Below are 115343 nucleotides of genomic sequence, written 5' to 3'. Positions count from 1 at the left end.
CGAGGGGAAGCGCGCTAATGTATCCTTCCAGTCCTGTAACACAAGTGGGGCAACGGGTTGCAAATATGGAGCACCTAACGGTCTTAAGTTTGCTAAATGTCCGTAAATCAAAAAAGCTGTAATATATACCCCGAGCAGCCCCATTGTTCCCCCCATAACCAATAACGGGAAACGAAGTAGCCGGAAAGTAAGACCTAGCTCATAATGAGGAATGATATAGGTGGCAATTCCGGTAATAGAAACAACAATAACCATTGGAGCAGATACAATTCCTGCTTGGACCGCAGCCTGACCAATAACGATACCCCCAATTATTGAAACCGTCTGTCCTACAGGCTTTGGAATTCTAGTCCCAGCTTCTCTAAGCGCTTCAAAGGTAAGCTCCATAATTAAAGCCTCGGTAAGCGCTGAGAAAGGAATGTTCTCTCTCGCAGAAGCAATTGTAATTAACAGGTTTGGTGGAATGATTTGAGGATGAAAGGTTGTAATCGCTACATAAAGTGATGGAAGAATCATGGATATGATTGAGAACAGAAATCTAACAATACGAATCCAGCTTGCTGCATAAAAGCTTTGGTAATAATCCTCAGAGGATTGCAGCATGGTGAAAAAAGATGTCGGAGCGAGCATTGCAGTAGGTGTGCCATCTTGTAAGATTCCGATTCGGCCTTCCATTAAAGAAGCTGCCACCGAATCAGGACGTTCTGTATATTGAAATAACGGAAATGGCGTGAGGTTACCGTCCCTTAAATATTCTGATATATAACTAATCCCTAGTATTCCGTCAATATCTATTTCATTTAACTTCTGCTTTATCTCAGCAAGAACTTCTTTTTTGTAAAGTCCTTCAATGTAGACCACATACACATCAGTTTTTGTATATTTACCAATCGAATAATGAATGGTTTTTAGATCCGGATGTTTAATTTTATGTCGAATCAAAGAGAGATTCGTTTCAATATCTTCAATGAAAGCCTCTTGAGGACCAATCACTACAAGTTCGTTTTGTGATTCGGTCACTGATCTTTTTTGATATTGGGTAATTTCAAAATAATAAACATAAGGAAGATCCTCTATACAAAGCACTACTTTTCCAGCAACGATCATATCTACAATCTTCTGTAAATCAAATGCCTTGAGATATTGGATAGGAAAAACAATTCCTTGATCTAACCGTTCTAAAAAATTCGGCCATTCCAGCTTTGCTTCTGCTTCTGTTTTTAGTGGCAAAGCAATACTTTCATGAAGTGTCTTAGAATCGATGATGGAAGGTATATAGATCAAAAGACAGGTATGCCCATGAACAGAAATGGATTGATACACCGCATCACTGCATCCCTCCAGTTGATCTTTAATGGTTTCTAAAATTCCTGACATAGGCTGTATACCTCCTGGGTTGTGACTTGCGAATCTGGCTTAGTTTGCCAATTGTTTACGAGGTTTATACTTCATACTCCATTTAGCTGTATACGAAAAAAAGAACCGATGCGAAAAACCGGTTCTTTCTTGCTTTTAGGTATGAGGTTTGTTAGTACATCAACTTTGGATTAAAGGCTTTAGCACTTTCAAAGATGCTTGCAATTGCTCTGAGCATTGTTCATACATTTTTTTAGCTTTTTCATTTTCTGTCGACAAACTGAACATTTCCAGATCAGCTTCACATTTTTTGAGCAAAGCATATAATTGTGGTTTGTCTTGTGGCTGTGGAACTTTAAAGTTGTCGGCATACAAATCGACCGTTAGCTCACCGTAAGAATCAACTTGAGCGAGAAATACATTCTCGACGGTTAGCCCCATTTTCTCTAGCGCTCCATCAAGCCAGCTGCGAGTCAGATTTAAGGTATCTAACGGTTTATCTAATACTTTCCCATCCATAATGACGGCTTGTGACTCTTTCTGTGGGGCAACCTTCACACCCAGGTCTTTTGCCGATAGAGGGAGATACTCCTTCTTAAGCAGAATATTAATCGCTCCATCAGACTCCATAATCGCAAATTCCACTTCAGATATATTGAATACATCCTTTTTACGTAGCTCTTCCAATAATTCATCTGTTGTTAAACGTTCCTTTTTCATATGATCTTCGAGTATTTTCCCGTCCTTTATAAGAACGGTGGACTTAAAGTCAATGAAGTCTCTTGCTTTTTTACTCTTCATCTGAAGCCATTCAATTCCTAAAGAACAAGCGACCCATACAATCAGCGCAATGAGTCCTAAATGCCAATACTTATCCGTATCCAAAGAAATATAGGCGGCTAAGCTGCCGACGGTTATCCCCGTAATATACTCGAAGAACGAAAGCTGCGATACTTGTCTCTTCCCCAGTAATTTAGTTAAAAAGAAAAGCACAACCACAGCAAAGAGTGTTCGTACTACAACCTCCAACCACTCCGGCATCACAATTTTCCTCCTTTTTTAAATCAACACTTGTTTAGTAACACTCATTATTTGTCAAAAAAGGTCCATTCAATCCTCAATTAGGCTACTTATTTATGGAAATCGGTAAACGTGTAAAGCTTGTATTTTTTTCCTGCATAACTAAAGTAACGGTTGAGGACAATAGGAAACGTCATGCTAGAAACTTAAAACAGAGGAGAGAAACCTAATGACAGTAGCCTCACAAGTTAAAACATGTTTATCTTCTTTAAAAGGCGCTCAAGCGAGCTTGGAGCAATTTGCACTTGAAACACAAAACGAAAGTGCAAAAACTTTATTCACAAATGCAGCTGAGCAAACACAACAAATCGTTACACAGGTTGAAAATCGGGTAACTGAATTAGAGTCAGAAGAACCTCAATACAAAGGTTTCTAACTTTCACTTGAATAATCAAAGGGGTCATTAAGCTAGCGATAACTAGCTTAATGACCCCTTCTTTATATCATCACTGCAATACCGCTTACTTTCTTTTTTTGGCAGGAATCAGGATCTGAACCGATGTTCCAATTCCCACACGACTAAAAATACTTACGCCATACTCAGGTCCATATTGCAGTTTAATCCGTTGATCCACATTACGGACGCCATAACCTGTATTTGTATGTCCCTTAGAATCAAAAATTTGATCAATACGCTCTTGTCTGATGCCTATACCATCGTCAATGATACGGAAGAGAATATTATCGCCTTCCTTACGTCCTACAATCCGTAAATGAATGTGATCGCCGCACCAAGCATGCTTCAGCACGTTCTCTATAAAGGGTTGTAGAATCAGTTTAATGGTTTCATAAGGCCAGATCTCTGTATCAAAATCAAACATAACCTCCAAGCGATCACCATATTTAATTTTCTGGATTTCTAAATAGGCGTTTGCTTGCTCAATTTCAGTTGGAACCGGAATCATCGTACGGCCTTCATTAAGCGTTAAACGATAAAACTTCGCTAATTCCAGTACCATCTTCTGCAGCTTCTCATTTTGACCAAACTTCGCTAATTGAATAATAGACGACAAAGTATTGTACAGGAAATGTGGGTTGATTTGCGATTGTAGGATTTCAAGCTCCGCTTCCTTCTTCTGGAGCTGAGTCAGATATACCTCTTTAATCAACATATCAATATTTTCACCCATATCATTCAGCGCGGTTGCTATCTGAGAGAATTCATCCTTCCCTCGATATTTTATACGTTTGTGAAGATCGCCTTCCCGATAGGCATTAAGCACATATACGAACTTATTAATCCGAATCGAAAAATAACGGGATATAAATATGCCTACAAAGCTAAAAACCACACAGCATATGAGACACATTAAAATAATAAACAAACGTACCTTCATTGCATCCTTTTCAAGGATTGCAATCGGAACAAGCGCGATTAATTGCCATGCTTGGTTAGCAACCATAATCGTTTCTTTAATCGTCAGGTAATCCTTATTTAGTTCGGCTTCATTAGTATAGTTCTCCGGTAGTTCACCCGATTGATACATCGTTCTTCCAAATTCGTTCTTTATAATTAAATTACTTCCTTTTCCTATCTTCGTATAATTGACACTGTCAAATAGATCTGGAATCCTTACATTAATCCGCAGGAATCCTATCTCTTTAGGCTTAAGAGGCTCGTATGTATCAATTAGTCTACGGAGCAACGAGATACGATTATTCTCTACATCGCTCTCGATCTGCCACCATTTCATAGTTTCAGCGTATTTTTCAGTTGGAAAATCATAATACCAGGACTTACCTTCAATCCGTTTCATGTGGTAGAGATGATAAAAGCTACTATTGTCCAAATAGCCCTCAAGTGAATTCGAATAGATCTCAGGGATCGATTCATTTTTTAAGAATAGCGACATCCCTATCTTCACACCTGTAGATTGAATAGCTACGTCAAGCTTCGGTAGCACCTTCTTAGACATCCGATCGTAATTTTCCCAGCCTTCCTCATAACTCCGAAGATTCCGATAAAAATCAAAATCACTGTATAATTGCGTTGATATTCGAGTAACTTCGTCCATTTTATAATCAATATTGTCACGAATCTGCAATAACGTTCCTTTAATATTCGTATTGATATGTTCGCGTAATGAATCATTATACATGGAATGAGAGACGAACCCTATCAAGGATATAGGGATAATAATAAAAAACATATACGTCAGCATTAACTTATACCCAATCGGCACATACTTATGTCTTCTTCGTATTTTCATAGAACATCATCCCCCATCACTTGTCGCGCTTACGATACTCCATAGGTGTCATACCATAAGCCTCTTTGAACTGTCTGCTGAAATAAGGGAGATACCGATAGCCTACCTTGCTAGCTATTTCATAGATTTTGCAGGTCGGATCTTTTAAAAGCTTGCCTGCTTGATCCATTCGAAGCTGTGTAAGTACTTCACTGAACGTTTTCCCTGTTTCTTCTTTGAATAGATAGCCCAAATAGTTAGGGGAGAAAGAGAACTGCTGCGCAATATCTTTAAGCGTAAAGTTATCGCTCATTCTGTCCTGCATCGTTTGGATGATTTCTCTAATCAATTTATGGTTCACTGAATCTGATTTACTACGCAGGTACTCGGAGATCTCAAACGTTTTGAGTACGAGCCACGAACGAATATCACTGATCGTATCGAATTGGTGTAGAACATCTAAACTATGTATTTCCATACCTAAAATTTCAAATAAATCCTCACTAACATCCTTTAACTGCTGATCCAGCTTCCAAATGATATACATTGCCAGATTATGAATCGTGAATTTGGATCTTAAACTACTTACAGAGCGGAATAACTTGTCGATCTCATCATAAATAAGTACTAACTCATACTCTTTCACCGCTTTAAACAACGTATCCATACGGGTATCTAACATACGAGCATCGATCATCCCTGGTTCACTGCTAACGGTCTCATACATTATAAGATTGCCTTTGCCAATAAACATTTTTCCGTCCACAGCTTCCATAGCTTGTCGATAGGAGATATGAATCTGTTCCATAGAAAATGTTGGTTTGCCTACACCTACAGTCATTGTGACTGGAAACTTCGCACGAATCGAGGCGTAAATATCCTCAGTGAACTTTTCCATTTCCTGCTCGTTAATCAATAATGCAATCCGATAGGACGATACCTTGTAGCAATGTGGCATTCCGTGCTTCTGACCTATTCTATTCACTTCATAAAGGAAGTCCTTGGCCATTTGATGTTTAGATAGATTATCCTGTCCTTGAAGCCAGTTGAAGTAGTCAAGCTCCAAGACAGCTACACGAACAGGCCAATTCAGCTTATCCAGACCGTATGACTTCACAAGCGATAACATTCCGGCCTGGCTACCCTCTTCCCCTTCCCATTCCCCTTCGAATAAGCGTATCAACAAATCATTTTTGGCCATTGGAATCATATGCTGATAGGCTTCTTCAACATCACGGCGTTTACGTTCATCGTCTAAATCCTGCCTTACTTTCTGAAGTGCAGCAATGAGTTCACTATCATCCATTGGCTTAAGGACGTAGCTATACGCCTTTAGTGACAGTGCTTGCTTAACATAGCTAAAATCTTGGTAACCGCTTACAAATATCACGCGTATATCCTTTTTTTTCTCTATGGCAATTCGAGCCAGCTCAAGGCCCGACATATTCGGCATATTCACATCGCTTACGATAATATCAATAACATGCTGATCTAAAATATCGCACGCGGTAAACGCGTTATTTGCTGCCTCCACAACTTCCATACCAAGCTCATTCCAAGGAATAAATTGTCTCATACCTTCTAGATCCAGCATCTCATCGTCTACTAATAATACGTTGTACATCAACAAGTCCCCCTTTGAAATGCATAAATCTGTCCCTGTAAATTCTACCATTACTCTTTCCCAGTATACCATTCATAAATTTGTCTAACAGCCTATAAACAATGAATCATCAGAATACAACGTAAAAACGAAGGCTTGCCTAGTAGCAAACCTTCGTATTACTAATTATTATTTTCCTAAAGCTTTCTTGTTTTCTGTCCATACTTTTGTAACATAATCAAGGAATTTCTCATAACCAACCTTCATGGAATCATCATGTGCTTTGTCAAGAATGGCTAATGCTTCTGCATCGGTCTTCGCATACATTGATTTCGCTCTAGCAGTTAGCCAGATATCTCTAACGCTTTGTCTGATAATACCTTCTTCACTGTCTGGAGCCGGATCCCAGTTTAGGAACTCCGTAAAGTCGCCTTGTGAAGCCCACGTTACTTCCATCTGCCAACGGTTACTAAAGTCGATCTTATCAGCTGGAAGGGTTTGCAACATCATTTTCTTGGTATTATCCAAGAAAACCGTGTTTCCTACCCAAACCAAGTCACCAGCCTTACCGCTGATTTCAGACAATGCTTCTGGCTCATTTAGATATTTATCTTTATTAAATTTAGGAGTAAGTCCATCTGCTTCAAATCCATCCCAGTAAGCGTCTGGTCCTGGAGGACCCCAGTTCAGAACCATAGAACCTTCTGCACCTGTCATCCAATCAAGCATTGCGAATACAGCTTCTGGATTTTTAGCGTTTTTAGTGATTGTAGCAACGTTCCATCCTAACTGATTGTACGTTCCCGGTGTGATTTTACTTTGATCCAAGCCCGGTTTGTAGATTGGTTTAATAAACATATAACCATCTTCCGGATTTTTCTTCTTCATCTCTTCATCAGCAGTAGCCAGCAACTTCATCGGATCGAATGTCGCAATCACAGCGAACTTGCCATTCATCGCTTTCTCTCTAATTTGGTCTTCTGTTTGGGTATTCGCATCCTGTGTCATAAGCTTCTCACGCATTAATTTAGCACCAAAGACAACGGACTCACGGAACCCTTCATCTTTGTAAATGGAAGCCATTTTGTCGCCATCAGGTACAGCATATATTCTAGTATACGAAAGGTTATTCTCTTTAAAAGAGGAGAATAACTGGTCAATACCGTTACCATCTTTCGCTAAGCCAGTCTCAAACGGAATAACATCTGGGAACTTCGCTTTAACAGCATTTAAGTAAGCATACAAATCATCCGTAGTCTCTAGCTTAGGAGAACCGAGTTCTTTGTAAATTTTCTTATTGATCGCATAACCGGCATTACCGTTTGGCTGTGTTGTATAATAATTCGGCAGCTGATAGATTTTACCATCAGGAGAACGAAGCAATTCCAAATGTCCAGCTGTTAAGTACTTTTTAAAGTTTGGATATTTATCAATGTATTCATCCAAAGGAACTAGCATATCCGCTTGACGAAGACGCTCTACGTCAGCACCTTTCTCAGTCCATACAATATCCGGTAGCTCATTACCAACGATCATCGTTTGCAGCTTCTGAGCATTATTACCACCAGAGCTAATTCCAGTGACATTGATTTTCAAATTATCTAAAATCCATTTAGAAGCAGCATCTTTGCCCCATTTCGGCATTTGATACCAGCCGTAGTTTCCGTAGAATGATACTTCAAGCGGTTCTTTCCCTAACTCATACAAATCAGCCGCTGGAGCTTCAGTTGCTGTGTTAACCGCTGTTCCTCCTTCTTTCACTGGTTCAGCAGTTGCAGCTGGAGCGCTTGAATTGTTGCCACTACAACCCGCCACCACAGTCGACAATAGCAAGGTAGACAACGTTCCGAGAAGCATCTTTCTCTTAGTCTTCAATGTATTTTCCCCTTTCAATTTGTAATCTATGTTCAAAGCAATACGCTCTAAACCCCATCTCATTCTATCATCCTACTCTTTCAATGATCCGACCAAGACACCTTTAACGAAGAATCTTTGTAGGAATGGGTATACACATACAATCGGAATGGTTGCAACCATGATCGTAGCCATCGTTAATGACTTCGACGTTATTTTCTTGGCTGAGTTAATATGAGCAATGGAACTTGCATCTACATTAGACAGCTGTTCTGAAGCAATATTAGAGAACAATATCTGTCTCAAGATGGTCTGAATCGGCATTAACTCCTCTTTCGTAATGTAAATACTCGCTACGAACCACTCATTCCAGTGATTGACTGCTGTGAACAATGATAATGTTGCGATTACTGGCCCTGACAAGGGAAGTACGATTCGGAGAAAAGTTCCCCAGTATCCGCAGCCATCAATCTTTGCTGACTCCTCTAAACCTTGCGGAAGACCTTGGAAGAAGGTCCGGAATATGATCATATTCCATACGCTGACAAGTGCAGGAATAATAAACACCCAAAATGAGTTGAAGAGGCCTAAACTTCTGATAAGCATGTATGACGGAATGAGTCCCCCACCGAAATACATTGTAATGATACACATAATCATGTAGTATTTGCGACCCATTAGTTCGCGCTTCGACATCCCATAAGCAAATATCGAAGTGGCCAATATCGCTGTTACTGTACCAATTACCGTCCGCAATGTTGCAATGACGAATCCACCCATTAAACGAGAATCTTCAAATACGATCTTATAATTCTCAAGCGTGAACTCACGGACCCAGAAAGTAATTCCGCCTTTGGAAGTATCCATCCCCTCATTAAAAGAAATCACAAGTGAATTCCAAAATGGATAAAACGCGGAGAATGCCAGTAAGGTCAAGAATACATATATGAATCCAATAAACAATCGGTCTCCTATGTTAGTACGTTTCATAATTCAGTCCCCCTATATTGAGTAATTCATTACCACAAGCTGTTTCCCGCTCTTCTGGCAATGAAATTTGCAAAGGTAAGTAATGTCACACTGATAACGGCCTTGAACAATCCGATAGCAGTCGCATAGGAGTACCTGAAGTTATCTATACCGACACGTACAACATATACATCAACTGAATCTGATACCTCTCGTAGAGCCGGATTGGAAGCAAGGATCAAAATATCTTCAAATCCTGCATTCACCAGATTACCGATTGCCAGAATCATAAAGATGATCACAACTGGCATAATGGAAGGCAACGTAATCAAATATATCTGTTTAAAGCGACTCGCACCATCCATCGAAGCAGCTTCGTATAAGTGCGGATCAATACCAGCAATGGCAGCTAAGTAAACGATCGAGGCAAATCCAATTTCCTTCCACACATTGGTTGTAACTAAAATGCCCCAGAAATATTCGGTCATAGACAGGAAGTTAATCGGTTCATCGATAAATCTCAATTTCTCAAGCAGCATATTTATACTGCCATTATCTACGGATAGCATCGAGGTAACCATCGAGCCGATAACCACCCACGATAAGAAGTGAGGCAAGTATGTAACGGTCTGAATAACCCGTTTAAAGAACATCTTACGAACTTCGTTCAGCATTAACGCCAAAATAATCGGTGCAGGAAATCCAAAACAGAACTTCAGTAAGCTGATTATGATTGTATTTTTCATAACCACTTCAAATTCAGGAGCATTAAAGAAGTAAATAAAGTGCTTTAATCCAACCCAATCACTGCTAATAAAGCTATTACCTAACTTGTAATCTTGAAAAGCGATTAGAATACCGTACATGGGGATATAGGCAAAAATAAAAACTAAAACAAGTGCTGGCAATACCATAAGCTGCAGATCTATTTGCTTAAAAAAGCGTCTTATCCCGCTGGTCCGATGCTTGCCGAGATTCGGTCTTGATGTCTTGTCTGGTGCGACGCTTGCGTTCGCCATATGTAAGTCCTCCTAAACCTAGATTCTTATAAATAAAGCATCTTTCATAGCTTTCTCTCTTTTTGCAGCCTTGGTTCTCCTCTACTCTCCCTCCGTTGATTTGCTATCTTATGAATTAATCTTAATATCTAAGCGCTTTCAAAGGTATATGACAAAACAACTATTATTGATACTTTGACACTTTCTTGAAATAGCTCGTCCAATTTAATAAAAGCATAATTTAAAAAAGCCCTATGCAGAGATATCTGCATAGGGCTTTTTCATCAATTCGTTAGAGCATTCAATATGTTATCACTTATCTTGTCTGTAATTACTCTTTGGATCTTTCCATCATCTAGATAAACTATAGAAGGTACTGAACCTATTCCCAGCTTGGCAGCAAGTCCGGGTGACTTATATACATCTACCTTTGTGACCCTGATCTCAGTATGGGATTGTTCAAACGCCTCAAAGAGTGGTAATAGCTCTCGGCAAGAAGGATCAGTTGCATTCCATAAATAAACAACGGATGGTTTTCCTTGATTTAGAATTTGATGCTCATAGGTCTCACATTCAGAGATATACTTCTCTGCACCATACCCTGCAATGGCACCATCACCGACAGCTGTAGCCACTTGCTTAAGGAACTTATCACATACATCGCCTGCTGCGAACACACCAGGTATATTTGTTTCCATTTTTTCATTGACTAGGACATATCCATTTTGATTCAACTCAACTACACCTGATAAAATTTCTGTGTTCGGGGTATATCCAATAAATAAGAAACATGAATCAACCTTTACGTTTTGCAGTTCATTAGATTTTAAATTTTTCAGGACGACAGAATTTAAGCGTTCTTCACCTTCGAAAGAACTTACCACCGTATTCCACATGAATTCCATCTTAGGGTTTTCCAGTGCTTGCGTTTTAGCAATTTCATTACAATCCATTTTCCCATGATCATGCATAACAGAAACGATTACTTTATCTGCAAACTTGGTCAGAAACATTCCTTCTTCAATAGCTGCATCACCACTGCCAACAACCATAACCGTCTTTCCCGTATTTGCTGCAGCGTCACAGGTTGCACAGAAAGAAATTCCTTTATCATATAAGAACATATCTTCATTTGCTGCCCCGGTAATTCTTGGTTTTCCCCCACTGGCTATAATAATGACCTTGCACTCATAACGAACCCGAAAGGTCTCCACTACCTTAATATCTTCCGCTACCGAAACAGATTTTACATCTGTCATTTTAAAATCCACACCAAATTTCTTAGCTTGTTTATGAAATAATCCCATAAGGTCTGTACCGGTCGTTCCTTCAGGAAAACCAGGATAATTTTCTATTTCATTAGTATAAGTGGCAAGACCACCTACCAGTGATTTTTCCAAGAGTAGAGTCTTTAATTTTGCACGTCCACAATAGATTCCCGCTGTTAAACCAGCAGCCCCGCCACCGATAATGACGACATCATACTGTTCTGTCTTCTTTTCCATTCCTTTTGTCCCTCCTGTGAGTCTGTGCCTTAATAAAATAGGCTGACTCTCGTCAGCGCTACAAGCTCAGCCTATTTCACTTTTACATAAAGAATTTGGCTAATAATTTACTGCCTATAAATGCGCCAACCAGCAGGAACAATCCAAATATCCATCCTGAAAGCGATAAAGAAGCTATAGCCGTAAACAATGCACCAATATTACATCCATTAGCCAGTCTAGCTCCGTACCCCATGAGTAATCCACCAAGTACCGCTGCTACAACCTGCTTTTTGGACTTAATTTTCTTCAACTTGAATTCGGAAGCAAACAAAGTCGCTGCTAAAGCACCTAATATTATCCCTAGATTTCGAATCGAACCACCATCATTCAAAAATCCGGAAGATAATGTTTTTTGTGCTTTTTCCGAACTAAAATATGCCCATTGATCTACATTTCCGCCTGCTAATCGATACAACCAAGCTCCCCAATCTGCAAAAGCGCTAGTTACTCCCCATCCTTTAGAGAAAACAGCCAGATGTGCTGTAGCGAACACAGCAAGAAGTACAGCTCCAGTTACATAAGTAAACGGTTCTTTGAGCAAGCGCTTGTAAAAGCGGTTAGACGATATCTTCAACCAGAATTCGTTCACCGTTTCATTCACCGTCCTTTCCTACTCAGCGATCCTATTTTACCTTCTCAATAACAACTTCCCACTCGCCATCATCAACCTCTTCGATTTCCACATTATGTCCCTGTTTTCTCGCCCATTCTGGAACGTTCTTCATTGCGCAGCTATGATCAATAGCTACTACTAGTACATCACCTACATTGAGTTCAGTCATTTTCTTTTCTGTTCTCATTAACGGAACCGGACAAGCTTCTCCCATGCAATCAAGTGTAAATTCAGCCATCTTAAAAACCACCTTTATATTTTTTTGGAATAACAATAGTGAAAATATTCACGTAATAATCTAAACTAATCTGCGCTTCCCATCTTTTTCTCTTGCCATTTAACAGCTGCAATGTATAACAGAAGAATAATCAGGAACTGAACAACCAGTGCTCCAAGCCAACCGAATACATCTGGCAAAAATACAGTTGGTGCATCCTTTATAACGTTAGCTCTCCACCAACCCATATCATGTGATCCCCAAAGTGAACCAATGACAAAAAACACAAGTGAAAGCATCTGCATCGTGAATCCTTCACCTACACGCATCAATGTACCCGAAGCGCATCCACCCGCGATAACCATGCCAATTCCGAATAATACAGCACCAATGATCAAAGCCAAGCTGATCTGACCCACATTATCCATCCCAGGAATCGGTTTACCATCTAGAAACGCTGGGTACTTAATCGCTGTAAATCCGATGGTTGCAAGGGAAAAAGCAATCAGAACCGCTCTTGTAACTGATGTGCTGCCTGTAATACAGGGATCTCTAAGTGATGCAGTAAAGCAGAAACGTGATCTTTGCAAAATAACGCCAAACGAAATACCGAAAAGCAGGTAGACAACCATTTTATCGTGGGAATGGTCTAGGAAAAAACCAAACCCAATAATGAGAGCTGTGACCAGCAACGCGATGGGCAACTGACTCTTTTTAGGTTTTCTAGGAGCTCTGGTTCGGGTTGATCTCGTTTCGGGACTTACGGTTTGCCCCATAGTCTAACACCTCCATCGTTTTTATGTAATTGACTATGTGAAAATAGTAACATACTTATTTGTGCTGTGGTTATCTGCTTTCTTTATGCTGTATAAGTGTTACTAATGGCACAGATGGAGCGTAATCAAGTATGCTATAGTGTGCACTAACAGCGGGCAACAGGAGGAATAAGTATGAATATGGAAACGCTTAAATTATTTTTAGATATCGCATCGTTAAAAAGTATATCTAAAGCCGCTCAGAAATCTCATATCACCCAATCCGCACTTAGTCAGCAGTTGAAATCATGGGAGAATACCCTAGGTTCTGAACTTTTTGTGAGAAGTAATAAAGGCGCTAGCCTAACCGAAGCAGGGATTATTGCGGAGAAGTACGTGGAGCAAATCTGTAAATTGTATGATGATATGATCACAGAAATCAATCATTTACAGCCAACACAACAAGAGCTGTCTATTTATGCAATTCCGGAGGTCTGTAATTATGCTCTCCCTTGTACCTTGTATGAGGTAAAAAAACATTTTCCCAATTGCCATATCACTTTAAATGAAGGGGCATCGTCCTTAGTAGAAGAACGTTTACTTCTTGAAGAAGGTGATATCGGGTTTATTTCCGGTCCCTCTCCAAAATCCGAATTAAGGTCACATATGGTATTTTCAGATCAAGTTATGTTGGTGGCAAGCAATACGACCGTTTGCCCTGATAAAATCACATTGACTGAGCTCCCGAATTATCCTTTAATCTGGTCCTCACAGCTTCATTGTGTGCAAAGAGCTTTGAATGCCGTGTCAGTGGGCGAGCTTAAATTAAATATACTCTTTAATCTAGACTCTCTTGAGGCGGTAAAGCTTGCTGCCATTAGAGGACATGGTCTCGCCTTTCTCCCTTATATGTCCATAAAAAAAGAGTTGTATAGTAAACAACTCAAGATCATTCCTATTGATCAGTTCCAGGTCAATAACGATGTCTACATGATAAAGAAACAAAATCAGCGCTGTGACAACGATACGAAACAATTAGTTCGATATATTGAAAAGACTTTAATAGATACTTTGTGTTGAGCCTAAACCTCAATCGTAATTTCCCATACTCCATTAATCACTTCTTGAATGGAACATTTTAGATTTGAACCACGACAGTAATCCGTGATAGAAACTTTTGCGCAGCTATGATCAGTAACAAGCATTACCTTTTCACCCTTCTGAATGGCTTTTTGATGTTTTTTTAACATCATTACTGGTACTGGGCAGATTTCTCCCAGACAATCAATCTCAATCATGAAGTTACCTCCATTCCATAGATCATTAAAATACTAATAATGACCCAGCATTATTTTCTTCACAAAAGGTGTTAATTCAAGGTTGTTTAATTGTTTGATTTCTATCCACTGTGACCCCTCAGAGTCTTGTCCGTCCCCATCGGTCTTAAGCTCAAAGTTCACATCTAACAATGACACATTATATATGATCCCTATATGGTGTAACTCTTCTAACTGAGTATCACTGTATGGATAAATTAATGTATAGGAAATGGAATTATGAAGCAAGCCTTTTAAACTAGTAAACCCCGTCTCTTCCCAAAATTCTCTCTTAAGGGTTTCATAAGGTTCCTCTCCAAACTCAATAGAACCCCCTGGAAAGTCCCACTTCCCCGTATGAGGGCCTCTTGCTTTCTTAATTAGTAATACTTTATCGTTCTTCACTAAGACTCCATACACTCCAAGCTGAGTATATTTTATCATCTCCATAAATCTACCTCCCTCACAAACACCGCAGTTCCAGAAATAAACACATCCATTTCACCGGATTCATTTCGATATACTTCTACGTTCACCTTGCCGTCCCTACCCATTTCCAATCCCTGTTCCACATCAAATTGTATCGAGTCCAAATGCGGATCAATATATTTTAAATAATAAGCCCCCATAACTCCTGATGCTGTACCTGTTACTGGATCTTCAACGGTTCCTGAAAAAGGAGATGAGAAATGTCTGGCATGCATGAATGAGTGTGGATCAAGCGTTTGGAGTGAAAATGGGTGTATCGATGCTTTTGGAAGCTGCGTTAAAATCTCCGGAAACAACGAGTTTATCGGTTTCATTTTATTAAAGCTATCTATACTCTTAATTGGGACTAATAGAGTCCATGCGCCGGTACAGCCATATACAATCGGCAGATCCTCTTCTAATTCGTCAACGGTTAAACCTAAAGCATGTGCAAGCTTCGCTCTATCACCGTTAAATTCAATAAACTTCGGTTGATCTTGCTTCATTTTTATTAGTAAGTGATTATTGTTGTCCATACTAAATTGAATGGGCAGCACACCCACGTTTGTTTCGATCTTTACCGAGCTAGCCTCTCCAAGAATACCCTTTGTTTTTAAAGCAAATAAAGATGCCATTGTAGCATGTCCACAAAGATTAATCTCATGTCCTGGAGTAAAGTATTTCAGTCTTAAATCAGCTACATCTGATGAGATTACAAAAACTGTTTCGTTAAAACCGACTTTATGAGCTATTGATTGCATTTCACTTTCGCTTAAATGATCAGCTTCTAACACGACTCCCGCAGGATTCCCTTTGTTCGGATAGGAAGAAAACGCATCATAATGAAGCACCTTGATGTTGTTCACTGATAAGTCTCCTTTATTTAAATTCATATAGATTGACTAAAGACACTCTGCTGTGAAAATCTCTATTTCTCTTAAAACTTCTTGGGGGTTAGATATCGCATTACATATAAAAAAACGTTCTTTATTGTGCTCATAAAATGATTTAATCAAATTAGGCTGCTTGATGATTATTTCATTGAATTCTTTTTTAAGAGCTTCACAATCAATTTCAGGATGAGTATCATGAAGTTCCTTGAGTTCAAAAGCAATGACATCTTTTTTACACTGGATTATTTCACAGACCACATCTTTTGCATATATACCGTGAGTTAATAAGATTCTCAATGCCGAAAGGTCATTGGCTTTTTCCTGTGAAATCTTAATTAATTCTGCTTGTATCTGTACGACTTGTACCGTATTCCAATGATTAATTAATACTTCAAAAATCCAGTACACCCATTCTTGATCATCGCTGTGTTGATTTAGTACATCTTTAACATATGGAATCATCGGATCCCCTATTTCAAGTAAAAAATCAGCTATTTCCCCCGCGCCTGGCCAATTCCTATCTTGTATCCATTCAAGTAAACCCGGCAATATGCTTTTCACACGTGGATATCCTAAACGTATGACTGTTTCAGCCGCTCCATCCCAATAGTCTTTTGATATAGGTTGTACTAATAAATGCAAATCTTCATCCTTTATGTATTGTAGCTTATTAATTGCATCTTCCTTTTCCTCTTGGGGTGTGTCCCATGATAATTTTTTGATTAGACTAGATACTTCTTCCACTAGATTCACCCTTCGAACTTGAATTTTTCACCTATTAAAATCAGTACTGTTCACTCTATTGTATTCTTCTACTAACTTGATATATCGATCTTTATCCTCGTTTAACATCCATTCGAATAATCCCTGTAAATCTTTAAAAATATATGGTTTTACTTTATATGGAATAGCCTGCAAGGTACTTTCATCTTCAACTAAATGTTCATAAAAGCCAACACAAATAGCATTATGCATATAAGGACTTCGCTTATATTGGTTAAAACACCACTCCGCATAATTATAAATTTTCTCCTGTTCTGTCAAATCATTATTTCTATGCGCTTCTATAATTCTATCTCGCAGAAATACCAATAAAGAATAGATAGAATCATCTTTATGATTAAAATGAAACCTGAGATCATAAAACAATTTTTGGGCAATTCTCCTCCATGCACTCATAGTTATCGCTTATTCCTTTCTCTCTACGTAAACCCAAAGAAATGCAAAAATAATTACACAAACAAAAAAAACAAGTACAGAGTTATCTCATTTCACCACGCCGTTCTAGCTACAACACTGCTTTCTTCCGCTTTATTATCCAAATTATTAATAAGACGATAACCGATGTCCCCAATAAGAAATACATCCAAATCGTTTTTTTAACCAATTCATCATTGGGATAATGGCCTTTATTATAAGCTTTTACAAAGATATCCTCTTGGGTCTTAATAGCAATAAAATCTTTTGGATCGGTATTGATAATTGAGTAGTAGGGCGTACCTTTAGGATAAATATTCGAGAAATTCCCCCTGTACGTGCCTTCCTCATCGGAAAATTTAGTTACATGCCCTATCTTCTTATCGATTTCTTCCGAGGGGATGAGTTCATCGTCTGATATTTCGTAGATGTCACCTGAATAAACAACAAACGAACCGGCCCAATCCGCGGAGACCGTATGCAATGGCAATAAAGCAATTATGGCTAGAATTACAATAATGAATTTCTTCATCTCAACCTCCTAGCTTTGGGATTCGATTGATTTATAGATTGTTTTGAACTCTTTTCCATTATTTAATCCATCAATAAGCTCCACTAAACCTGACTTTCCAACGATTCCAAACCATCTATTAATTTCTGAATGGGCGATCTCATAATTTTCTTTTACATGTGAGGGTTCATAAAAGTCATCTCTACTACTTAGCTCATTTATCTTGTCAAAACTTATAAACTTATCGCTGTTATATCTATAGTCAACTAAGGTAGCCAAACCTTCATCAAACCACACAGGAACCTTATCCTTATTCTTCAACCTCTTTCTTAACTCACTATGCATCAATTCATGGGCGATCACATCCGCGTTAAATCCGTCTGGACCAATAACAATGTAATTTCCCCAATAAGTATAATAAGTCTGGCCCGTTCGATTCTTCTGAGCATACTTCTCTAGAGCGTGTGGAGATTGAACAAAAAGAAGGGTTGGATTGTCTTTTAAATCTTCGAAGAACCCAGGAACTCTCTCCCTCGATTGTTCGAAATCGTTCAAAAGTATCGTTGTTGTGACCTCTGAAATATCTGGTTCTACATAAACATGCTTACCTTGCTTCTCCATACTAGAAAATTCTACCATCATTGCATTAACAGGTTGAGGATTTATCATATAGACTACAATCAGCATCAGAAGTAAAAAGGAAAGAAATGCGGTGATGATTATGGGTTTCTTTGATTTCATATATCTCACACTAATCATAGTTTTTAATGAAAATCTTAAACGAGCTCTCAATAGCGTCAAAATCAGTCGAGCCAATAATTTGATCCATAACCTTGCCATCAGAGTTCATAAAAAACAACGCAGGAAAAGCTTGTTCACCAAATTGTTTATGGAGATCACCTGTTTCATCTAGGAGAACGGGATACTTAATGTTGTAATCCGCCACGTATTGTTCTACTTCAGAAAGATCATCTTGATAAAGCAAATTGATTCCGTATATGTTCACTCTATCTTTATATTTCTCATACAATGAGACAATCTTAGGAGCGTCGTCATTACAATATGGACACCATGAGGTGAAAAATACGAATACAGTGGGTTTCTCCGAGAAGTTCACTTCTATTTTGTTACCGTTCGACAACTCATTTAGTTCAATGTTCTCAGGACTCCTGATGGATTTGGAAGAGTTGTTTACCACGACAAATATAATCGAGCTTAATGCAATCAATAATATAAATGTACTTACAATAATAGATATTTTCTTCAAAAATAATCCGTCCTTTACTAATCTATTCATCCACTGCTATACATTCTCTTCCACTAATCCTATATCCTCCATATTGATCTTGACAGCTCAAAACAGCCCCTGCTTCAGAGATTTCTCTTAGATGGGGGCTTTATTTATACTTCCTTAGTTACAATTAAGCTTTTTCCATTTACGAATCTTCGAACGAAAAGTCTTAAACGGTGCTACTGAATTAATATGAATCCATTTGACCATTGGCCATCTTGGATTGTTTCCTGTCCATTTCCGCACGCCTTGCGTAAAAAGTTCTTCATCACTTAAAGAATCAATCCAGCTCTGCCACTGATGTTCTGTCTCTTGAAATAAAGATCTTAACTCGTCTAATGAGTAGGCAGCATATGTATGATAAAACGATTGATATAATCCGCCAAGCTGATTCCATTTATAATCCGGTGAAGGTGTAATAACGGTTATCCCTGCTTTTTCATCCTTATCCCATTTCATAACAAGATTCAACCAGCCCAATTGATAGGCAAGGATTTCTGCTGGAGTACGATCGACGCCTTCCATACGAGTGTCTTTTTGAGCATTCTCAATGCCTTCAAATTCAAGATCGAGAGATAGATAGGTAGTATGTATAGCATTTTTCAATACTTCTTTAGATGGGTAGTCGTGTGTAGACATCATAATTCTCTCTGACTCCTCTCTTATCAACATAAATCACCTTGAAAACCAATCATCCACCTTTAGCTCTTATAAAGTTATATTCTCACCAATAACAATACACTTACTGTCACTACCATGCCCGATCTCTTCCGTCTTCACGATAGGAATCCCGCTGATTTCCTTCAAGTACGCTTCTACGATTGAAAATTCATTATAGCTCTCAAGCTCAGTAAACGACCCAAGAATCACTCCAGCACATTTATCAAAAGTTCTAGCTTGCTGAAGCTGAGCAAATAAGGAGACGATTTTGTTAGCTCTGCCACTTAAACTCTCTAAGAATAAAATCTTGTTCGAAGGGTCTGGAAAATAACTTGTTCCTGCCAGCTTCATATAACATCGAATATTGCCGCCAATTACAATCCCACTCATCTGGTTCCCACGGACCCAATGAAAGTCGAAATCGTAAAGATCGTTATGTCCTTCGAAAAATGTTCGATAGAAAGCAGCTTGCTGCTCCGCCCCATCAGAAGATACGAGATTCATCAACTGATAGTGATAGGATATTGAATTACTTTGTGTATGTAAAGCGTTCAAAATAACGGACAAGTCACTCATTCCGAAAAAAGGCTTCGGATGCAATCGAATATTATCGTAGTCGAGATATTCCAAGATCTGGTTCGCGGAATCCCCACCTGAAATATCAAAAATCACAAGAATTTCATCATTATTTAATAGACGATTCAACTCCGTTGCTCTTTCCTTAGGATTGCCACTGAAATAACCATCTCTTCTAAACAAGGTGTTAGACATTACTACCTCTAGACCAACTGAGTTCAGAATTCTAATTAATTCTTCTACTTTAGGCAGGTTCTCCAGTCTCACACCATCAGAACAAGCGATAAGTCCTACTTTATTCCCTGGAGTGAGTTTTAAAGCTTTGCTCATCTTAGTTAATCCTTTCATTTCTAATATAACCGATTCTCATAGCTATCCTTTAATCCCTTTGATACATCCTCTTGAGAAATCCCAAGCTCTTTCGCATGTTCTGCAATGATTACTGAGGGTTTAGGCAGCTCTGCTTTCAATGGCCAATACGTATCATCCCATAGATGTGATCTTTTAAAAGCTTTAGCACAATGCATATAACACTCTTCCACTTCAACGGCAATGCCCAATTTCGGTAGTTTACCTTGAGCCTCCATATGAACCATTATTTCTTGATCTTTGATAATCCTTGCATGTCCATTTATTCTTAAGGTTTCTTCAAGACCGGGAATAATAAATATCAAACCCACTTTTGAATTTAAAAGGATGTTGCGCAAAGAATCAAACCGTCGATTACCAGGTCGCTCAGGAATCACTAAATGTTTGTCGTCTAACACATATACAAAACCTGCAGCATCCCCACGCGGAGATACATCACAATTGCCTGATGAATCACTTGTTGCTATAAAGAGTAACGGTGATTTGGATATATAATCTCGGCAATGATGATCGATGAAGGTTATACTCTTATTGTTAACCAATTCACTGGGATACCCATACATTGACCTTAACTCTTCTTCAGAGTCTATAACTTCTTTGAAAATATTATGGTTCATCTTTCTCCCCCCTATTTTCGCAGTTTAAAAACCAAAAAATCGCTGCAGCGAAAATCCTCCTCAAAAGACGGATACTTCTCAAGCATTTCAGCAGAGGGCTTCGGCTCAATCATTTCTTCGATTTGAAATCCAGCCCGTACAATCGTATTTACATAACTGGATAACGTCCTATGAAAAATCAGAAACTTTTCCTCTTGATCTATTGGGAAGTTCTGATTATAAGTGCCCTCGTAAAAATAATTATCTACTTTCCAATAAAGCTTCTCACCAGTATCCGACTTCACCCATCCGCTACCAGGGGTTACAAAGCAAGGATGTGGAATTGAGAATATAAACGTCCCTCCATCAACTAACAACCGATACATTTCATGAATCGCCATCTCATAATCAGATAAGTCATGAATCACCATGTTAGAAACGATGAGATCATAACTCTCATTCTGAAGAAAGCTGAGATCTTCACAATTGCCATGATGGAAGTTTATCTTTAATTCCTCTGGTGATTTACTCTTGGCTATCGTTATCATGTTCTGCGAGTAATCAACGCCAGTGACTGAGGCACCTGCCTTAGCTAACATTCTGCTTAAATATCCTTCACCACAGCCTGCATCTAGCACCTTCTTATTTTCAACAGAACCCATAAGACTGAATAAAGCTGGATTCAAAAAAATTTCTCGATGGATATCTCCGTTTTTGCTGTACGAAGTTGAGATTAGTTCTGCGTATTTATCCCATCTTTTTATGGCCTCTTTACTGCCCAATTCATCATTCATTTGATCACCTCTAAATTTCTGAAATAATCCATTTTACTGTCGATAAATCCATTGTCAAAGTCAGCTGCACCAATAAGCTCACCTTCACTGAAACATAAAGCAAATAACCAAAGCTGTCTAAGCGCAACGAACATAGGTACAGCACTAATATCATTGTCACTGAGATCTCTTAAACTTATATATCCATTTAAAAATGATGCCCATAACCGTTCTACTTCATCTTTATCATGGGCGCTATGAATCTCTCTTGCCAATCTAAACTCAGCGATATCATAGGCTCTCCATCCGTAACCACAAATATCGAAATCATAATGAGTTAATTTCCCTTCGTCCGTGAAAGTCACATTCGTATTCCCATGCAAATCGCCATGGCAGATGCCCCAGTCGAGCCCTGCTTCCAGATGTACTTCAATCTGCGCTTTTAATTGTATGGCCAGGTCATACAGGAATTGATAATCCTCTTGTCGATGGTTCATATGCAGTTTGATCGTATGAAGCGGTTTCTCAATTAAATGTTCAAAATCAAGCTTACCTCTTACATGTGCACTCTTAAAGTTGTCCGTAGCTGTGTGGATTTGTGCAACTGACTGACCAAATAAATAGCTGTCTTCTACCGCATGAATAGGCTTTTCATTTCCTACAGCAAAACTAAACATAACGCCATACTTCACACCCTCAGGCACCAAAAATTCATTAAATATGATCCCATCTTTTCGAGGAATAGGAATGGAGACGTTTACACCTTTTTCGTGCAAATCGTTCAACAATTCTAATTCAAAATCAATCTCCGATCTACTCCGTCTATCCGCACGATAAACACGAAAGATGTATTTTTCCAATGCCGTTTCTAAAATGTATGTATCGTTCATGCCTCTAAGAAAATACTGCAGCTGTACTGGTTCTGGAATCTCATAATGCTCTTTAATATGTAATAATAATGCGTCTGTTGCCAACAGTGAGTATGTAATAGGAAAAAAATTCAAGTGTATCCCATCCCTTTAGGTTTTTGATAGTAATATTTACACCATACCATATTTAGGGAGTTGAATCATTTTCTTCTTGAAGCTGTGAAACCAATGTATGGAAATATAAGTATAATAATACAGAATCAATTACATGGAGGTGTTCGAATGCGTAAATCACCGTTGATATTGAGTATGATTTTATTATCCCTAACGTTAATTATGGGCTGTAGTTCAGAAGTGGATGATGCCACTAAAGCCGCTGAGAAGTACAAAAATGTTGAATATACCATTAAGGTTTCTGATGATTTATTTTCTGAGGAATCCATTCTAGCCCGAAATGAAGAAATGAAACCGTACTTTACTGAATACTATACCGAAAAAGCTATAGGAAGCCGAATCACAACTATCCCTTTTCAAATCGCTAATAAACAAAAGCTTTCTTTAAAACCAGATAATCTAAAGTTCACCCTTTCCGAACAAAAGAAAAATATTGTTGAGTTAAAATATACTTGTGATCTTGTTATGTTGGATAAGGATGACAAAGAAAGTAAACGTGTCCCTTTGGAGGGAATACTGACTATGTTTGATGTGGATGGTCAATGGTTAGTGCAAGGAGATCGTTTTGACTCGGAGGCTTTAATGAAATTGATTTATGACTAATCACCCTTCATATACCATATTATTACTGGAACATATTATCTAACAATAGTAATATTAATTTCCAGTACATTGTAATATGATAAGGAGCTAATGAGTCATGAAGCGAACTGCGTGGATCATAGTAACATTACTTTTATTATTGGGGAGTATTCCAATTACTGCGTCAGCAAAAGCAGCAACTGCAAAATCATGGAAGACACTTTACTCTGAGTATATCAAGAAAACGTTAATGGATGCTACTAGAGATAGGTCTTATGACGGCGACTTCAATTATTTCACTTTAGTAGATTTGAACTTTGATGGTACTCCTGAACTTATACAGGGGTATTCTTTACGATTCATTCAGCCCATCAACATTGCTCTAACCGTCCAAAATGGAAAAGTCATTCCATTCAATTATCAAGGAAAACTGAAGGATATTTCAGAGGGTATATTTAATGTAGGTATGGGTGGATTTCTACCGCGCGATGAAAATCGTGGCCTGCATCTCTATAAGAACAAAAAAGATGGAACATTACGTTATATCGCTTTTGTAGATGGCAGTGGTTCGTACAATTCTAATTTGCAGGTTTTCGAGATTAGTTTCCAAGGAACCAAATTTAATGACAAAGAGATATTCTTGGCCGACATTCCAGATCAAGAAAAAACGGATGATTTGCCAAGCTATTATGTAAATCAAAAAGAAGTGAATAAATCCGCTTATGATAAGGCGTATAAGCAATATTTTTCAAACTTGACGTTAGTACCAAGTAAAGTTATTACTGCAAACTATACAGACCTGTTTAATCATGAAGTTAACAAATTCGTTCCAAATGGAATCGCTAATTTTATAAATCGTTATTCTTCATCCAAATAAAGCTTGTTGATTGATCCTCCTTCATTAGATAAAAAAGCAGACTGCTCACCATAGCAATCTGCTTTTTTGATTAAATTAGCTTTTTACTCATCCGATAATTAACTAACAGTACTCCTTTTCGTTCTACACTTTGTTTCATCATAAGCTGGTATCCCTGTCGTTCAAAAAAGGGTCTAGCTGTAATACTTGCTTCGGTATCCATTTCATGAAGACCAAGCTCTCTCGCCTTCATTTCAAGCTTGTTCACGAGAGCAGAGGCTACGCCTTGGCCTTGGAAATCTTTGTGGACATAAAGACGATCCAAATGTCCTTCCAACGTCATATCCGAAAAGCCAACTATGTACCCGTTAATCTCGGTTACATAAGTAATATTTTGACGTAAAGAAGTGCTCCAAGCATCATGTTTGAGGGTCTTTTCCTCTTTAGGTGCCCAAGCATCAAGCTGTTCTTGTGAATAATGTTGTTTGTTTACGAAATGAACTGTCTCATAGAACAATGAGATAAGCTGACTAATATCCGATTCTTGATAAGCTCTAATTTCCATTGTGTGTTCTCCTTGCTGGCATTGCTACAACCCCACTACATCTTTAAGCTCCAGAAGAGAACTAATCATATAGTTAGGCTTGAGGTCTTTAGGAACCTCTATATTCTGGCGATTGTAATAGCAGAAGTCAATGTCAGAATTCACAGCACCATGGTAATCATCTTGTAAAGAATCCCCAACGAACAGCACTTCATGATTGCTTAGCTGTAGATCTATTAAAGACATTTCAAAAATCCTTTTATCAGGTTTTCGGATGCCTACCTCATCAGAGATCATTATGGATTTGAATATTTCATAGATCTTACCGGCTTGCAGTCTTTTTCTTTGTGCCTCACTGATCCCATTGGTGATAATCCCCAGAGCATACTTATCTTTAAATGAAGTTAAGATCTGTTCCGCTCCTTCTTCAAAATAACAGGAATTGCAAAAATAATCCCAATAAGTATCTGACAGTTTGCTATGAAAAAGCTCCTCCTGTTTAAGGGTGTCTCTAAAAGAATACCTCAATACCTCTCCTATAGTCTTCACCTCACCACCACCCACAAAGTTCATCCAATGGCGAAAATTATGGCCTGAAAACTCTCCATAAAATAAAGACCACGCCTCAATATCTTCTACGAAGAGATTATGATCGTTACAGGTTCTTTTCATCGCTTCGATTTCACAAGTACTATAATTTATTAATGTATTATCTAGATCAAATATAATGGCTTTGTACATAATATCCTCCCCGAATAATGTTCTTATCTATCATAACATGAACATTAAAGTTTGGATAAAATTAACAAAAGGTTTTCATCACTCTGAGGTACTCATGAACTCTACTAGATCAATTTTCTGACCTGTTTTAGCACTTTCCAGCGCTCCAAATACCATTGCCATACTATACCGATTATCTCTACAATTTGTCTCTGCTGGACGCTCTTCTGCTAGTGAAAGGAACATTTCCTCCAAACATCCTTGATGGAAGGTTTTGTCCATATTAACAGCTTCTCCATTTACACGCTCTACATCACGAATAAATTTATCACTCTGATCTCCTGATACGACTACCTCTGCATATGGCATCTCATGACTATCCCAAATCGCAGTTCCTTTTTCCCCATTCAGACGCCAAGCTGCTTCCCAAGAGGTAGAGGCACCTTCTGCACACCAAGACCCCTGATAAGTAAATACAGATCCGTCCGACATCTCAAAGATACACACTGCCGACGCATTCCCCTTATACCATGATCCGGGAGGATTAAACTCCTGACAGTAAACGGAAATCGGATTGGCTCCACTAATAAATCGGGCCTGATCAAAGGTATGAATCGCCATATCCAGCAGCAGAGGACTTTCCATGACATCACGGAACCCTCCGAAATGAGCGCCGAGGAAAAAGCTAGCACTGATGTATCCTACTCTACCAATGGTGTCAGACTCGATTAAGTTGCGTAAAGAACGAATACGCGGATCATATCGGCGATTTTGCATCACAGCATGAGCTTTTCCGGTTCTTTCTGAGATCTCAACAATCTTAGTGCACTCTTCCATAGTCTCGGCCAGTGGCTTCTCACTAAACACATTACATCCGAGTTCTAATGCAGTGCTAGAAATGCTGTAATGGCTTCCTGGAACTGTAACGTCAAACACAAGATTAGCTTCAGTCGCCTGAATTGCTTCTTTAATGTCAGTAAACGTCAGACAAGAAATCTCATGCTTTGCCGCCATCGCTTGTGCTGACTCCAATCGTATATCTATAAGTGCAACAATCTGAGTATCTGAACGTGATAAAGCGTATTCAATCCAGGCGTTAGCCATTCCTCCGCAACCTGCAACCGCTACACGGTACTGTGCTGTCATCATTCTCCCCCTCTACGGTTACAGCGGATTAGGTACAAAGCTACCGCCCCGGCATTGTTTTAAATAATTTAAAGCATGTACTTGTCCCATCATTTCCAGCTCATCCCGATAAACAGGATCATGCCAGCCTTCAATATCAATCGTACCTTTATAACCTGCCTGACGCAAAATAGAAATAACATCAGTCCAGTTCGTATCTCCAAAGCCGGGAGTACGGTGCCATACATAAGGATTGGGGCCATGAATTCCATATTCTTTTACGATATCCCAAGCGATGGTGGCATCCTTACCATGTACATGGAAGATCTTATCTGTCCATTTACGAAGCTGCGGAATCGGATCAATTAATTGGACCATCTGATGACATGGCTCCCATTCGAGTCCTATATTATCAGCAGGCACAGCATTGAACATCTTCTCCCAAGCTAATGGATTGTGAGCAATATTCCAGTCACCTGATCCCCAGTCTCCACCCATGGAACAGTTCTCGAAGGCAATTCGCAAACCGCGATCCGCTGCTCTTTTGGACAACTCTCCAAACACCTCGGTGAACTTCGGAATAGATTCATCAATGGATACCCCTGGTAACCTTCCTGTAAAACCTGATACCATATCCGTTCCGAACAAATGAGCATGATCAATCAGTCGCTCCCAGCTCGCGATTGCATCGGAATTATCACCAGTATTCGTCAATGGATTGCCGAAGATCCCAACAGATGAGATCACGAAGTCATGTTCTGCTGCAAGCTCTTGCACACGCTTTCCAGTTTCCACGAGATCTGTTTTCCCTGTAGTTTGCCAGAAGGTTAAGCTAAAAGATTCAAATCCATGTCCTACTATTTGTGGAATCACTCTTACAGCGTCGCCGCCGCCTACTAATGTTCCAATTCGCATTGTATCCTTCATCTTGTGACCACTCCAATATTGGTTTATAGTAAGTGCTATAACCCGAGTATATACTGCTTCTGAGCTTAAAACTCTTATTATCTTGTGTTTATATAGTCGTATCTTGTGGGAGTTGAGTGAATTATGAGTTATCCTAATGATCTTAAAGAATATCCTCAATTAGAAGAAAAAACGTATCCATTCCGTTTATTTTTTAATGAATGCAAGAACGCAAAGATCGGTCAGAATATCCTGTATTTACACTGGCACGAGCATTTCGAAATCATCATTATGCAAGAAGGCAGCGCCATTTTTCACATAGACAGCAAGCCCTATGAACTGCATGCCGGAGAGGTATTGTTTGTTCCCTCTGGAGGTTTGCATGTTGGGTACAGTCTGCGGGATGATCATGTTCGTTTTATCTCCGTCGTATTCCATAGTTCTTTATTTAAAGATTGGAAGCAGGATCCTCAGCATGAGCAGTTTGTAATCCCTTATTTAGAGAATCGTTATCAGCTGCCGGTCAAACCTGCAGAGCTTGTTCCGACCTGCTCCACATATTTTTCTCTTCTGGATACCATCGTTGATGAAGTACTGCAGAAGGGACCTGCTTTTCAACTGGTCATCAAGAATCAACTGCATTTACTCTTTGTGCTGCTCTCTCGCACCTTTCTACCTGAACAAGTATCCGGTAGAACGAATGAGCGGCACTCCTTTAATCGCGAACGTTTTAAGCCACTTCTAGAGTACATGGAGAATCATTTCGATGACAAAATGACCGTAGAAAGCGCCGCAAGATCCGTAAATCTAAATCCATATCATTTCTGTAAAACCTTTAAGAAGCTAACAGGTCGAACCTTCATCGATTATGTTAATCTTTGCCGAGTAAATGAAGCAGAGCGATTGCTGCTCGAGACCAATTTTACAGTGACTGAGATTGCAGGTAGAGTCGGCTGCGACAATCCCAATTATTTTACCAAGCTGTACAAGCAGTACAAAGGGATCACCCCTTCAGGGGTTCGAAAATAGGCGATTCTCTCTATTCACGAAAAATAGCACCGTTTGCCTCTCCCAAACGGTGCTGGCTATTGGATTATTCCGTAGCATTAAGCTGTAACCTCCGCACACTTGCAAGCGCGGGAAAAGATTCATCCACCATACCGGTACTCCATAGCTCAACCTGCTGTCCAACCTTCAAATCCTTAAAGCTAATCGATTCTCCAGCTTCATTAAACATTGTTGACTTCTGATTGAATGAGAACCAGTAAGAGGGATCTTCCATGCCAGGTTCAAGGATGAGAATCCGCTTCGCCTGTTTGGTATCGATATCTACGATTTGACCTATTACATGTGGTTCGCCTAGCTCTGAAATGTCGTAGGTCAACATATCAGGAGCGATCCATTTTTCTATCTCAAGTATGGCCGTTTCAGCATAATCAGATGGAATTGTAATCGTTACTTTATTACCAATCGTGTCCACACCGGAACCGTATAGATTAAGCTTCTGATAGAGTTCTTGTTTATGCAAAAGCTCTTGTGCAGCTAATAACTCTTGCATCGAATATTTAACATCATGGAGCTCATAAGTACCTGCCGCGAAAGTCTGAGCAAACCGCTGCTCAATCTGCGAGTTCAAACCCACTATATTGATATGAACCTTATTATCCTGTAGATAGATATCTCCGTTAGGAATCTTCTGAGCGGATAGGAAAGCTTTAATCGCTTCAGGATCACTGGAGTAAAGCACTTTTTCAGCTTTAGGATCTTCTATTCCAGCGCTCGCAGTAGGCGAGATATCTGGAGTTGCAGTAATTGCAACAGCTGGAGCCGGCTCCTTATTCGATTGTTGATCTTCTGAACATCCACTTATGAATAGTATAATAACAGAAATCCATATCCAGCCACCAAGCCACTTACGCATCCTTGTCACTCCCTCACTCTTTATCTTCTCAAACGGAGATTGGAAGTGATAGGTTGCAGATTCAGAATGAATTCTCTAATCTAATGTATAAGGAGCGAGTCCAATCGGAAGAGCTTCAGGACGGGTGCAGGTACTCTTCATTTCGTAGAATGAATGAGTATCTGAAGAATCATGGAATGCCCACATCGCTTCTAGTACATGATAAGCCAATTCTCCACTGGCGCGGTGCTTTCTTCCCGTCCGAATGGCATATGCCATATCCGCTGGACCAATTCCACGTGTATTTTGATCATATCCAGATAACAGCGTTTGCTCTGTCCATTCATTCTGACCCATGAGCCTGAATTTCACCGGACCGCCAAAGTTATTAGGATCCGGAACTTGAATCGTTCCAAGTGTTCCGTAGATTTCTATATGCGGCAGGTTACTGCCGCCAAAGATATCAAAACTTGTAATCAGCGTTGCTATGGCTCCATTCTCAAATCTTAATGTTCCGGCAACGTGAGTTGGAATTTGAACAGGAATTTTATTACCCGATTTCTTCTCACTTGTAATCGTGCGTTCGACTAGCGCTTTACCAGTCATCCCGCTAACCGTACGAATTGGACCCAATAACTGCACCAATGCTGTCAAATAGTATGGTCCCATATCGAACATTGGACCTCCACCAGCGGCATAGTAGAATTCTGGATCTGGATGCCAATGCTCATGTCCACGCCCCATCATAAACGAGGTGGCTGCAACGGGCTGACCAATTACACCCTCATCGATCAATTTGAGCGCCGTCTGAATGCCGGTTCCAAGGAATGTTTCCGGCGCGCTGCCTACTAGTACGCCCTTTTCTCGAGCCGCTGACAGAACTTCGCGTCCTTCTTCTCTCGTCACAGCAAGTGGCTTCTCAACATACACATGTTTACCCGCTTCGATAGCTTTCAGGCATACATCCGCATGAACAGCTGGAATCGTCAGGTTGATAACGATCTCTATCTCCGGATCATTCAGTAATTGCTCTGTGGTGTAAACGCTTGGAATATTGTATTTATCGGCTTGTTCCTTCGCTCTCTCCAAGTCCAAGTCCGCACATGCAACTAGATCAAGAATCTCGAACTTCTGACAGTTCTCCATATATATGCTACTGATTTTACCGCATCCGATAATTCCTACTTTGACTTTATCCATTCGTTGATCGCTCCCAGAGATTATTGACTGTCTGCCATTCCGCTATAGCTACTACTAACCGCTGAAATTTGGGATTGTGCGCGAACTTTACCCTCGGCAGCCCATAGCAGTCCTCTGCGCATCATTTCCTTTACCTGTGGCATAGCTACAATATCGGCATGATGTCCGAGTGAATTATAATACACTCTGCCATGACCCCACCGTTTGGTCCAGGCTACTGGCATATCCACGGCTTTGTTGAAAGAATGTGGGCCTTCAACAACTGGAAAACGAGTCGTTGCAAGTACTTCTACAGCTGGATCTACATGCAGATAATATTGCTCTGAACAAACGGTGAAGTCTTCTAATCCTTCTACGAGAGGACTTGAGCTTTGGCAAATCTCTACGGTGTAGTTCACACCATCATTGCCGGGATGAGCTACCCATTGCCCCCCGGTCATAAACTGCCAATCCACATTATTTCGGAAAGAATCACACATCCCGCCATGGCAACCCGCAAGACCCGTTCCGTTCTGGACAGCTGCCGAGACATTATTCACAAGATTCTGTTCGATTGTACCCATCGTCCATACCGGAACGATCAAATCTAGTTCAAGAAGCTTCTCCGCATCGGCAAAAGCCTCAAATGTATTCGATACCTCAACTTCAAATTGTTCCTTTTGCAGTACTTTAGCGAATATATCAGCTACCTGTTCAGGCTCATGACCATCCCAACCGCCCCATACTATCAATGCTTTTCTCATCTTTCGCACTCCTTCTAATAGAGATTGTTCAAACACGCATTTTTGTTGATTACATCTCAGAGATATCGACCCACCGGCGCTGTTCAATAGAGCGTTCTACCGCTTCTAACACAGCTTGGCATTTCACTCCATCATGGAAATTAGGTACAGGCTGACGTCCTTCTTCAATCGCGTTAGAAAGCTCCAACATTTCGTGAATAAACGTATGTTCAAAACCAATCGTATGACCCGGCGGCCACCAAGCCTCCGCATATTCATGAGCTGGGTCCGTTGCTAGCACACGCCGAAAGCCCTGAACATCCTCTGTATCTGAGGTTAAATAAACCTCGAGTTCATTCATTCGCTCGAAATCAAATTTCACACTTCCAAGGCTTCCGTTGATCTCAAAAGAATTGGTAGAGCGATGACCTGCTGCGAATCTTGTAGCTTCAAAACTACCTAAGGCACCGTTATCAAAACGGGCTAAAAACAATGTGGCATCATCTACAGTTACCTTGCCCTTAGGAGCATCCTTATCCCCTTTTGCACTTAATCCTGTCATTTCAGCAGCAAGTGGACGTTCTTTAATGAAGGTCTCACTCATACCGATTACTTCCTTCACATCACCTATTAAGAAATGTGCGAGATCAATGAGATGCGCACCCAAATCACCATGTGAGCCTGAACCCGCAATCTCCTTCTGCAATCTCCACACTAACGGGAACTCCGGATCAATAATCCAGTCTTGTAGAAACCAAGCCCGAAAATGATAGATCTTCCCAAGCCGCCCGCTCTCTACTAGCTTTTTAGCAAGTCTAACCGCCGGTGAAAAGCGATAATTAAAACCAACCATATGTGTAACCCCTGCATCTTCAGCGGCTTGCAGCATTTCACGGGAATCCGCCAAGGTCAGTGCGAGTGGTTTTTCACAAAAAATATGTTTACCAGCTTTGGCTGCTGCTAGAGCAATCTCCTTATGTGCATTACTAGGGGCATTTATATCAATAAGATCGACATCCTCACGAGCGATTAGATCTTTCCAATCCGTAACACAATCCGACCATCCTAACTGAGTGCCAGCCTCTGCAAGCGCTTCAGCATTCCGTCCACAAATCACAGACATCTCAGGTTTAAGCGCTTTCGGGAAAAACATTGGCAAACTGCGATAAGCATTACTGTGCGCCTTACCCATAAATTTATAACCGATCATTCCAATGCGAAGCTGTTTCATCTTATTCCTCCTCAGATTTCTTAGATTTAGATGAAGCTCGTATTACTAGTTCAGTCGGTAAGTTAATCTGGATAACTTGGGAGGGGGTTGATATTTCTGAGCGACTATTCCCCTGTAATTCTAATACCTTAGATACAGCAATTTCTCCTAGCTCATAAAAGGGAACACGCACACTGCTTAAGGCTGGTGTAGTAAGCTCAGCAGCATCTGAATCATCATAACCCACCATGGCTGGGATGCGATCTCTTGGGATGCCTAGTTCCTGTAGACCTTGCTGCAATCCAATGGCCATGCGATCATTGGCCGCTACAATGGCATCAATCTCATTCAGAAGAGGCAACATCTTCTTGGCAGCAATAGCACCGCTTTTACGACTGAAGTTACCTTCGAATAGAAGTGATTCATCTAAAGGAAGGTTAGAATCCTCCAAAGCGCGCAAATAACCAGTTAAACGATCTCGGCTGTTCGAATAAGATGCTGGCCCGTTTAGAAAGGCAATCCTCGTAAAGCCCTGATCCAGTAAGTGCCTGACCGCTTGCCAGCTTCCTTCGACATGATCAGCATCCACCTCGTGAAAAGCCTCTCCTTCAAAATGCTGATTAATCAGGCAAAACGGATGACCTTCCTCCTTCAAACGTCGAAGTGAGGCTAGCTCACCTGGATCCTCTTTGGCACCGAGTACAATACAAGCATCAATCTTCCGCATCTTAAACAATTCGTTATAGTCCACTCTCTCTTCGGCATTTCGAAACAGCATTAACAGATCATAACCCTCTTCTCGCGCCTTACTCCCAATTCCACTTAATATTTCTGAAAAATAATAAGTGGAGAACAAGCGTGCATTTGGCAAATAAGGCATTACTACACCAAGGTGCCCACTTCTTCTACGAGCAAAGCTCTGCGCGAGTGAACTAGGGGTATATCCCAGCTTGAGCGCAGCCGCCAACACACGTTCCTTCGTTTCTTCCTTGAGCGGGCCTACGTTGTTTAACACGCGAGAGACTGTGGCTTCTGACACTCCGGCAAGCTCGGCAACCTCTTTACGGCTGGCGATAGAAATCCCTCCTACGAAAGCGCATTCAATAAATGTACGCGCGTACATTCTCTCATGAACAAAGTCCCTCGTCAACCCTTATTTTGGATATTCATTCATAATAAAACCCCTGAATTAATCAGGGGTTTTGCTCATTCTAAACGGTGTATTCTTAGGGTTCAGGGATGCCCCATCAACCACGCTTGTACATGCTTTAGGAACTTTTTAGTGGCGGGAGATGCGTATTTCATAGAATGTACAGCGATTCCAAGTGATCTGAAACTACGTTCTTCCAATTCAAGCATCGTTACATTATAATTCTGACGGGTTAATACAAGCTCTGGCAAAATACTAATTCCGAGTCCCTTCTCCACCATGGCCATAATGGCATAATCATCACCTGCTGAGAACTTAATATTCGGTTTGATGCCCGCCTTATCCAGTACACGCCTAACATCATAATCTGAACCAGCCTTCGGGATGATGAAATCCTCTTTAGCAATTTGGGATAAGGAGAGAAAAGGTTCTGCACTAAGCAGATTTTCTTTGGATACGATTCCTAACATCCGGTCCTTTTTTAAGGGAATCACTTCGAACTTCTCACGCGTAGGCAGAGAAATAAAACCACAGTCAACGACTCCAGCCTCGATCCATTGTTCAACCTCTAAATAACCACCTTCCATCAACCTGATTTCGATATAGGGGTATTCACTGCGAAATTGCTTAATCATTCCTGGCAGCCAATGCACGGATACACTTGTGAATGTACCGATGGTAATGGTCCCGACCTCTAGCCCATGTATATCTGCTACCTCCTGCTTCAATTTTTCATTCCACTTCAGAATTTCACGGATAGGCTGTAGTACTTGCTCCCCGTTTACCGTCAATTTAACGCCAGATCTATTTCTAATTAATAACGTGAAACCAAATTCCATCTCCAAGCTACTAATCGTGTGGCTAATTCCAGATTGCGTAAAGCCCAGCACATCTGCTGCTTTTGTTAAGCTACCTAGCTCTACAACTTTTAGAAAAATCTCATACTTATTGATGCTCAACCTCTATCCCTCACCTTTTTAAATTACATAAGTTTTACTCATGTATCCTATGATAAACATTCAGTTACCTTATGTATAGAGCCGTATTATACTAAATTGAGTTGAAAATGAAGAAGGATGGATGACGAGATGAAACCGCTCAAAGCTGAGCTGATGCTGTTAGTTGTAACATTATTTTGGGGTTCCTCCTACATATTTATGAAAATGGGGTTAGGCACGTTAGGCGAATTCAATCTGATTGCACTCCGCTTCGGACTTGCTTTTATATTAGCCACAGTGATCTTCCACAAACGTTTACGAAAAGTTGACATCAAAACATTGAAATATGGTGCTCTACTCGGATTTTTACTCCTCGGTGTGTTCACATGTATAACGTTCGGACTGAAGACCACGACAACCTCCAACGCTGGATTTTTAGTAGCCTTGACGGTCATATTTGTACCGATACTAGATCGTATACTTTTCAAAAAAAGAGTTGCACCTCCGCAAGTCTTTGGCTCCGTACTCGCTATAGCTGGCATTGGACTTCTTACATTAAACGCTACCTTAAAAATTGGGCCAGGTGACTTCCTCTGTATTCTTTCGGCGGTGTTCTATGCGGTACAGATCTTATTTACAGGCAAGGCTGTAAAAGAGTGTGATTCACTGAATATTGGAATCTTACAGTTGGGTTTTGCCGGAGGGTTTGCTTTAGTGTTATCTGCGCTATTCGAGACACCTTCGCTTCCTTCGACCTTACCAGCATGGATTGCGATCCTCGCACTTGGGATTCTCTGTAGTGCCTGTGGCTTCATCCTACAACCCATTGCTCAAAAATATACTTCACCTACACGCACCGGACTGATCTTCTCCCTTGAGCCGGTTTTCGCCGCGTTGTTTGGCTATTGGTTCGCCGCTGAAAAGCTATCGATACAAGGATATGCTGGTGCAGCCCTTGTTCTACTGGGGATTATAGCCTCGGAGCTACTCGGTAAAGTTACATTCAGCCCTAGGTGGGCTCAGAAGAAACCAGAACATCTATAGGATGATTTTCTCATATAAAAAAGGCGTCGTTAACTATACAAGCTGAACGATGCCTTTTTTTATTATCTAAGATTATCGTATAAACTAATGTCCCATCATCATTGCTGCATCTGCTTTCTGACTCTCATCGGAGGAGGAATCATTCGAGGAAAGCTTTGGTTTGCGCAGGATAATACTCATAAGTACACCGACTACAGCTATACAACCAGATAGAAAAAATACATCATCAAAACCTAGAACTGCTGCTGATAAAGGATTACTTCCTGCTTTCAATGCTCCCATATGCACAGTAATTTGACTTGTCAGATAACCCGTCAAGCCTGCTACGGCAAAGGCCACAACCACCTGCTGTGCCGCTGCTGTAAGCGATGTGACCCGGCTCACCAATTCACGCGGTGCTGCATTTAGAACATGTGTATTGAGTGGCATCATCGCTATACCCATCCCAAATCCTAATAAAGCAAGATACATCATAATGGTATTTAGACTTGTAGTCATCGAAATCCCAGACAGTAGGAATAGGGTAACTGTAATGATGCTCAGACCCACAAAAGCCAACGGTCGTGCCCCTATCTTATCAAACAATTTACCACCAAGCGGCATGCCGATTACACAAGCTAAAGCTTGCGGAAGCAGAATCAGCCCCGTCTCTAGTGGTGTATAAGCCCGAATCTGTTGTAAGTATAGCGGCACGAACAGCATGGAACCAAACAATGCGGCTTGCATGACCCATGTTAAAATAATGCCGCGGGTGAAATCTGAGGAGCGAAAGACGCGCAGATCCAGCAAAGGCTGTTTATGCCGCAGCTCAACGATTATAAATAGAATCAGTGCAACGCCCCCAACAGATAATCCAAGGATTGCTGGAGTCGATGACCAACTATTCGACCCACCTTCATTTACTCCATAAGCTAGCATGGAAAACGCAATCGGTGCCAGTATAATGCCAAGTATGTCGAGGTTGCCTTTACCGATCTTCTCCGTCTTGGGCAAATACTTAACACCAAGAATAATACCAACAATCCCAATCGGCACGTTAATCAGGAAGATCCAATGCCAGCTAACATATTCAACAAGCCATCCGGACAATATCGGGCCAAGTGCAGGTGCAAGCAGCATGGGGATCCCAAGCATGCCCATAATCGATCCTCTTCGTTCTGCTGGAGCTAACTTAAACACCATAGCCATCCCAATAGGAGCTACCATCCCCCCACCAAGTCCTTGGATCACACGAAAAATAACAAGCTGCGAAGAAGTTTGAGCCACAGAACATAACATGGAGCCAAGAATGAACAACGTGAGCGTCACCAGAAACACTTGTTTAGAACCGAAGCGATCTGTCATCCAGCCTGCGAGCGGTATTACAGCAGCTAAAGCTAACGTGTAACCTGTAATCGCCCACTGAATCGTTTTTAAATCTGAAGAAAAATAGTCCACCAGTTTCGGTATAGCCACATTCACGACGGTTCCATCCAGAATAACCATAATCATTCCGACGATAATAGCAAGAAGCGGGGGGAGGATCGCTCTTAGCGAGAATGGCCGTTCTTCTGTCGGGCTACTCTGAGTAATTGATTTTGTCATCCAGTACTCCACTCTTTTCTCTAATTTAGTTAAATGCTTTAACAATTATTTCAAATTTTAATTTACCTTCGATGAATGTGAAAGTCAACAAATAAAACCCTTTTTTACAATAAAAATACATTGCATTTACGTTCATCTCAGTATGTTTATTGAAACACAAAAAAGGCTATGCATGGCTCCAAGAAGAAATCTCTTCTTAAGGGACGCACACATAGCCTGTTGTTCTAAACCTAAATCTTTATTATTCTCAAGATTAAATGGAAGGAAGGTTTCCTTTTAATTCAACAATCTTACCAGACTTATTGAGAACAAACTCAAGGGACGCATCCGTTACAGCAAAGCCAAGTACACATTGTATTGACATTTGATCTTCTTTTTGAATACTTTCAGTAGACTTTATCCCATGGTAAGTACCAGCTCGTGCAGTAAAATCAGCCCAATATTTCTGTAAACCCGTAGTGGAAAGCGAACGCTTCATTTCATCACTAAAGAATCGATTCTCTAACTCTTGAAATTGTCCAGTGCTCAGCAGTCCCGCTATCACACTTGCTGTAACCTCAGGCGCATAAACTTCCACTAGATTAGCTTCAGCATTATAAGAGGTTACCAGTCCTACACTAGTGAAAAAAGAGAGCGGAACATATAAGTGTTCCTTCCTAAACACAACATTATCCTTAAAGTCTCTTTTCTCTTTATCATTAATGGTAATATAGTCGTTTCCTACTTTATATTCAATCTTTTGTTTGACTCCGTTTAATGTAATGGTGTCCGTACTTTTTTGATAAGTGGTTTGATATTTCAAGACGCTTGATGCCTCTCTAAGGGGTAGCATGACCGTAGAACCGTTTGGATACGCTGAATATTGATCTGATTTCAGAACCTGACCATTCAAAACCACCTTTACTTCACTAGCATCTGCCCAAGCCGTAGAAGAGGTAGTTCCTCCAAATCCATTTACCAATAACAGTACACTTAACACTACAACAACCGCGATTTTGTTCATCCGTTCGAAACCTCCCTTTTTTTGACTATTAGTATTATGTGCGTTTCCAGCATCTGCTAATCCTAATGGTAGTAAAGCTCAACAAAAAAAGTGAATCGCTTCTTACATGGACATTCAAGTTCTAGGTTATTCCACCTTGAAGTCAAAATATTGTTTAGGATAAGGTTCCTTGATCAGCGTAAAATGCCACCATTCTTTACTGTAAGGTTTAAATCCCTGTTTTACCATCGCCTCTTTGAGGATCGCCCGATTTGCTTTCTGAGTCTTGTTGATTGAGGACGTATCGTAATAGGAGATGTCTCCGAAAAAATCAAAAGGGCTTCCCATATCAACTTCAGCTCCCGTTTCTTTATTTACGATCGTTAAATCGACGGTGCTACCTCTGGAATGGCCTGATTTTTTAGCTATAAAACCAAGTTTAAATAGATTACGTTTATCCAGTCGCGGATAATATTGCTGTTTCATTTTAGTATCTACGGCATTCTGTGACCATCTTACAAAATGATTCACCGCCGTCTGCGGACGATAAGCATCATAAATTTTAAGAATATACCCTTTGTCCGCTAAATCCTCACTTACAGCCTTCAAAGCTGTTGCCGCTGTCCGCGAGATTATCGCTAAAGGCGCCTTGTAGCCATCAATCCGCTTCCCCACAAAATTATTATCTCCGTAATATCGAATCTCATATTGTGCCGTTGGAATCACTTCATCCAGATAGACAAAACCTTGCGGTAAATGGTTCTTCTTCTCCATTTTCATTTGCTGCAGCACAGAGTCTGTTGAAGAGCCGACATAAGCAGCATCAGCACTACCTATAAACATACTGTTTGTCCACAACAACAGCACGACTGCGAAAACAGCGATTCTTATTCCTTTTGATCCTATTCTCAATTAATCCAGCCTCTTCTCAGATGTTGTCTTTACATACTCTAATAATTACGAGTTTACGGTTTCAACTAGAAATTTTTCTATTACAGGAGTGAATTTATTATTCGTAGAATTAAGTAATTGTAGTAGCTTTTCTAAAATCGAAAGAATTCTAGTATCAACTTTGCTATTTTTCAGTGCATTCTCATACGCCTTTTTTACTTCTGGTTTGATAACTTGCTCATCATAGTCATATGCAGGTGTATTACTTGTTCCATACAATAAGCGGGACGTTGCAATGAGAAGTTCTTTCTGAAGAGCGGTTGAACGGTTAGAAGCAGGATATTTCGTCACAAAATCCTCTATTGCAAGCGCTCTATTCGTTAACTCGGTCCAACTGATTACTATCGCTGCATCAGATACACTCGGTTGATTAGATTCGGTGGCCATGATGTCAATATATGCTGCGATGTCCTTCGTAATATACGGCTTAAAGATCTTAAATCCCTCATAATGCATCACCGGATAGTACATGCCCTCACTGGTCTCCAGCTTATATCCCTTATCCCGGCCTTCAATTAACACTTTGCGTACGTTGGCATCTTTGATCGTATTAAAGAGTGAGGTATAGGTTAGATTTTTGCTTTTGGAAAAAGCACTGTTTATCTCTTTCTGCATCTTGTCCGGAAAAACCTTTTCTGAGTATACAGATAAATGTGCCTTCTGTGCATTCTCGAGCTGAAGTGTCATCTGAGTCGCTGCCCAGGTATCCACTTCTTTGATATGGTTAATTAAATAATTACGTGCGTTAGCAAGAGATGTCGACTTCTGTACATACTGCTGGAATTGATTATAAACGCCTGCAGATTCCGTTGCCGTTGCGGCAGATACTGGCTCTATACCCAAAGTACTGAATCCTGTCACTGAACCAAGGGCTATAGCAATACTTAACAAGCCGGATTTTTTCCAGTTCAATAGATGACCTCCCTTTTGCCATATATGTAATTGTACTTAATATTTAGACATACGGGAAGATCCTGAATCTAATCCAGCACAGTATTATCTTGGACGCCTTCAATATCCTTCCTACGATAAATGCCCATCAAAAGTCCAATCGCAGCATATTCAAACCACACATGACTCCCATAGCTGAGGAAAGGAAAAGGAATTGAGGTCAGCATCATTCCCCCACTCAAAACAGCAAGACCATAGGCAAATCTTATGGCAAGAAAAAATGCTAAGCCAACAACAAGTGCCTGTCCGTAAGGTTCACGAATCGCTCGTATCGTTGAAAGAAGCTTAATGAAAAGCCAGGTTATAACAGCTACCAGAAGCAATCCACCCGCCCAACCAAAGCAATGGATAAGATAGACTGGCAACATATCGGAGTAGACATACGGCAGCTTTTGTTCTACTGATCCGAATCCGTGACCCCACCAACCAGCTGAGCTAATCACTTCACGCATGACTTGATAAATATATCCATAACCTTCTGGATCTAAAGATGGATTTATAGCATTTATGAATCTAGCCAGTAAGTATTCACTATTTATAATAAAAAGTAGTCCAGCTATTAAAAAGAACCCTAACAACACGACGCTCTTTAACCAATCGCGAATAATCCATAAATACAGTACTAGTGAGGAGACAAGATACAACACTAACTCTGGAAGAGCGTTTAAAGAGATAAGCAACAAAGCGGGGAGTAACAAAATACCTACTTCGAACAGCCCACTTCGCCAAGTTTTCTTGATAGCTGCTTCCCTACTATTTACTAGAATCCCTACTAGCGCGACAATCAGCATAAAAGGACGATAGGATGTCATGTCAGGTAAAATGTTAAATATAAGAGGACCATAATTAATTCCATTAACTGTTACTCCCCAGAACATACTTGTTAAAATTCCTGTTATAGAAAATCCATATAATACCCATGAAAGTCCCTTTAATCTTCTGAAATCAATGAAGTACAATCCAAACATCAATACAATCCCAATGAGTATATTTATGGACTGCCGTCTAAGCGCATTATCTAAAAAAGCACCTTTAACAATATCACTATAGCCAGCATCCACTGAGCCCATTCCGATTAAACTAATCGCGGACAACAAAGCAATAACTCCAAACAATCCCCAAGGAACTCGTGGTTTATGTATTTGGTGAAGTTCCTTCCCTAACGTTTGCGGGTTCCCCATTTGTGCGATTGCCCAAGCTATTGCTTCATCCCGGGGCATGCCGGTCGCTTCTTTTTCACAGATCAAATCTTCTAGATGACTAGCTAATTCTTGGCGTATCTCTGGATGAGTTTTTTTCGCTTTAATCTCTGCACATACTTCGTCCAAAAATTGCTGCTGCCTCTCTTTCATCATACACCCCCCTCTCCCAGAACAGAATCAACTGCACCTTTGAACATAATCCATTCTGCCCTTTTCTCCTTGAGCTTCTCTTTACCGTCATCCAATAATCTATAGTACTTACGCTTTCTTCCGTCTACCTCCATCCAATAGGCTTCCACCCAACGTTCGCTTTCCATTGCATGCAGAATCGGATACAAGGTTCCTTCTTTCAAAGAAAAAACACCCTCTGATCTCAGCTCCAGCTCTTTGATCAGCTCATAACCATATAATGGTTTCTCCAATAAAAGAGTCAGAATCAACGTACCCGTACTGCCTTTCAGCATTTCTTTACTTACTTTCAATGGTCTACACCTCCTGATCTCTAAATAACTCCAGTGACTAATATATCTGAATATCACGAATATTTTTTATTCTTGTATACCTAGGACAACTATACATCGTAAATCTATGTATGTAAAGTTCCCACAGTTTTAGTACGTAAAAAACTACATTAGCAATCTGGAGTTTTATGTTCCTCACCTTATTTATCAGGATTAGACACAATGATTTTGACAAATGAATATCCTAAAAAAAATAAAACAGATATATTTATTCAATATATATTGACACAATATATATCTAACCGATATATTATAAGCGTGATATACAAATATTTCTAAACTACAAAGGAGGTTCTATTTTGAACAGTCAGGATGTTATTTTAGGCATGCTTATGAAAGAATCGAAGACTGGTTACGAAATAAAACAGTTATTGGAGAATATATTCTCTAATTTCTATAGTTCCAGTTATGGAACGATTTATCCCACACTTGCTCGAATGGAAAAGGAGGGTTTGATAACTAAGGAAAATGTGCAGCAGGAAGGTAAGCCTAATAAGAATCTTTTAAATATCACAGATAAAGGAAGAGATAGTTTTAACGCCTATTTACTTGCCCCACTAGAGGCTGACAGTATTAAGAAATCTGATTTTATGATGAGGCTATATTTTGGTGAATTTGTTGGGTATGACAAGGTGATTCTTTGGTTGAAGCAAGTACAGGAGGAATCACAACATAAGTTAGATCAATTACTTGAGCAGTATTCACTTTATAAAGATACAATGCATCCAGCACAGATCATCTGTATCCAAATTGGCATTGAAGAATATAAAGCAAAGCTCAAAATCATTGCCGAAGGGTTGTCAAACATGGAGCAGTTAGTGCTTACGAAGTAAGTTTTGTACGTACCAAGTGAAGATGTAACGCTCAGAAAACTTTTAGGAGGAATTGTTAATGAAAACAATTTTTATAACGGGTGCTTCGTCTGGCATTGGGAGAACTACAGCAAAGCATTTTGCTGAAAGAGGATGGAACGTCGTAGCTACGATGCGTTCCCCTGAACAAGAAAGTGAACTTATTACACTTGATAATGTATTGGTTTTACAGCTTGATGTTGAGAAATCAGACACAATTCAACCTGCCTTAGCGGAAGCGATTAAGCGGTTCGGTAAAATTGACGTTCTTCTCAATAATGCTGGTTATGGAACAATGGGTCTTATAGAAGTAGCTACAGATGAGCAGATCAGAAGACAGTTTGAAGTGAACGTGTTTGGTCTTATCAGTATGACTAAAGCCATATTGCCACATTTTAGATCTAATCAAGATGGTTTACTGATCAATATCTCTTCTATGGGAGGGAAAGTAACCTTTCCTACGATGTCTCTGTATCATTCCACTAAATTCGCCGTAGAAGGTTTTTCTGAATCCGTATCTTATGAATTAGCATCACAGAACATTAAAGTTAAGTTAATTGAACCAGGTGCTATTCAGACGGACTTTGGTGGAAGATCGATGGAGTTCTTTTTTAATGATGCATTAACGGATTATAAACCCTTTACTACTGCTTTTTTAGGTAAATTGGGTGAGATGGAAAAACAGCCCACCTATGCTTCGCCTCCAGAAATTGTTGCGGAAACAATATATCAAGCCGCCACAGATGGGACAAGTCAATTCCGGTACATTGTTGGAGAAGATGCAAAAATGCTCATTCATATGAAAGAAAATACAGATGATGCAGAGTATCTGACTAATATAGCCCAGCATTTTTTTTAAAAAGAAGTTAGGTGGCGGACGCTTCTCGGTATTCTACCGGGGAGAGGTCCCTCTTTCTTGTTATGATTAAAAAAATCCCCTCCGATTAACAGTGGTATGTTCATATGTACATGAACCTTCTCCACTATCTACCGTAAGGGGATTTTACAAGCTTAATGATTAATGCATTGGTGTATTCATTTTATGATTAACGACTACTCTTTTCACGAAGAACGCAAGAATTAGACCTACAATCGCCATACTCATTCCGAAAATAAATGCATTTTGTACACCTTGCGTGAATGCAGGCAACATATTAGCTGGATCGGCAGGATCGGCCACAGTCTTCAAATAACTCTTAGAACCTGCGGACATAATGCTGACAGCTAATGCAGTACCGATCGCACCAGCAACCTGCTGCAAAGTATTCATGATCGCTGTACCATCTGGATATAATTCTAACGGCAGCTGGTTAATTCCGTTGGTTTGTGCAGGCATAAATACCATCGACACACCAATCATAAGCGTACTGTGAAGTACGATTACGAATACAACCGTAGAAGCAACAGTAATACTGGAGAAGAACCACAAAGCAGTAGCTGCAATAATTAGACCCGGAATAACGAGCCATTTGGGACCGTATTTGTCGAACAGACGACCCATGATTGGGGACATTAATCCGTTAATAATCCCCCCTGGAAGTAGCAGCAAGCCTGCCTTGAACGCTGTATACCCTTGACCCTGTTGAAGATACATTGGAAGAATCAACATGGATGACAGGATAACCATCATACAAATAAATACCATAGCCACACCAATAGAGAACATTGGATATTTAAAAGCTCGCAGATTAATCATAGGCTGCTTCATCTTCATTTGGCGCAAACCAAACAATAAGAGTGATACCACACCTACTACGATAGCAATGATTACTTTTGGACTTCCCCAACCAGCTTCTTCACCGGCGCTACTGAAACCAAACACGATTCCACCAAACCCGATTGATGATAACACTATGGAGAGGATGTCGATCTTCGGCTTCGTAACCTTCGTTACATTCTGCATGAAGAGGATCCCGAATATCAATGCGATCACCAGGAATGGCAGTGACAGCCAGAAGATCCAGTGCCAGCTAAGGCTTTCAATTAGAAGACCGGCAATAGTAGGACCGATCGCTGGTGCTACCATAATAACCAATCCTATCATCCCCATCGCGGCACCACGTTTTTCAGGAGCAATGATAATAAGGATCGTATTGAACATAAGTGGTAAAAGAAGCGCTGTACCCATTGCTTGTACCACACGCGCTGTTAATAAGAACTCAAAACTAGGTGATACTGCAGCTAAAAACGTTCCAAGTATTGAAAAACATAAAGCAGCAACAAACAACTGTCTAGTCGAGAACCACTGAAGCAGCATACCCGAAATCGGTACTAGAATTCCCAGTGTAAGCAGATAAGCCGTCGTCAACCATTGTGCTGTTGCTGGAGTAATTTGAAGGACATTCATAAGATCACTTAAAGCTACATTCAGTGCGGTTTCACTGAACATTCCGATAAATCCTGCAAGTAGTAAAGAGACTAGAATCGGAATGGTTTTAAACTTCTTTACTTCCTTTTGTTGCTTTCCTTGCATAGTTGCTTCCACTCTTAATCCCCCTGATGTTCTTATCTATTGTCTATCTCTAACCAAGTATTGCTGGGATAATCTTCGCCGCCGCGAGAAGCGGCTGTTCATCCCGTAAAGTCAGCGTCTGAAGAAGTGCTCCTTCAAATAATGAGACTATTACTGAAGCCTTATCGGCTGCAGTGTTGCTCTCCACACCTTCTTCCAGAAGGCGTTTCTTGATCACACCCTGCAAGTCCATAAACACAGATTTGCATGCAGTCCGCAGCTCCTCACTAATACAAGAGGTCTCCGCCGCTAACCAAAAACTAAATGGAACAATCCCCTCAAATGAAGATTCCACTGCATCCATAGCCATGCCTAGAATAAAATCCTCCATTGCTTCAGCTGCACTATTGCTGCTCTCCATATGACAGTTCAGTTTCTGAGCGACTGTTAGACTAGTCCGGTTAATGCATGTTAAAGCCAGTTCTTCTTTACCGTGGGGGAAGTAATAATAAAGAGATCCCTTCGGTGAATCGCTGTCTTTAATAATCTGATTTAGTCCTGTTGCATGATATCCCTGAGAAAAAAATAATTTCGAAGCGGTGTCCAGAATCGCCTCACGCGTATTCGGCTTGTTCGACAAGCTGACACTTCCTTTGCATTATAACAATTGGTCTACATAATAAAACCATATTTTTAAGAGATATGTCAACATATAAATTACTTAAATTCAAAGTAATCTACTTCCCATTCCCTCAACCTCAGCGTATACTATAATTATTCCAATAAGAAAGATGTGAATAAAATGCAAGACGTGCCCAAAGGAATTCCACGACCATTAGTAAAGACTAATCAGGCGTTTATCGTCATTTCTGTAATATTGACATGGCTAACAGGACAGCACTGGATTCTTGCGCTGCCCTTGTTTGCCGGATTGCTCGGACTCTTGTTCGGCTATAATCCCATTATTAAACTGGCTGCTAAGTTTCTGACAAAAGAACGTTCGCACTATGTACTCGAAGACTGGTCACAGCAACAGTTCAATCAAACGATTGCTGTCTTCTGTCTCACAGGTGGTCTGATCAGCTTCATCGCGGGGTGGACGATTGCTGCTTATATTTTCACAGCGCTAGTTGCAGTGGCAGCCACTGTTGCGATACTTGGTTTTTGCATCGGATGTTTTATCCATTATCAGTGGAGAATGTACAATTACAGACGTAAACAGAGCAGCACACATTAAATCTTAATCTTTCTCTTCTCCAACAACATCCCAGCGATGGCGAAATTTTAGTAGCCTTGGATGAAGTGATGAAGGTGCAGATGGTAACAATAAGCGGATCTTTACAATCCATTCTTCAAAAGAGGAGTAAGACGCAAACTGATTCGCCACCTCAGGTGTTAGATACAGAAAAATCGGCGAAGGATAGATTTCTGCAAGATGCCGAAGCGCGGAATCAAGCGGAGTATATTTCTTTCGCTTTCCCTCCAAACTCTCTACCGTGATGAAGCTAAGTCCTTGCTCCCTCTTCCATTCATGCAGCCGGTCCTCACGCTTATAATAAGCGCTCACCGGCTCTTTGGTCATCCGTCTCACCGTTTCTTCATGAAGCGGATATAGCACTAGCTTAGTGAAACGCCGATCGGTGGCCGTTTTTGCCGCGATTACAAGCTCCTGATCTGTTATATGTTCAAAAGAATCGTAAAACACTAACGTCCCTTTACGTTGTTCAACCGGTGGCTCATAGCCGTAGGGAACATGCTGAATGTCTCTTTTCAATGAAATCCCTCCTGCTTGTTCTATTTATAAATCATATCATGTGACAATAGCAGGGCTATCATTCTTATCTTACAGCTTAAGCAGTTCTCATTTCCCACAAACCTCAAACAATTCCTGCTCTATCCCAAGCTAATTTAAATTCCGCCACACTCTGATACCGGTGTTCACGCTCCAGGCTAACCGCCCGTAAAGCAATATCGTAGTGCGCTTGGCTTGCTTCCCATTTTGCAAACGACCGGTCGGAGGCTCCTCCTAAAAGAACAAATGCTGTTGCGCCCATATTGAATACATTGGTAACTTCATCAATCGGTGCACCCAAGATAAACTCTTCCGGTGACTTGAATCTCGATGAGCCCCAGAAGTTCTCTCCCAGGTCATTTACAGTTGGCTTAGCTCTATAAAAATCAATATCACAAATCCTTGTTTCATCGTTCGCGAAATTATAAAGAATACTTCCATCGTAAAAATCGACAGCGACATAGCCCTGCAACTCAACATGTTCATGAAATGCAAAGATTACGTCTAAGGACGCTAAACGTTTTTCAATAGATAGTTGCTTATAGCGGTAAAAAGGCGATTCCAGATGGCTCAACTTAGCTTCTCCCGCAAACAGCCAATGCGAATGTAAACATTCACCTTCAAACCATTCAAACACCGCTGCATATCCTTCTCCAACTTCAAAATGTGACACCAGAGAGATCAGTGTTTCAGATTCAAGCATATTATACAACGGAATAGCTTTAATCAAATTATCAATAGCATCCGAGGAGTTCCCATCGTAAGTCAAAGGCTTTGCACCAGCAAATTTCACAAAATACTTCTGACCCTCCTTCTCCACACCAAAAGAAAGATTTCCCGAGTCCTGCTGATCGAACACTTTGAACACCCTGCCAAGTTTAGATAACCAAGCAAAATCACAAGGCTCTTGCAATTGAAAAGTTACTGCATCGATTTCGTATGTAAAATATTTTTCGCTCAAATGTACCTCCACATTTACTAACCTAAGTTAGCTCTATTTTCATAAAGATTCCGGCGATGAATGTTTCATGAGGACTTGTTCTTTTGACAATTTCATACGGCTTAAACCCTAACCTGGAGTATAATAACATCCCTTTAGTATTCACATTATGACAAACTAGATGTAACTCTTGAAGCTGTAAGTCCTCTTTAGCAGCAGCAAGCATGGTACGAATCAAATACTCCACGGCTCCCTTACCTCTATAATCGGGTGAAACAATAATATTTCATAGCCAGTACAAATCTTGTTCTTGTCATATTGCGGCATAATCCGTAGATGCGGCTTTTCGATAACTGTACGTCATTCCGTTTCCTACCTTCTTAACTTCAATCATGATCTTGCTCGATATTTAAGCACTAGAATAATAACCAGCAACACAACACATAAGGACATCGTATTCGTAATCAAAAAAGCTATACCTACTCCCGTAACCGCCAAACTTATCGCGTATGCTTCCATTAGACTAATCCCGAGCAGCATAAGTAAATACGACTTCAAATTTAAATCGGCTACGGATTTTGATTTAAGGATTTGAATAATTTGAGGAATCCATCCCAAAGACAGGATCACCCCACCTATTAATTGCATGATTGCAAACATATGAGCACCTCCACGGATTTTATTATTGTTGTATTCCGGGCGGCTCCATCTGGTTCCAGTTCATACTAAATTAACAACTATTTTTAGCTACTCTGCTTCTTTAAGCTTACTATCCTGCTTTGATATTCGTTCCACCGAGATCAATTCCTATAATGTAGCGTTTCATAAGAACCTCCAGAATTAGACATAACTTCACCTTTCATTATGAATGTCTGAAGGCTGAAACAATAGAGGGAACATACAAGTTATATGATAAAGTACCAACATTTCTATTACAAATGACTACTACTAACTGTCGCTTCTACTTCGGCTAACATCAATCTGTTCACACCCATCTTAATCTGATTCTCAGTAAGATTAGAATAGCCTAGTAGAAACACAGGTCCCTTAGGTTTACTCTCCAGAAAATAAGAAGATGCAGGATATACACGAACTCCGTAACGGAGCGCCACTTCAGCTATACGATTCTCTTCGGCATCCGACTCCAGCTCAATCAGTAAGTGCAGCCCCGCTTCCTCGCCATAATATCGCACACGACTCCCAAATTCAGTATTCAAGCTGTTTACGAGACAGGCTCTACGAGAGGCATACAGCTTACCCATCTGTGTAACATGCCTTGCATAGTGACCATTCTGAATAAATTCAGCTAATGCTTCCTGATCCAAAGCAGAAGACATGCGATCTGTAATCCATTTAACAGCTAAAAAAGGTTGAAGCAAAGCCGGAGGCAACACAACATAACCTATCCGCAGAGAAGGAAATAATACTTTACTAAAGCTGCCTACATAAATGACTCGACCCTCAACATCAAGACCAGCAAGCGCGGATAATTTCGGACCCTCGTACCTATATTCACTGTCATAATCGTCTTCAATAATAAAAGCATGATTAGCTTTCGCCCAATCCAACAGCTGAACTCTTCGTTTCAAGGACAGTATCGTCCCAAAAGGGAACTGGTGAGAAGGCGTAACATAGACTAGCTTTGGCGATTTTTTAAGATTACCTTCTTTATCGTTATCACTGTTTGTTTGGATCTCTTCCACACAGATGCCATCTTGATCTACTTTAACAGGTATGACCTCTACCCCAGCAAAAGAAAATATTTCACGCACAACGCTATGTGATGGATCTTCAACAATGACTTGATCACCTTTAAATAAGAAAATCCTCGATAAAATATCAAGAGCTTGCGTAGCTCCAGAAGTAATCACGATTTGTTCTGGAACAACGGGCATAGACCGCGTGGAACGTAATAAACGAGCAATTTCTCGGCGTAGTCCCAGTGAACCCTCCGCAGGGCCATAGCCTAAAGTATCCGGTGAAGCGCGGCGGCAAGCATTCATAAGAGCTTTTTGCCATTGATCCATAGGAAACGCGTCCCAAGCAGGTACACCATGTCGAAAATCGCAAAATACCGGGTTCAAATGATCAACTTCTCTAGTAGCAGGAGGATTAAGCGTAAGGATATCAGGTCCCTTCGTTATAAAATTGTAAGGGCTCTCATAATCTTTTGTAACTTTCTCCTCCAACGTCAACTCCGCAATAAACGTTCCCGCCCCTTTTCTCATCTCCAGATACCCTTCTGCCTGTAGTAGCTCATAGGATTGAAGGACCACGCTTCTGGATACTCCAAGCTGATTGGCCAAAGTTCTAGACGGAGGCAGGGGGTCCCCCCCGCTTAAAGCTCCTGAATGGATAGCATTTCGAACTTGCTCGTAAATTTGACGGCTAAATGGTATCTGTCGTTCTTTATCGAGTGTGATCAGCAAATCATGCTTCATAAGAGGTCCTCCCCTTCTGTTCCGACTTTTGATTTAAAAATATAGGGTTAGCATTTTTACGAGTATTGCTGCGGAAACAGAGCCTAGAATCACGAAGAGCAGCGGAATTTTTCTAATTAATACCAGTATAACAGCGACAGTCCCTGATGCGATACCCACAAGATTAACATCTGGGTCTACCTGAATGATTCCAGGTACCGTTAACGCACTAAGAACCGCTATAGGCAAATACTCCAGCAGCGCTTGGACTTTGGAAGAACCATTCGTATGGTTCGTAAGCAGTAAAGGCACAAAACGAAATAAAAATGTAATAACAGCCATACCTATGATGATTAATATAGTCATACGGATACCCCCTTCTCCGCTTTGACTTGCCCTTTAATTAAGGAGCCCACTGCCATGCCGATCAACATAGCTATAAGAATCGAAGAGTTTCCCAGCAAAGGGTTCAGTAGCCAAGATGATCCTGCAGCTGATATACATATAGCCATATTCCGTAAGCTGCCTTTCAATTGAGGTACAACAAGTGCAATTAGTAAGGCATATAATGACGTGTTTAGCGCCGGTAAATATAAAGCTGAGATATAGGAGGCAAGGGTGATCCCCGAAGCTGTTGCTATCAGGTTAGCGACATAGGGAGGGATTTGTAGGCCTAGCAGATAAGGAAGTCCTAAGGGCTGGTTCATTTTTCCATCCTCCGTTTTACGATTTACTTCTTCTCGAGGGATCATACTAACGGCATATACCTCTTCTGTTAAACTGAAGCCAATCCAAGTTCTCGCTAGTACACTGATGTTACGATTTAACTGCCCTCCAAAGGATAAGCTGATAAACAAATATCTTAAGTTAATGATCAGGGTAAGCAGTAAAATTACTGGAGCGGCTGCTCCTGCGGCAAGCATTTTTACCCCGATAAATTGACTAGCCCCCGCAAATACGAGCGCTGACAATAAGAATACTTCCAGACTTCCTAGACCTAACCCCTTACCGACCAATCCAAACGTAAAGCAAGCTGGGATAAATCCTGCAACAATTGCGATAGAATCTTTTAGCCCTGTTCTAAACATTACTTTTTGATCATTCATAAGTTTCTCTCCCTTATCGTTGTTACTAGAGAGAGCATACTTGGATACAGTTCCAGTGGAAATAACCACATTGGTGCGTATGTACCATACCAATTTCTTTCTCACAAAAAAAGACCGCCCTCTAGAGAGCGATCTTAAATGTAGGTTTAAACCTCCAGTGGACTTTCAAAAATCTCGTTGATTTCCTCTAAAATCTGCGATTTAATCTGGTCTACTCGATCAAAATTCAGGGTAGAAGTATAGATTTGCTTTAATGCAACTAGGAATACTTTTGCGTCTGTAAGATGTTGTGTGGATTGCTTCATGGTACTCGAATATCGCTCTTTAATGCCGGCTATAGCTTCGGAATATTCTTCATCTGTACCAGGCAGTATACAGCGGGAATACATATCGACGATCTCGTCGGTTGCCCGATCTGGGTAGTACTCATGTGGAGCCGTACTATCAAAAATAGCAAATCCAAGCTCACGCACAATAATCATATCAAGGCTATTTGGGTCGAAGCCACAGTGGTAAATTTCAACATCGAAACCACGTTTGATGCCTTCAGCCGCTATTTTCTTCAACAGTGTAGATTTTCCGGAGCCCGCACGTCCTTTAACCAGATATCTTTTTAGGCCTGAGGTTAGATTAGGAACAAAATCCACTGCCCCCTTAGGCGTCGCCGCACCTAAAAAACGATGATCTACCCGGCTGGATTTTTCAGAATTCTGATCACCGTACAGAAGCTTAATATACTCCTGTGTCAGCTCGTCGGCTGCTTGAAAATCCATTTTCGCGATATAAATTGCTTCCCATTCGTCATGAATGCGAAGAGCTTCAGCAAAGCCAGCATAAGCCAATTCATGTTCTTGTTTAATGGCTCCAACTAAATTATCGATTTCCAACTTCTGCTGGCACAACTGGAACTGATCAGCGGCCTGCTCCAAATCTACGAATACGATGGACTCTTCAGGCAGTTCAGGGTTTATTACACGCGGAGCTGTTCCATCCACAATTCCTATATTTAATTTGGGAATAATTACACCGTCGAATGAATCGTTATCTGATGCAGTGTGGATGAACCAGATCTCATAACCTTGTTGATTCAACTGCTCTCCAATTTCTCTAATCAGTTTGGTCTGCCCCGTACCTGGGCCTCCTTTTAAAACATATAGACGCGTTAAACTTTGCAATGACGACTCATAGAGGCTGTAAAAGCCGTGAGCCGTATTCCCGCCAGCAAAGAAATTGAGGATTGTTCCGTTCATAATCGCACACCTTTCCGGGCTAATGTCATGGTTCATATTTCATCGTATTATGGTTCCCTGGGAAAGGTGACACTTGGCGTAAGATAGTAGCTTCGACTTTCATCAATTCTGGAAATTAAAGTGCAGAAAACCGTTTCTCTTTTTTCTAAATATTTCTTTCTAGTTTTTAACGAACGACCGTCCATTCCCTCATAGTTACACCATTTGACCTTATGAAAGCCCATTTTTCGAAAGGTTCCGTGGAATAGTATTTTTGTAATTGGATTACTAAATATCCATCTATAGAAGAAATCAGGTGTCGCCATCACTTGCTGCTCACTACACAACACAACACAGGCTGCTGCCATAATAAGCAGCCTAGTGCCTACTAGTTTTCTTAGTTCCAAGATATAGTCACTACCCATAAGTTAAGGTTCTGCTTTATATCTGTTATATGTACGCAAAAGGTCGACTTCCAATCACTTCCACCAGGATGGGTTGAATTTGTTATATAAAATATCTAATTAAAATGCCTCGTCAGTATAATCACTGATGAGGCACATTTCTACAATTGTGCTATATCCTCATCGTCAGATGAGTAAAAAAATACAAGTTCACACATGTTAATAATGGGTTTTTGATTAGTGTTCAATCGTGATACTGCCTCCGATAGGTACATTGAATTTTTCAAGTTGATTAATAACTGTATTTCTATATACTTTATCCCCAAAACAGTCCTTAACTATAACATTGTAATTAGGAACTGTATTATTAATAATAATAGTATCACGGTAACTACCATTGAATACTACGACATCTTTTCCAACGATATCTACAATATTATTAGACGGGTGAAGAAAAACAAAATTCTTTTCGGCTCCTTCCACAAGCATTGAGCTATTGGCGGGATTTAATGGAATACGAAAGTTTTTGAATGTCTCCAAATTTTCTTTGTAAAAAGAATTATAGTACTTTATCACTTTTTTCATTTCTTCAGACAACTTAGAGAAATTCACTCCATATGCAGGAACGCCGGCCGCAAACATCTTTATAATCGTACAAGCAACATCTTCTTTTGTGTCATTGACTGTAAAGGATTGATAATCATTTAATGCAAAGGGGGTGTATGACTGGATATGAAGGGTTCTTTGATAATTAGTTTCTAAATCAAATGGTGCATCCCCTGCCCTCATAAGATTGCCATACCTCATATTAAAAAGTGTTCCGTAATTTTGTTTTAACTCAACAATATAGTCCGGATTTTTAGCTTTGGTTTTTTCTTCAATGCGCGCAAAAGTTTTTTCCAGTCCTTGAATCATCGAGTAAGTATCATGATTGTGATTGGGGTTTTGACATTCAATATCGGGTACCCAATTAAATAAATCATACTTCGCACCATCAAAACCCCATTTATCCATCAGCTTCAAACAAATCTCAGCCATAATTTCACGGCCTTCCGGGCTTTGAAAGCAATAGGAGTAATATTGCGGATCATTAAGATAAGGCACTCCATTAGCATCGGCAATAAGATAATTTTTGTTTTCCTGATATGCTTTTGATTTAAGAGCTACCGCGTGAGGTGCACACCAAATAATAAGTCTGGCTCCAATATCATGGGCTCTAGCAACTAATAGATTCATATCTGGTATTTTTTGCGAATCGGGTTCCCAATCACCAATGTCCATATCAATAGAATAGTCACTATCCAACCCATTACCATACCATCCGTCATCAATAATAAAATTATTTATACCGAGTTCTACACCTGATTTTATGTTTGATAAAAGCATTTCTGTATTAATATCCTTGCTGTCCCAATCGACCCATGAACACCACATAGGTTCCAGCGCCTTCTCCAGATATTGCACTTTAATCGTATACTTTTGACGTTGCTGATCGGCAAAGTCGCGTTGAACAAGTAACCAAGGTTTGCTTTCTCCAGCATAAGAAGTATAATGAAATACCTTTTCGCTATAAACAGAGGATTTAATGGGATATGTTTCATTTCCTCTTACAATGTCAAGTATTATATTCCCTGTATGCACATTGAGAGCCCGGTTAGATTCGGGTTCTATGATTTTAAATTGGGTTTCAATATTATGTCCGATCACGCCTACTGCATTTCCCACACTTCCATCATTATTCAAAAACATAAAAAGTGGAATTTTTATGTCTCCTATATTTGAAGTGAATTCGCGGCTATTTCTCCAAAAATCGATTAAGCTCATATAACGAAGGAACCATCGACCACTGTCAGGTGCTATAACTTTGGAATAGTTGCGCATCTCAAGAGTAAAACGATAACGTATTTTCTTAATCCAGTCTAAGGTATCTTTTGTTGAAACCACTATATCATTCTCATCATTAGTTCCTATGTTCATGTTCAAATATTCATTGTCAAAATCGTATGGTTTACCAAATGATAGATTATCAAACTTAATTTTCTTACCGGATCCTAATGAAACTGTGATGGCATAGCTTTCTCTCATGATTTAATCCTCCTTGTTATTACTTAGTTTGGTCACTAATATTGCATAAACTCTAAAGCTCTATATCTCTGAAAATTGAGATAACTTCAAACGAAGCGCCCGAACATCTGTTGTGGCAGATACGGAAGTAATGTAAGGCTAGTGATTTTTTTTACGAGAGAATATGGATTCAACTTGGTTTATAATTGATGAATAGTTGCCATCTGACTTAACACTATTTGGGATGATATTAAATTTAAGCGGTTGATCATAAAAAATAAAAATATTGTCGCCTAATGTGATCGCTTCAAGCATGTCATGAGTTACAACCAATGCAGTGAATTTGCGTTCCTTATGCAGTTCTAAAAATAAATTTTGCATTTCATGTCTATTTTGGTAGTCTAAAGCTCCGAATGCTTCATCCAGTATGATCAAATCAGGGCTAGTTAATAGTATCCTTAACAAGGCGATACGTTGGTTCATCCCGCCAGATAATTCATTTGGATAACAATTCTCCACCTCACTAAGTCCTACTTTTGCAAGGTATTCCCGAATTACAGCTTTTGGATCATCAAAATAATTCTTACATGCAAATAATATATTCTGCATGATTGTTTTCCATGGGAAAAGAACATTATCCTGGAACAAAATACCAATTTTACAATTGGGGGTAAGATTGATTTCTCCACCATCATAATTTTCAAAACCCGCAATCATGTTTAGTAGGGTGGTTTTCCCACAACCAGAGCTACCAATAATACTGCTAACTTTCCCCTTCTCAATGTACAAATCTAAATTGTCGCAAATAATGACCTTTTCTCCATTAGGACGTATAAACGTTTTTGATAAGTTTTTTATTTCTACGCAGTTTTTACTGATATTACACATTGTCATTACCTCTCACATCCGGATAGAAAAGTAATTAACTTTTCTGAGCAGCCATGTAGAGAATGCTCCCAGCCCTCCGATAATAAACATACACATTACCACACCGGACATATTTACAAGTGTATAATTCACCCATGTAAGATACCCGATGCCAGATTGACCGCTGATCATCTCTGCTACAACTACGCCTAACCAAGAACCACTCATCCCAAGTAATAACCCTGTAAAGATATTAGGAAAGGTGGCAGGGAGCATAACTTCAGTAATATAGACCCATCTGGTAACATGAAATGATTTTGCAATCTTGATGTAGTTTTCGTTTATATTCCCTAATCCTTCAACGGAATTGATAAGTATCGGAAAGAAAGCTCCAATAAATGTGATAAAAAGCATACTTGAATTGATGGACTGGAAAAGGACAATTGATATTGGAACCCAAGCAACATTTGGTATAGGTCGGATAAATTCAAAAACCGGATAGATATAATGCCGCACAAGTCGGTTTTCGGTAATCAATATCGCGAAAGGAATGGCTAAAATAACAGCACAGATAAACCCGGAGTATACTCTTCCTAGTGTGATTAATATATTTCCGTAAATCTCTAAATCAGAGAAAACAGATACGCATTCATGAATAATATCTTGAATACTGGGTATGTAGGAAAAAGTTACAAGGAACTTCCAATCAATGATTTTTAGGACAGATATGATTAGAAGAAAAATTGCGAATGATGCCGAAAGTCTAAATAAATTGACTAAGAAGCTAACATTTCTTTCACTTCTATAATTCATTTCAATTTTTCCCCTTCACGGTATTTAAATAGGCTTCAACCGGGAAATCTTTTAGGAATCCTAATTCATATAGAAATTCATAATTTTTTTTGAGCGTATCTCTATTTGAAGAGGTAATCTCCATCTCCCAGTCAATATTTTTTAAAACGTTAGCGATGACATCGGGTGGAAAACCGCTCTCTTGACTGATGATTTTAACGCTTTCATCAGGATTGTTTCTTAAAAACTCATGTGATTCTTTGATACTATCCAAAAATATTGAAGTATACTCACTGTTTTTTTTCGCCCAGTCGTCATCAATCATAATACCTGCCAAATAATCATTTCCTGTCACTTCTCCATCCATCAATCTAATCATCTGGTCATTTTGCATCAAATAAGATGGATATGGCTCCCATGCGGCCAATGCCTGAATTTTACCTGTTGTGATCATATTGTAAGCCGTTGGTATATCTTGATTGATGATCTCTACTTTATCTAGCAAATCATTTTGCGCAAGTATATCTAATAGCATTTTATGAGTACTTGAAGCTATCGGTACTGATATGGTTCTACCCGCCAAGTCATGAATATCGTTTATTCCTGATTCTTGACTGACAAGAATGCTTTGGTTTTTTCCATTTAACCCCTTTCCATCTATAGCGAGAAGTCTGGAATTATACTCTTCGTGTAAGTAGCCATTATATAGATTTATAATGCTGGGCATGTCACCCATATATCCGATTTGATATTTATGAGCCAACATGTTGTTATTAATAACAGAGCCTGAAACCTCGTCATGCCATTGTATATTAAAATCTATATAGGGGTATCTGGCCTTTAATTTTTTTTCAAATAAATGTTGGTGTTTTATAATTAGTGCGCCCCAGGTTTGAGCAGTTATACTTTGATACCCGATATTTATAGTCACTTTTCCATTTGTCGAGGGAGTTATAAAAAAGGAAGCAGCTAAAGTTACCATAACTAGAATAGCGCACATTGAAAAAAATTTATGTTTTCTTGCTTGGTTTCCCCTCACACATCCACCTTCCCCCTTAACTGAAAAGTACTTAAAACAAACCTTCAATTCTTAGTTTTTTCAACATAAGTCCGCATTCTATTACATTTAACAAGATAATAGATGTAAACTAAAAAATAGAGCCTGCAGTTTGTAAGTCTGATTAATGTCCTTTCAACTGGTGAGAACTCGCTCTTCACGATATACTTTTTGTTTTTAAATAAGTAATTTTTCGATTTTAGTTTGTATACATTTTTCAACCCACCCCAAACTCCTGCTGGGTTTGTATAGTGTGTTTCATTACGAATGGATCTAAATAATTTGAGATACAAATATGTTGTTAGTCTATCCATATATTCGCTATCGTTAGTAAAAAAATTAGAGGCAAACTCCCTTTTAGCTTCATAAACATCAATAATATTTTCCCAGTAATTTTCCCAGTATATGGTGCGTTTGCTTAGCGAATTTGGAGCTAACCGATTGTAGTTGTATAACGGATCGGCAATAACATATATAGATTTAGCTCGGGATATCGCCTGTATGACGATAATTTCATCTTCATGCATGCAAATATCCTTATAAAATTTGATGTTTCTAAGTATACTTTTTCTAAAAAAACTACACCATACATAGCCGGTTGTTATGAGCTTATCTTTCTTCAAGTCTCCATATAAAGGTAATATATAACAATCATGTATATCATTTTTTGTATATAAACCTTCATCAATTGGCAAATTGCAAATCCTGGCTATCCCATCATTTCGGTGACGATAGGCGGAACAAAATACGATATCCGCATTATGCTTTGAGGCCGCATTATACAATAATTCCATCATATTTGCTTCGCACCAGTCATCAGCATCAATGTAATTAAGAAACTCACCCTTCGCTTCATTCAAACCTGCCATCCTAGACATAGGCAATCCGCTATTTTTCTGATGAATAACGTGTATACGAGTATCATCACTTGCGTATTTATCACATATTTTTCCGGAAGAATCTATAGATCCGTCATCAACCAGAATGATCTCGATTTGTTTTAACGTTTGGCAGATTAGGGATTGAATACATTTGTCTAATGTGTCTTGCATATTATAAACAGCCACAACAATGCTAACTAATGGGTTGGTTAACATACACTTATACTCCTTTTTATATTCACACATCGATTCGTTTGAATGAACAACAAGTAAAGTCGAGTCAGACCATTATATAGTACCTAGTACTTGTTTTATCTTTCTCTTAAAAATGAAACCGGCTGTAATTGCGGAAATGATATCAGATATAGGCTCTGCTAAAAATATGCCTATTACACCAAAAAAACGAGGTAGTATTATTGCTAGTGGTATCAAAAGTATGATCTTCCTCAAACAGGCCAAAAAAAGGGATGTTTTTGCTTGACCGAGTCCTACAAGAGTACATTGAACGCCTGACTGAATGCCAAAAATCCCCCACCCACAAACAAATATAGGCATCATATATGTAACAATATTTATCATTTCAAAATTATCTGTAAAAAGTGATGCGAAAAAAGTTGGAAATAACATTATAATAGCGACAATTAAAGATCCAATAATGATATGCAAAGCAAACCCTAACCGATATGCTGTTTTGACCCTAACATAATTTTTTGCTCCAAAATTATAACTGATAACAGGTTGGACTCCTTGTGTGATTCCGTTGCAAAAGATATATATCAGTTGCATAACACTTGTAATAATCGTCATTGCTCCTACATAATAATCACCTCCATATTTTTGTAATCCTGAATTAAAAATGATATTAATAAGGCATTCAGTTAGTTGCATAATAAAAGGGGAAACCCCTAGTGCCAAAATGGGAAGAATCACTTTTTTATCAAACTTGATATACTTCTTTTTCAAACGAATAGCACTTTTGTGAGATAAAAGATAACGAACTATCCATAAAGCACTAGCTGCTTGAGAAATTAACGTTGCAAGAGCCGCACCCTTAACACCTAAATTTAGTGTAAATATAAAGATAGGGTCTAAAATGATATTGAGGATTGCCCCAATTAAAACAGATAACATTGCTATTTTGATTTTCCCTTGTGAAGCAATAAAACTATTTAGACCCAATGAAAATTGAACGAATAAGGTACCTAGAAGATAAATAAATAGATACTGGTCAGCATATTCAATTGTTATCTCACTTGCACCGAAGAGCAAGAGTATCGGGTTCTTAGTTATTTGCAAAACAATGGTAAGGAGAATTGATATCATAAATAAAGATGCAGCACTACTTCCAAGAATAGCTTCAGCACGATCTTTATTTCCTTTGCCAAGCTCTATTGATGCCAGAGGGGCACCGCCAGAACCTATTAATTGCGCAAATGCAGATACGAGAATGATAATGGGGAAACTAACACCTACTCCTGTCATAGCCATATCGCCTACTCCAGGTATCATAGCGATATATATCCGGTCCACAATGTTATATAATGCATTAATAATTTGAGCTACAATAGCTGGTATAGCTAATGAAACGATTAACCTAGGCACAGGCGTAGTGCCTAGGTTGGAGCTTCCGGATTTATTTTCATCTATCGCAATTTTACGATCCATTGTTGATTTAAGTATGTTCACTAGTAAGTTTCTACTGTCATTAAATCAGTGATTTTCACAGCTCCATAAGGACGAATTGTAATGGGATATGTTGAATTTTCTAAGAAATTAGCCTCTATATATTCAATGTAGTCTTTTGTGTTTTCTTTTGGAATTATTGCCATAATAACACCGGCAAACCCCCCGCCATGAACCCTTGATGCACCTTTTCCTATCTTTGAAATAAATTGTTGGGTAAGTTCTAACGCAAGAGGTATACCTTGCTCTGTGATATTGGACATTGAATAACAATTTTGGAGTAATTTCCAAGAGGAATCTCCAGAGGCTGATACTAGAGTTAAAAATTCATTGAAATTACCACTTTCCAGAGATTCTATCTGTTTATCGACTACTGTATTTTCATTGAAAAAATGTATTGCCCGAAGAATAGCACGATCGCTTACTTGATTACGCAGAGATTTAAGGTTAGATAAGATATCCTCTAACTTCAGCTCTGCAAGAACGCTCTTTCCAAAATAAGTAGCTACTTGTTTCATTTCTTTTGGTACAGAAGAGTATTCTTCACTTAGATCAGCATGGCCTTTACCTGTATTTACAATAATAATTTCATAACCAACTTTATTAAAATCAAAATTTATATTCTTAATTGTTGGATTATCTTCATTTTGAAAATCAATATTGATAATCCCACCAACTGCACAAGCCATCTGATCTAACAGACCAGAATCTTTATTCCAGAAATGATTTTCGGCATATTTGCCGACTATTGCATATTCAGTTTTACTCAACCGGTTTTCATTAAAAAAGTGATCCATTATTGAACAAATCAGCATTTCAAATGAAGCGGATGAGCTAACGCCAGCGGCAGAAAGAACATTGCTGGTAACATATACATCGAAACCACCCAAGTTTTTATCGGTTTCTTTAAATCCAGCTAAAAGGCCTTTGAGCAATTCAATAGTACTTCCTTCATGCTCACTATTCAGATCATCAATATTAATTGAGAAGTCCAGCTGATAATTTTCACTGACAATAGATACATAATTATTTTTTGTTTTTGTGGCAATACCAATACAATCAAGATTAATGCTGCCTGCGAGTATTTTTCCACCGTTATGATCTGTGTGATTGCCCCCAATCTCTACACGACCTGGAGCACTAAAAACTTCAAAATCCTCATGTTGGAATCTTTTTGTGAATTTTTCGATAGCTGTTACATAACGTTGTTTATTTTTTTCTACAATGTCTTCACCATAGAGATCAACCCACAATTTAGCGTTTTGCGTCGAATTAAGAGCTTTTTCAAATTCAATTTTATTCATTACTGCACCTCACCTTTAAATGTATGACTCGACTTTTGCAACATGAAAATCGCATAAGTACTGATATATCTGGTCAAAGCAGAAATCAATTCCTGGGTTTAACGCTGCATCAGTCATAAATGCTTGGTTAGTGGGCTCCACATCGGCGATTTTTGCGCATATCCGACACGTCGCATTTAATGCAATCGCTTACCAGAATATCTGATAATATCGTAGCACTCGGTCTTTGCCATCGTTAGAACTTTTTTTGTACAGATTTGTAATTTTATTGCCTCTATGAATATTCTATCGCTTGGATATTGTAGTTTTTTTGGATTTTTGTCATATTTTTGTTATTTCACTCAATTTCCTTCAGCGGAAGCGTAATTTTCAACCGTGGCCCCTCGCCTAACTCACTAGTCATCTTCACACCGTATTCATCGCCATGCAGCAGTCGAATTCTATCACGCACATTGGTAACGCCGCCTTGTTAAACCTTTAGGTAAGAGGGATAATGTTCAAATAAACATCAAAATATTCCAAAAACCCACTTTCTTTTAAGGAGATATCATGCTAAAACAATTAGATAATAATTTCAAAGCATCTGGTCTACCATCAAATTACACTTTAGACCAAGCAGGACAGTTACTTCAAGAAAATTACAATGCAATAGAACTAAGTAAAGAAGATTTTAAAAGTCTACAAAAAGATCCAGATGCTAAGTACGATCACATTGCAAAGTGCTATAAAATAATGGACACAAAGTTACTTTATTCAATTTATACTCAGGAAGAGAAACAGGATTTATCTGAAATGATCTTATATCTTAATAGTTTGGTTAACGATAATAGAGGATCGTCAGAAAATTCTGAAAGTGAACTTATGTGGAAAAATATAAAAGAAGGAAGACGAATCAATATTGTACTAGAAAGTGTAGATAACAACTCTATCTCTTCATTTACTATGCAAGGTTTGTCTCAAAAAATTCTGTATGATCTAATTATATTAAAGGGTATTCCAGATGAATATTGTTTACTGGGCAATCCTCATTATGAATATTACCTGAATGTACTGCATAACGCAGGCAAAATATAATGAACATTTCACTGAACTTAAGTTCTTTCAAAATTAATTAAATAAAAAAATACCCCGTCGACCAGTTACGGTTGACGGGGTATTTTTTTATACATGCTTATATCAAAACCATCCTAAATTCAAAATCACTTCTGTAATTCCTTATAAATACACTAACCATCAGTTAGTGTATTTTTGCTTGCATATGTTCATCTTCTATGAAATCTAATAACCCGCTGGCTTTGGAACATGAAAACCATTGTTTTGCGCGTAATTTTCAATACTCCAGATGCCGATTTCCTGCTCTCTTGCTTTATCCTGAATAGCTCTAAATTGATCTACGTATTTCGTATTAGGTGCAAATACATATGCCACACGTGCATAACCCTGCTCTAGCAGAAGCTCATTAAACATTTTGCCATCGATATAGAGATAACAGAGTAGACGACCATATTTATCTCGTTCTGATACATCTAGTTCAATTTGCACATCTTTATTGGTAAGCATCTTTTTGGCATAATCAGAGGCTTCTATTGAAAATGGCTGTGGCTCAGGAATGTTCGGATTAACGGATTCCGGGGTATCGACTAGTAGCAAGCGTACTGTCTCTTTTTTACCGTCGATAGTCAGCTTCATGGTGTCACCATCAACTACCCGTGTTACCTTAGCATCTAATAAACGTCTGTTATCCTCTTGTGTATTCTTTGCAGTAGGGCTAGGACTTGTTGTTATAGATGGAGATGGAGATGGAGCTTGATCTGGAGTAGACTGCTCGGCGAAAGTGCAAGCGGTAGCTGTTCCGAGTATGAGGGTGATGGCTAAGCAGATTTTTAATAGATACGTTTTACTCATGGTTAAACCTCTTTCTTATACATATGTAATAGCTTCATGGGGTCTAATTAAAATAAATCAAAATAGTAAAAAACACAAGTTTGTAATATTTAATATAGAAAACAACGACAGCTATGTACCAGAAAAATAAGATACATGGCTGTCGCCGTTTTAATAAATTCATAATCTCCGTTAATCACCCAGCTTAGCTTCTGCTACGTTTAAGTTGGAAATTTTTATTTTGATTATGATCGATAAGAAAGCAAGCAGGGAAAACATAATTCCGATCCAGATGAGCTGATGTATTCCTGCATGAGAAATAAACCAACCACCGATAGCAGTCCCTATCGTAATTCCAAGATTGGAGAATGAAATAAACAAGCTGTTACCGAATTCGGGAGCTTCTTTCGCCTCGGTCGTTAACCATGCTTGACTGACAATGAGTCCGCCGGAATGCACTGCCCCCCAAATGATTATGATAATAACCATCGGAATGAAATAAGATCCTAGATAATAAACGAAGAGGTAAGTTACCGCATATAGCAGAGGAAACATGATGACGGTCTTTGGAATACTTTTATGCAAAAGACCCCCAAATAAAAAGTTTCCAAAAATCATGACTGTACCAAAGGCCATCAACATGATACTAATCCATGATCCATTCATATGTGTTACTTGACCAAGATACTCAGCGAAGTAACTATATACAGAAAACATAGCTGCAAAGATAAAAATAACAGTCACAATATTTAACCACAATAGGGGTTTGCGTAGTATACCAAGCTGCTTGCCATAAGACATTTTTTCTTTAACAGGCATGGAAGGAAGCCAAGCGAGTATCCCTAAAAAGGCAATTATACTTACAACAGCACCAAACAGGAAAGCAACTTCTAATGATATTTTGTCCGCGAGATAAGAAGTCAAAGGCACACCAAAAGCAAACCCGACTGTGATTCCGGCGAAAACCTTTGTAACTGCTTTAGTACTCTTTTCTGGTGGGACAAGTTGAGCAGCGGTCACAAGAGCAACTGAAAAAAAGACAGGATGAAAAATAGCAGGGATAATACGAAAAATCAGCATTACTTCAAACATTGTTGTATAAGCGTACACAACATTTGAAATTGCAAAAATAAGTACAGCCGTTAATAGAATAACTTTACGATTAATACCAGAAGCCAGTAATGTTAGAAATGGACCAGAAATAGCAACGACTAAAGCAAATATACTTACAAGCCATCCAGTCTGTGAAGTCGATATATTAAATTTTTGAGTTATCTGCGGTAGAACACCTATAATCCCCATTTCCGTAGTGATAATACCAAATACACCTAAAGCCAGAATAATGATAAGCAACGGGTTAATCTTTTTCATTTTTAAAATAATCCTCCATTTATATTCACATATACAGATTTGTAGATATGTATTATCAAAAAAAAGTCTTCCCTCCTCTCATTTATAGTTTCTGTTTAATATACTCGGAAAATTCCTGAATTGTCTTCTCGTTCCGACGATAGTACGTCCACTTCCCAATTCGCTCAGATTCCAACAAACCAGCTTTTTGCATTGTCAACAAATAACTCGAGATAACAGACTGTGCAAGTCCCGCTTTAGCTTGAATATCTCCCACGCATATTCCAGTTCGAAAACTAAGGCCTTGTTGTAAATAAGGCTTCTCATCAAAGAATTCCTCTGGAGTTTTTAACCACATCATAATCTGACTACGCGTCTCGTTAGACAAAGCTTTAAATATCACTAAAGGTTCCATGCATTTTATTATATCTACTTTTATAGATTTGTAAATGCAAAATTTATTTAGTGCATGAGATATTTCCAAATTAACCAGCAAATCAGTACGGATACCCAAGAAATGAAACCGAAAATCATCACGATTTTGTTTTCGCTCCATCCATATTTTAAGCTGAAATGGTAATGAATCGGAGCCATTCGGAACAGACGCAGCTTAGTTCGTTTATAGTACCAAACTTGTAATATGACCGACAACTGCTCCGCAAAATAGACGAAAAACAAAATCGGTATCAAAAGCTCGACCTTCTCAATGACAGCTAAAATGGAAAGAGAGCCACCGATCGCCAGCGATCCTGTATCGCCCATAAACGCTCTTGCCGGATAAATATTGTAAAGGAACAGCCCAAGCAGACAGCCGATCATAACAAGGGAAAATGTCTGCACTTCAGGTTTGTCCGAAATCATAAAAAAGAAAAAATACGTCGGAATGGCTACATTGATCAGTAGCCCATCAAGACCGTCCGTAAAATTGATGGCATTTGCGGAGCCCACCACAAACAGCAAAATGATTCCGACATAAAGGTACAAAGGCAATTGCAAATAGTCCCCTTGAAATAACCCAATATCGCTCGTCAGGCCGAACGAATGGAACAACACATACAAAATGGTTCCAGTAAAAATAAATTGTAACACTAGCTTTGAGCGACCGGTGATGCCGGACGGATTTTGCCAAAAAGCCTTTTTGAAATCATCGAGAAATCCGACTGAGCTGAACAACAAAAACGTGACGCATAAGAGTAACATTAGAGGTCCGGGATGAAACTGTAACGAGATCGCTATCCCGATAAGCAGGACCAACCCTGCCATAAGCGGTGTACCACGTTTGGCCTGATGATCCGCTGGTAACTCGGAGCGAATTGGCTGCGTTAGCCTCAGCCTGTGCAGTGTCCAGATCAACAACGGCGTAAATATCGCCACTAGAAGAAAAGACAGGCCGGAAATAGCCATAATTCCAAACATATAACAAACTGCCCCCTCTTTGAAAAACAATATTTTAAAACTTCCACTCCAAATACTCTACTCTGGAACCTAACTCACACTCACGAAATTGATTTGAGAGTTATTAAGATCGCTTGAATTATGTAAAGTTTTATCCCTCTCACTTGTATCTTTAGTAAAATGATATATGTAAATAAAACTTTGATAAAGAGAAAGTATTCTGTTTTTATTTCCTATTTTCGCTCCTCATTAAGAAATACTTCCGATCAATAAATAAAGGACTGCCTATCGGCAGCCCTTCATTTATTTCGCATCCCTCTCTGTTTTCAAATCGATAATTACCTAAGAGTCTAGCTCTGCTAATTCCTGAAGGATTTTCTCAATATCACCATCAGGATTTAACGCTTTGATCATCTCTTTCGTAATAGCTGCACCCTCATAAACTTGTGCAACAACCTCTAAGGGGAGTGTGAGTTCAAAATAACCTTCGGCAAATTCCACAAAATCCTCAGCTGTGCGGAAAATAGTCCCTAGCAAAAAATCCGAACCATCTTCTGTCCCCGCTGGAATCTCTACCTTCCCCTTTTTCCACGTCAAGTCATTATTTTCACGCCAAAAACAAAAAGTAACATCATCCTTAGTTATCGCCTCATCTTCCAGTAAAGACAATAGTGAGGTTGGGACTTCTTCATAGATTCCTGGCCAAACTTCATGTTCGTCGCGCGCATATGGACTTACTTCGGATTCATGATCAAAACCTTTAATTATCGTTCCTTGAGGTGTAAAAATAATAAACAAATGATCACCTGAGCCATTATCGATCGATGCTAGAGAAACATTCTTATCAAATTTAGAATCAAAACTATGATAGCGAAGCCATTCCTCTGAACATAGGACAATATTTAGAGAAGCAAGTATTTTCATGAGTTTTTTTAAGTTTTCGGGTGCTGGTAAAATATCTAACACATTCATCTATGATTCCTCCCCATTCTAGTTATTAATGATTTTAGCATATTGATGAATTAGGAGTGAAAAAAAAGACTACCCGAAGGTAGCCTTTCCAACTTAACAAGACAATAGCTTAGCTTAAGATCCCGCGCCCTTATATCTTCTAACCCCATAACTCCAAGCTAACAGACCAATCCCAAGGAATATCGCACCTACAACAGGTGTCATCAGCGCCAGGCTCGTCATTTCTTCACGCTGCAGGAAGAGCGCTGCTGGATATACCCCGACGAATGCAAACGGGATAATCCAAGTTAGAAGTACCTGGATAGCACGATTGTAAATCGTTACCGGATAACGGCCATAAGTCTGAATGTTGTACATTAACGGAAGAATGCCAGTAGGAGCATCCGAATAGAAAGACAATGAAGTCAATGTTGTATAAATCCCAGTATAGATGGCGACGGCACTTAACGTAAGAATGATCAAAGCCGGTATCGTCCACCATTCAAAGGGAAGACCCAGATTACTACCACTGATGGCCATAATAATAATACCTATGAAAGAGCCCATTAGTGCTGGTGGATCAACATTTTCCAAAAAGATCTGGAACAGATTATGCGCCGGACGTGTCAAAATACGGTCCATCTCACCTTTGACGATGTAACGCTCACTGAATCCCCATAGATTCACAAAACAACTAAACACCCCAAAAGGCACCATAAAGAACCCATAAACGAACACTACTTCGTTCTGATTCCAGCCGCCAAGGCTATCCGTATGCATGAAGATTACTAGTATAAAGATAAAGTTTGTAGCCTGAAAGAGCAAATCTGATATGACCTCTACCCAAAAATCGGCGCGATAGGTGAGCCGGGACTTCATATAGTTTTTAATGTATTCAATTAATAATCCAAGGTAATACACGTTTCCTCAACCTCCCTGCACGAAGAGACGCTGCCGCGCCGCATGATATAACCAGACAATTGGAATCAGTAATGCCAGGAACCAAACGATCTGTATCCCTAGTACATTCCAAATCCCAACCCCTTGCACCCGTCCTGTAAATACAGAACCTGGCAAGTAAGTAATCGCCTGAAACGGCAGCACCTTAAGTATAGAAGATAGCCAGTCAGGAAACAGACTGATCGGCACGATCAGACCAGAGAACAGATCAACAATTACCCGCTTCATACGCATCATGCCCTCATTATTCTCAACAAAGAAAGCCGAGAGCCCAGTAATAATATTGATCTGTGAATTAATCAAAAAGCTGAAAAAGAGCATTACAAGAAAACCCGCCCATGCAGATGGCGCTGTCGGTAATTGAACCGGGAACAGCAGCATCGCTATCGCCATGCCGGGAATCATAAATAAGAGGAAGCGGAACATTCCCTCTCCAAGACCTTGCATCATTTTGACTAAGACATAGTTATAGGGCCTTATAAACTGGATAGCGATACTTCCATCACGGATATCCGTAGAGATCTCGCGATCTAGGTTATTAAAATAAAAGGCTCGAGCCATCCACGACACAGCAACATATGATGTCATTTGCGTTGCAGTAAAGCCACCCAATGAATCCCCATTACCATAGATGGCCATCCAAGTGAAATAGTTAACCCCAATATTCAGTGAATAGATAAGAATACCTGAGTAGTAGTTAATCCGATAAGCAAGCATGGTAAGGAACCGGATCCGTATAAAATCTAAGTACGCCCCAAACAGTAATCTACGACTATTTTCTGGAGGACCACCTGAAGACGAACCTCCTGAGGACGAAGACATAGCTGTTGCAGCATTAAGCTTATCAGACATGTAAAGCCTCTCTTTCATCCTTCAGAGCGGCAGCTTGTTTCTCTGGTTTATCCGCAGACCCGGATTGATAAATACTGCGAACAATATCGTCCGTATTCGTCTCAATGATTTTGATATCAGTAATGTCGGCTTTCCCTACTACCCGTCCCAAAACATCGGATACATTAATATCCAGCGGTATCCAAACCGATGCTCCAAGATCGTTGTCTGCAGACCAAGTAACCGGCATCCCTTCAGTCCAAAGCTCAAGCAATTGCCGTTTCGTTGCATTTCCGAATTGAAATTGAACTTCACGTCCGGTTCCCCAGCGCTGTTTCAGATCTTCTAGTCCGCCGTCATAAATAATTCGACCATCATCAAGCATAATCACCCGCGAGCAAAGGGCTTCAATATCTTGCAGGTCATGTGTAGTCAACAGTATGGTTGTTCCATGCTCACGGTTCATATCTTTAAGGAATTCACGGATCTCTGACTTCACCACAATATCTAAACCAATGGTTGGCTCGTCCAGAAATACAATCGAAGGGTTATGAAGTAATGCTGCGACTAATTCACAACGCATCCGCTGACCGAGACTGAGCTTACGAACAGGACGATTCAGTAGTTCTTGCAACTGCAATCTTTCGACCAATTCATCCAGCCGTTTCTTGAAGTCTTGTTCAGATACCCGGTATACCTTGCGCAGCAGCTGGAAGGATTCAATGACCCCAATGTCCCACCATAGCTGGCTGCGTTGCCCGAACACCACACCGATATTCTTCACGAATTTCTCGCGCTCCAAATAAGGAACATAACCACCCACCGTAAGATTTCCTGAAGTTGGTACGAGAATACCCGTGAGCATTTTGATCGTGGTTGATTTCCCGGCACCGTTCTCGCCGATATAACCACAAATCTCACCCTCGGGAATGGAAAAGGAAATATCCTTTACAGCAGTTACTTCCGTATACTCCCTTTTAAACAAATCAGCGAAGGCCCCTTTGAGACCTTCGCGGTTTTTTTGTACTTTGAATGTTTTGCGTAAGTCTTGTACTTGAATAGCAGTCATATTGTACCTCACTAAGCTTAAAGTTGGGTTCCAGTAACCCATTATAATTGAAGAAGTGCAAAAGCACTACCTCAATTTTTACTTAGCCAGTCTTCCTACAATTGGATTCGCTTCTTTCACTGCCTCTAGATGTCCAGAACGAGCCACTTTGGTGCGTAAGTATTTCTCGTTAAAAGAAGATACATCTCCCCACAGCGGTACTCTTTTCACAGCATTCATACCTGCAGTCTTGAGAGCTTCCAGTTTCTTCGGATTGTTCGTAATTAACGTGACTGGTTTATGACGTAGATGTTGTAGAACGCTAATCGCTTCTTCATAATTTCTTGAATCATCAGAAAAACCCAGCTCTAAATTAGCCTCAACTGTATCGTATCCTTCTTCTTGTAAAAGATACGCTAAAGATTTGCTAAACAGTCCAATGCCTCTACCTTCATGGTTAGCAAGATAGAATAACGCACCTGAACCGTGCTCGACGATCATTTTCATGGACTGATGCAGTTGGAAGCCACAATCACAACGTTTGCTGCCAAAAATATCGCCGGTATGACAAATGCTGTGCATCCGAATCAAAGCTTCATCTGAACCTTCGAAATCACCATATACTAAAACACTGGATTGCTGACCATCTGCGAGGCTCATGGATGGTAACTTTGAAATCAAAGCGGCTGTTGCTTCACTATTATCACCAAGAAGCTCTGCATCCGTAGTGTTCAGCCAGTTGTACCATTTAAAAGTAACAGTCTCTCCGTCTAAATTCACGGGTAAAGTAATCGGTCCAACTAATAAATTTGTACTGTTTTCTAAAGGAATTCGAGTAATTTTATTTTGTAGGATAGAAATAATATCTGGTTTAATCATGGGTACACCTTCCTCAATGTCCATCGATGCTTAGCAGTAGCTAAACTTAAGGATCGAATATTAGTTAAAATATAAGTAACTATTTGTAAGTAAGTTTATCATTGTAATATAACTTCGTCAAGTTATAATATATCTTTAAATATTTATAATTACTTTATGTAAGTTTATGATATAATGAATGTCGAGGTGATATTATGAATGATTTCAACATGTGTCCTCGCTTTGAAAAAGCGGTAGACTTGCTAAGTAAACGTTGGGTCGCGCTGATCGTTTTCGTGCTTATGCCAGGTCCACGTCGTTTTGGCGAAATAGAAAGCTGTCTGTCCAATCTAAGTGGTAAAGTGTTATCTGACCGATTAAAAGAAATGGAAATCGAAGGTATTATTGAGCGAACCGTATATCCAGAAATGCCAGTACGCATTGAGTACTCCCTTACTCCAAAAGGAACCGCGTTGGCTCCTATACTTGGTGAAATTGGAAATTGGTCTACGGACTGGATTGAGCTTGGTGTTACAAATTAATCCGACTTATACTAACTTGAAGAGCCCTTTTTGTTCCGTAAATCCGGCAACAAAAAGGGCATTTTAAGTTCTTAGAAATATTGTTAAACTGCTATAGATCTTTCCGTTGAAAACGATACAATCCGATTAAGAAAGCGATTAGCGTATAGAAGATCGCATAGACGATAAATGTATTAGATGGGACTGAGGTGAAGTTATCTAACCCAAATAGACTATTGGAAGCGTTAAACATCCCGTTCATTTCGTTAATACTAAACAGTTCAGCAGTCATTCTGCGCTGTAACCCATCTACAGGCATAAGTAAGGACATTATACCCGTCATATTATTTAGAGTGCTAAGTGCTTCGGGCTTAGATAATAAAGAACTACTTACCTTGTCAATCATTCCTCCTAGCCATCCTGCTCCATAAAGCATCGTCATAAAGACTCCATTCCCAAGGGCTGAGAAGAATCCTGAACCCAGCATAGAAACAGTTATTAGCAACGGTACGATGGAAGAAAAGAGCAAGAATGATTTGAATAACGCTAATCCATCTCTTGGAATTGCGGTATGGGCTTGCGTAATTAGCAATATAGAAACAAATAAAATAAGTGCATAACCTATCCCTAGTGTTACATAACCAAGCCAGCGACCTGCGTACCATTTCCAGCGTGGAATTGGTCTTGGAAGCAAGGCTTGCATCACTCCCTGCTCTGCCTCACCTGAAATGGCGGAAAACGAACTAAAAATAGCTAAAAAAGCAATTACAAATGCTCCGAAGAAAAATCCAAACGATAAAATAAATAAACCATTTGTAAAACGAATAAGGAGTTCTTCTCCGCTAGCAAAACTCGATCCGTGAGACATAGAACTTTGTCCGATCGTACCCGCAATAAACCAAAACCCAATAAGAAAGACCACGGTCATAATTAATGTCAGCACCATTACTCTTTTGCGCATCAGTTCTTTCCAGGTCATACCCATTATAATTCTCATTCGTGTTCACCTCTGTGGCTTAGTCCTGATACAGCATTCATAAACCACTCTTCTAGACGTTCTTGCTGATGTGAAACTTCATATAAGGTCATCCCTTGTTCTATAATCAGTGTATTCAGCCAACCCACCTGCTCTTCACTTTCCAGTTCCGCTTCCAACCAAACCCTACTACTGTCTATGGATTCTTCGGTATGGGAAGACACCCGGATCTGCAAGCCTGTCTGATCTTTTAGCCACGACAATAAAATAGGCGCAAAGCCGCCTACTTTAAATCGCCAGCTCATACGCTTGTTTAACACCTCGGACACTTTACCATGCCGGAGAATAACTCCGTTATTTAGTAGCGCCATTCGGTCGCAAAGTACTTCAACATCCTCTAACAGATGAGAGTTTAGAAATATCGTAACCCCTTTTTCTTTTAGATTCTGTAATATACGCCGGACTTCCTGACGTCCGATTGGATCTAGTGCCGATGAGGGCTCATCCAAAAAAACGATAGCCGGCTCATTAACAAGTGCACAAGCTAAACCCAGTCTTTGCTGCATTCCCTTAGAGTAATGCTTCACTCGGTCACGTCCACGCTTACCAATTCCAACCTCATCAAGAAGTTGTGAAATTCTCTTATCTGCTACAGACCGTTGCATTCCGCATAGTCTTGCATGCAGCCTCACAACCTCCTCACCCGTTAGCCATTCCTGATAACGATACAATTCGGGTAAATAACCGATTAGTGATTTAGCTTCTAGCGAACCAATCTTATGCCCGAACAGAGTTCCACTGCCACTTGATGGATGAATAAGACCTACAAGCATTTTTACAAAGGTGCTTTTACCTGCACCGTTAGGGCCGAGGAAGCCAAAGGCTTCCCCTTTCCCTACAGTAATACTTACATTTCGACAACCGCGTCCGTTATCATATTCTTTAGTTAGGGACTTGGCTTCAATTGCTGCAGTACTCATGATTCAATCAGCTCCTGAACCTTGGTCATAAGCTTCTCTTTACTCGAATAGAGCTCACCTGACAAATTGAATAGCTGTCCATCCTGAATCCATGTAGCTTGATATACAGGACCGCGGCTGTATTCATAATTGTCAACTATAACTAAAGTGTCACCCACAGTTATTTGCTCCGTATTTTCACCAGCGATTAACGGCATTGGGATTTCTCCGGATAAGACCCTGCTTTGCATTAAGCTAGTCTTCAAGTAATCTGGGAGCAGTGGGAAATTCATTACAGCTTCCAAAGCCTCTTCCACTTTAATAGAAGGATCAACGTTAAGTACAGGTGCATTCATCTGCGACAGACTTGCCCAGTGCGTTTCGTCAGATGAGAGATTGTAATTCACAAATTCCGGGATATGAAGTGTAATTGGTTTACCGTCAATCGATTCGGGCAGCAGATGTTCTGCTCCAATTTTTTTCAGGGCTTTGTTCACTTCGTCCACTTTCAGATTAAGCGTGATATCTTGTGAAGCACCCACCGTAACTGAATTATGCCCTTCCACTAAAGCAGCGGTTTTCGCTGGATAGCCTAGGGTAGCCTTCAGTTGATCCGCAGGCAACTCACCAATGTAAGCCCCGCTAGCGTTTGTAAACTCACCGAATTGATTAATTGATCGATTAAGTTCACCGTCTTCAGCCACCTGTGTGAAAATATTACGCAGATCACTTTCCTGAACAACCGTAACCTGTTCCATCCGGAACTGATTCAGAATGGATGCCATTGCTGTGTTTCCTATAGGGGTCGCGAGTATGACTGCAAAAACAGCTACACTTGCAGCTACAACTCCTAGTTTCCGACGACGGTTCATACGCAGTCGACGCGGACGTTGTACTTTCTTATCATGGGTAGTTACAAGTATGTCCTGTACTACCGTTGGAGTTGACTCTGATTCAAGGTTCTCTAGATTTTCAACCTGACTTAAGTTAACAGAATCCTCAGTTTGGGCTTCCGTATTTTGACTCCATTTTGCCCATTGAGGATTATAAGGCTCATTCTCTAACTTACTCTGTAGCTTGGCCCAGGCTTCGTCTGTACTTTGCTTATCTTTATCTTGCTTTCCTGAATAGTTATTCATTATTATACCTCCTGATTTTAAAGATTACTTCGTAACTTCTCCTCAAAAGAAGTCTACTTCGTCTGGGGTATCGCCTTCGTTGCATTTTGTCTTAGTTTCTCTGTCGCTCGGTGAAGCAGGGTCCCTACTACTGGAGGCCTTACTCCAAGCTCTCCCGCGATTTCCACATAACTGTACCCCGAGTAGCGAAGAAGAAGCGCTTGTCTGTCTCTTTCAGGCAATTCATTCAGCCAGATGTGTACATCTTCCTGATCTAGCTTACTAATTATGACTTCTTCACCTGAAGGGGGAGATTCACTAGCATCATAAAGCTGCTCTTGTTTATTCTGCAGTCGCCGTTCCCTTGCTTTTTTGTCCAAATAATCATATCCAATACGAGTTAGGACTCTATGAAGCCAGGCACCCAGCGCTGCTGGATCATCTGGTGGATTACGGTACAATCTCAGAAAAACTTCTTGAGCTAAATCATCAGCCGCCGATTCATCACGTACCAAAGCGGCAAGCTTACGGCGGACAACAGGGTAATGTTCATAAAATATTGTTTTAAAAATTTCAGATTCCGGAATTTCCATCGTGTAAATCCTCCTTATCAGCTGCAGCTATAAGTAAGACGACTGTCAGTACATTTTTGTATCAGAATTCTTCATAATTATCATAATGCATTATAAAACATACAAAAAGACAGCCCCTAATTAATAAGGTAACTGTCTTCATTATTGGTCTTACCTATCTGTTTTGATTCCAATTATCGAATTCGAATATATCGGTTAAGAATCTTCTTGGACAAAATACTTCGCTCCAGCTTAAGCTCCAGCAGCTGTTCTTTCCAATGTAACACTTCATCTGATTCTTCATTCTTACGCAGCTTCTCAAACAACTTCATGATCAATATGTTAACGGAATCAAACCGTGACCATAATTCTATCACACTTTCTTCTTGAACCTGAGGTTCTTCCGATACTGTGTTAAGATTCTTTAAGCTCTCTATGATGTCAGCCTGCCACTGTCCATCGTTAATTGCTTTGGCATAATTTAAAAGGTCCAGATAATCGTCGACTGACATATGTACCGACTCCTTTGCATGGTTATACCAAGTATTATACTAGGTATTGTGTATATTGCAACACTTTATCCCTGTAAGTATACAAAAAAACAAGGGCTAGTATGCGGACTAGCCCTTGCTAATAAATTTAAACGGAGTACGTTAAGTTATAGTAACTTCTCGATTTCCTCTTTGTATTGCTCCGATTTCGGACCAAATACGATTTGTACAGCACCTTGACCAAGTCTCATCACACCAGAAGCACCGAGTTGTTTCAGTGCGGAATCTTTAACGGCTTTTTCGTCTTTAACGATCAGACGTAGGCGTGTAATACAAGCATCGATATTTTCGATGTTTGAAGGTCCGCCGATGTGCTCAAGAATTTGAGCAGCCTTGGAAGAAACAGCTGAACCTGTTCCATTACCTCCAGTTGGTGCTACAAGCGCATCATCATCATCTTCGCGACCAGGGGTCTTAAGCTTGAACTTCGTGATGATAAAGCGGAACAACACATAGTACAGAACGAAGAAACACAGACCTACAGGGATAAGAATCCATGCATTGGTGGATAGCTTCATGTTTATCAGATAATCGATCAAACCAGCGGAGAAACCAAAACCAAGCTTAACATCCAGAATGTACATTAACGCCATCGAGAATCCTGTAAGTAAAGCATGAACTGCGTACAAGGCTGGTGCCAAGAACATAAAGGAGAACTCAAGTGGTTCTGTGATTCCTGTTAAGAAGGAAGCAATAGCAGAACCGATAAAGATGGAAGCTACCATTTTACGTTTTTCTGGTTTAGCTGTATGAATAAATGCAAGCGCTGCACCTGGAAGCGCAAACATCATGATTGGGAAGAATCCAGTCATAAACATCCCAGCTGTTTTGTCTCCAGCGAAGAAGCGATTTAAGTCACCGTTAACCAATTCACCCGCTGCATTCGTAAAATCACCAATTTGGAACCAAGCAATCGAATTAAGTACGTGGTGAAGACCTGTCGGAATCAACAAACGGTTAGCTGTACCGAAAATGAACGCTCCAACTGCGCCAAGTGACACTACCCAGTTTCCGAAATCACTAATTACATCTTGTACAGGGCTCCAGACCATCCCAATTAATACTGCAAGGACCATCGTGGAAGCTGCGGTAATGATTGGAACAAAACGTTTACCCGCGAAGAACCCAAGCCAATCTGGCATCTTTATATTGTGATATTTCTTATATAGAAATGCTGCCCAGGCACCGGCAAATATACCCCCAAGCACACCCATATTCAACTTTACAGCATCATCAATAAAAGAGAACTGAAGGGGTACGGCAATCAGAATCTTGTCTAGTACTAAGTATGCAATTACTGCTGACAAGGCTGCTACGGCGTCCTTGGCAAATCCAATGGCAACCCCTACTGCGAAGATTAGAGCAAGATTTCCGAAGATAGCACCCGAACCGGCATTTAGAAATGGAACAAAATAATGGTTCAGGAATCCACCTATCGTTGCCCCCAGAGGTATATCTTTTTCGTAGTTAATCAGACCTAATCCTTGAAGAATAGCTGCCGCAGGCAAAGTTGCTACCGGAAGCATAAGCGACTTACCTAATTTCTGTAGAAAACCCAACATAAAATATCATCCTTTCGATTCAATAGTAGTAATGCTGTATCAGCTTATTACTTTGAAGCCACTGTAAGAATCAGATCCTGTCCTGCTGTAACCTGACCATAATGTCCGTTCACTTGAGGTGGTGTTTCCTCCGTACTAGTCACGATTACAGGTGAAATTGTGTCACAGCCTGCTGCGCGAATAACATCCAGATCAAATTCGATTAAGGTTTGACCTGCCTTCACTTGATCTCCAGAGGCAATATGACTGACAAATCCGTTGCCCTTAAGACTGACAGTATCGATTCCGATATGTAACAGCAATTGCACACCGGAGGAATGTTCCAGAATAACTGCATGACTCGATTTCACGATATGAGCAACCGTGCCATCAAAAGGAGCTTTTAGTACCCCTTCGGAAGGTCTGATAGCAATCCCGCTACCCATATGACCACCAGCAAAGGTTTCATCGGGAACTTCTGTTAATGAAACTGCCTCTCCGCTGATTGGTGCCATGATTTCGATTGTATGTCCAGTATGTTTCTCTTCTTTTTTTGATTTCCATTTGGAAAACATATGCTCCACTCCTCTAAAGATGTTAGTTTTGTTTCACTAAAGTCTGAAATAATCGGTGTAAGTGCATCGCCAGGAAACACAGCTCTTCCTCCGGGATATCTACACCAAGAGATTTTTGCATCACTTTACCGAGCTTTTGAGATAACTTGTATTCCTCTTTGTATTCCTTCTTAATATGTTTCACAAAAGGATTATCTATTAGTGATCCTTTCAAAATACGTTCCAGCGAAAACCGTAAGTGGATCATTAATCGAATATGATTCATACTGCCATGCTCAAAAGTTATATTCCGTTCTTGCTGAATCATGTCTAGAAGTTCACTCACGATATTAGATGCTTTTACTAACTGACCCACCGATACATTGTTAACTGCGGAGTACACATGATAAGTTAGAAATCCAACCTCGTCTTCGGGAATTTGCACCTGAAATTCAGCATTGATCTTCTCTGATGCCTTGTAAGCGATATCAAATTCCTTCGGAAAAGACATCTTAGTTTCTTGTAAAAAAGGATTAATAATATCCATCCCGTTGCGCAGACGGTAAATGGTGAATTGAATGTGGCTCGGGAGTGCCAAATAAATCTTGTCGTTTAATTTGTCAGGAAATTGACTTTGGATATCAGCAATTATTTCATCAGTTATTTTCATCACTTTGGGATCTATGTCTTCCAGCAATATTTGATACTGACTCCAGGATTCGCGGTCTTCTAGACGAAACAATTTCTCGATACGAGGATCGTTTCCTTCAATCACACCTGAACCTTTCACAGCAAAACCAATGCCTTTACCGATGATGACATATTCCTTGCCGTTCTTGCTTCCCTGAACCATTACAACGTTGTTCCCAATCACACGCTGTACTTGAAATTGCTCGATCTCCCGCGACAAGCTCATCACTCCTTTCCCATATTATCGTCAATTAGGAACAAAAAAAGCCAAGAAATGTCTCATCGAGATGAAGACAATCCTTGGCTCATGCCCTTAACGGTAACACGCCACTAAAATATAAATGATCATTTATGAACATATCATAAATCATGAACTGCTAACTCGTCAATGGTAAATTTATAAATGTCAAGCGCAGCTCCTGAAACTCAAAAATTCACGAGTTATAAATAGCTTTCAATTTGGGGAAGCTTTTCTTTAAGCTGACGGACATTGGTCTCCAGTTTTAGAATGACCTCTTCTAATTCCTTTGGGTCGACACCTCTAAGTACTGGGACCTGAATAACCTCTGTGGCTTTGGTTTCTGATTTTAATTCTCGCATCTCCAGCTGCTGTTCTTGCCATTTATCCATCAGGTCAGCAATTGTCGCATAAAAACGCTCATAATCCTTGATTACGCTATCTAAAAATGTGTCCACTTCCTCCGCATCGTAACCACGAAGCTTCATACTGAATTCTTTTTCATGTATGGTTAGAGCATCTAGAGTGATGCCAAGTTGGCTGAATAGCTTACGTTGTTTGTCCAATCGACGTTTCATATGTTCATCCATCATTTGTTACCTCCAAGTATATACTGCAATTATCCGGCAGTAACCATTATAACAGGGTGAGAGCATCCTGAAAATATAACTATAGTTCCAGTTCTAGAAGTTATCCGCAACCGCCTTGTTCAAAATACCTAAGCAGCGATCAAGATCCGTCTTCACCTGCTTCTTATATAGCTTCGCTTTCTCTTCTCCATCAGTTGTGAAATGGTATAAGACGATTTCTTGAAAATCCACCTTCGGGTCATTCCCTTTTAGCTGTTTAGTACGATATAAAATTCCTTGCTGTACCAGCTCATGCAGCGCGCGATAAATTTCGCTCTGTGGAGGGGAATATCCATGTGCCTTGAAATCTCGACGTAAATCCTCAAGCATTTGGTATCCATACCCGCGATGTTGTTCTACCATTGTTATAAGATACACCTTGATAAAAGCCCGTTGAGCAATCATAAACGCCATATAAACCCTCCTCATGTTGTGTTTTTTTGGTTAATCTTACCTTCTATAACTCTAGTATAAGCACTATTTTCCAACTTTCACAACCTGAAATGTGGTAGTGGGTTCACTTTTTCCGATTTGTATAGAAATTTAATAGGGATAGATGATGAAATTATTGAAAGTAACTAGATAGAGTTGTTTATTTTGTGATTTTCTATTGTGAATTTTTCATATGATGAAAGTTGGTTTTCTCGAGTAATAAATAACGGCCATTGAGAACTTAACCATAAAGTTCTCGATGGCCGTTGAATAATGAGTGAACAATACCTTAGCGTTTATTGACCTCATGCCATTTAGCGAGTAATTCCTCTCGGTTCGCAGCAGCGATATCGAATCGATACGTAATCATTAATTTTTCCAGCTTAACAGAAGACAATAGCGGATGGATCTTAATATTCGGCATCACAGGTAAGGAAAATGCGGAATTCATATAATCTGTCTGAGCATCTGTTGACAGTACAAAATCTACCAGCTGCTTAGCAGCAGTCACGTTGTTCCCACCTTTCAAGATCGACACTGCACCTATCTCCCATCCAGCTTGTGGAGGAATAGAAGATTGTATAGCATATCCCGAATTCTTAAATCGAAGCTGGTCGCCCATAAAGCTGATAACAGCAGCAACTTCACCTACTGCAAGCCGCTGGGCAGAACTAATTCCTGAGAATGTAGTTGATGAACTCTGCTTCTTAAGAGCACTCACCAATGCTAGAGCTTGCTCCTCCCCACGTTCTTGTGCAAGAGAGGCTAGCAATGTGTATCCTGTACCTGAGGTTTCTGGGTCCGGAATTTCAATTTTCCCCTTGAGCTCGGGACGTAATAAGTCTTCGTAGCGTTCCGGAAGAGGTAAAGCTACAAGCTGAGGATCTTGATTCCAGACCTGCTCATTTACACCAATAGCCAATGCACCCATGTATATACCTGTCCAATAGCCCATTTTATCTTTATAGATGTCGGGGATCTCATCAGCAACATGTGATGAATAGCGAATTAATTTCCCTTTGTTCTTGAGCTGCTCATGAAGATCAGCAGGCCCACCGAGAACAACATCAATGCCAGTCTTATTGATCGACATCAAATGGTAGCTTGCCTCACCGCCAGACATGCGAATAAGCTCATAAGACTGTCCCGTCTTCTTCTTATATTTCTCCAACAGAATACGCGCTTCATCCTCTTGAAAAATTACATATACTTTGAGAGGCTGATTGCTTTTCTGTCCAGGATAGAAATATATTAGAAGAAGTATTGTTACCGCAACCAATGACAGGATAATCACCTTTGTTCTCAATTAGAACGTCTCCTCCTGATAGACTAGCCTATAGCCGTCGTTCTATATAAAACGATACGCCAAAAAAGGAAAACGACTGTTTTCCTTTTTTGGAACATCTACTTCAGTTTACGGACTAACCTTTTTAATAATATGAATTTTGTCTATTGCCGCACTCATCCGAACTTGACCATCGAAAGTCTTTTGACCAATATCATAAGCATCGACAATCCATTCTTTGCCCCATTGATCTGCAAGGAAATATCTTTCCTTTTCTCCTAGAAACATCGAGGATTGGACTACTCCCATGATGTTAAATCCACTAATGTCCGGATGATTTAGTCGCAATGATTCGGGGCGAACACTCAGAAGAACTTCCTCACCCTCTGTCAACTTTTCATCTGTAGTAATAGTAACGTTATCCCCTCCAAAGCCGTAGCTAACTGTTGCCGTACCCTCTTTACTTTGCATGACTACTGCCTCAATAAAATTGGTAGAACCAATAAAATCAGCTACATATTGTGTACGAGGTTTATAATATATTTCATGCGGCGTACCGTACTGATCAATAGCTCCTTTATTAAAAACAACGATCTGATCTGACATCGACAAAGCTTCCAATTGATCATGCGTTACATATATTACGGTTAGTCCAAGTTCCTGTTGAATTGTTCGCAGTTCAACGCGTACCTCTTCACGTAATTTAGCATCTAGATTACTTAGTGGCTCATCCAGGAGAATAATCGGCGAATTCATCACTAAGGCACGAGCCATAGCTACACGTTGCTGTTGTCCACCAGACATTTCATGGGGATATCGTTCTTCAAGTCCGGATAATTTGACCTGGGCCATAACAGCCATTACCCGTTCCTGTACTTCTGCTTCAGGTCTTTTCTTAATATCTAGTCCATAAGCAATATTATCAAATACCGTCATATGCGGGAACAAGGCATATTCCTGGAACACCATTGGAGTGCCCCTTTTATATGGAGGTAATTCATTAACCAAATTCCCGTCAATCCACACCTCACCATCATCGATGGTATAGAAACCCGCGATGGAACGTAATAAAGTCGTCTTCCCACAACCACTCGGACCAAGGAAGGTGATGAACTTCCCCCGTTCAATCTTTAAGTTGATATTTTTCAAGACATGGTTATTGCCGAACACTTTATTCACATTTTTCAAATCTAGTAGTATGTTGGATTCCATCGTGCCCACTCCCTTCAAAATCATTAGAAATCAAATATTTTCACTTTGGAACGGAAGATCAACTTGATCACTCCCAGTGTACCAAGTGTTGCACCCATCAAACCCACTGCCACAGCGGCTGCCCAATAATAGGTTCCCGTTTCGGCATAGTTAAAGATCGATACTGCTGCAACAACCCATTTAGGGGTAATTAGGAAGATTATCGTACTCAAAGTATTCATATTTTTCATAAACGCATAGACGAAGTTCGCTACGACGGTTTTTTGCAACATTGGAAATACAATCGTTGTTAGCGTCTTACGGCTACTCGCACCCAGATTGGTGGCTGCTTCTTCGATCGATTTATCCACTTGTTTAAAAGACGCAGTCAAGCCGCGATAACCTACAGGCATCTGTTTAAGTAACATCGCAATGACTATCAATGCTGCAGATCCCTGCAAAACAATCGGACCTTTACTAAACGCAACAATCAGTGCAAGACCAACGAATGTTCCTGGAAGCGCAATTGGAAGAACCGCGCTGAAATCTAGTAATTTTTTACCTGGAAAAGGTTTGCGAACTACTATATAGGCGAGCACTAATGCAAGAGCCACCGCCAGCAACGCACTAATTAGCGATAACACTAAGCTGTTCAAAACGGCTGGACTAGATGAACTTAAGACAACTTTCATAATATGATCCAGTGTGAACGTATTATCTCGACCAAAGTTTTTCGTAAAGGCGAAAAGAATGGTGATCGCAAACATCGAAATAATGAACAATGAGATTAAACTGTTAAAAGAGAAAAGTAATGCATCTGTCCTCTTAGATGTAGTGATCCGTTTCAAACCAGATACCGGCTTACCAGTTATCGTTGAGTAGGAGCCTTTAGATAAAATCTTATTCTGAACCCAGAATACAATCAGTGCAGGAATTACTAAGATAATCCCCATGACCGAAGCTAGTCCTGCCTCGTTATTAATGATTTCTCCGTAAATTTCAACTGCTAAAAGTGAATAGTTACCACCAATTAGCTTTGGATTTCCGAAGTCAGCGAAGCAGTTAATCGCTACCAGCAAGAATGCGTTAATAACACCTGGAAGTGCAAGTTTCAGCGTAATCGTCCTGAATAATTTGAATCCTCTAGCTCCAAGATTCTGTGCTGCTATCTCCAGATTCGGTGATATAGCGCGGAGCACACCCGTTATAGTCATGTAGGCAAGTGGAAAATAGGATATCGTCTGAACAATCCACAGCCCCGGTAATCCATACAAATCAAGCTCAAAATTAAAGTTGGTATTTAACCATTGTGAGATCATTCCCCCACGTCCAAAAAGCAATAGGAATGCTAAACCACTCATAACCGAAGGAGCTAATAATGGAATAAAGGCTATAAATCGAAAGAACTTCTTTCCTCTGATGTTACTATAGTGAATCGCATACGCGTATATAAATCCAAACACTGTTGCTGTAAAAGCGGATAATGATGAGCTAACTACCGTATTTAATAGCGCTTTTCCATAACGGGGTTTACTAAAAAACGTTGCCCAATTATCAAATCCAGATGTAAACACAACGACTACCAGCGGATAAATAACAAATAGAATGAGAAATGCAAAGCTAGTCAGTACAAGTACGAGTGACGACGGATCTTTAAAGAGCCTGTTGATCGACTCCCCAATGCCTTTTTTTTCTTTCATAGGGGGCGACTCCCACCTTTCTGCCATCCAATTTGAGGGGCATTACAGTCATCATATATGGTACAGCCCTGCAATACCCCTATTGGCTCTTTTATTTCAAATCTTTTAATGCATTTTGCAACTCTTTACGCTGCGATGCTGCTTTTAACAAATCATAAGCATCGTTGTATTTCGTTGTTTTAATATCAATGCCACCTTTAGGAATCGGTACTGATGCTTTAACGGATACTGCGTATGCAGATTGCGTATACAACTCACCCGGTTCATTGGTAAGCATATAATCCATAAGCTTCTTCGCAGCCTCTGTATTAGGTCCACCCTTAACAATCGATAAGGCTCCAACTTCATAACCTGCTGCTTCTGGAACAACACTAACAATTGGGTTGCCTTGGTATTTAATCTTCAATTGATCGCCTAGGAAAGTCACACCAATTGTATACTCCCCTTTAGCAGCTTTCTGAATGGGCTCAATGCCAGACTTAGGTCTTTCCTTAAGGTTAGGCAGCAACTGTTTGATATAGTTCAACATCTCATCATCACCCCATACTTGGGCTAAAGAAGCTACTGCTGTATAAGCTGTACCCGATGTTGCTGGATCGGACATACCGATTTCACCTTTGAATTTAGGATCGAGCAAATCCTTAAAAGTTTCAGGGTATGGATCACTACCATATTTCTCTTTCCAACGTTCTTCATTAATACCTATAGCGATTGGATTTAAATAAAACCCTGTCCAGAAGCCATCTTTGTCTTTCATATTGTCAGCGATGTCTGAAGCATTCGGAGAAGCATAAGCTTCCAATGAACCTGCCTCTTTCAGTACTTGGTGCGAATCTGCTGGCCCTCCCATCAGAAAGTCGGCTTGTGGATTCGACATTTCATTCTGTACACGGGATACCGCTTCTCCACTTGGTAAACGTAGGATGTCATAGTCAATTCCGGTTTCAGCTTTGAATTTATCCAGAATTTTACGAGCCTCTTCCTCTTGAAAAATGGAATATACGGTAATTTTTTTGATTTCTTTACCGCCAAATACTCCTGATTTATACATGAAGAACCCCGCTACCAACACAACTACTATGACTGACAATAAAATGACTGACTTACTGTTTTTTTTCTTTCTCGCCATAGACTAAACCATCCCTTCAAGATCAGTATGAGGCATTATTTAGTTTGAAATAGACTCTTTGATTGGTCTCATCCAGAAGGTCATAGACCACGAAGTAAGCGCCGTTATAACGATCCACATGGATCCAGTGCTTTTTCACTCGATAATCATTCGTGAGCTGAATGACAAAGTGAGCATCGGGTGTACGTTGTAAGTCATCAAAATGGCTGAAATCGATAATACGCTCTGCTGCACGAATCTGCGATATCAACGCCTTCCTCTCAACCTGAGTGAGAGCTGTAAGTACTCCCTGCTGTAGTGTGAACACATCATTAATCTTGTTTTCCACAGCAGATCCAATACTCGACGTTGTTAACATCTTATCGATGAGTGTACTTTGCAGCTTGCGGATAGTTGCACTTACATTAAGCGAATTAACTGACTCCGCACCGAAGTGAAACGCATTCGTTTCCACTTGAAAAGGAATATCTTCTTGATCCAGATAGGCCATCGTTCCCGTCAACAGAAGTCTCGGAACCAACTGTTGTGGACGCTGCATTCCTGATGATAACAACCCAGAAAAAGTAGATCTCAATTTCAGCAATTCCTTCGGATCCTCAATGGATATCGTCCCTAGGCCTGGATACGTAATATCCACGCGCATCGGAACGCCTGCAATGCGGTCAAGTTGATCCTCCTGTCGAGGTACAACATGCACTTCATCAAGAGGTATTCGAAAAGTGTAAGCGCACATGCCGATTAGCAGACTGCCTATGATGACTTGTAACAAGATGAGGCGAAACCATGAAAGCCCTTTCTTATCCTCTGGCACTTACTTTAACCTCCTCATATATCAGAAAAATTTTAAATTTGTATCAGTTTTGTAACAGCGCTTACATTTGTTATGTTAAGGGGAATCTCAGCTGAATCTCTGTCCCCTGCTTCTCCGAGCTAGTAATGACGATACTCCCTCCTTGAAGTTCCATAAACTGTTTACATAGAGGTAATCCTAACCCATGTGATTCGTTTGAAATAATACGATCCTGTTTTTCTGCCGAGGGTAGAAATAATATACTTTGTAATTGTTGCGATATCCCTCTCCCGTTATCTATGATACGAACCAGCCCAAAGCCCTCATGCTCCGTTAACTCGATATAGAGATTTGTGCATTCGCTATGCTTAATAGCGTTATCAATCACGTTAAATAGAACTTGCTGAGTTCTCTTGGGATCTAAATTCACTTCACAAGATGAGATCTTTAGCGTGGTAACAATCGCGGATTTTTGAAGGGTCGGCTCTAAGATTCGTAGACTATCCATAATGACAGCCCCTAAATCAGTACACTCCAGCTTGATACGCCAAGCCTCATCACCAATCAGTGAGGTCTGTAACAAATCCTCAACCATATTTAACAACCGAGTACTCTCTTTACGGATATAGGTATTACACTCCTGTATATCATCCTTCTTATTCATTCTTTCAATTAAATCCGAAAACCCGATAATCGAAGTTAATGGTGTTTTTAATTCATGAGTTATGTTGTCGTAGAAAGCTTTCTGCTTTCCCTGTTCATACTTTAACATTTTGATATGATGTTGCAGCGCATCCGACATATGATTGAAATCCTTGGCTAATTCTCCTACCTCATCCTGACTACTCGCCTGTATCTTTCTGCTAAAATCGCCAATGGATACAAGCTTAAGCGCCTGCTGCAAGGCATGTAGAGGCCTCACCAACAAAGATGAGAATGAATAGCTGACCATAAGCGAAAAAATTAAACATCCTACAGCTGCAGCGATGAACCATGTGCGCATCTGGTTTAATGTCTGCAAATTCTCATGGAGGTCCAATAAATATCGAAATCCACCCACAATTTCTCCTTCATACCAGAAGGGAACTGAGTAGATTAGATATTGTGTACCTTCACCTGCAGTTATGACTGTGGCAGCATTACCAGTAAGCGCTTTCTGAATATCATTACGTTTAAGTAAGTTTTCTTTATCGCTGCTGCTCCCAACAATCGTCTCATCTAGTGCGAATAGTTGTACTTGGAAATTGCTGTTTGACGCCAAATGCGACGCAATAAAGGGGGCGTACTTACCTGAAAATAATTGTTCTATATTAATTTTCTGATCACTGACAATCTTCAATGCCTCAATACGATGCAAGCCAAAATACTGACTTAACGTCTGAGTATCCCGTTTAATCATACTTTGGTTAAGCGTATAATTAACGATAAAAAACATCGCTGTGAGCAGCATAACAATCGTAACGGCATGCTGAATAAACATTTTATTTCGCAGCCCCATCTTCTATACCTCCAGCTTATAGCCTGTCCCATGTATAGTGGCGATCAGATGCTCGTTGGGTTTCATTTTCTCCCGAAGACGGTTTACCACCATGTCCACGGATCTTGTATGCCCATAATAATCATAACCCCAGACCTGATCAAGCAAGTCTTCGCGAGTGAAAACTTTCTTAGGATGAGCACATAAGAGCCACATGAAGTCAAACTCTTTACTAGTTGTCTTAAGCCATTGTTCCCCTATCTTACAAGTACGTCCATTCTTATCAATTTCAATAGGTCCAATCTTGATCACTTCAGGAGGCGCCACCATCTTCATTCGTCTCATAACTGCCTTAATGCGCTCGATAAGTTCCCTTGTCTCAAAAGGTTTCGTTAGATAATCGTCTGCTCCCAACTGAAAGCCAAGGATTTTATCATTCATTTCATTCTTAGCGGTGAGCACGATTACCGGGACTGACTTATACTGTTGTTGAAGCATTTGAAGAAGCTCGAACCCGGAACGGTCAGGTAACATAAGATCTAACAGTATTAAATCGGCAGACCATGTTCCAAGTTCATCCCACGCCTTAGTCACCGTTCCTACAGCTTTCGTCTGATACCCTTCCACCTCTAAGCTCAATTTTAGCAGCATTTGAATGCTGGGATCGTCTTCAATAATTAAAATATTCATACGTAGCCCTCTTTTCCTTAGATGCTATTTTACACTGAACTTTCATATTTTTAGTTACCCTCTTATAATAGCGGATATCGTTCAATACGAAAACGCTTTCCAAATATCTACAATTAAAAATACAAATCAAATAATTGACTATAAACTTACATTTTATGTCTCTGTATAGTAAGTAAAATCCACAAAAAAACTCCCACATAATGGGAGTTCTACGGATTTAGGATTTTGTAGAACGGACTATACCACTCGAAAATCCCTTAATCGAGCGATTGCGCTCATGATTGCTCATCTCTGTTTTTCTCCATAAATTCTTCCTTCGTCAATCCAAACAATATCAAATCATAATATCGTCCGTTCGTGTAAATGACTTTCCGCCGCACGCCCTCTTGCACACAGCCGACTTTCTTTAACATCCCTATAGAACCTTCATTACCTTCAAGCGCACATTCATTGAATTTATTTAGCCGTCGCTCGAAAAAAGCATATTTTAAGAGGATGGTTATAGCTCTCGTTCCATACCCTTTACCTCGATGATCTTTATCCACCTGCACACCAATGCTGAACGTACCATTTTTCTCGTCAATGCTATTGAGATTTACGCCGCCAACATTTTCACCATGCAAATCTTCGATCGTAAACATTAGTCTATCGGATGAGAATTCAGCGTAAGTCTCCGCAAAATTTTTAGCTTCGGCAATGGTGGGTGGTAGTTCAACTGCACATTGTAAGAGTCGTCGTGCTGGGGTATCAAAACGATTCGTATAATAGCCTTCCCAATCCCCTTCTTGTATTGATCGTAATCTTATTTTCTCGTCTTTCCAGTAATAATTGCTATAATCTATCTCTCTCATTTTCTAGCCTCCAAATAATATTGGGATTGTTTTTTTATAATAAACATTACTTTATAACCATGTAGTAAGATATAACCATTAAACGTGACTATGAAAAACACTTTGGAAAAGAGGCAAACTTATGAGTGATTACCAATTGGTCAGTGATTATAAGCATATCGAAAAATATAAAGAAAGCTTTAATGCCTTAGCTAAATCAATCTTCGGGATTGATTTCTCGCCATGGTATGAACAAGGAGGCTGGAGTGACAAGTATATTTGTTATTCCTATATCGATGGGGACCATGTGATCGCTAATGCGTCCATAAACAAAATGACGATTCTCATAAATCAAAAAGAGTATAACGCCATTCAAATTGGCACTGTAATGACACATCCTGATTATCGCATGCAAGGATTATCCAGGAAATTAATAGATCAAATTATCGCGAAATACGAACATGAATATGACTTCATTTACTTATTTGCAAACGACAGTGCTTTGGACTTTTATCCTAAATTCGGATTTGAACGTATGCAAGAAAGCAGCTTTTCGATTAACGCTTCTAATCTTAGAAATCAAACGTCTAAAATCTTCTCTGTGCGTCCCTTATCTATGAATAACTCCGTTGATTTCACCATAATAAAAAAATTCGCTGAAGAAAAAGTTCCGGTGTCCTCTATACTCAGCGTTGTAAACAATGAACATCAGCTGCTGTTTTATTTTATCCTTCCTTTCCATGATTCTTTTTACTATATTGAAGAAGCTGACGTCGTAGTGGTCTTTAGACATGAGGAGCATCAGCTTCATATTTTTGATATTATCAGTACTAAAAGTATAGATATTAACGCGATATTGAATAGCATTATTTCTCCTGAAACGGAGGTTATACATTTTTATTTCACACCAGATTATGCCATAGATCACATAGAGTCAGCATTAATTCCCCAGAGTGAGGATACGTTATTTGTACGTCCATTTTTAAAAGAACTACCTAAACATTTCATGTTTCCCATAACCTCACATGCCTAGATAGAATGAAGAAGGCTGCCATCCGGCAGCCTTTTTTTTATTTGCTCTTTCATTCCTTCAGAGCTTCATTTCATACCAGATTTATTCATTAAACAAGTGGAGCTTGAATCAATGTTGCGAAATTGAATCGATGGACATGACCATCATTTAATGTAGTTTGGCCAGATACAAAATGTACGTGTTTGCCATTTCCGACTGAAATAGCAGGGCCTGTTCTTATCTTTTTCAGATTATGAAAGTGGTTCAAGAAATCAGTTCTACTAAGATCAATTTCATGAATATGGCTATTCCCTACTCGAATCGCCTGCCCCGTAACACCTGCAAAGCGATGGTTATGTCGATCTGCACCTTCTTCAGCCAATTTCGTACTACCTTCAAATTCATGTACATGTTTCTGCGCATATTGAGAATATAATGTTTTCTTCTTTAGAGTAGCTTTTTTCTTTACCATCTGTTGTGAACCTCCCTATAAACATGAACTTCACAACATTCTATTAAGAAAACACATTTTAAGTTCTAGGCAGGTGTCTAAGTAACCATTATGATTTGTTTGCTAATCCATTACAGGAATATACATGCTCTGTATCTCTTGTACTCCAGGAACAAATCCTAGATTTGTATAAACAGACTCCGCGTCATTACCTTCCATGACATATAATCTAAGGAGAGGATACTTATCTTTAAGGAGACTTAGTCCTCTTTTCAACATCAGTGTCGCTATCCCTTTGCCTCTATAACCAGGCATTACACCAATACTATAAACTGCTGCGTAATCTCCTTGTAAGCCCAAGAGACAATTCGCAATTAACTGTCCCGATTTCCTATCATACACAAGCGTTGACGCGGTAAGTAATGCTTCATTCGTATAATTCGGTTCTTCACTTGGAATAAAATCTTCATAGGAAAATTGCTTTCTTCTAGTCGCTTCGAGACTTCCGGCAAAGCTAGCGTAGCTGCATTCGGCGATCTGATCTTCAAGAATAAAGCGTTTAGCTCCTTTTCCATCCTCTTCGATCTGTGGACTTTCAATTCTAAATTCTTCGTTCCATTCCACCTCAAAATGATCTGTAGGACGCTGCATCCAGCGACATCTGAACTCATCAGGCCAAAATCCTGCCCGCGCAAATAAATGAACTTGATCCGGTAGAACCTCGAAGGTTTTTATAGGCTCCGTTCGGTCAGACCAATAGATCAAAAGCTTTTTTAGAAGTTTAAGCACCACAAATGTATCGTTAAAAGGTGGAATAACAAATAAATGATAGATCCGATTAGGCGACATCCTTACTCCACCTATTTTCGCCTCCCCTTTATAGATCCAAAAAGCATTCTTTTGGGCAGAATTGAACCCATCTTCTCTAAAAAAGCCAATATATTGAATATTATAATAAATGGAGCAATACACTCCCCACTCTTCCGATTCAGCCTTACGAATTGAATAATCATTACTTAACTCATAAGATATTTCATCCTCAGACCATCCCATTAATTGCATGTACAATTCCTCCTCGCTGCTACTTCACCTTCTATCTTCCATAGTATCACTTCTTAAAGTAAATGATTGGTAATAAACACTTATAATGATTATTTACTAAACTACAGCAAGTGTAATTGCATCTGGAAGTCCAATATATAAGGAGAAACCTTATAATTAAAAAAAACTGCCTATTGGCAGTCTTATCCTCAATAAATTCTAGAGCATAGCCAAATGGCGGTTCCCACAGCGATAATACCTGCTAACGTTACAAATAGGACATACCCTCTTTTTGTTCTAGTAACCGTGTGATTATCATAAAATTCAGGTTTTCGTACGATTCCAAACCATAGATCCGCGATTAAATTCACGACCACTAGAGAGAAATTTTTTATTACCCCCACGTCATCACTCCTTTTCAACTTTTGCTAGCCAAGTTTATTATTAATTTCACTTAGTGACTCATTCATTTCGTCCATTTTCTTGATCATCGCATATTGATTGCTAATCATCATGATTAAACCAATAAAGAACAAAATCACAAGAAGTAAACTCATACTGCACTTCCTTTCAGTAGCTGAATTCATTCACTCTGGACATTCAAGCTCCGAGCAAATCCTGACCTCCATGACGGGTACAGTGGACTCCATTCGTAATCCATTCGAGCTTTCGTATTGGAGGCTCCGCGTTCCCATCCTGCTCTGCCTTCTTGAACATTAGGAGCAGGAGCACCTATGGTATCTGAATAAGCTGATAACCAATCCAATCCATTAGCAGGCTCGTCGTCTACGATGTTCACAGGACCTGAAGGCCAGTTCAGAGCAAGCACCGCCGCGTTAGCTGCATCCTCCACATGTAGGAATGATACAACTGCATCTGTCGCTGTCACTCGTCCTTGACGAATTTCCTCTGTCATATAGCCATTAGTGTCATACCAAGTTCCTTGGCCGTACAACATTCCATACCGCAAGATCACATGATTGGGGATCTCGGCAACTGCTTTCTCTAATGAGCATATACCTTCAATCGTTCTTATCCGAGGCTCTAAAGCCTTCAGATCTAAAGGAGTTTCCTCCGTAGCTGGCTCCTCTCCAGCTTCATAAGCCCAAGAAATACTTTGTGCAATGATTTGCTCCACGCCTGCTGCAAGGGAAGCATCCACAATATTTCGTGTTCCTTCTATTCTTATCCTCGAATTATCTGAGAAATTCCGCTGACTTAGTGAAGTTAGCTGATGAATAACCACTTCTGGCTGTGCTTTGTGAATGGACGCAAATACGGCCTCTCGATCGAAGACATCCGCGACTACCGCCTGCGCTCCACACATCTCAATAAATGCTCTATTTTCTTCCTTATGGGTCATTCCGACAACCTCATGCCCGCTTCTAATAACTTAGGTAGCAATAGCCGTCCAATCACGCCCGCTGCACCGGCTACAAATATCTTCATCTAAGCCCTCCTTAAGAACAGCCTCTAAGTATAAAGATTGCTAGTTACTTCTCAAAATCCCAATTATAATTTGGATTATTATCCATACCATACCACATGTATAATAAAGACTGCACCTCACAGCTTATCGCTAGGAGGTGCAGTCTTTAATGGATTGTTTATAGTAAAAGTAGGTCGATTAACATTTTAAATTTTATCTCGGTTGTAAACTTCAGCCGTTCGGTCTGCTCTGTTAGCCATCGAATTACCTAGTCGAGTGTCTTCGTTATAGACGCCTTCGTAACGCTGCGCATTTAGTGAGCGATTGTCTCGGAACACATCATGCGCTTGATACCCTCGTCCATTATCCTCAACAAGCACAAGGATCTTGCCACTTTCAACGTATCCTTCGTACTCTTTTGCCTCATCCTCAGGAATGCCAAGACCGATCAAGCCACCAACTAAGCCACCTGCACCTGCACCCACGGCTACACCTGTTAACGTTGCCACAATAGGTCCCGCTGCCAGAATAGGACCAATCCCCGGAATTGCGAGCGCTCCGATACCTGCTAGCAGTCCGGTAACACCACCCAATACGCCGCCTGTAGCTGCACCTGTTGCAACACCCTCGGGAGCTTTTGTGCCTGTATCATCCGAAATATGTCTTAGCTCATCGCGATCACGTGTGATTACTGATATTTCATCATTACTAAACCCTTGATTGTGAAGTCCTTCAATTGCTCTGGTTGCTTCTTGTTCTGTATCAAAGATACCTACGATTTTTTTAGTCACTTGAAGCCCTCCTTAGTAATTGTCTTCGCTAGTTAATTACCCTGTAAGCTGAAGACAAAACATCTAATTAAAATTTCAAGTGCACGAAGGACCCTATTATTTCTTGGGACGTGCTCGATTGGTCGGAATTGCTTGCAAGGGGTCGTCTGGCCAATAGTGCTTAGGATAACGTCCTTTTAGATCCTTTTTAACCTCAAAATAAGTGCCACGCCAAAAGCTTGCAAGGTCAGAAGTCACCTGCATCGGCCTTCTTGCCGGTGACAAAAGATGAAGTAAAACAGGTACCTTTCCCCCACCAATTCTAGGGGTGTCTATCTGTCCAAACATCTCTTGTAATCGTACCGCCAGTACGGGAGCAGCTGGATTAGCATAGTCCACGGGCACACGCGAACCACTAGGAACTGTTATATGTGTCGGCGCTTCCTGTTCAAGAAGCTGTCGCTGATTCCAGTCCAGCAACCCCTCAAGCGCACGGGATAACGGGATTCGCTGAAGGTCGCGCAAGTTACGCATACCGTGAATGTAAGGTAATAGCCATTCATCAAGCGTCTCAATTAATGCTTCATCAGAGACATCCGGCCAATCTGAACGTAAGGCGTGCATAAACATTAGCCGCTCACGAAGCTGCAGAGGTCCCTTTTCCCACGGTAAGATATCAATCCCATCCTCTGCGATTACAGTTAGCAGTACTTTCGCTGTTTCTTCTGCGGAGGGTCTTTCATGTGACGTTTCTTTTAAGACAAGAGCGCCAAGCAGCGTTCGGCGGCGTTTCTTCACACTTCCACTTACTTTATCCCAATACACGTCAGAATCCTCTGTGATGTGATCTATATGATATTTAAGCAGTTGTCCTTCTTCTAGCTCAGCTGCCAGCAAGATTGCACCTTGTGTGGCTCGATCGTCAACAGACGCGGCCACAATATAAGCGGATCGGGCCAGCGGTTGCCCTTCCCGCATGGCCACGCCACGACCGGCAGAGAGCAGAAACGCGCCATCACCGCGTTTCTGCCCGATACGGTCGGGATAGGCGAACGACAGAAGCAGCCCGCAGAGGCTGATGTCGTTCACGGTCCCGCCCGGCGCTGCTTGCAGCTGCGCCAGGAAATTGCGGCTCTCGCGCACCACCGCGCGCAGAGCCGCAGGGTCCGCTCCGCCCGTATCGGCGGAGCGTTCGAACCGGAACAGCGCCTCTACGCGGAGCGTGAGGTCGCAATCTAGTGCCGCGGGACCCTTGAACAGGTCCCGCTCTTGCAGCAACGCCGCCAGCCGGCAGGCGAGCGGTGCTGCACCAAGCTCTGCCGCGCGCAGCAGCATATGCGCGGCTCGCGGGTGCGCGCCAAGCGCGGCCATGCTGCGGCCGTGCGGCGTGATGGCGCCGCCGGCGTCCAGCGCGCCGAGCTGGCACAGCAGCGCGGTGCCCTGCGCATAAGGCGCAGCGGGCGGCGTGTCAAGCCAAGCTAGCGCGGCAGGATCGCGCACGCCCCACAGCGCCAGCTCCAAAGCGAGCTGCGCAAGATCCGTCTCCATAATCTCCGGCACATTATCATCCGGAAGGCGATTATGCTCCTCCTGACTCCACAGCCTGTAGCATACGCCCGGAGCTGTCCGCCCGGCCCGTCCTCGCCGCTGATCGGCAGAGGCTTTCGATACCGGAACCGTCGTAAGACTTGGCATTCCCGTACGCGGAGAGAAAATCTGCGTACGACGCAGCCCTGTATCAATTACCGTTCGCACACCTTCGATCGTCAAGCTTGTCTCCGCAATGGAGGTCGCTAGTACGACTTTACGTTCGCCGTTTATGGATGGAGCCACTGCAGCATCCTGCATAGCCTGTGGTAATTGTCCGTATAAAGGACGAAGCACTATCCCGTCAGGCAGTTTTCCATGTTCCAATTCATTTTGGGTTCTGCGAATCTCCCGTTCACCCGGCAAGAATACAAGTACATCTCCCGGCTGTTCAGCAAGCGCATGTCTCACTGCGGCTGTGGCCGATTTTTCAATCGGAAGATTCCCTGTAGTTGGGGTATAAATAGTTTCCACCGGATAGGTTCGTCCCGGACAATCAACTACTGGCGCATCGCCCAGCATAACCGAGACCCGTTCACTATCCAGTGTTGCTGACATAATCAGAATCCGAAGATCATCACGCAGCACTGCCTGCGCTTCCAGCGCCAGAGCTAGTCCCAGATCCGCATGTAGACTACGCTCATGGAACTCATCAAAAATAATCAGACCCACATCCCCTAGTGATGGATCACTCTGAAGCATCCTCGTTAAGACACCTTCAGTCACTACAACAATTCGTGTATTCTTGCCTACCTTAGTGTCGTTCCGCATCCGATAACCTACCGTCTGTCCAACACTTTCTCCAAGATTGGACGCCATGTAAGTTGCAGCTGATCTAGCGGCAAGTCTTCTAGGCTCAAGCATAAGAATGCTTTTACCAGCCATCCATGGCTCGTCCAGAAATGCCGGAGGCGTTCCAGTTGTTTTGCCCGCACCGGGTTCTGCGATCAGAACAGCTGCCCGTGTTGAGCGAAGTATGTGTTTCAGGTCTGGAAGCACCTGTATAATTGGAAGCTGTTTCATTATATCTCTCCATCGTTTGTAATAATATGTTATGATTTCCTTTGATGTGGTCTAAACCCTATTCATCATGTGCGAAAAAACTTCAAAGATCAAGAAAATCTGTACTTACCATTTCAAGTATAACTTTCTTATGTTATAAAAAAGGAGACTTTCTAAAATGCTCGTAACTAAAGCCACTATTTCAGATTTATCTATACTCAGCAAGATCGATAGCATGGTCATTGGCAGCGAAATTCGCAAACCTAAAATCGAACAATATATTCTAAATGAGCAATGTGTTGTAGCATCGATTAACAGTGAGCCTGTCGGTTTTGCTTGTTACGATACCACTTTTTTCGAATGCTGTTTTATTCAGCTCGTAATTGTGAATCCCAATTTCAGACGTCTTGGCATTGCCGGTGCACTTATTCGTTACATTGAAGAACACTCTCCAACCCCCAAGCTGTTTACTTCCACCAATGAATCCAATACGATCATGCAGCAAGTGTGTCTTTCTCTAGGATTTGCAAGAAGCGGAATCATTGAGAATTTAGACGATGGTGATCCAGAATGGGTATATTTCAAGCAAGTAAAATGAAATACACTTGTGAAGCGAAGCACGCAAAAAGGCAGCTCTTTCGTCTCTTTATGGACTAAGAGCTGCCTTTATTTCACACTATTTATCCTCATGTCCATACAACAGGACCCTAATAAGCGTTATTCTTCTTCCCTGATTATCTGTTCGTGTATTTGAACACTGTATTGCATAAAAGCAGGATTACTATCTAAGCCTCGTTCACGCAGAAGCTCTTGCAGACGCAGCCTTTTCAAAGACAATTTTGCCCGAATTGCCTTGCCCTCACTAGTTTCAGTGCCTCCGCTATTGTGGCAGGCAGCAAGCAGCCCTTCGAGGGTGATGCATTCTGCACGCAAAGATACTTCCTCGGGCACCAGCCCGGAATTCTTCATAATTTTGAAAGACATGCGTAATTCTTCTGGCACGCCCGATAAATCCTCAAGCTCCATTGGCTTGCCATGCCCAGGTAAATCTCCAAATTCCCCATTACGCATAGATTCCTGAATCCGCTGCTCAACCAGCCAGGACATCATCCCCATATACGCAGCCTCCTTCACCAATACCACTACTATGATCTATCCCGCCTAAGCAAAAGTATGGTAAGCAGAATTGCGTCTATTTTAGCATAAATAACTGTAGATTTACATCAAACTGCCGCAATGCATTCTTATAAAAGGCGATCCTTCTCCGTTCTATGAATCTTCCTCGTCATCGCAGATCGTTCGGACTAAGGAGCCCTTATTTCGCAATTTCAGGCTATTTTGCTACACTATCGGACTCAGCTGCACCTATTCACGCAAATACACCCTATTTTTAATAGAAATTGTGGAAATAAGAGCTATGCAGTCCGAAAAGTCTGCGCATCCTCATATTCGCCTCCGCAGATCGCTCAGGACTCAAGAGTCCCCATTCCGCAAATTCAATTCATTCTGCTACACCATCATTCTCTGCTCCCTGTCCGCAACATATTACAGACGCCTAACCAAACCGTACAATAGTTTTTTTTCATGCGAACAATTGTTATACTCGTTCTAATAAGCCTCAACTCAACAAGAAAAACGCCTGACGTCGTCCTTGGAGGTTGAGTTACAAGCTGAGTACATCCGTAATTCCATACTCGTATCCATATACACCTTCGTAGTGAGGTTCCGCTTACGGACCGAATGGCTTATTTCGATGAAATGAGCACATATATTAGGGACGGACCGTATTGCACTTATTCCCTAATAACAAGCCCCTTCCCGGGTGATCTGAGGCGAATAACAGCGCTGGCTCATTTACGTTACCGGCGGCACATTGTATTCGGTTTTTCGCATACATTTGGCTCGTTTACGTTACCGGCGGCACATTGTATTCGATTTTTCGCATACATTTGGCTCGTTTATGTTACCGTCGGCACATTGTATTCGATTTTTCGCATACATTTGGCTCATTTACGTTACTGGCGGCACATTTGTATTCGGTTTTTCGCATACATTTGTCCGTAGGCTCGACTAAAACATGCATTTCGGAGGATATAAGGTCCGCTCGGTTTTTAGAATCTGACGGATGACTCCTCGTTTATTTCATGTCTCCTGCTTCTTCACGTTCACCCCTCCTTCCTCTTTCTTCGGAGTTATCCACATTTTTTTGTATTGTATAATTTCCTAAACAATAAAAAAAGGACTACAGCAGTAGTCCAAAGGAGAAATATAACATGATAGCTAACCTCAAAAAAACTGATGATCATTATGTCGCTCGTTTCGAACGTCAATTAAAACATCCCGCATCAAAAATCTGGTCCTTTCTGACAGAGAATGAGAAGCTTGCTTTATGGTTCACTGAATTACGTGTTGAAGACCTGCGTGAAGGTGGATTAATCAAGTTTGATATGCAAGACGGAACCTTTGAGGAAATGACGATTACCGCCTTGCAACATGAATCTGTTCTTGAATTTACGTGGGCTGAAGATTCTGTTCGCTTTGAACTATATCCTAATTCAGAAGGTTGCCTACTCGTCTTGAATGAAACGATCCGAACGCTCACGCCACACACACCCCGAGATTTAGCTGGCTGGCATGTATGTCTGGACGTGATCCAGCATCTTCTGGATGGTACGACGCTGGAGTCACGAAAAGCTGAATGGAACGTTTGGTATGAACGATACCGGGAAGCGATCTCTAAATTAGGACAATAAGGATTCTGCTCCATCAATCACAATTTGCGCACCTGTAATATGAATAGATTCATCGGAAGCCAAAAAAGAAACTAGATCGGCAACATTATCCGGTTTACCCGGCCCATCCGCCAGCGGCTGCGCACCATCGGGAAATTCAATCGGAATGACGATCGCTTCTACTTCTTCGTTCATTTCAGTGGTTTCATCTATATTGGTAGCAATCGCCCCGGGGCAGATCACATTCACTCGAATTTTAAACTTAGCTAGCTCAAGTGCAGCCATTTTGGCAAAAGCTACCTGTCCAGCTTTGGTAGTACTATACGTAGACCACCCAAAGCTGGCAAATCTAGTATTCCCATTGATGGAGCTAGTGATGATAATGCTACCTTTCCCTTTATCCTTCAGATGAGGGATCGTATATTTCAAGGTCAAAAAGGTCCCCGTCAAGTTCACCGACATCGTGCGCTCCCAATCACTCAGGCTCAGTTCCTCTATTGGTCCCACCGCACCATTGATTCCCGCGTTAGCGAATACTACATCTAAGCCGCCGAATTGTTCGACTGTCCTGCGCACGGCTTCCTCCATCCCTTTTTCATCCGAAGTGTCTACCTCTATGGCCAATGCACAATCTTTGCGAAACTTGTTTAGCTTATCCGCCAAAGATGAGGTACGTTCAAGATTCAAATCAAAAAGCGCTACATTAGCACCTTCCCTCGCCAGCTTAATAGCGGTAGCCCGACCAATTCCTGAGCCCGCTCCTGTTATAATTGCAGTTTTTCCAATAAATCTTTGTTTCTTAGCTATGTTTGGACTCATATGTAATCTCTCCCTTAAGATCTCTTAGTGATGTACTATGGATCAAGATTACCCAAATACATGTACACTGGAATCATCTTCACAAAAAAACTCCCCGTTCAAAAGCTTGAACTGAGAGTTTCATCTAGATCTATACATCTAATTGTCCAGCTTCCGCACATCCACTTTCACGGTCAGAGTGCCTGCTCCACCACGATATACACCTTTTACAGGTACAATATCTTTGTAGTCCCGTCCGTGACCTAACTTAATGTAACGCCAATTGACCTCAACATTATTCGTCGGATCGAAACCAAGCCAACCTGTACCCGGAATGTGAGTCTCCACCCAAGCATGAGAGGCTTGCTCAAAATTAGCATTACTCCCTTGCAGATCACCAACAAAATGATATCCACTTACATATCTGGAAGGCAGACCGACACTACGGCAGACAGCAATCATTAGATGAGCATAATCCTGACATACACCGCGTTTAAGCTTCAGTGCTTTTTTTACCGTAGTATTTACACTTGTAGCCTCAGGGTCATAGGTGAACTGTTCATAAATCGTCGCCGATAATTTAAGAATCCATTCATACATATCCTCTGCTTCATTAAAAGGGTATTGTGAGGCAAATTCCACTAATTCAGGCGTCACCTCGGTATAACGAGTCGGCAAAATAAACTCAATATAACGGTTCTGAAATCCCTCGTCACTTAACAATCTAATTTGTTCTTCAAGAGATGTTCTCGGGAGATCTGTCCCCTGAGCTTTATCCAGTGTAACTACAGTAGCTTTAGTGTGGATGACCATCTCCGCATGCGGCTTATTAACCGAATAGGCATGGACCCGATTCCCGAAGAAATCCTCATAGGTTAATAGATTGGCTGGCGGGTAAATATCCACTTCATGGTGATAACAGGATTGGCGATAATTCGTGCGTGGCGTGAGTCTGATCTCATTGACACTGTCCGTAACCGGCTCTGGATAGCTGTATGTGGTGGTATGATTGATTTGAATCTTCATACAGACACTCCTTCTCGCCGAAAAAAGGCGCCCTCCATTGTTTTACCAAGTTTTTGACAGGATATCACCAGCGATTTAAGCACATCTTCCACAAGCTCGCCGGACATTTCTTCCTTTTCCATATAATCCAGCTCTGCTTTTAGCTTACCCGCTTGCCGGATAACCTTCTCATGACCTGAACCTTTCTCTGAGGGATCTAGTTCAAGCTTTGCTAAATGCTCTTCCAGCTGATGAAAAGAAAAACGAATGGAACGCGGAAATTTGGGATTCGCAATCAAGAAATCTAAAATGCTCTCCGGGGACATAGCATCTGCATAATAACGGCGAAACGCCTGGTACCCACTAACGGATTTAAGCACCGCCTGCAACTGAGTATAAACCGCGTCAAGCTCCTTAAATCGGCATGAGGCAATGACCGCCTGCAAGATACGAGTTGTATTCTCTGCCCGCTCTAGAAACCGTCCGCTCTCAATGAAATGCCACTCATTCCCTCTAAGCATTACCGACTGCTCTGCTCCGAGAAACATGGCTGTACGCTCCTTAACCTGCTGATAGAACTGATGTGGGCCGCTCATAATATCTGCAACAGACCGCTCACCAAGCCATAGGTTGAAGCTGTTGACAACATCCCATAATTCACTTGGAAGCTGCTGACGGAGTGTTCGCAGATTATTTCTGGCATGATGTACACAAGAGAATAATGAATTAGAATTGCCTAAATCAAGTGTGATGAAAGATAGGACATCCTGCTCGGAAAAGGTTTCGAACTGCTGCATATATTCACCTCGAACGCCTAGCGCATCGATTAACCTTGACCATTTATGTCCTTCTTCATGAAAATCCTCTTCCTGCTGGATATGATAATGAACATTGATTAGCCGCGCATGATTCTCTGCCCTTTCAATATATCTGCCGATCCAGAACAAAGCTTCAGCATTTCGATTCAGCATCTCCAGCCACTCCCTTATTTAACAAATTGATGCTGCATTTTGTTAATCATCAACAAGCCTCACTAGGTTGTATCAAGCCATGACCCAAGTATCTTTTACGCCACCACCTTGCGAGGAGTTTACGACCAAAGACCCTTCTTTCATAGCCACCCGTGTCAATCCCCCAGGGATAACATGTGGCTTACGGTCAGCACCCATTAATACAAAAGCTCGAAGGTCGATATGTCTCGGTGCCATTGTTCCTCCTGACAATACCGGTGCTCTAGATAGAGACATGATCGGCTGCGCAATATAACGCTCCGGATCTGCGATAATCTTCATTCGAAATTCAGCGAGTTCTTCTTTCGTAGCTTCGCTTCCGATCAACATTCCATATCCCCCGGATAAAGAGGTTTCCTTAACAACCATTTCAGATAGGTTCTCAAGGACATATAAACGTTCATCAGGCCTGCCTAGCAGATAGGTCGGGACATTCCCAAGAATCGGTTCTTCATTCAGATAATAACGAATCATATCCGGTACATAGACATACATCGCTTTATCATCAGCAACACCAGTCCCCGGGGCATTAGCAATCGCTACATTCCCTGCCCGATACGCATTCATCAGACCCGCCACCCCTAGAAGTGAATCCGGCTGAAAAGCTAACGGATCGATGAAATCATCATCCAAACGGCGATATAATACATCTACGCGGCGAAGTCCGTTCATTTCTTTCAAATATATTTTGTGATCCTTTGCAACCAAATCTCGTCCTTCAACCAAATGTATACCCATCTGTTGTGCTAGAAAAGCATGCTCATAATAAGCAGAATTGTATTCCCCAGGTGTAAGAAGTGCTATAACCGGATCTGACTTTCGTGAGGGTGATAAACTACGTAGAACGGATAAGAAGCGATTCAAGCTATGATCAACATCTCGGATGGAGCTGGCAAAGGACAATTCAGGAAACAACTGATTCATAAGGGTTCTGCCTTTAAAAAGATATGAAAAACCTGAAGGCGTTCGTAGATTATCTTCAAGCACATAATATTGCCCATCATGATGGCGAATCAGATCGATTCCCGAGGTAGTGATGTAGGCTCCACCAGGCACCCTTAGACCAGTCATTTCTGGCCGGAAATAACAGTTGGAGATGATCATACGCCTTGGGACTATTCCATCCTTTACGATGTACTGCTCATGGTAGATATCATGAATGAACAGATTCAAAGCCGTGATACGCTGAATAATTCCAGCCTCTAGCCTCTCCCATTCATTCTTAGGAATAATGCGTGGAATCATATCGAAGGGAATCGTACGCTCCATGGGATGATCCTGAGCCGGATTGTATAGCGTAAAAGTAATTCCTTCCTCCATCATCCTGCGCTGCATCAAATTCTGCTTACCCTGCAGCTCTTCGGAGCTCATTCCGGAAAACATGCGATTCACATGTCTGTAATGCGGCCGGACATTTCTCTTATCTGCATACATTTCATCGAAAAAATGTTGCAGCGGATACGGAGACAGACCTGGCAGAGGATCTAATTTGGACATGAGTCCGACTCCTTTCGATAATGTTATCTTTACTAACAACCTATACTTTAATTTCTGAAAATATCCATGAAAATATTGTTTTGTATTCCCATAATACGTAAATTCTATTGCCGATGTCAATATATATAACAGAGAAATGTGATCTCTGAATATTTCCGTGTTTTGGAATCGCTTCCTTTCTCTCTTATATAGGTTGCCGGAGCTGAAATGTAGTTTCTTCATTGAATTGTATGCAGGAGTAGTGACAAGCATTACTATTATGAATTTTTCATATGTTGGTTTTTTTATATAGTTGTCTGGGAAAGTAATTTCAGTTATATGGTATAATTTGGAGCGTTAGGAGAGTGAACAAATGGATCACAAATATACTATGACCATGGAGCAGGAAGAGGCTAGGCGGAAGCATATTTATCTTTTATTTGGTTTGTCAGAAGCTGGTTCGATGAAGGTAGCACTTAGTCGTGTAGGCAGTCGTCATTTAATAAGAGTACTTTCATTTAATGAGACGTTCTCTGCTGGACCGCTGTGCAAATTACATAATGATGAAGGGTGTCAAGCCCGTGAGTTATGGTTTCAAGAACGATTTCCGGATCAGGGTTATCATCTCAATCCCCAGCATAAACTGGGAGCCATGATTCAGACCTTAAAAGAAATTCCCGAGGACAAAAAAATCACTATTTGGTGCGGAAACAACTCCCATGATCAGACAGGTTTACGATTTGCACTTTCTGTTCTTAGTGAGAGGAAGCAACCTATTCATGTTATAAATCCAGTCGAAGCTTATGAGGAGCTTCCCGGGATTACTGAACAATTTAGCATGGGCTTATCTCCCCAGTCTCTGGGTCAGCTCCCAAACGAAGCTGTGCAAACTATTATCAAAAACACCGAAAATACGCAACCCCTTACCTCCGCGAAGAGAAAACAGTATGAGCTGGAGTGGCAAGAAATCAGCAACACTGAGGATATGCTTCGAGTATGGTTCAAAGGTCAGCTAACGAATGTACCCGAAACATACTATGACGAAGACATTTTATCCTTAATTCTGCAACTGCAAAAGAATGAACAGGGATTTCATTTCGTAAATGCAGGACTTATTGTAGGTGCAATTATAGGACAGTGGAATTTATTTATCAGTACCTCATTTATAGAATATCGCTTCTGGAGGCTTATTAGTGAGGGGAAGCTGTTATTTAAAGGGATACCCTACGCGATGCATTTGTACTTTTTAAGAATTCCTTAGAGGTCGCTACATTAACAACTAACAAACATTTTATAAAAAAGGAATGCCCTCATAAACTAAATATAGCTTCGAGGACATTCCTTGTAAATATGACTTCTTTATGATTATGTGTAGGGATGGATTACACTTACTCTTCCGATTCTTCTGACTCTTCCTCAGCAATTAATCCGGCAAAAAGAGCATGCACGAACTGCTGAGAATCAAATGGCTGCAAGTCTTCCATCTTTTCTCCGAGCCCTACGAGCTTCACTGGTAAGTTCATTTCCTGACGAATGGCTACTACAATTCCGCCTTTAGCTGTACCATCCAGCTTCGTCAAGACGAGCCCTGTTACCCCACTCTTTTCACCAAATAGCTTGGCTTGAGTAAGCGCATTTTGACCTGTGGTCGCATCTAGCACCATCAGTACTTCATGCGGAGCACTAGGAATTTCTCTTTGAATAACGCGGAAAATCTTGTTGAGCTCTTCCATCAGATTACTCTTATTCTGAAGTCTGCCTGCCGTATCGCAAATCAAGATATCTACATTCCGCTGCTTAGCCGCTTGAACAGCATCGAACATAACAGCGGCTGGGTCAGAGCCAGCTTGTTGCTTAATTACGTCTACGCCAGCACGTTGACCCCAAACTTCGAGCTGCTCAATCGCTCCGGCACGGAACGTATCCCCTGCGGCCAAAAGAACTTTTTTACCCTCTTGTTTGTAACGATGTGCTAGTTTACCGATCGTAGTCGTCTTGCCTACTCCATTTACCCCAACGAACAAAATAACTGTAATGCCATCCGGATTTTCCTTCAGGCTGTTATCGTCATCGCCGCGCAGCAATTCCATGAGCTTACGGGACAAAATGGGTTGCAGCTCTGCTGCATCTTCAATTCGCTTTTGCTTCACTTCGGCGCGCAGATCCTCGACAAGTGTCATTACTGTATTAACACCTACGTCCGCACCAATCAAGATTTCTTCCAGCTCTTCGTAGAACTCTTCATCTATTTTTTTACGGCGGATAATCAGGTCTGCTACCTTTTCGACAAAGCCTTTACGGGTTTTCTCTAATCCGTCGCGGAATTGTTTGGTTACACTTTCCGTTTTGCCGGAAATGCTTTCTTTTAACTTCCTGAAAAAGCTCATTTGTTTCCTCCTAAAAGTTTTGTGAGCGACACTTCATTGATTTAACTTCGTACAAAACTCGCTTCGAAAGCAGATACTTAAAAAAATCACCATTTCGACAAGCCGTTAAGCGATCTCTGCTTCCTCATCCTCTAAACGTACAGAGACAAGCTTGGATACTCCGCCTTCTTCCATCGTTACTCCGTAGAGCACATCCGCCTCTTCCATCGTTCCTTTGCGGTGTGTAACGACGATAAATTGCGTTTGTTCTGAGAACTCACGCAAATACTGTGCAAAACGCACGACATTCGCCTCATCTAGCGCAGCCTCTACCTCATCCAGTACGCAGAACGGAACCGGCTTCACTTGCAGGATGGCAAACAAGAGGGCCATCGCAGTTAAGGCGCGTTCCCCACCAGATAGGAGCTGCAGGTTTTGAAGCTTTTTACCCGGTGGTTGGGCTACGATATCTATACCTGTTTCAAGCATATGTTCTGGATCCAGCAGCATGAGATCAGCTCGACCGCCTCCGAACAGCTTCGAGAATACCGTGCCGAATTGTTTACGGATCGCATCGAAGGTCTGTTTGAAGCGTTTGGACATTTCATCTTCCATCTCACGGATAACTTGATACAGGGTAGTCTTGGCTTCGACCAGGTCATCTTTTTGTCCACTAAGGAAGGTATAACGCTCATGAACACGCTGATATTCTTCAATCGCACCTAAGTTCACTTCGCCCAATGCAGAAATACTACGTTTCAGACGCTGTACATCCGCTTGTGCGGCAGGCACATCTTCGGGCACAGGATAACGTTGCTTCGCTAGTTCATAGCTTAGCTCGTAATCATCACTCAGCTTACGAAGAATATTATCAAGTTCAACATCGAGACGACCCACAGAAACTTCAGTAGAACGCAGCTTGTCCTCCACGACTCTAAGTGCCTGACGCTGATCCTTGGTCTTGCCCTCCTCTAGCTCAAGCTTACGGGTTAACGCTGAACGTTCCGCCCGAGCTAGATCCAAAGTACCGGCTGTCTCTTCCTTCTTCAGACGATAACTATTCAAATCTTCTTTCTGTTTCACGGTTTCCAAAGCATTGCTAGCCAAATCCTGTTCGATCGTATGTAGCAGGTTTCGATTTTGGCGTAGCTCTTTATCCTGTGAACCCGCATCTTGTCTTAGACGGCGTAATTGTTCCTCCAAGGAAAAGATCTCCTGATCGAGCTTGCCTTCTGATACTTTCATGCTGGTCAGCTTGCCTTGAAGCTCTTCCTTAGCCGATTCATTCGCTTTACGCGCCGATTCGGCATTACGGATACCCTCATGAGCTTCCTTCTCTTCCTTCTCGAGACGTTCAAGCTCAGCAGAGGCTTGTTTCCGAGTCTCCTCAAGCGTGCGGACCTCACTTTCAAAGCCACTACGTTCCGCGCCTGTGCTTTCCACTTGTTCCTGCACATGCCGAAGCTCCTGTTCAAGCTGCTTCAAATCGCCAGAAACACGTTGCTCTTCCAGTCTCTTCTCATCACCATCACGGCGCAGGTCCTCTAGCTTCACGCTAGCGTTCTCCTGCTCTTCACGAAGTCTGGCTATGCCTTGTTTCAGCTTAACAATTTGACGCTCGCTCTCTTCGATCTCACTGCTCAGCTGATCCAGCTGGCGTTTACGACTAAGTAAGCTATTGTTCTTCTTATGCTGGCTACCACCAGTCATGGAGCCCCCGGCATTGACTACATCACCCTCTAGCGTAACCACACGATAACGATACTGGCATCTAGCGGCGATGCGGTTAGCCTGCTCCAGGCTCTCAGCAATAACTACATTGCCAAGCAAACTGCCAACAATACTTGCATACTTATCATCGTATCCAACGAGTTCGGAACCAATTCCAACAAAACCTTCAGCATCTTCCACCATTCCTCGGTCGCTACCGGAAATTTGGCGTGGCCGGATAACATCGAGTGGTAGAAAAGTAGCTCGTCCCAATTGACGTTGCTTCAGGAAAGATATCGCTTGACGAGACACGCTCTCATTATCCATAACCACGTGTTGCAGCGATGCACCCAGCGCAGTCTCAACAGCCATTTCCAGCTTCTCAGGAACGGAGATGAGTTCAGCAACCGCACCATGCACACCGTTAAGCTGTCCTTTACGAGCTCCTTTGAGAACTTCTTTAACCCCAAGCATAAAGCCATCGAAATCATCCTGCATTTCTTTCATGGTCTCGTGACGGGAGACTTGTGCTTCCCGCTTCTGTTCCCACTTTCTCAGACCTGATTGCGTCTCTTCAATCAGCTTCTGACGTTTACTAAGTTGTTCACTTTCAGTAATATAAGCACCACGAAGATTGCTTAGTTCTTTTCCAAGCTGGGCAATCTTGTCTTTTAGCCCTTTCTGGTTAGCAGACAGCTCATCATGCCGTGCAGTCCATTTGCCGCTTTCTTCTTCACTGCGGCTCATACGACGCTCCAGGTTCTCCTTCTGTTGATCCGCGTAACGAATTTCGTTACGTGCATTCGCCATAAGGTTCATTAACTCCAGGAGAGCACTTTTCAGCTTCTCCTCCTGGCTCTGACTAATACCGTCAGCGACACCTTCGAGTCTTGCCTCTTCCGCTTCGATCTGTTTCCGAAGCTCAACAAGCTTAAGCCGGGATGCTTCGAGCTTAGCTTCTAAATCCCCAAGCTCACGCTGTCGGTCCGCAGAACGCTCACCTACAGAACCTAATGTGAGCATTAACTGTTCACGGTTGCTCTCAAGATTACGCTTGCGTTCCTTCAACACTTCCCCGTAACCTTCGCTCTTCTCATAAGCTTCACTATAACGGAGCAATTGCTCTTGCTGCTTCTCGATCTGTTCTTCTAACGCGCGCAGTTCAGCACGTCCGCTTTCCAGCTTCGCATCATGAGCAGAGACAACTGTAGATAACTCCAGTTGCTCATCCTTTAAAGTTTCGAGCTTAGCGTTACCTTCCTGCCAAGCTGTATGAATGCCTTCAATCTGATGCACATAGACTGAAATTTCCTGATGCTTCAGTTGTTCCCGAAGCTCTTTAAAGCGAATGGCCTTCTCCGATTGATCCTTAAGGGGACCAATCTGATCCTCAAGCTCACTAATCAAATCGTGAATACGAAGCAAGTTTTGCTCCGTGTCGTCAAGCTTTCGACTTGCATCTTTTTTGCGCGATTTATATTTTACAATACCCGATGCCTCTTCGAATATGCCTCGCCGATCCTCGGAACGAGTACTCAGAATCTCTTCAATCCGACCCTGTCCGATAATCGAATAAGCCTCACGCCCGATACCGGTATCCATGAACAGCTCTGTGATATCCTTCAGTCGGCAGGATTGCTTATTAATTAAATATTCACTCTCACCACTACGGTGAACACGCCGAGTCACTGTAACTTCGCTGAAATCCAGTGGAAGCGTGTGATCCTCATTATCGAGCGTAAGTGATACTTCACCATAATTCACAGCTTTACGCGCGTCACTACCGGCAAAAATAATATCTTCCATCTTGCCGCCACGCAGTGATTTAGCACTCTGTTCGCCGAGCACCCAGCGTATGCCGTCAGAAATATTGCTCTTGCCGCTTCCGTTCGGACCCACTACGGCCGTTATTCCGCGCACAAATTCCATTTCTGTTTTGTCGGCAAATGATTTAAAACCAGCTAATTCTATCCGTTTCAAAAACATACTTGCCTATCACCTCTGACCCATTATACCATAGCGTTTATTCGCCTAAAATAGCTTCAAAATGAAGCTTGGCTATTCTTTCGAAAAAGAGCAGCAACGGTCTGAGCTCCGCCTAAACGCCGGTATTCAGACCTTTGCTGCTCTCCTCCGCTTGTCCACATGATGCAAAATTCAGGCACCATCTTCTTTCAGATGCAACAGTGCAGCTGCTGCAGCCTGCTGCTCTGCTTCCTTCTTCGAGCGGCCGCTCCCTTTACCAAGTGAACGGTTAGTCATTAACACTTCAGAGACGAATTCACGCTCATGCGCGGGTCCCCGTTCTTCAATGATCCGATATTCCAACGTACCCATATTGTGCTGCTGAATTAGCTCTTGCAGTTCCGTCTTATAATCGGTCATCTGCATTTGCAGTTTCCCATCCGTCTCCACAAGTGGAAATACGTGATTATCAAGAAAAGACCGTACAGTTTCCAGTCCTTGGTCAAGATAAAGCGCTCCCACGAAGGATTCGAACACATCAGCCAGCAGGGCCGGGCGAGTACGTCCGCCCGTAAGTTCTTCCCCTTTTCCCAGCAGTACATAACGGCCAAAACCTAAACTCTCAGCGAACTTAACCAGCGAAGGCTCGCATACGATAGCGGCACGTAGCTTGGTCAGTTCCCCTTCAGGTCGATCTGGCAACAGATTGTACAAATATTCAGAAACCGTCAGCTCCAGTACAGCATCCCCTAGAAATTCGAGACGCTCATTGTCCTGATGCTGATTGAAACGGTGTTCATTCACATAAGATGCATGGGTAAAGGCCTGCTTCAGAAGCACAGAATCGTGAAATTGGATTTGAAGTTGCTGTTGTAACTGCTTCAGTTCTCCTTTCACCGCGCTGTCCCCTTACTGATTATATTTTTTTAGAATAACTGTTGCGTTATGTCCCCCGAATCCAAACGAATTCGACATTACAATATCAAGATCCGCTTTACGTGGAACATTTGGTACATAATCCAAATCACATTCCGGGTCCTGGTTGTCCAAATTAATTGTTGGAGCAATCATGCCCTTTTGCAAAGAAAGTCCGCAGATAATAGCTTCAACTCCACCAGCAGCACCTAGAAGATGACCTGTCATGGATTTCGTTGAGCTAATAGCTACTTTATAGGCATGTTCGCCTAATGCTTTCTTAACAGCAGCCGTTTCTGATCGATCTCCTACAGGCGTTGAAGTACCATGTGCGTTGATGTAATCAATATCTTCAGGAGAGATACCAGCATCACGGATTGCCATCTTCATGCAGCGAGCTGCTCCATCTGGATCCGGTTCAGTCATATGGTGAGCATCAGCGCTTAGACCATAGCCAATTACCTCAGCATAAATCTTCGCTCCACGTTTCTCAGCATGTTCAAGGGATTCCAGAATCAAGATCCCAGCGCCCTCTCCCATAACGAAACCATCGCGATCTACATCAAATGGCCGACTAGCCTTCTCCGGCTCATCATTACGAGTGGACATCGCTCTCATTGCACAGAATCCTGCCATTCCTGTTGGACGAATGGTCGCTTCCGAACCACCGCAGATCATAGCATCCGCGTCTCCACGTTGAATCAGACGGAACGATTCCCCAATGGAATGACTTCCTGTAGCACAGGCTGTCACTGTAGTCGTATTCGGTCCCTTTGCACCGAGGTTAATGGACAGCTGCCCAGAACCCATGTTAGCGATCATCATCGGGATAAAGAACGGGCTAACCCGTTTTGGCCCTTTTTCAAGCAACAGATTATGATTGTCTTCCCAAGTACCAAGACCACCGATACCCGAACCAACAGATACACCGATCCGTTCAGCATCGATATCTTCACCGATCTTAAGTCCACTGTCTCTCAATGCATCTTCACCAGCAGCCACTGCAAATTGTACAAAACGGTCCATTTTGCGGGCTTCCTTGCGGCCAAAAAGAGCCTCCGGATCAAAGTCTTTAACTGATGAAGCAATTTGCGTAGTGTATTCACTGACATCAAACGCTTCAACCATCGATACACCTGATTTACCGCTCATCAGATTATCCCAGAACGTCTCCAAGTCTTTCCCCAGTGACGTAATTACGCCCATCCCGGTTACAACCACTCTATGACTCAAACACAATCACCCCATCTATAGGCTGTATACATTATATTCAGTACTTATATACTGCAAATTATTACTATATGAACAGCGATCACCGCATCATTAAAGCTTCCGCGGTTCTGTTATAATCCCTATGAAGCTGCACATGGCAACCTGTAATACAACTTTAATGCTGTATAAATGAGGAGAAGCCCCGCCCAAGTTGGAACGGGACTCTCAATCATATGACTCTAGGTATGAGATTGTATGTACTTCACAACTTCACCCACGGTCGTAATCGTCTCTGCATCTTCATCAGAGATTTCCATGTCGAATTCATCTTCCAATTCCATAACCAATTCTACTACATCAAGAGAATCAGCACCTAAATCATCTTTGAAAGACGCTTCTAATGTTACCTCAGCTTCATCGGCACCTAAGCGGTCGATGACAATGCGTTTTACACGCTCTAATACATCGGACATCCGGTTCACCTCCTCTTTTGGTATTATACGAGATATGAGGTCAAAATACCATAGACCGCAAAAAACGCTTTCCTGATCCCTCACATTTCATCTTTAAAACAGTGTAATTTCTCCCAAGCATAAACGCTTTCGGCGTCCTTATAAGGACGGTAAGTGTTTAAGCAAGAAATATAAAGATAAAGTATAGTGTGAAACTTATACTTTCTTATATTTTCAAAGGAGAATTACATATACATCCCGCCATCCACGTGTAGTGTCTGGCCGGTCATATAAGCGGCGCCTTCAGAAGCTAAGAAAACAACTGTCATAGCTACTTCTTCCGGACGCCCAAGGCGAGCTAGTGGAATGCCCTTCTCTAGCTCACTGCGAACCTCTTCAGAGAGCTCACGCGTCATATCTGTATCAATAAACCCAGGAGCGATACAGTTGACGGTGATGCCCCGCGAAGAAAGCTCACGAGCCGATGCCTTCGTTAAACCGATGACACCAGCCTTAGCTGCAGAGTAATTAGCCTGACCAGGGTTACCTGTCACGCCCACAACCGAGGAAATATTAATGATTCGGCCATAGCGCTGTTTCATCATCGGACGTGTTGCTGCCTTAAGGCAATTAAACACACCTTTCAGATTCGTCTCAATCACTTGATCGAACTCTTCCTCTTTCATGCGCATAATCAGGTTGTCCCTAGTAATGCCGGCATTATTGACAACAATGTCAATACGTCCCCAGGTATTAAGAACCTCTTTCACAAGGCTCTCGGCCTGTTCACTATTGCCGACATCTCCACGGAGTGCAATACCCTCCGAGCCAAGCTCGACAATACGAGCCACAGTCTCCTGTGCCGCCGCTTCACTTCCTGCATAGTTCACGGCCACCTTTACACCGTGTTCTGCAAGAGCAAGCGCGATACTACGGCCAATGCCACGTGAGCCGCCAGTTACAAGGGCCGTTTGGCCCCGCAATGCTGAGAACATAGTCTAATCCCCTTTCAATCATGATGCTGTTGTCAAAATGTTAAACCATTTCTTACAAAACAGTTTGGACACTTTCAAGTGTATTAATGTTGATTACTTTGACTGTTTTATCTATTTTGCGGATCAGACCTGCCAGAACAATACCAGAACCAATCTCAACAAAAGTGTCAACACCATCCGCAATCAACCATTCAATACTGTCTTGCCAAAGCACAGGAGAATACACCTGACGAACAAGCAGTTCGCGAATTTCTTCGGGATCTGTTACCGGTGATGCAGTGACGTTAACGATGACAGGTACATTTGGAGTGTTGAAGGTTACTTTCTTCAACTCTTCTGCCAAACGATCTGCAGCAGCTCTCATCATAGAAGAGTGAAAAGGTCCACTTACTTCTAGCGGAATTGCCCGCTTGCCACCAGCTTCTTTAACACGCTGCACAACACCATTAACGCCTTCCTGAGATCCGGAAACAACGATCTGACCTGGACAGTTAACGTTAGCCAGTTCTACAACACCATTCTCTTCAGAGATAGTTTGGCATAATGCTGCCAGCGCTTCTCGTTCTGCACCAAGCACTGCCGCCATTGCACCTTGTCCTCCTGGAACAGCTTCTTCCATGAAACGACCTCTCAAGCGTACAAGTGTTACAGCATCTTCATATGACAACACACCCGCAGCTACTAGTGCACTGTATTCACCAAGGCTATGACCAGCAACATAATCCGGCTTCAAGCCTTGTTCACGTAGAGCTTCAAGATAGGCTACGCTTGCTGTAAGAAGCGCTGGTTGCGTGTTTACCGTTTGCTTCAACTCACTGTCCGGTCCTTCAAAAATCAGCTTACTTAGTGGAAATCCGAGAACTTCATCCCCTTTCTCGAACACTGCACGGCTGTTTGGAAGAGCATCATAAACATCCTTGCCCATTCCAACTGCTTGTGCTCCCTGACCGGGAAAGACGAATGCAATTTTACTCATAAGTATGAACTCCTTCCCGTATAACGGTCTTAGCTTATTACCAGATCAATACAGATGCGCCCCAAGTCAAGCCACCGCCGAATCCAACCATCAGGACGGTGTCGCCTTCTTTCATACGTCCTTCTTCCGCCGCTTCAACAAGCGCTAGTGGAATGGAGGCAGCCGAAGTATTGGCATATTTATCAACATTGATTACACATTTCTCTGGTGGCAAATCAAGACGCTGCATAGCGGATTGAATGATACGAATATTCGCTTGGTGAGGTACAAACAAATCGATATCTTCCTTACCCAGACCAGCTTTAGTAAGCACACGTTCTGTAGCTGAGCCCATTACACGAACAGCAAATTTAAAGACTTCACGGCCATTCATATAAATGAAATGCTTCTTATCTTCAACGGTTTGCTGAGAGGCAGGCAAGCGCGAACCGCCGGCTTCTAGCTTAAGCAAGTTCCCTCCAGAGCCTTCTGCACCCAGATCAAAGGATTGGAAACCACGACCTTCCGGAACCTCACCAATGATAACTGCACCTGCTCCATCACCAAACAAGACACAAGTATTGCGATCTGTATAATCTGTGATGCGGGATAAAGTATCCGCACCTATAATAAGTGCATTGTTGTACATTCCGTTCTGAATAAAGCCAACCGCAGTAGCTAAGCTGTATACAAAACCAGAGCAGGCTGCTGACAAGTCAAAAGCCGCAGCACCTTTAGCACCCAGCTTATCCTGTAAAATACAGGCTGTAGAAGGGAAAGCACTATCAGGTGTTACTGTTGCAATAATAATAAGATCCAAATCTTCGGCTTTCATTCCAGCGGAATCAAGTGCCTTGAGTGCTGCTTCATACGCTAGATCAGAAGTTGCCTCGTGAGGCGCAGCAATATGTCTCTCGCGGATGCCTGTCCGACTGACGATCCACTCATCGTTAGTCTCCACTATTTTTTCCAGATCGCTATTTGTCAATATTTTCTCAGGTACATATTTCCCAGTTCCTATAATTCCAACCGGTCGCAACTGTCTCATGTCGTCACTCACTTCCCGCTAATTTCCTTGGATATACTTGGCACAAGATCGGCTTGTAGAGCAATCCGCGCTTGTCTTACCGCATTCTTAACTGCATTTCCGTCAGAAGATCCGTGGCCCTTAACTACCAATCCGCTAAGACCGAGTAGTGGTGCACCACCGTGCTCTTTGTAATCCATTTTACCCTTTAAAGCTCTAAGCTCCGGCATCAGCATAGCCGCGCCAAGCTTAGTCTTCAGGGAACGACTAAATTGCTCCTTGAGCAAAGAGAACAAAGCACCCGCCGTACCCTCAAGAGACTTTAGCAAAATATTACCGGCAAATCCATCGCAGACAAGCACATCGCAATTCCCTGTCAGTACGTCACGTGCCTCAACATTACCGATAAAATGAATGCCTGGCAAGTTCTCAAGCAGCGGATAAGCTTCTTTCGTCAGTTCGTTACCCTTTCCAGGCTC

The 115343-nt window shown here is 41.1% G+C and carries 120 protein-coding genes and 1 pseudogene (2 of these 121 cut by a window edge); 15 read left to right on the top strand and 106 right to left on the bottom strand.

All coding sequences use genetic code 11. From position 1 onward, the window contains the following. Positions 1-1377, bottom strand: partial view of a spore germination protein gene (locus NST34_RS14195; RefSeq protein WP_341128044.1) — the 5' portion only. Its footprint begins 66 nt before the window's first position; the window shows 1377 of its 1443 coding nt (coding positions 1-1377); it begins with the start codon at positions 1375-1377; its stop codon lies beyond the left edge, outside the window. Between the two features lie 159 nt (positions 1378-1536). Next, entirely contained in the window at positions 1537-2397 is an 861-nt protein-coding gene (locus NST34_RS14190) for a DUF421 domain-containing protein (protein WP_076298929.1), read from the bottom strand. A gap of 208 nt (positions 2398-2605) precedes the next feature. Between NST34_RS14190 and NST34_RS14185 the strand changes: the two genes are divergently transcribed. Next, positions 2606-2812 carry a DUF1657 domain-containing protein gene (locus NST34_RS14185; protein ID WP_036678243.1) on the top strand — a complete coding sequence of 69 codons (207 nt, stop codon included), beginning with the start codon at positions 2606-2608 and terminating at the stop codon, positions 2810-2812. Positions 2813-2897: 85 nt separating this feature from the next. Here the strand turns inward: NST34_RS14185 and NST34_RS14180 are convergent, their stop codons facing one another. The 9 genes from NST34_RS14180 to NST34_RS14140 all read right to left on the bottom strand — a co-directional run bounded on the left by NST34_RS14180 (position 2898) and on the right by NST34_RS14140 (position 13202). Then, the gene (locus tag NST34_RS14180) at positions 2898-4646 is read right to left on the bottom strand and encodes a sensor histidine kinase (protein ID WP_076286367.1); all 1749 of its coding nucleotides are present in this window, start codon (positions 4644-4646) and stop codon (positions 2898-2900) included. A gap of 16 nt (positions 4647-4662) precedes the next feature. Next, positions 4663-6249, bottom strand: a complete 1587-nt coding sequence (locus NST34_RS14175) for a response regulator transcription factor (RefSeq protein ID WP_042187852.1) — start codon at positions 6247-6249, stop codon at positions 4663-4665. A gap of 168 nt (positions 6250-6417) precedes the next feature. After that, a complete protein-coding gene (locus NST34_RS14170; protein ID WP_143759369.1) occupies positions 6418-8103 on the bottom strand; it encodes an extracellular solute-binding protein in 1686 nt (561 codons plus the stop codon). Between the two features lie 72 nt (positions 8104-8175). Beyond that, positions 8176-9072 (bottom strand): carbohydrate ABC transporter permease, encoded by an 897-nt coding sequence (locus tag NST34_RS14165; RefSeq protein WP_042127373.1) that lies wholly within the window; start codon positions 9070-9072, stop codon positions 8176-8178. Positions 9073-9101: 29 nt separating this feature from the next. Next, complete coding sequence (locus tag NST34_RS14160; protein ID WP_042127372.1) at positions 9102-10070, bottom strand: ABC transporter permease; 969 nt, start codon at positions 10068-10070, stop codon at positions 9102-9104. 263 nt (positions 10071-10333) lie between these two features. Next, positions 10334-11554: an FAD-dependent oxidoreductase gene (locus NST34_RS14155; RefSeq protein WP_341128043.1), complete on the bottom strand. Its 1221-nt coding sequence runs from the start codon at positions 11552-11554 to the stop codon at positions 10334-10336. An 82-nt stretch (positions 11555-11636) separates the two neighbouring features. Further along, positions 11637-12197, bottom strand: coding sequence for a YeeE/YedE thiosulfate transporter family protein (locus NST34_RS14150; RefSeq protein ID WP_256716256.1), 561 nt, complete (start codon positions 12195-12197; stop codon positions 11637-11639). A gap of 22 nt (positions 12198-12219) precedes the next feature. Further along, positions 12220-12447: a sulfurtransferase TusA family protein gene (locus NST34_RS14145; protein WP_036678256.1), complete on the bottom strand. Its 228-nt coding sequence runs from the start codon at positions 12445-12447 to the stop codon at positions 12220-12222. Positions 12448-12512: 65 nt separating this feature from the next. Beyond that, positions 12513-13202, bottom strand: a complete 690-nt coding sequence (locus NST34_RS14140; protein WP_076286369.1) for a YeeE/YedE thiosulfate transporter family protein — start codon at positions 13200-13202, stop codon at positions 12513-12515. Positions 13203-13376: 174 nt separating this feature from the next. Between NST34_RS14140 and NST34_RS14135 the strand changes: the two genes are divergently transcribed. Beyond that, positions 13377-14261: a LysR family transcriptional regulator gene (locus NST34_RS14135; RefSeq protein WP_339803495.1), complete on the top strand. Its 885-nt coding sequence runs from the start codon at positions 13377-13379 to the stop codon at positions 14259-14261. 2 nt (positions 14262-14263) lie between these two features. On the opposite strand, the gene NST34_RS14130 is transcribed toward NST34_RS14135, so the two are convergent. From NST34_RS14130 to NST34_RS14070, 13 genes are all read right to left on the bottom strand, one after another. Beyond that, positions 14264-14479, bottom strand: coding sequence for a sulfurtransferase TusA family protein (locus NST34_RS14130; RefSeq protein ID WP_042187842.1), 216 nt, complete (start codon positions 14477-14479; stop codon positions 14264-14266). Positions 14480-14512: 33 nt separating this feature from the next. Next, positions 14513-14947: an NUDIX hydrolase gene (locus NST34_RS14125; RefSeq protein ID WP_341128042.1), complete on the bottom strand. Its 435-nt coding sequence runs from the start codon at positions 14945-14947 to the stop codon at positions 14513-14515. Further along, positions 14938-15831 (bottom strand): PhzF family phenazine biosynthesis isomerase, encoded by an 894-nt coding sequence (locus tag NST34_RS14120; RefSeq protein WP_341128041.1) that lies wholly within the window; start codon positions 15829-15831, stop codon positions 14938-14940. The genes NST34_RS14125 and NST34_RS14120 overlap by 10 nt, the downstream gene beginning before the upstream one ends. Before the next feature lie 36 nt (positions 15832-15867). Beyond that, positions 15868-16602 (bottom strand): DUF5071 domain-containing protein, encoded by a 735-nt coding sequence (locus tag NST34_RS14115; RefSeq protein ID WP_341128040.1) that lies wholly within the window; start codon positions 16600-16602, stop codon positions 15868-15870. 27 nt (positions 16603-16629) lie between these two features. Beyond that, positions 16630-17037: a DUF7674 family protein gene (locus NST34_RS14110; protein WP_143759367.1), complete on the bottom strand. Its 408-nt coding sequence runs from the start codon at positions 17035-17037 to the stop codon at positions 16630-16632. 109 nt (positions 17038-17146) lie between these two features. Beyond that, positions 17147-17587, bottom strand: coding sequence for a hypothetical protein (locus NST34_RS14105; RefSeq protein ID WP_179086670.1), 441 nt, complete (start codon positions 17585-17587; stop codon positions 17147-17149). A gap of 9 nt (positions 17588-17596) precedes the next feature. Beyond that, positions 17597-18307, bottom strand: a complete 711-nt coding sequence (locus NST34_RS14100; RefSeq protein WP_143759365.1) for a hypothetical protein — start codon at positions 18305-18307, stop codon at positions 17597-17599. Between the two features lie 10 nt (positions 18308-18317). Continuing rightward, positions 18318-18863 (bottom strand): TlpA family protein disulfide reductase, encoded by a 546-nt coding sequence (locus NST34_RS14095; protein ID WP_341128039.1) that lies wholly within the window; start codon positions 18861-18863, stop codon positions 18318-18320. Between the two features lie 114 nt (positions 18864-18977). Continuing rightward, complete coding sequence (locus tag NST34_RS14090; RefSeq protein ID WP_341129543.1) at positions 18978-19496, bottom strand: ClbS/DfsB family four-helix bundle protein; 519 nt, start codon at positions 19494-19496, stop codon at positions 18978-18980. 69 nt (positions 19497-19565) lie between these two features. Beyond that, on the bottom strand, positions 19566-20423 hold the full coding sequence (locus NST34_RS14085; protein WP_341128038.1) for a S66 family peptidase: 858 nt from the start codon (positions 20421-20423) through the stop codon (positions 19566-19568). Positions 20424-20443: 20 nt separating this feature from the next. Beyond that, positions 20444-21079: a pyridoxamine 5'-phosphate oxidase family protein gene (locus tag NST34_RS14080; protein WP_076298917.1), complete on the bottom strand. Its 636-nt coding sequence runs from the start codon at positions 21077-21079 to the stop codon at positions 20444-20446. Positions 21080-21090: 11 nt separating this feature from the next. Continuing rightward, positions 21091-21852 (bottom strand): class I SAM-dependent methyltransferase, encoded by a 762-nt coding sequence (locus tag NST34_RS14075; RefSeq protein ID WP_341128037.1) that lies wholly within the window; start codon positions 21850-21852, stop codon positions 21091-21093. Then, positions 21849-22835 (bottom strand): phosphotransferase enzyme family protein, encoded by a 987-nt coding sequence (locus NST34_RS14070; protein WP_341128036.1) that lies wholly within the window; start codon positions 22833-22835, stop codon positions 21849-21851. Before NST34_RS14070 ends, NST34_RS14075 begins: the two co-directional genes overlap by 4 nt. A gap of 147 nt (positions 22836-22982) precedes the next feature. On the opposite strand from NST34_RS14070, the gene NST34_RS14065 reads away from it, so the two are divergent. After that, positions 22983-23477 (top strand): hypothetical protein, encoded by a 495-nt coding sequence (locus tag NST34_RS14065; protein WP_042187835.1) that lies wholly within the window; start codon positions 22983-22985, stop codon positions 23475-23477. A gap of 97 nt (positions 23478-23574) precedes the next feature. Next, positions 23575-24333 (top strand): hypothetical protein, encoded by a 759-nt coding sequence (locus NST34_RS14060; RefSeq protein ID WP_341128035.1) that lies wholly within the window; start codon positions 23575-23577, stop codon positions 24331-24333. 70 nt (positions 24334-24403) lie between these two features. Here the strand turns inward: NST34_RS14060 and NST34_RS14055 are convergent, their stop codons facing one another. From NST34_RS14055 to NST34_RS14040, 4 genes are all read right to left on the bottom strand, one after another. Then, complete coding sequence (locus tag NST34_RS14055) at positions 24404-24877, bottom strand: GNAT family N-acetyltransferase (protein WP_341128034.1); 474 nt, start codon at positions 24875-24877, stop codon at positions 24404-24406. A 24-nt stretch (positions 24878-24901) separates the two neighbouring features. Further along, positions 24902-25597, bottom strand: coding sequence for an HAD family hydrolase (locus NST34_RS14050; RefSeq protein ID WP_042187829.1), 696 nt, complete (start codon positions 25595-25597; stop codon positions 24902-24904). Positions 25598-25675: 78 nt separating this feature from the next. Beyond that, positions 25676-26722, bottom strand: coding sequence for a Gfo/Idh/MocA family protein (locus tag NST34_RS14045; RefSeq protein WP_341129542.1), 1047 nt, complete (start codon positions 26720-26722; stop codon positions 25676-25678). An 18-nt stretch (positions 26723-26740) separates the two neighbouring features. Then, positions 26741-27628 carry a sugar phosphate isomerase/epimerase family protein gene (locus NST34_RS14040; RefSeq protein WP_076286382.1) on the bottom strand — a complete coding sequence of 296 codons (888 nt, stop codon included), beginning with the start codon at positions 27626-27628 and terminating at the stop codon, positions 26741-26743. 123 nt (positions 27629-27751) lie between these two features. Between NST34_RS14040 and NST34_RS14035 the strand changes: the two genes are divergently transcribed. Further along, complete coding sequence (locus NST34_RS14035; protein ID WP_042187825.1) at positions 27752-28636, top strand: helix-turn-helix domain-containing protein; 885 nt, start codon at positions 27752-27754, stop codon at positions 28634-28636. Positions 28637-28700: 64 nt separating this feature from the next. Here NST34_RS14035 and NST34_RS14030 read toward each other — a convergent pair whose 3' ends face one another. From NST34_RS14030 to NST34_RS14005, 6 genes are all read right to left on the bottom strand, one after another. Next, positions 28701-29528 (bottom strand): hypothetical protein, encoded by an 828-nt coding sequence (locus tag NST34_RS14030; protein ID WP_076298914.1) that lies wholly within the window; start codon positions 29526-29528, stop codon positions 28701-28703. A 75-nt stretch (positions 29529-29603) separates the two neighbouring features. After that, positions 29604-30707, bottom strand: a complete 1104-nt coding sequence (locus NST34_RS14025; RefSeq protein WP_076286384.1) for a Gfo/Idh/MocA family protein — start codon at positions 30705-30707, stop codon at positions 29604-29606. Between the two features lie 20 nt (positions 30708-30727). After that, positions 30728-31450, bottom strand: coding sequence for a ThuA domain-containing protein (locus tag NST34_RS14020; protein ID WP_341128033.1), 723 nt, complete (start codon positions 31448-31450; stop codon positions 30728-30730). A gap of 49 nt (positions 31451-31499) precedes the next feature. Then, a complete protein-coding gene (locus NST34_RS14015; protein WP_076286386.1) occupies positions 31500-32660 on the bottom strand; it encodes a Gfo/Idh/MocA family protein in 1161 nt (386 codons plus the stop codon). A 1-nt stretch (position 32661) separates the two neighbouring features. Continuing rightward, positions 32662-33762, bottom strand: coding sequence for a LacI family DNA-binding transcriptional regulator (locus NST34_RS14010; RefSeq protein ID WP_179085848.1), 1101 nt, complete (start codon positions 33760-33762; stop codon positions 32662-32664). A 110-nt stretch (positions 33763-33872) separates the two neighbouring features. Further along, the gene (locus tag NST34_RS14005; RefSeq protein WP_076286387.1) at positions 33873-34748 is read right to left on the bottom strand and encodes a LysR family transcriptional regulator; all 876 of its coding nucleotides are present in this window, start codon (positions 34746-34748) and stop codon (positions 33873-33875) included. A gap of 129 nt (positions 34749-34877) precedes the next feature. Between NST34_RS14005 and NST34_RS14000 the strand changes: the two genes are divergently transcribed. After that, positions 34878-35771: a DMT family transporter gene (locus NST34_RS14000; protein ID WP_076286388.1), complete on the top strand. Its 894-nt coding sequence runs from the start codon at positions 34878-34880 to the stop codon at positions 35769-35771. A gap of 84 nt (positions 35772-35855) precedes the next feature. On the opposite strand, the gene NST34_RS13995 is transcribed toward NST34_RS14000, so the two are convergent. From NST34_RS13995 to NST34_RS13970, 6 genes are all read right to left on the bottom strand, one after another. Beyond that, positions 35856-37355: a DHA2 family efflux MFS transporter permease subunit gene (locus tag NST34_RS13995; RefSeq protein ID WP_076286389.1), complete on the bottom strand. Its 1500-nt coding sequence runs from the start codon at positions 37353-37355 to the stop codon at positions 35856-35858. Between the two features lie 253 nt (positions 37356-37608). Continuing rightward, positions 37609-38358 (bottom strand): stalk domain-containing protein, encoded by a 750-nt coding sequence (locus NST34_RS13990; RefSeq protein ID WP_076286390.1) that lies wholly within the window; start codon positions 38356-38358, stop codon positions 37609-37611. A gap of 126 nt (positions 38359-38484) precedes the next feature. After that, the gene (locus tag NST34_RS13985; RefSeq protein ID WP_341128032.1) at positions 38485-39249 is read right to left on the bottom strand and encodes a M15 family metallopeptidase; all 765 of its coding nucleotides are present in this window, start codon (positions 39247-39249) and stop codon (positions 38485-38487) included. Positions 39250-39294: 45 nt separating this feature from the next. Beyond that, positions 39295-40200 (bottom strand): hypothetical protein, encoded by a 906-nt coding sequence (locus tag NST34_RS13980; RefSeq protein WP_341128031.1) that lies wholly within the window; start codon positions 40198-40200, stop codon positions 39295-39297. A gap of 68 nt (positions 40201-40268) precedes the next feature. After that, complete coding sequence (locus tag NST34_RS13975; protein ID WP_081393227.1) at positions 40269-41594, bottom strand: FtsW/RodA/SpoVE family cell cycle protein; 1326 nt, start codon at positions 41592-41594, stop codon at positions 40269-40271. Then, entirely contained in the window at positions 41591-41923 is a 333-nt protein-coding gene (locus NST34_RS13970; protein ID WP_076286393.1) for a PadR family transcriptional regulator, read from the bottom strand. Before NST34_RS13970 ends, NST34_RS13975 begins: the two co-directional genes overlap by 4 nt. 338 nt (positions 41924-42261) lie before the next feature. Between NST34_RS13970 and NST34_RS13965 the strand changes: the two genes are divergently transcribed. Together NST34_RS13965 and NST34_RS13960 are read left to right on the top strand one after the other, a co-directional pair. Continuing rightward, positions 42262-42795 carry a PadR family transcriptional regulator gene (locus NST34_RS13965; protein WP_081393228.1) on the top strand — a complete coding sequence of 178 codons (534 nt, stop codon included), beginning with the start codon at positions 42262-42264 and terminating at the stop codon, positions 42793-42795. Between the two features lie 58 nt (positions 42796-42853). After that, positions 42854-43672, top strand: a complete 819-nt coding sequence (locus NST34_RS13960) for an SDR family oxidoreductase (RefSeq protein WP_341128030.1) — start codon at positions 42854-42856, stop codon at positions 43670-43672. Between the two features lie 159 nt (positions 43673-43831). Here the strand turns inward: NST34_RS13960 and NST34_RS13955 are convergent, their stop codons facing one another. Next, the gene (locus tag NST34_RS13955) at positions 43832-45286 is read right to left on the bottom strand and encodes a DHA2 family efflux MFS transporter permease subunit (protein WP_042193817.1); all 1455 of its coding nucleotides are present in this window, start codon (positions 45284-45286) and stop codon (positions 43832-43834) included. A gap of 49 nt (positions 45287-45335) precedes the next feature. After that, a complete protein-coding gene (locus tag NST34_RS13950) occupies positions 45336-45905 on the bottom strand; it encodes a TetR/AcrR family transcriptional regulator (RefSeq protein WP_341128029.1) in 570 nt (189 codons plus the stop codon). Between the two features lie 162 nt (positions 45906-46067). On the opposite strand from NST34_RS13950, the gene NST34_RS13945 reads away from it, so the two are divergent. Continuing rightward, positions 46068-46502 (top strand): DUF4395 domain-containing protein, encoded by a 435-nt coding sequence (locus NST34_RS13945; RefSeq protein ID WP_076298904.1) that lies wholly within the window; start codon positions 46068-46070, stop codon positions 46500-46502. A gap of 3 nt (positions 46503-46505) precedes the next feature. Here the strand turns inward: NST34_RS13945 and NST34_RS13940 are convergent, their stop codons facing one another. From NST34_RS13940 to NST34_RS13865, 16 genes are all read right to left on the bottom strand, one after another. Further along, the gene (locus tag NST34_RS13940) at positions 46506-47039 is read right to left on the bottom strand and encodes a hypothetical protein (protein WP_042187799.1); all 534 of its coding nucleotides are present in this window, start codon (positions 47037-47039) and stop codon (positions 46506-46508) included. A gap of 103 nt (positions 47040-47142) precedes the next feature. Further along, positions 47143-48018 (bottom strand): serine/threonine protein kinase, encoded by an 876-nt coding sequence (locus NST34_RS13935; protein WP_341128028.1) that lies wholly within the window; start codon positions 48016-48018, stop codon positions 47143-47145. 22 nt (positions 48019-48040) lie between these two features. Further along, positions 48041-48277, bottom strand: a complete 237-nt coding sequence (locus NST34_RS13930; protein WP_341129541.1) for a GNAT family N-acetyltransferase — start codon at positions 48275-48277, stop codon at positions 48041-48043. A gap of 110 nt (positions 48278-48387) precedes the next feature. Next, on the bottom strand, positions 48388-48657 hold the full coding sequence (locus NST34_RS13925) for a PQ-loop domain-containing transporter (RefSeq protein WP_341128027.1): 270 nt from the start codon (positions 48655-48657) through the stop codon (positions 48388-48390). Between the two features lie 272 nt (positions 48658-48929). Beyond that, a complete protein-coding gene (gene pdxR, locus NST34_RS13920) occupies positions 48930-50438 on the bottom strand; it encodes a MocR-like pyridoxine biosynthesis transcription factor PdxR (RefSeq protein ID WP_341128026.1) in 1509 nt (502 codons plus the stop codon). Positions 50439-50471: 33 nt separating this feature from the next. Continuing rightward, a complete protein-coding gene (locus tag NST34_RS13915; RefSeq protein WP_042187788.1) occupies positions 50472-50783 on the bottom strand; it encodes an AzlD domain-containing protein in 312 nt (103 codons plus the stop codon). Then, positions 50780-51628, bottom strand: a complete 849-nt coding sequence (locus tag NST34_RS13910) for an AzlC family ABC transporter permease (RefSeq protein ID WP_341128025.1) — start codon at positions 51626-51628, stop codon at positions 50780-50782. Before NST34_RS13910 ends, NST34_RS13915 begins: the two co-directional genes overlap by 4 nt. Before the next feature lie 41 nt (positions 51629-51669). Beyond that, a complete protein-coding gene (locus tag NST34_RS13905; RefSeq protein WP_341128024.1) occupies positions 51670-52773 on the bottom strand; it encodes a PRK06851 family protein in 1104 nt (367 codons plus the stop codon). A gap of 47 nt (positions 52774-52820) precedes the next feature. Further along, positions 52821-53120: a hypothetical protein gene (locus NST34_RS13900; protein ID WP_341128023.1), complete on the bottom strand. Its 300-nt coding sequence runs from the start codon at positions 53118-53120 to the stop codon at positions 52821-52823. 273 nt (positions 53121-53393) lie between these two features. Next, the gene (locus NST34_RS13895; RefSeq protein WP_341128022.1) at positions 53394-55241 is read right to left on the bottom strand and encodes an alpha-galactosidase; all 1848 of its coding nucleotides are present in this window, start codon (positions 55239-55241) and stop codon (positions 53394-53396) included. A 138-nt stretch (positions 55242-55379) separates the two neighbouring features. Then, on the bottom strand, positions 55380-56108 hold the full coding sequence (locus NST34_RS13890) for an ABC transporter ATP-binding protein (protein WP_341128021.1): 729 nt from the start codon (positions 56106-56108) through the stop codon (positions 55380-55382). Positions 56109-56120: 12 nt separating this feature from the next. Further along, positions 56121-56900: an ABC transporter permease gene (locus NST34_RS13885; protein ID WP_341128020.1), complete on the bottom strand. Its 780-nt coding sequence runs from the start codon at positions 56898-56900 to the stop codon at positions 56121-56123. 1 nt (position 56901) lies between these two features. Next, complete coding sequence (locus NST34_RS13880) at positions 56902-57918, bottom strand: ABC transporter substrate-binding protein (RefSeq protein ID WP_341128019.1); 1017 nt, start codon at positions 57916-57918, stop codon at positions 56902-56904. 44 nt (positions 57919-57962) lie between these two features. Beyond that, complete coding sequence (locus NST34_RS13875) at positions 57963-59033, bottom strand: glycosyltransferase family 2 protein (protein WP_341128018.1); 1071 nt, start codon at positions 59031-59033, stop codon at positions 57963-57965. A 72-nt stretch (positions 59034-59105) separates the two neighbouring features. Beyond that, on the bottom strand, positions 59106-60482 hold the full coding sequence (locus NST34_RS13870; protein WP_341128017.1) for an MATE family efflux transporter: 1377 nt from the start codon (positions 60480-60482) through the stop codon (positions 59106-59108). Between the two features lie 20 nt (positions 60483-60502). Next, positions 60503-61804: a galactokinase gene (locus NST34_RS13865; RefSeq protein ID WP_341128016.1), complete on the bottom strand. Its 1302-nt coding sequence runs from the start codon at positions 61802-61804 to the stop codon at positions 60503-60505. Positions 61805-62353: 549 nt separating this feature from the next. On the opposite strand from NST34_RS13865, the gene NST34_RS13860 reads away from it, so the two are divergent. Then, positions 62354-62878 carry a hypothetical protein gene (locus NST34_RS13860; protein ID WP_341128015.1) on the top strand — a complete coding sequence of 175 codons (525 nt, stop codon included), beginning with the start codon at positions 62354-62356 and terminating at the stop codon, positions 62876-62878. A 204-nt stretch (positions 62879-63082) separates the two neighbouring features. Here NST34_RS13860 and NST34_RS13855 read toward each other — a convergent pair whose 3' ends face one another. The 9 genes from NST34_RS13855 to NST34_RS13815 all read right to left on the bottom strand — a co-directional run bounded on the left by NST34_RS13855 (position 63083) and on the right by NST34_RS13815 (position 71102). Beyond that, positions 63083-63709 carry a thermonuclease family protein gene (locus NST34_RS13855; protein ID WP_341128014.1) on the bottom strand — a complete coding sequence of 209 codons (627 nt, stop codon included), beginning with the start codon at positions 63707-63709 and terminating at the stop codon, positions 63083-63085. Between the two features lie 171 nt (positions 63710-63880). Continuing rightward, positions 63881-65059: an MFS transporter gene (locus tag NST34_RS13850; protein ID WP_341128013.1), complete on the bottom strand. Its 1179-nt coding sequence runs from the start codon at positions 65057-65059 to the stop codon at positions 63881-63883. An 82-nt stretch (positions 65060-65141) separates the two neighbouring features. Further along, positions 65142-65453, bottom strand: coding sequence for an ArsR/SmtB family transcription factor (locus NST34_RS13845; RefSeq protein WP_060624147.1), 312 nt, complete (start codon positions 65451-65453; stop codon positions 65142-65144). 47 nt (positions 65454-65500) lie between these two features. After that, positions 65501-66454 carry a phospho-N-acetylmuramoyl-pentapeptide-transferase gene (gene mraY, locus NST34_RS13840; protein ID WP_341128012.1) on the bottom strand — a complete coding sequence of 318 codons (954 nt, stop codon included), beginning with the start codon at positions 66452-66454 and terminating at the stop codon, positions 65501-65503. 321 nt (positions 66455-66775) lie between these two features. Further along, positions 66776-67405 carry a hypothetical protein gene (locus tag NST34_RS13835; RefSeq protein ID WP_076298896.1) on the bottom strand — a complete coding sequence of 210 codons (630 nt, stop codon included), beginning with the start codon at positions 67403-67405 and terminating at the stop codon, positions 66776-66778. A gap of 114 nt (positions 67406-67519) precedes the next feature. Continuing rightward, positions 67520-68263, bottom strand: coding sequence for an ABC transporter permease (locus tag NST34_RS13830; RefSeq protein ID WP_179085851.1), 744 nt, complete (start codon positions 68261-68263; stop codon positions 67520-67522). Positions 68264-68311: 48 nt separating this feature from the next. Then, positions 68312-69061 (bottom strand): ABC transporter permease, encoded by a 750-nt coding sequence (locus NST34_RS13825; RefSeq protein WP_042193809.1) that lies wholly within the window; start codon positions 69059-69061, stop codon positions 68312-68314. A 127-nt stretch (positions 69062-69188) separates the two neighbouring features. Beyond that, a complete protein-coding gene (locus NST34_RS13820) occupies positions 69189-70244 on the bottom strand; it encodes an ABC transporter ATP-binding protein (protein WP_042187774.1) in 1056 nt (351 codons plus the stop codon). 78 nt (positions 70245-70322) lie between these two features. Next, entirely contained in the window at positions 70323-71102 is a 780-nt protein-coding gene (locus NST34_RS13815) for a GTP cyclohydrolase II (protein ID WP_341128011.1), read from the bottom strand. Between the two features lie 194 nt (positions 71103-71296). On the opposite strand from NST34_RS13815, the gene NST34_RS13810 reads away from it, so the two are divergent. After that, positions 71297-71623: a winged helix-turn-helix transcriptional regulator gene (locus tag NST34_RS13810; RefSeq protein WP_042127276.1), complete on the top strand. Its 327-nt coding sequence runs from the start codon at positions 71297-71299 to the stop codon at positions 71621-71623. Between the two features lie 91 nt (positions 71624-71714). On the opposite strand, the gene NST34_RS13805 is transcribed toward NST34_RS13810, so the two are convergent. The 18 genes from NST34_RS13805 to NST34_RS13720 all read right to left on the bottom strand — a co-directional run bounded on the left by NST34_RS13805 (position 71715) and on the right by NST34_RS13720 (position 88975). Beyond that, positions 71715-72599, bottom strand: a complete 885-nt coding sequence (locus tag NST34_RS13805; protein WP_341128010.1) for an ABC transporter permease subunit — start codon at positions 72597-72599, stop codon at positions 71715-71717. Next, positions 72596-73558, bottom strand: coding sequence for an ABC transporter ATP-binding protein (locus NST34_RS13800; RefSeq protein WP_341128009.1), 963 nt, complete (start codon positions 73556-73558; stop codon positions 72596-72598). Before NST34_RS13800 ends, NST34_RS13805 begins: the two co-directional genes overlap by 4 nt. Then, positions 73555-74676 (bottom strand): hypothetical protein, encoded by a 1122-nt coding sequence (locus NST34_RS13795; protein ID WP_341128008.1) that lies wholly within the window; start codon positions 74674-74676, stop codon positions 73555-73557. The genes NST34_RS13800 and NST34_RS13795 overlap by 4 nt, the downstream gene beginning before the upstream one ends. Positions 74677-74729: 53 nt before the next feature. Continuing rightward, on the bottom strand, positions 74730-75248 hold the full coding sequence (locus NST34_RS13790; RefSeq protein ID WP_076286416.1) for a sigma-70 family RNA polymerase sigma factor: 519 nt from the start codon (positions 75246-75248) through the stop codon (positions 74730-74732). A 173-nt stretch (positions 75249-75421) separates the two neighbouring features. Then, the gene (locus tag NST34_RS13785; RefSeq protein ID WP_042187762.1) at positions 75422-75739 is read right to left on the bottom strand and encodes a hypothetical protein; all 318 of its coding nucleotides are present in this window, start codon (positions 75737-75739) and stop codon (positions 75422-75424) included. Positions 75740-75885: 146 nt separating this feature from the next. Next, positions 75886-77340, bottom strand: a complete 1455-nt coding sequence (nagE, locus tag NST34_RS13780) for an N-acetylglucosamine-specific PTS transporter subunit IIBC (RefSeq protein ID WP_042187760.1) — start codon at positions 77338-77340, stop codon at positions 75886-75888. Between the two features lie 47 nt (positions 77341-77387). Then, positions 77388-77894, bottom strand: a complete 507-nt coding sequence (locus tag NST34_RS13775; protein ID WP_341128007.1) for a PTS sugar transporter subunit IIA — start codon at positions 77892-77894, stop codon at positions 77388-77390. Between the two features lie 22 nt (positions 77895-77916). Continuing rightward, positions 77917-78783: a PRD domain-containing protein gene (locus NST34_RS13770; RefSeq protein WP_371915749.1), complete on the bottom strand. Its 867-nt coding sequence runs from the start codon at positions 78781-78783 to the stop codon at positions 77917-77919. 221 nt (positions 78784-79004) lie between these two features. Next, positions 79005-79391: a DivIVA domain-containing protein gene (locus NST34_RS13765; RefSeq protein WP_341129540.1), complete on the bottom strand. Its 387-nt coding sequence runs from the start codon at positions 79389-79391 to the stop codon at positions 79005-79007. Positions 79392-79484: 93 nt separating this feature from the next. Next, a complete protein-coding gene (locus NST34_RS13760) occupies positions 79485-79844 on the bottom strand; it encodes a helix-turn-helix transcriptional regulator (RefSeq protein ID WP_042187753.1) in 360 nt (119 codons plus the stop codon). A gap of 307 nt (positions 79845-80151) precedes the next feature. After that, positions 80152-81168, bottom strand: a complete 1017-nt coding sequence (locus NST34_RS13755) for an extracellular solute-binding protein (protein ID WP_341128006.1) — start codon at positions 81166-81168, stop codon at positions 80152-80154. A gap of 108 nt (positions 81169-81276) precedes the next feature. Next, positions 81277-82359 (bottom strand): ABC transporter ATP-binding protein, encoded by a 1083-nt coding sequence (locus NST34_RS13750; protein WP_042187748.1) that lies wholly within the window; start codon positions 82357-82359, stop codon positions 81277-81279. Between the two features lie 23 nt (positions 82360-82382). Beyond that, positions 82383-84038, bottom strand: coding sequence for an ABC transporter permease (locus NST34_RS13745; RefSeq protein ID WP_341128005.1), 1656 nt, complete (start codon positions 84036-84038; stop codon positions 82383-82385). 91 nt (positions 84039-84129) lie between these two features. Beyond that, a complete protein-coding gene (locus NST34_RS13740) occupies positions 84130-85167 on the bottom strand; it encodes an ABC transporter substrate-binding protein (protein WP_076286421.1) in 1038 nt (345 codons plus the stop codon). Positions 85168-85189: 22 nt separating this feature from the next. Beyond that, a complete protein-coding gene (locus NST34_RS13735) occupies positions 85190-85978 on the bottom strand; it encodes a DUF3919 family protein (protein WP_042187743.1) in 789 nt (262 codons plus the stop codon). 70 nt (positions 85979-86048) lie between these two features. Further along, a complete protein-coding gene (locus NST34_RS13730) occupies positions 86049-87455 on the bottom strand; it encodes a sensor histidine kinase (RefSeq protein WP_076286422.1) in 1407 nt (468 codons plus the stop codon). A 3-nt stretch (positions 87456-87458) separates the two neighbouring features. After that, positions 87459-88124 (bottom strand): response regulator transcription factor, encoded by a 666-nt coding sequence (locus NST34_RS13725; RefSeq protein WP_076286423.1) that lies wholly within the window; start codon positions 88122-88124, stop codon positions 87459-87461. 275 nt (positions 88125-88399) lie between these two features. Beyond that, on the bottom strand, positions 88400-88975 hold the full coding sequence (locus NST34_RS13720; RefSeq protein ID WP_341128004.1) for a GNAT family N-acetyltransferase: 576 nt from the start codon (positions 88973-88975) through the stop codon (positions 88400-88402). A gap of 121 nt (positions 88976-89096) precedes the next feature. Between NST34_RS13720 and NST34_RS13715 the strand changes: the two genes are divergently transcribed. Then, a complete protein-coding gene (locus NST34_RS13715) occupies positions 89097-89987 on the top strand; it encodes a GNAT family N-acetyltransferase (protein ID WP_341128003.1) in 891 nt (296 codons plus the stop codon). An 88-nt stretch (positions 89988-90075) separates the two neighbouring features. Here NST34_RS13715 and NST34_RS13710 read toward each other — a convergent pair whose 3' ends face one another. From NST34_RS13710 to hrpB, 7 genes and pseudogenes are all read right to left on the bottom strand, one after another. Beyond that, complete coding sequence (locus tag NST34_RS13710; RefSeq protein WP_339270920.1) at positions 90076-90438, bottom strand: YmaF family protein; 363 nt, start codon at positions 90436-90438, stop codon at positions 90076-90078. 102 nt (positions 90439-90540) lie between these two features. After that, positions 90541-91479: a GNAT family N-acetyltransferase gene (locus NST34_RS13705; RefSeq protein WP_341128002.1), complete on the bottom strand. Its 939-nt coding sequence runs from the start codon at positions 91477-91479 to the stop codon at positions 90541-90543. Positions 91480-91667: 188 nt separating this feature from the next. Then, positions 91668-91862, bottom strand: a complete 195-nt coding sequence (locus tag NST34_RS13700) for a hypothetical protein (RefSeq protein ID WP_076286428.1) — start codon at positions 91860-91862, stop codon at positions 91668-91670. A gap of 24 nt (positions 91863-91886) precedes the next feature. After that, positions 91887-92015, bottom strand: coding sequence for a hypothetical protein (locus NST34_RS13695; protein WP_256716254.1), 129 nt, complete (start codon positions 92013-92015; stop codon positions 91887-91889). Positions 92016-92041: 26 nt separating this feature from the next. Beyond that, positions 92042-92907 (bottom strand): annotated as a pseudogene (locus tag NST34_RS13690) (NAD-dependent epimerase/dehydratase family protein). A 186-nt stretch (positions 92908-93093) separates the two neighbouring features. Next, positions 93094-93678 carry a general stress protein gene (locus NST34_RS13685; protein WP_042187728.1) on the bottom strand — a complete coding sequence of 195 codons (585 nt, stop codon included), beginning with the start codon at positions 93676-93678 and terminating at the stop codon, positions 93094-93096. Positions 93679-93774: 96 nt separating this feature from the next. Beyond that, positions 93775-96267: an ATP-dependent helicase HrpB gene (hrpB, locus tag NST34_RS13680; protein ID WP_341128001.1), complete on the bottom strand. Its 2493-nt coding sequence runs from the start codon at positions 96265-96267 to the stop codon at positions 93775-93777. A 157-nt stretch (positions 96268-96424) separates the two neighbouring features. On the opposite strand from hrpB, the gene NST34_RS13675 reads away from it, so the two are divergent. After that, the gene (locus tag NST34_RS13675; RefSeq protein WP_340969159.1) at positions 96425-96844 is read left to right on the top strand and encodes a GNAT family N-acetyltransferase; all 420 of its coding nucleotides are present in this window, start codon (positions 96425-96427) and stop codon (positions 96842-96844) included. A 119-nt stretch (positions 96845-96963) separates the two neighbouring features. On the opposite strand, the gene NST34_RS13670 is transcribed toward NST34_RS13675, so the two are convergent. Then, on the bottom strand, positions 96964-97362 hold the full coding sequence (locus NST34_RS13670; RefSeq protein ID WP_341128000.1) for a DnaJ family domain-containing protein: 399 nt from the start codon (positions 97360-97362) through the stop codon (positions 96964-96966). Between the two features lie 1157 nt (positions 97363-98519). Between NST34_RS13670 and NST34_RS13665 the strand changes: the two genes are divergently transcribed. Beyond that, positions 98520-98999, top strand: coding sequence for an SRPBCC family protein (locus tag NST34_RS13665; RefSeq protein ID WP_341127999.1), 480 nt, complete (start codon positions 98520-98522; stop codon positions 98997-98999). Here the strand turns inward: NST34_RS13665 and NST34_RS13660 are convergent. The 4 genes from NST34_RS13660 to NST34_RS13645 form a co-directional block, all read right to left on the bottom strand. Next, positions 98988-99797, bottom strand: coding sequence for an SDR family oxidoreductase (locus tag NST34_RS13660; protein WP_042187718.1), 810 nt, complete (start codon positions 99795-99797; stop codon positions 98988-98990). The two genes, NST34_RS13665 and NST34_RS13660, sit on opposite strands and share 12 nt — an antisense overlap. A 138-nt stretch (positions 99798-99935) precedes the next feature. After that, positions 99936-100802, bottom strand: a complete 867-nt coding sequence (locus tag NST34_RS13655) for a transglutaminase family protein (protein WP_341127998.1) — start codon at positions 100800-100802, stop codon at positions 99936-99938. After that, positions 100799-101752, bottom strand: a complete 954-nt coding sequence (locus NST34_RS13650; protein WP_076282772.1) for an alpha-E domain-containing protein — start codon at positions 101750-101752, stop codon at positions 100799-100801. The genes NST34_RS13655 and NST34_RS13650 overlap by 4 nt, the downstream gene beginning before the upstream one ends. A 72-nt stretch (positions 101753-101824) precedes the next feature. Further along, on the bottom strand, positions 101825-103288 hold the full coding sequence (locus tag NST34_RS13645) for a circularly permuted type 2 ATP-grasp protein (RefSeq protein ID WP_076282773.1): 1464 nt from the start codon (positions 103286-103288) through the stop codon (positions 101825-101827). Positions 103289-103640: 352 nt separating this feature from the next. On the opposite strand from NST34_RS13645, the gene NST34_RS13640 reads away from it, so the two are divergent. Next, positions 103641-104528 (top strand): DUF1835 domain-containing protein, encoded by an 888-nt coding sequence (locus tag NST34_RS13640; RefSeq protein WP_341127997.1) that lies wholly within the window; start codon positions 103641-103643, stop codon positions 104526-104528. A gap of 127 nt (positions 104529-104655) precedes the next feature. Here NST34_RS13640 and ftsY read toward each other — a convergent pair whose 3' ends face one another. The 9 genes from ftsY to plsX all read right to left on the bottom strand — a co-directional run. Further along, positions 104656-105654: a signal recognition particle-docking protein FtsY gene (gene ftsY / locus NST34_RS13635; protein ID WP_042187710.1), complete on the bottom strand. Its 999-nt coding sequence runs from the start codon at positions 105652-105654 to the stop codon at positions 104656-104658. A gap of 105 nt (positions 105655-105759) precedes the next feature. Beyond that, positions 105760-109329, bottom strand: coding sequence for a chromosome segregation protein SMC (gene smc / locus NST34_RS13630; protein ID WP_149644311.1), 3570 nt, complete (start codon positions 109327-109329; stop codon positions 105760-105762). Between the two features lie 171 nt (positions 109330-109500). Then, entirely contained in the window at positions 109501-110205 is a 705-nt protein-coding gene (gene rnc / locus NST34_RS13625) for a ribonuclease III (RefSeq protein WP_042127220.1), read from the bottom strand. 12 nt (positions 110206-110217) lie between these two features. After that, on the bottom strand, positions 110218-111456 hold the full coding sequence (fabF, locus tag NST34_RS13620; RefSeq protein WP_076282776.1) for a beta-ketoacyl-ACP synthase II: 1239 nt from the start codon (positions 111454-111456) through the stop codon (positions 110218-110220). Between the two features lie 218 nt (positions 111457-111674). Continuing rightward, on the bottom strand, positions 111675-111908 hold the full coding sequence (locus NST34_RS13615; RefSeq protein ID WP_036686493.1) for an acyl carrier protein: 234 nt from the start codon (positions 111906-111908) through the stop codon (positions 111675-111677). A 224-nt stretch (positions 111909-112132) separates the two neighbouring features. Next, on the bottom strand, positions 112133-112882 hold the full coding sequence (fabG, locus tag NST34_RS13610) for a 3-oxoacyl-[acyl-carrier-protein] reductase (RefSeq protein ID WP_042187706.1): 750 nt from the start codon (positions 112880-112882) through the stop codon (positions 112133-112135). A gap of 52 nt (positions 112883-112934) precedes the next feature. Then, positions 112935-113858 carry an ACP S-malonyltransferase gene (fabD, locus tag NST34_RS13605; protein ID WP_341127996.1) on the bottom strand — a complete coding sequence of 308 codons (924 nt, stop codon included), beginning with the start codon at positions 113856-113858 and terminating at the stop codon, positions 112935-112937. A 37-nt stretch (positions 113859-113895) separates the two neighbouring features. Beyond that, the gene (locus tag NST34_RS13600; protein WP_139328492.1) at positions 113896-114885 is read right to left on the bottom strand and encodes a beta-ketoacyl-ACP synthase III; all 990 of its coding nucleotides are present in this window, start codon (positions 114883-114885) and stop codon (positions 113896-113898) included. Positions 114886-114893: 8 nt separating this feature from the next. Next, positions 114894-115343 carry the 3' portion of a phosphate acyltransferase PlsX gene (gene plsX / locus NST34_RS13595; RefSeq protein WP_042187701.1) on the bottom strand. Its footprint extends 540 nt past the window's final position, so the window shows 450 of its 990 coding nt (coding positions 541-990); its start codon lies beyond the right edge, outside the window; the stop codon is at positions 114894-114896.

Origin of the sequence: Paenibacillus sp. FSL H7-0714, assembly GCF_038003765.1 — a bacterium.
Lineage (GTDB): Bacteria > Bacillota > Bacilli > Paenibacillales > Paenibacillaceae > Paenibacillus_AQ.
The sequence above is the reverse complement of the archived record's forward strand: the minus strand, read 5'-3'. Positions and strand labels throughout refer to the sequence as shown.

Coding starts and splice junctions, on each gene's coding strand:
- NST34_RS13660 (WP_042187718.1), bottom strand. CDS start 99,797: ATGAGTCCAAACATAGCTAAGAAACAAAGATTTATTGGAAAAACTGCA.
- NST34_RS14100 (WP_143759365.1), bottom strand. CDS start 18,307: ATGAAATCAAAGAAACCCATAATCATCACCGCATTTCTTTCCTTTTTA.
- NST34_RS13720 (WP_341128004.1), bottom strand. CDS start 88,975: ATGAGAGAGATAGATTATAGCAATTATTACTGGAAAGACGAGAAAATA.
- NST34_RS14125 (WP_341128042.1), bottom strand. CDS start 14,947: ATGGAGATGATAAAATATACTCAGCTTGGAGTGTATGGAGTCTTAGTG.
- NST34_RS13845 (WP_060624147.1), bottom strand. CDS start 65,453: ATGGAACCTTTAGTGATATTTAAAGCTTTGTCTAACGAGACGCGTAGT.
- NST34_RS13805 (WP_341128010.1), bottom strand. CDS start 72,599: ATGAGAATTATAATGGGTATGACCTGGAAAGAACTGATGCGCAAAAGA.
- NST34_RS13600 (WP_139328492.1), bottom strand. CDS start 114,885: ATGAGACAGTTGCGACCGGTTGGAATTATAGGAACTGGGAAATATGTA.
- NST34_RS13790 (WP_076286416.1), bottom strand. CDS start 75,248: ATGGAAATTCCGGAATCTGAAATTTTTAAAACAATATTTTATGAACAT.
- NST34_RS13975 (WP_081393227.1), bottom strand. CDS start 41,594: ATGATGAAAGAGAGGCAGCAGCAATTTTTGGACGAAGTATGTGCAGAG.
- NST34_RS14030 (WP_076298914.1), bottom strand. CDS start 29,528: ATGCGTAAGTGGCTTGGTGGCTGGATATGGATTTCTGTTATTATACTA.
- NST34_RS13775 (WP_341128007.1), bottom strand. CDS start 77,894: ATGTTTTCCAAATGGAAATCAAAAAAAGAAGAGAAACATACTGGACAT.
- NST34_RS14060 (WP_341128035.1), top strand. CDS start 23,575: ATGAAGCGAACTGCGTGGATCATAGTAACATTACTTTTATTATTGGGG.
- fabG (WP_042187706.1), bottom strand. CDS start 112,882: ATGTTCTCAGCATTGCGGGGCCAAACGGCCCTTGTAACTGGCGGCTCA.
- NST34_RS13820 (WP_042187774.1), bottom strand. CDS start 70,244: ATGACTGCTATTCAAGTACAAGACTTACGCAAAACATTCAAAGTACAA.
- NST34_RS14075 (WP_341128037.1), bottom strand. CDS start 21,852: ATGAATGATGAATTGGGCAGTAAAGAGGCCATAAAAAGATGGGATAAA.
- NST34_RS13745 (WP_341128005.1), bottom strand. CDS start 84,038: ATGAAAGAAAAAAAAGGCATTGGGGAGTCGATCAACAGGCTCTTTAAA.
- NST34_RS13725 (WP_076286423.1), bottom strand. CDS start 88,124: ATGAATATTTTAATTATTGAAGACGATCCCAGCATTCAAATGCTGCTA.
- NST34_RS13655 (WP_341127998.1), bottom strand. CDS start 100,802: ATGAAGATTCAAATCAATCATACCACCACATACAGCTATCCAGAGCCG.
- NST34_RS13830 (WP_179085851.1), bottom strand. CDS start 68,263: ATGAAGTCCCGGCTCACCTATCGCGCCGATTTTTGGGTAGAGGTCATA.
- NST34_RS14000 (WP_076286388.1), top strand. CDS start 34,878: ATGAAACCGCTCAAAGCTGAGCTGATGCTGTTAGTTGTAACATTATTT.
- NST34_RS13795 (WP_341128008.1), bottom strand. CDS start 74,676: ATGAATAACTATTCAGGAAAGCAAGATAAAGATAAGCAAAGTACAGAC.
- NST34_RS13730 (WP_076286422.1), bottom strand. CDS start 87,455: ATGGGGCTGCGAAATAAAATGTTTATTCAGCATGCCGTTACGATTGTT.
- NST34_RS14035 (WP_042187825.1), top strand. CDS start 27,752: ATGAGTTATCCTAATGATCTTAAAGAATATCCTCAATTAGAAGAAAAA.
- NST34_RS13835 (WP_076298896.1), bottom strand. CDS start 67,405: ATGAATGTGTTAGATATTTTACCAGCACCCGAAAACTTAAAAAAACTC.
- NST34_RS13825 (WP_042193809.1), bottom strand. CDS start 69,061: ATGCTTGCTTATCGGATTAACTACTACTCAGGTATTCTTATCTATTCA.
- NST34_RS14130 (WP_042187842.1), bottom strand. CDS start 14,479: ATGATTGAGATTGATTGTCTGGGAGAAATCTGCCCAGTACCAGTAATG.
- NST34_RS13710 (WP_339270920.1), bottom strand. CDS start 90,438: ATGGTAAAGAAAAAAGCTACTCTAAAGAAGAAAACATTATATTCTCAA.
- NST34_RS13810 (WP_042127276.1), top strand. CDS start 71,297: ATGAATGATTTCAACATGTGTCCTCGCTTTGAAAAAGCGGTAGACTTG.
- NST34_RS13800 (WP_341128009.1), bottom strand. CDS start 73,558: ATGAGTACTGCAGCAATTGAAGCCAAGTCCCTAACTAAAGAATATGAT.
- NST34_RS14065 (WP_042187835.1), top strand. CDS start 22,983: ATGCGTAAATCACCGTTGATATTGAGTATGATTTTATTATCCCTAACG.
- NST34_RS14140 (WP_076286369.1), bottom strand. CDS start 13,202: ATGGGGCAAACCGTAAGTCCCGAAACGAGATCAACCCGAACCAGAGCT.
- NST34_RS14080 (WP_076298917.1), bottom strand. CDS start 21,079: ATGAACCATAATATTTTCAAAGAAGTTATAGACTCTGAAGAAGAGTTA.
- NST34_RS14165 (WP_042127373.1), bottom strand. CDS start 9,072: ATGAAACGTACTAACATAGGAGACCGATTGTTTATTGGATTCATATAT.
- NST34_RS13905 (WP_341128024.1), bottom strand. CDS start 52,773: ATGAACGGAACAATCCTCAATTTCTTTGCTGGCGGGAATACGGCTCAC.
- fabD (WP_341127996.1), bottom strand. CDS start 113,858: ATGAGTAAAATTGCATTCGTCTTTCCCGGTCAGGGAGCACAAGCAGTT.
- NST34_RS14105 (WP_179086670.1), bottom strand. CDS start 17,587: ATGAAGAAATTCATTATTGTAATTCTAGCCATAATTGCTTTATTGCCA.
- NST34_RS14180 (WP_076286367.1), bottom strand. CDS start 4,646: ATGAAAATACGAAGAAGACATAAGTATGTGCCGATTGGGTATAAGTTA.
- NST34_RS13615 (WP_036686493.1), bottom strand. CDS start 111,908: ATGTCCGATGTATTAGAGCGTGTAAAACGCATTGTCATCGACCGCTTA.
- NST34_RS13760 (WP_042187753.1), bottom strand. CDS start 79,844: ATGGCGTTTATGATTGCTCAACGGGCTTTTATCAAGGTGTATCTTATA.
- NST34_RS14025 (WP_076286384.1), bottom strand. CDS start 30,707: ATGGATAAAGTCAAAGTAGGAATTATCGGATGCGGTAAAATCAGTAGC.
- NST34_RS13740 (WP_076286421.1), bottom strand. CDS start 85,167: ATGGCGAGAAAGAAAAAAAACAGTAAGTCAGTCATTTTATTGTCAGTC.
- NST34_RS13895 (WP_341128022.1), bottom strand. CDS start 55,241: ATGAGAGAAAGCTATGCCATCACAGTTTCATTAGGATCCGGTAAGAAA.
- NST34_RS13875 (WP_341128018.1), bottom strand. CDS start 59,033: ATGTTAACCAACCCATTAGTTAGCATTGTTGTGGCTGTTTATAATATG.
- NST34_RS14110 (WP_143759367.1), bottom strand. CDS start 17,037: ATGAGTGCATGGAGGAGAATTGCCCAAAAATTGTTTTATGATCTCAGG.
- NST34_RS13860 (WP_341128015.1), top strand. CDS start 62,354: ATGCTAAAACAATTAGATAATAATTTCAAAGCATCTGGTCTACCATCA.
- NST34_RS14015 (WP_076286386.1), bottom strand. CDS start 32,660: ATGAAACAGCTTCGCATTGGAATGATCGGTTATAAATTTATGGGTAAG.
- hrpB (WP_341128001.1), bottom strand. CDS start 96,267: ATGAAACAGCTTCCAATTATACAGGTGCTTCCAGACCTGAAACACATA.
- NST34_RS13925 (WP_341128027.1), bottom strand. CDS start 48,657: ATGTTTGCAATCATGCAATTAATAGGTGGGGTGATCCTGTCTTTGGGA.
- NST34_RS13715 (WP_341128003.1), top strand. CDS start 89,097: ATGAGTGATTACCAATTGGTCAGTGATTATAAGCATATCGAAAAATAT.
- NST34_RS13675 (WP_340969159.1), top strand. CDS start 96,425: ATGCTCGTAACTAAAGCCACTATTTCAGATTTATCTATACTCAGCAAG.
- NST34_RS13915 (WP_042187788.1), bottom strand. CDS start 50,783: ATGACTATATTAATCATCATAGGTATGGCTGTTATTACATTTTTATTT.
- NST34_RS13815 (WP_341128011.1), bottom strand. CDS start 71,102: ATGATTAAACCAGATATTATTTCTATCCTACAAAATAAAATTACTCGA.
- NST34_RS13945 (WP_076298904.1), top strand. CDS start 46,068: ATGCAAGACGTGCCCAAAGGAATTCCACGACCATTAGTAAAGACTAAT.
- NST34_RS14095 (WP_341128039.1), bottom strand. CDS start 18,863: ATGAATAGATTAGTAAAGGACGGATTATTTTTGAAGAAAATATCTATT.
- NST34_RS13900 (WP_341128023.1), bottom strand. CDS start 53,120: ATGGCAGCAGCCTGTGTTGTGTTGTGTAGTGAGCAGCAAGTGATGGCG.
- NST34_RS14050 (WP_042187829.1), bottom strand. CDS start 25,597: ATGTACAAAGCCATTATATTTGATCTAGATAATACATTAATAAATTAT.
- NST34_RS13765 (WP_341129540.1), bottom strand. CDS start 79,391: ATGGATGAACATATGAAACGTCGATTGGACAAACAACGTAAGCTATTC.
- NST34_RS14090 (WP_341129543.1), bottom strand. CDS start 19,496: ATGTCTACACACGACTACCCATCTAAAGAAGTATTGAAAAATGCTATA.
- NST34_RS13785 (WP_042187762.1), bottom strand. CDS start 75,739: ATGTCAGTCGACGATTATCTGGACCTTTTAAATTATGCCAAAGCAATT.
- NST34_RS13960 (WP_341128030.1), top strand. CDS start 42,854: ATGAAAACAATTTTTATAACGGGTGCTTCGTCTGGCATTGGGAGAACT.
- ftsY (WP_042187710.1), bottom strand. CDS start 105,654: ATGAGCTTTTTCAGGAAGTTAAAAGAAAGCATTTCCGGCAAAACGGAA.
- NST34_RS14135 (WP_339803495.1), top strand. CDS start 13,377: ATGAATATGGAAACGCTTAAATTATTTTTAGATATCGCATCGTTAAAA.
- pdxR (WP_341128026.1), bottom strand. CDS start 50,438: ATGAAGCATGATTTGCTGATCACACTCGATAAAGAACGACAGATACCA.
- NST34_RS13870 (WP_341128017.1), bottom strand. CDS start 60,482: ATGGATCGTAAAATTGCGATAGATGAAAATAAATCCGGAAGCTCCAAC.
- NST34_RS14010 (WP_179085848.1), bottom strand. CDS start 33,762: ATGTACGCGCGTACATTTATTGAATGCGCTTTCGTAGGAGGGATTTCT.
- NST34_RS13850 (WP_341128013.1), bottom strand. CDS start 65,059: ATGAAAAAGATTAACCCGTTGCTTATCATTATTCTGGCTTTAGGTGTA.
- NST34_RS13695 (WP_256716254.1), bottom strand. CDS start 92,015: ATGAGTTTACTTCTTGTGATTTTGTTCTTTATTGGTTTAATCATGATG.
- NST34_RS14160 (WP_042127372.1), bottom strand. CDS start 10,070: ATGGCGAACGCAAGCGTCGCACCAGACAAGACATCAAGACCGAATCTC.
- NST34_RS14175 (WP_042187852.1), bottom strand. CDS start 6,249: ATGTACAACGTATTATTAGTAGACGATGAGATGCTGGATCTAGAAGGT.
- NST34_RS13645 (WP_076282773.1), bottom strand. CDS start 103,288: ATGTCCAAATTAGATCCTCTGCCAGGTCTGTCTCCGTATCCGCTGCAA.
- NST34_RS13750 (WP_042187748.1), bottom strand. CDS start 82,359: ATGGAATCCAACATACTACTAGATTTGAAAAATGTGAATAAAGTGTTC.
- NST34_RS14190 (WP_076298929.1), bottom strand. CDS start 2,397: ATGCCGGAGTGGTTGGAGGTTGTAGTACGAACACTCTTTGCTGTGGTT.
- NST34_RS13670 (WP_341128000.1), bottom strand. CDS start 97,362: ATGGGGATGATGTCCTGGCTGGTTGAGCAGCGGATTCAGGAATCTATG.
- NST34_RS13705 (WP_341128002.1), bottom strand. CDS start 91,479: ATGCAATTAATGGGATGGTCTGAGGATGAAATATCTTATGAGTTAAGT.
- smc (WP_149644311.1), bottom strand. CDS start 109,329: ATGTTTTTGAAACGGATAGAATTAGCTGGTTTTAAATCATTTGCCGAC.
- NST34_RS13665 (WP_341127999.1), top strand. CDS start 98,520: ATGATAGCTAACCTCAAAAAAACTGATGATCATTATGTCGCTCGTTTC.
- NST34_RS13865 (WP_341128016.1), bottom strand. CDS start 61,804: ATGAATAAAATTGAATTTGAAAAAGCTCTTAATTCGACGCAAAACGCT.
- NST34_RS14185 (WP_036678243.1), top strand. CDS start 2,606: ATGACAGTAGCCTCACAAGTTAAAACATGTTTATCTTCTTTAAAAGGC.
- NST34_RS13855 (WP_341128014.1), bottom strand. CDS start 63,709: ATGAGTAAAACGTATCTATTAAAAATCTGCTTAGCCATCACCCTCATA.
- nagE (WP_042187760.1), bottom strand. CDS start 77,340: ATGTTGGGTTTTCTACAGAAATTAGGTAAGTCGCTTATGCTTCCGGTA.
- NST34_RS14045 (WP_341129542.1), bottom strand. CDS start 26,722: ATGACAGCACAGTACCGTGTAGCGGTTGCAGGTTGCGGAGGAATGGCT.
- NST34_RS13995 (WP_076286389.1), bottom strand. CDS start 37,355: ATGACAAAATCAATTACTCAGAGTAGCCCGACAGAAGAACGGCCATTC.
- NST34_RS14155 (WP_341128043.1), bottom strand. CDS start 11,554: ATGGAAAAGAAGACAGAACAGTATGATGTCGTCATTATCGGTGGCGGG.
- mraY (WP_341128012.1), bottom strand. CDS start 66,454: ATGTTTGGAATTATGGCTATTTCCGGCCTGTCTTTTCTTCTAGTGGCG.
- NST34_RS14020 (WP_341128033.1), bottom strand. CDS start 31,450: ATGAGAAAAGCATTGATAGTATGGGGCGGTTGGGATGGTCATGAGCCT.
- NST34_RS13885 (WP_341128020.1), bottom strand. CDS start 56,900: ATGAATTATAGAAGTGAAAGAAATGTTAGCTTCTTAGTCAATTTATTT.
- NST34_RS13890 (WP_341128021.1), bottom strand. CDS start 56,108: ATGTGTAATATCAGTAAAAACTGCGTAGAAATAAAAAACTTATCAAAA.
- NST34_RS13650 (WP_076282772.1), bottom strand. CDS start 101,752: ATGCTGAATCGAAATGCTGAAGCTTTGTTCTGGATCGGCAGATATATT.
- NST34_RS13990 (WP_076286390.1), bottom strand. CDS start 38,358: ATGAACAAAATCGCGGTTGTTGTAGTGTTAAGTGTACTGTTATTGGTA.
- NST34_RS13955 (WP_042193817.1), bottom strand. CDS start 45,286: ATGCAAGGAAAGCAACAAAAGGAAGTAAAGAAGTTTAAAACCATTCCG.
- NST34_RS13640 (WP_341127997.1), top strand. CDS start 103,641: ATGGATCACAAATATACTATGACCATGGAGCAGGAAGAGGCTAGGCGG.
- NST34_RS14040 (WP_076286382.1), bottom strand. CDS start 27,628: ATGAAGGATACAATGCGAATTGGAACATTAGTAGGCGGCGGCGACGCT.
- NST34_RS14055 (WP_341128034.1), bottom strand. CDS start 24,877: ATGGAAATTAGAGCTTATCAAGAATCGGATATTAGTCAGCTTATCTCA.
- NST34_RS14145 (WP_036678256.1), bottom strand. CDS start 12,447: ATGGCTGAATTTACACTTGATTGCATGGGAGAAGCTTGTCCGGTTCCG.
- NST34_RS14085 (WP_341128038.1), bottom strand. CDS start 20,423: ATGAGCAAAGCTTTAAAACTCACTCCAGGGAATAAAGTAGGACTTATC.